104 protein-coding genes, 1 pseudogene and 1 riboswitch (2 of these 106 cut by a window edge) are annotated in these 115,343 nt (G+C 59.5%); of the genes and pseudogenes, 53 read left to right on the top strand and 52 right to left on the bottom strand.

Annotation, left to right across the window (positions count from 1 at the left end; all coding sequences use genetic code 11):
- Both JTP94_RS13015 and JTP94_RS13010 read right to left on the bottom strand, forming a co-directional pair.
- Positions 1-1,246, bottom strand: partial view of a glycosyltransferase gene (locus JTP94_RS13015; protein ID WP_204850898.1) — the start only. 2,015 nt of this gene lie to the left of the window's left edge; 1,246 of the gene's 3,261 nt are visible here — the first part of the coding sequence; the start codon lies at positions 1,244-1,246; the stop codon falls past the left edge of the window.
- Positions 1,247-1,282: 36 nt separating this feature from the next.
- Positions 1,283-2,620, bottom strand: coding sequence for a polysaccharide biosynthesis/export family protein (locus JTP94_RS13010; protein WP_204850897.1), 1,338 nt, complete (start codon positions 2,618-2,620; stop codon positions 1,283-1,285).
- Positions 2,621-2,935: 315 nt separating this feature from the next.
- Here JTP94_RS13010 and JTP94_RS13005 point away from each other — a divergent pair, with 315 nt between their 5' ends.
- From JTP94_RS13005 to JTP94_RS12940, 14 genes are all read left to right on the top strand, one after another.
- A complete protein-coding gene (locus tag JTP94_RS13005; protein ID WP_204850896.1) occupies positions 2,936-4,132 on the top strand; it encodes a glycosyltransferase in 1,197 nt (398 codons plus the stop codon).
- Positions 4,133-4,546: 414 nt separating this feature from the next.
- Positions 4,547-5,602 carry a hypothetical protein gene (locus JTP94_RS13000; protein ID WP_204850895.1) on the top strand — a complete coding sequence of 352 codons (1,056 nt, stop codon included), beginning with the start codon at positions 4,547-4,549 and terminating at the stop codon, positions 5,600-5,602.
- A gap of 188 nt (positions 5,603-5,790) precedes the next feature.
- Positions 5,791-6,921, top strand: a complete 1,131-nt coding sequence (locus tag JTP94_RS12995) for a hypothetical protein (RefSeq protein WP_204850894.1) — start codon at positions 5,791-5,793, stop codon at positions 6,919-6,921.
- Positions 6,922-7,082: 161 nt separating this feature from the next.
- Positions 7,083-7,472 carry a hypothetical protein gene (locus JTP94_RS12990; protein WP_246754863.1) on the top strand — a complete coding sequence of 130 codons (390 nt, stop codon included), beginning with the start codon at positions 7,083-7,085 and terminating at the stop codon, positions 7,470-7,472.
- 61 nt (positions 7,473-7,533) lie between these two features.
- Positions 7,534-7,848: a curli-like amyloid fiber formation chaperone CsgH gene (gene csgH, locus JTP94_RS12985; protein WP_281434795.1), complete on the top strand. Its 315-nt coding sequence runs from the start codon at positions 7,534-7,536 to the stop codon at positions 7,846-7,848.
- A gap of 703 nt (positions 7,849-8,551) precedes the next feature.
- Positions 8,552-8,902, top strand: a complete 351-nt coding sequence (locus JTP94_RS12980; RefSeq protein ID WP_204850892.1) for a hypothetical protein — start codon at positions 8,552-8,554, stop codon at positions 8,900-8,902.
- Positions 8,903-9,397: 495 nt separating this feature from the next.
- Entirely contained in the window at positions 9,398-11,101 is a 1,704-nt protein-coding gene (locus tag JTP94_RS12975) for a bifunctional diguanylate cyclase/phosphodiesterase (protein ID WP_204850891.1), read from the top strand.
- A gap of 35 nt (positions 11,102-11,136) precedes the next feature.
- A complete protein-coding gene (locus JTP94_RS12970) occupies positions 11,137-11,652 on the top strand; it encodes a ubiquinone biosynthesis methyltransferase UbiE (protein WP_204850890.1) in 516 nt (171 codons plus the stop codon).
- On the top strand, positions 11,649-12,824 hold the full coding sequence (locus tag JTP94_RS12965) for a class I SAM-dependent methyltransferase (protein WP_204850889.1): 1,176 nt from the start codon (positions 11,649-11,651) through the stop codon (positions 12,822-12,824). The genes JTP94_RS12970 and JTP94_RS12965 overlap by 4 nt, the downstream gene beginning before the upstream one ends.
- Positions 12,821-15,181, top strand: a complete 2,361-nt coding sequence (locus tag JTP94_RS12960) for a SpoIIE family protein phosphatase (protein ID WP_204850888.1) — start codon at positions 12,821-12,823, stop codon at positions 15,179-15,181. Before JTP94_RS12965 ends, JTP94_RS12960 begins: the two co-directional genes overlap by 4 nt.
- Before the next feature lie 4 nt (positions 15,182-15,185).
- Complete coding sequence (locus JTP94_RS12955) at positions 15,186-15,740, top strand: slr1658 superfamily regulator (RefSeq protein WP_204850887.1); 555 nt, start codon at positions 15,186-15,188, stop codon at positions 15,738-15,740.
- Positions 15,741-15,760: 20 nt separating this feature from the next.
- Positions 15,761-16,099, top strand: a complete 339-nt coding sequence (locus JTP94_RS12950) for a slr1659 superfamily regulator (RefSeq protein ID WP_034512334.1) — start codon at positions 15,761-15,763, stop codon at positions 16,097-16,099.
- A gap of 200 nt (positions 16,100-16,299) precedes the next feature.
- Positions 16,300-16,776, top strand: coding sequence for a transposase (locus JTP94_RS12945; protein ID WP_204850886.1), 477 nt, complete (start codon positions 16,300-16,302; stop codon positions 16,774-16,776).
- 464 nt (positions 16,777-17,240) lie between these two features.
- Positions 17,241-17,669, top strand: coding sequence for a hypothetical protein (locus JTP94_RS12940; RefSeq protein WP_312038156.1), 429 nt, complete (start codon positions 17,241-17,243; stop codon positions 17,667-17,669).
- A 104-nt stretch (positions 17,670-17,773) separates the two neighbouring features.
- Here the strand turns inward: JTP94_RS12940 and JTP94_RS12935 are convergent, their stop codons facing one another.
- The 3 genes from JTP94_RS12935 to JTP94_RS12925 form a co-directional block, all read right to left on the bottom strand.
- Positions 17,774-18,148 carry a hypothetical protein gene (locus JTP94_RS12935; RefSeq protein WP_204850884.1) on the bottom strand — a complete coding sequence of 125 codons (375 nt, stop codon included), beginning with the start codon at positions 18,146-18,148 and terminating at the stop codon, positions 17,774-17,776.
- 182 nt (positions 18,149-18,330) lie between these two features.
- Positions 18,331-18,939, bottom strand: a complete 609-nt coding sequence (locus tag JTP94_RS12930; protein ID WP_204850883.1) for an outer membrane protein — start codon at positions 18,937-18,939, stop codon at positions 18,331-18,333.
- Positions 18,940-19,113: 174 nt separating this feature from the next.
- The gene (locus JTP94_RS12925; protein WP_204850882.1) at positions 19,114-19,563 is read right to left on the bottom strand and encodes a MarR family winged helix-turn-helix transcriptional regulator; all 450 of its coding nucleotides are present in this window, start codon (positions 19,561-19,563) and stop codon (positions 19,114-19,116) included.
- Between the two features lie 127 nt (positions 19,564-19,690).
- On the opposite strand from JTP94_RS12925, the gene JTP94_RS12920 reads away from it, so the two are divergent.
- Positions 19,691-20,068, top strand: a complete 378-nt coding sequence (locus JTP94_RS12920; RefSeq protein ID WP_204850881.1) for a nuclear transport factor 2 family protein — start codon at positions 19,691-19,693, stop codon at positions 20,066-20,068.
- 118 nt (positions 20,069-20,186) lie between these two features.
- On the opposite strand, the gene JTP94_RS12915 is transcribed toward JTP94_RS12920, so the two are convergent.
- From JTP94_RS12915 to JTP94_RS12905, 3 genes are all read right to left on the bottom strand, one after another.
- Positions 20,187-21,698: an aldehyde dehydrogenase family protein gene (locus JTP94_RS12915; protein ID WP_246754861.1), complete on the bottom strand. Its 1,512-nt coding sequence runs from the start codon at positions 21,696-21,698 to the stop codon at positions 20,187-20,189.
- A gap of 52 nt (positions 21,699-21,750) precedes the next feature.
- Positions 21,751-22,779, bottom strand: a complete 1,029-nt coding sequence (locus JTP94_RS12910; RefSeq protein ID WP_246754859.1) for a hydroxyacid dehydrogenase — start codon at positions 22,777-22,779, stop codon at positions 21,751-21,753.
- Positions 22,780-22,894: 115 nt separating this feature from the next.
- The gene (locus tag JTP94_RS12905) at positions 22,895-23,917 is read right to left on the bottom strand and encodes a LacI family DNA-binding transcriptional regulator (protein ID WP_204850880.1); all 1,023 of its coding nucleotides are present in this window, start codon (positions 23,915-23,917) and stop codon (positions 22,895-22,897) included.
- A gap of 234 nt (positions 23,918-24,151) precedes the next feature.
- Between JTP94_RS12905 and JTP94_RS12900 the strand changes: the two genes are divergently transcribed.
- From JTP94_RS12900 to JTP94_RS12885, 4 genes are all read left to right on the top strand, one after another.
- The gene (locus JTP94_RS12900; RefSeq protein WP_204850879.1) at positions 24,152-25,492 is read left to right on the top strand and encodes an ABC transporter substrate-binding protein; all 1,341 of its coding nucleotides are present in this window, start codon (positions 24,152-24,154) and stop codon (positions 25,490-25,492) included.
- 93 nt (positions 25,493-25,585) lie between these two features.
- Positions 25,586-26,488 (top strand): carbohydrate ABC transporter permease, encoded by a 903-nt coding sequence (locus JTP94_RS12895; RefSeq protein ID WP_204850878.1) that lies wholly within the window; start codon positions 25,586-25,588, stop codon positions 26,486-26,488.
- On the top strand, positions 26,485-27,369 hold the full coding sequence (locus tag JTP94_RS12890) for a carbohydrate ABC transporter permease (protein ID WP_204850877.1): 885 nt from the start codon (positions 26,485-26,487) through the stop codon (positions 27,367-27,369). Before JTP94_RS12895 ends, JTP94_RS12890 begins: the two co-directional genes overlap by 4 nt.
- A gap of 18 nt (positions 27,370-27,387) precedes the next feature.
- Positions 27,388-28,449, top strand: coding sequence for an ABC transporter ATP-binding protein (locus tag JTP94_RS12885; protein WP_204850876.1), 1,062 nt, complete (start codon positions 27,388-27,390; stop codon positions 28,447-28,449).
- A gap of 167 nt (positions 28,450-28,616) precedes the next feature.
- Here the strand turns inward: JTP94_RS12885 and JTP94_RS12880 are convergent, their stop codons facing one another.
- The 4 genes and pseudogenes from JTP94_RS12880 to JTP94_RS12865 form a co-directional block, all read right to left on the bottom strand.
- Positions 28,617-29,495, bottom strand: coding sequence for an NAD(P)H-binding protein (locus tag JTP94_RS12880; protein ID WP_204850875.1), 879 nt, complete (start codon positions 29,493-29,495; stop codon positions 28,617-28,619).
- Between the two features lie 101 nt (positions 29,496-29,596).
- Positions 29,597-30,460: an AraC family transcriptional regulator gene (locus JTP94_RS12875; RefSeq protein ID WP_204850874.1), complete on the bottom strand. Its 864-nt coding sequence runs from the start codon at positions 30,458-30,460 to the stop codon at positions 29,597-29,599.
- 175 nt (positions 30,461-30,635) lie between these two features.
- Positions 30,636-30,755, bottom strand: a pseudogene (locus tag JTP94_RS36035) (sugar phosphate isomerase/epimerase); the annotation flags it as partial.
- Between the two features lie 167 nt (positions 30,756-30,922).
- Complete coding sequence (locus JTP94_RS12865) at positions 30,923-31,813, bottom strand: LysR substrate-binding domain-containing protein (protein ID WP_204850873.1); 891 nt, start codon at positions 31,811-31,813, stop codon at positions 30,923-30,925.
- Between the two features lie 134 nt (positions 31,814-31,947).
- On the opposite strand from JTP94_RS12865, the gene JTP94_RS12860 reads away from it, so the two are divergent.
- From JTP94_RS12860 to JTP94_RS12830, 7 genes are read left to right on the top strand one after another with little or no spacing between them, the layout of a single operon-like run.
- Complete coding sequence (locus JTP94_RS12860) at positions 31,948-33,498, top strand: ABC transporter substrate-binding protein (RefSeq protein WP_204850872.1); 1,551 nt, start codon at positions 31,948-31,950, stop codon at positions 33,496-33,498.
- A 21-nt stretch (positions 33,499-33,519) separates the two neighbouring features.
- A complete protein-coding gene (locus JTP94_RS12855; RefSeq protein WP_204850871.1) occupies positions 33,520-34,401 on the top strand; it encodes a dihydrodipicolinate synthase family protein in 882 nt (293 codons plus the stop codon).
- A gap of 39 nt (positions 34,402-34,440) precedes the next feature.
- The gene (locus tag JTP94_RS12850) at positions 34,441-35,400 is read left to right on the top strand and encodes a nucleoside hydrolase (protein WP_204850870.1); all 960 of its coding nucleotides are present in this window, start codon (positions 34,441-34,443) and stop codon (positions 35,398-35,400) included.
- A complete protein-coding gene (locus JTP94_RS12845; protein ID WP_204850869.1) occupies positions 35,397-36,380 on the top strand; it encodes a nucleoside hydrolase in 984 nt (327 codons plus the stop codon). The genes JTP94_RS12850 and JTP94_RS12845 overlap by 4 nt, the downstream gene beginning before the upstream one ends.
- Complete coding sequence (locus JTP94_RS12840; protein WP_204850868.1) at positions 36,377-37,351, top strand: ABC transporter permease; 975 nt, start codon at positions 36,377-36,379, stop codon at positions 37,349-37,351. The genes JTP94_RS12845 and JTP94_RS12840 overlap by 4 nt, the downstream gene beginning before the upstream one ends.
- On the top strand, positions 37,351-38,280 hold the full coding sequence (locus JTP94_RS12835) for an ABC transporter permease (RefSeq protein WP_204850867.1): 930 nt from the start codon (positions 37,351-37,353) through the stop codon (positions 38,278-38,280). The genes JTP94_RS12840 and JTP94_RS12835 overlap by 1 nt, the downstream gene beginning before the upstream one ends.
- 3 nt (positions 38,281-38,283) lie before the next feature.
- Positions 38,284-40,089: an ABC transporter ATP-binding protein gene (locus JTP94_RS12830; RefSeq protein WP_204850866.1), complete on the top strand. Its 1,806-nt coding sequence runs from the start codon at positions 38,284-38,286 to the stop codon at positions 40,087-40,089.
- Positions 40,090-40,458: 369 nt separating this feature from the next.
- Here JTP94_RS12830 and JTP94_RS12825 read toward each other — a convergent pair whose 3' ends face one another.
- Both JTP94_RS12825 and JTP94_RS12820 read right to left on the bottom strand, forming a co-directional pair.
- Positions 40,459-41,235, bottom strand: coding sequence for a cyclase family protein (locus JTP94_RS12825; RefSeq protein WP_204850865.1), 777 nt, complete (start codon positions 41,233-41,235; stop codon positions 40,459-40,461).
- 32 nt (positions 41,236-41,267) lie between these two features.
- The gene (locus JTP94_RS12820; protein ID WP_204850864.1) at positions 41,268-42,257 is read right to left on the bottom strand and encodes a fumarylacetoacetate hydrolase family protein; all 990 of its coding nucleotides are present in this window, start codon (positions 42,255-42,257) and stop codon (positions 41,268-41,270) included.
- Positions 42,258-42,371: 114 nt separating this feature from the next.
- On the opposite strand from JTP94_RS12820, the gene JTP94_RS12815 reads away from it, so the two are divergent.
- Genes JTP94_RS12815 through JTP94_RS12795 form a run of 5 tightly spaced genes read left to right on the top strand, consistent with a single transcriptional unit; the run spans position 42,372 to position 46,337 of the window.
- Positions 42,372-43,307 (top strand): ABC transporter substrate-binding protein, encoded by a 936-nt coding sequence (locus JTP94_RS12815; protein ID WP_204850863.1) that lies wholly within the window; start codon positions 42,372-42,374, stop codon positions 43,305-43,307.
- A 14-nt stretch (positions 43,308-43,321) separates the two neighbouring features.
- Positions 43,322-44,026, top strand: coding sequence for an FCD domain-containing protein (locus JTP94_RS12810; protein ID WP_204850862.1), 705 nt, complete (start codon positions 43,322-43,324; stop codon positions 44,024-44,026).
- 6 nt (positions 44,027-44,032) lie between these two features.
- On the top strand, positions 44,033-44,812 hold the full coding sequence (locus JTP94_RS12805; RefSeq protein ID WP_204850861.1) for an ABC transporter ATP-binding protein: 780 nt from the start codon (positions 44,033-44,035) through the stop codon (positions 44,810-44,812).
- A 32-nt stretch (positions 44,813-44,844) separates the two neighbouring features.
- Positions 44,845-45,573: an ABC transporter permease gene (locus JTP94_RS12800; protein ID WP_246754857.1), complete on the top strand. Its 729-nt coding sequence runs from the start codon at positions 44,845-44,847 to the stop codon at positions 45,571-45,573.
- On the top strand, positions 45,570-46,337 hold the full coding sequence (locus tag JTP94_RS12795) for an ABC transporter permease (protein WP_204850859.1): 768 nt from the start codon (positions 45,570-45,572) through the stop codon (positions 46,335-46,337). The genes JTP94_RS12800 and JTP94_RS12795 overlap by 4 nt, the downstream gene beginning before the upstream one ends.
- A 54-nt stretch (positions 46,338-46,391) precedes the next feature.
- On the opposite strand, the gene JTP94_RS12790 is transcribed toward JTP94_RS12795, so the two are convergent.
- The 4 genes from JTP94_RS12790 to JTP94_RS12775 form a co-directional block, all read right to left on the bottom strand.
- The gene (locus JTP94_RS12790; protein WP_204850858.1) at positions 46,392-47,684 is read right to left on the bottom strand and encodes a DUF882 domain-containing protein; all 1,293 of its coding nucleotides are present in this window, start codon (positions 47,682-47,684) and stop codon (positions 46,392-46,394) included.
- A gap of 286 nt (positions 47,685-47,970) precedes the next feature.
- Complete coding sequence (locus JTP94_RS12785) at positions 47,971-48,966, bottom strand: ABC transporter permease (RefSeq protein WP_204850857.1); 996 nt, start codon at positions 48,964-48,966, stop codon at positions 47,971-47,973.
- A 29-nt stretch (positions 48,967-48,995) separates the two neighbouring features.
- Positions 48,996-50,537: a sugar ABC transporter ATP-binding protein gene (locus JTP94_RS12780; RefSeq protein WP_204850856.1), complete on the bottom strand. Its 1,542-nt coding sequence runs from the start codon at positions 50,535-50,537 to the stop codon at positions 48,996-48,998.
- 117 nt (positions 50,538-50,654) lie between these two features.
- Positions 50,655-51,617: a sugar-binding protein gene (locus tag JTP94_RS12775; RefSeq protein WP_204850855.1), complete on the bottom strand. Its 963-nt coding sequence runs from the start codon at positions 51,615-51,617 to the stop codon at positions 50,655-50,657.
- Between the two features lie 464 nt (positions 51,618-52,081).
- On the opposite strand from JTP94_RS12775, the gene JTP94_RS12770 reads away from it, so the two are divergent.
- Together JTP94_RS12770 and JTP94_RS12765 are read left to right on the top strand one after the other, a co-directional pair.
- Positions 52,082-53,152 (top strand): LacI family DNA-binding transcriptional regulator, encoded by a 1,071-nt coding sequence (locus tag JTP94_RS12770; protein ID WP_246754855.1) that lies wholly within the window; start codon positions 52,082-52,084, stop codon positions 53,150-53,152.
- 316 nt (positions 53,153-53,468) lie between these two features.
- Positions 53,469-54,119 (top strand): HD domain-containing protein, encoded by a 651-nt coding sequence (locus JTP94_RS12765; RefSeq protein ID WP_204850853.1) that lies wholly within the window; start codon positions 53,469-53,471, stop codon positions 54,117-54,119.
- Positions 54,120-54,126: 7 nt separating this feature from the next.
- On the opposite strand, the gene JTP94_RS12760 is transcribed toward JTP94_RS12765, so the two are convergent.
- The 7 genes from JTP94_RS12760 to JTP94_RS12730 form a co-directional block, all read right to left on the bottom strand.
- Positions 54,127-55,089 (bottom strand): GlxA family transcriptional regulator, encoded by a 963-nt coding sequence (locus JTP94_RS12760; RefSeq protein WP_312038155.1) that lies wholly within the window; start codon positions 55,087-55,089, stop codon positions 54,127-54,129.
- A 96-nt stretch (positions 55,090-55,185) separates the two neighbouring features.
- Positions 55,186-56,253, bottom strand: a complete 1,068-nt coding sequence (locus JTP94_RS12755; RefSeq protein WP_204850851.1) for an ABC transporter ATP-binding protein — start codon at positions 56,251-56,253, stop codon at positions 55,186-55,188.
- Between the two features lie 32 nt (positions 56,254-56,285).
- Entirely contained in the window at positions 56,286-57,140 is an 855-nt protein-coding gene (locus tag JTP94_RS12750) for a carbohydrate ABC transporter permease (protein ID WP_204850850.1), read from the bottom strand.
- Complete coding sequence (locus JTP94_RS12745) at positions 57,130-58,062, bottom strand: carbohydrate ABC transporter permease (RefSeq protein ID WP_204850849.1); 933 nt, start codon at positions 58,060-58,062, stop codon at positions 57,130-57,132. The genes JTP94_RS12750 and JTP94_RS12745 overlap by 11 nt, the downstream gene beginning before the upstream one ends.
- A 76-nt stretch (positions 58,063-58,138) precedes the next feature.
- The gene (locus tag JTP94_RS12740) at positions 58,139-59,353 is read right to left on the bottom strand and encodes a sugar ABC transporter substrate-binding protein (protein ID WP_204850848.1); all 1,215 of its coding nucleotides are present in this window, start codon (positions 59,351-59,353) and stop codon (positions 58,139-58,141) included.
- A gap of 86 nt (positions 59,354-59,439) precedes the next feature.
- Positions 59,440-60,225 carry a DUF4037 domain-containing protein gene (locus JTP94_RS12735; protein ID WP_204850847.1) on the bottom strand — a complete coding sequence of 262 codons (786 nt, stop codon included), beginning with the start codon at positions 60,223-60,225 and terminating at the stop codon, positions 59,440-59,442.
- Positions 60,226-60,257: 32 nt separating this feature from the next.
- A complete protein-coding gene (locus JTP94_RS12730) occupies positions 60,258-61,580 on the bottom strand; it encodes an alpha-L-fucosidase (RefSeq protein ID WP_204850846.1) in 1,323 nt (440 codons plus the stop codon).
- A 204-nt stretch (positions 61,581-61,784) separates the two neighbouring features.
- On the opposite strand from JTP94_RS12730, the gene JTP94_RS12725 reads away from it, so the two are divergent.
- The 5 genes from JTP94_RS12725 to JTP94_RS12705 all read left to right on the top strand — a co-directional run bounded on the left by JTP94_RS12725 (position 61,785) and on the right by JTP94_RS12705 (position 66,714).
- Positions 61,785-62,792 (top strand): LacI family DNA-binding transcriptional regulator, encoded by a 1,008-nt coding sequence (locus JTP94_RS12725; RefSeq protein WP_204850845.1) that lies wholly within the window; start codon positions 61,785-61,787, stop codon positions 62,790-62,792.
- 88 nt (positions 62,793-62,880) lie between these two features.
- Positions 62,881-63,828 (top strand): LysR family transcriptional regulator, encoded by a 948-nt coding sequence (locus JTP94_RS12720; RefSeq protein WP_204850844.1) that lies wholly within the window; start codon positions 62,881-62,883, stop codon positions 63,826-63,828.
- A 220-nt stretch (positions 63,829-64,048) separates the two neighbouring features.
- Positions 64,049-65,251: an NAD-dependent formate dehydrogenase gene (locus JTP94_RS12715; RefSeq protein ID WP_204850843.1), complete on the top strand. Its 1,203-nt coding sequence runs from the start codon at positions 64,049-64,051 to the stop codon at positions 65,249-65,251.
- Between the two features lie 70 nt (positions 65,252-65,321).
- Positions 65,322-65,822 (top strand): HPP family protein, encoded by a 501-nt coding sequence (locus tag JTP94_RS12710; protein ID WP_246754853.1) that lies wholly within the window; start codon positions 65,322-65,324, stop codon positions 65,820-65,822.
- Between the two features lie 184 nt (positions 65,823-66,006).
- On the top strand, positions 66,007-66,714 hold the full coding sequence (locus tag JTP94_RS12705) for an arginase family protein (protein WP_204850842.1): 708 nt from the start codon (positions 66,007-66,009) through the stop codon (positions 66,712-66,714).
- An 82-nt stretch (positions 66,715-66,796) separates the two neighbouring features.
- Here JTP94_RS12705 and JTP94_RS12700 read toward each other — a convergent pair whose 3' ends face one another.
- The 3 genes from JTP94_RS12700 to JTP94_RS12690 form a co-directional block, all read right to left on the bottom strand.
- Positions 66,797-68,431, bottom strand: coding sequence for an acyl-CoA synthetase (locus tag JTP94_RS12700; RefSeq protein WP_312038154.1), 1,635 nt, complete (start codon positions 68,429-68,431; stop codon positions 66,797-66,799).
- A 505-nt stretch (positions 68,432-68,936) separates the two neighbouring features.
- Positions 68,937-70,262, bottom strand: a complete 1,326-nt coding sequence (locus JTP94_RS12695; RefSeq protein WP_204850840.1) for an MFS transporter — start codon at positions 70,260-70,262, stop codon at positions 68,937-68,939.
- Between the two features lie 598 nt (positions 70,263-70,860).
- A complete protein-coding gene (locus tag JTP94_RS12690; protein WP_204850932.1) occupies positions 70,861-71,448 on the bottom strand; it encodes a metalloregulator ArsR/SmtB family transcription factor in 588 nt (195 codons plus the stop codon).
- A gap of 287 nt (positions 71,449-71,735) precedes the next feature.
- On the opposite strand from JTP94_RS12690, the gene JTP94_RS12685 reads away from it, so the two are divergent.
- From JTP94_RS12685 to JTP94_RS12670, 4 genes are read left to right on the top strand one after another with little or no spacing between them, the layout of a single operon-like run.
- On the top strand, positions 71,736-72,800 hold the full coding sequence (locus tag JTP94_RS12685; RefSeq protein WP_204850839.1) for an ABC transporter substrate-binding protein: 1,065 nt from the start codon (positions 71,736-71,738) through the stop codon (positions 72,798-72,800).
- Positions 72,797-73,831 (top strand): iron ABC transporter permease, encoded by a 1,035-nt coding sequence (locus tag JTP94_RS12680; protein WP_204850838.1) that lies wholly within the window; start codon positions 72,797-72,799, stop codon positions 73,829-73,831. Before JTP94_RS12685 ends, JTP94_RS12680 begins: the two co-directional genes overlap by 4 nt.
- 7 nt (positions 73,832-73,838) lie before the next feature.
- On the top strand, positions 73,839-74,609 hold the full coding sequence (locus tag JTP94_RS12675; protein ID WP_204850837.1) for an ABC transporter ATP-binding protein: 771 nt from the start codon (positions 73,839-73,841) through the stop codon (positions 74,607-74,609).
- Positions 74,606-75,346, top strand: a complete 741-nt coding sequence (locus JTP94_RS12670) for a molybdate ABC transporter substrate-binding protein (protein WP_204850836.1) — start codon at positions 74,606-74,608, stop codon at positions 75,344-75,346. The genes JTP94_RS12675 and JTP94_RS12670 overlap by 4 nt, the downstream gene beginning before the upstream one ends.
- Positions 75,347-75,379: 33 nt before the next feature.
- Here the strand turns inward: JTP94_RS12670 and JTP94_RS12665 are convergent, their stop codons facing one another.
- The gene (locus JTP94_RS12665; RefSeq protein WP_204850835.1) at positions 75,380-76,087 is read right to left on the bottom strand and encodes a methyltransferase; all 708 of its coding nucleotides are present in this window, start codon (positions 76,085-76,087) and stop codon (positions 75,380-75,382) included.
- Between the two features lie 288 nt (positions 76,088-76,375).
- Positions 76,376-76,634, top strand: a riboswitch (cobalamin riboswitch).
- A gap of 165 nt (positions 76,635-76,799) precedes the next feature.
- Here JTP94_RS12665 and JTP94_RS12660 point away from each other — a divergent pair.
- The 5 genes from JTP94_RS12660 (at position 76,800) to JTP94_RS12640 (ending at position 80,946) form a co-directional block, all read left to right on the top strand.
- Positions 76,800-77,816, top strand: a complete 1,017-nt coding sequence (locus tag JTP94_RS12660; protein ID WP_204850834.1) for an ABC transporter substrate-binding protein — start codon at positions 76,800-76,802, stop codon at positions 77,814-77,816.
- Positions 77,817-78,854, top strand: a complete 1,038-nt coding sequence (locus JTP94_RS12655) for an iron ABC transporter permease (RefSeq protein WP_204850833.1) — start codon at positions 77,817-77,819, stop codon at positions 78,852-78,854.
- The gene (locus JTP94_RS12650; RefSeq protein ID WP_204850832.1) at positions 78,851-79,615 is read left to right on the top strand and encodes an ABC transporter ATP-binding protein; all 765 of its coding nucleotides are present in this window, start codon (positions 78,851-78,853) and stop codon (positions 79,613-79,615) included. Before JTP94_RS12655 ends, JTP94_RS12650 begins: the two co-directional genes overlap by 4 nt.
- Positions 79,616-79,823: 208 nt before the next feature.
- On the top strand, positions 79,824-80,417 hold the full coding sequence (locus tag JTP94_RS12645; RefSeq protein WP_204850931.1) for an ankyrin repeat domain-containing protein: 594 nt from the start codon (positions 79,824-79,826) through the stop codon (positions 80,415-80,417).
- A 52-nt stretch (positions 80,418-80,469) separates the two neighbouring features.
- Entirely contained in the window at positions 80,470-80,946 is a 477-nt protein-coding gene (locus tag JTP94_RS12640; RefSeq protein ID WP_271024205.1) for a YHS domain-containing (seleno)protein, read from the top strand.
- A 13-nt stretch (positions 80,947-80,959) separates the two neighbouring features.
- Here JTP94_RS12640 and JTP94_RS12635 read toward each other — a convergent pair whose 3' ends face one another.
- Positions 80,960-83,158 (bottom strand): adenylate/guanylate cyclase domain-containing protein, encoded by a 2,199-nt coding sequence (locus tag JTP94_RS12635; RefSeq protein ID WP_204850929.1) that lies wholly within the window; start codon positions 83,156-83,158, stop codon positions 80,960-80,962.
- A gap of 271 nt (positions 83,159-83,429) precedes the next feature.
- Positions 83,430-84,359 (bottom strand): LysR family transcriptional regulator, encoded by a 930-nt coding sequence (locus JTP94_RS12630; protein ID WP_204850831.1) that lies wholly within the window; start codon positions 84,357-84,359, stop codon positions 83,430-83,432.
- 86 nt (positions 84,360-84,445) lie between these two features.
- Here JTP94_RS12630 and JTP94_RS12625 point away from each other — a divergent pair, with 86 nt between their 5' ends.
- The 3 genes from JTP94_RS12625 (at position 84,446) to JTP94_RS12615 (ending at position 86,758) form a co-directional block, all read left to right on the top strand.
- Positions 84,446-85,342, top strand: coding sequence for a DMT family transporter (locus JTP94_RS12625; protein WP_204850830.1), 897 nt, complete (start codon positions 84,446-84,448; stop codon positions 85,340-85,342).
- A gap of 162 nt (positions 85,343-85,504) precedes the next feature.
- A complete protein-coding gene (gene fdxA, locus JTP94_RS12620; RefSeq protein ID WP_204850829.1) occupies positions 85,505-85,846 on the top strand; it encodes a ferredoxin in 342 nt (113 codons plus the stop codon).
- A 21-nt stretch (positions 85,847-85,867) separates the two neighbouring features.
- Positions 85,868-86,758, top strand: coding sequence for a dihydrodipicolinate synthase family protein (locus JTP94_RS12615; protein ID WP_204850828.1), 891 nt, complete (start codon positions 85,868-85,870; stop codon positions 86,756-86,758).
- 18 nt (positions 86,759-86,776) lie between these two features.
- Here the strand turns inward: JTP94_RS12615 and JTP94_RS12610 are convergent, their stop codons facing one another.
- The 21 genes from JTP94_RS12610 to JTP94_RS12510 form a co-directional block, all read right to left on the bottom strand.
- A complete protein-coding gene (locus JTP94_RS12610; RefSeq protein WP_204850827.1) occupies positions 86,777-88,177 on the bottom strand; it encodes an amidohydrolase family protein in 1,401 nt (466 codons plus the stop codon).
- Between the two features lie 6 nt (positions 88,178-88,183).
- On the bottom strand, positions 88,184-89,107 hold the full coding sequence (locus JTP94_RS12605; protein ID WP_204850826.1) for a LysR family transcriptional regulator: 924 nt from the start codon (positions 89,105-89,107) through the stop codon (positions 88,184-88,186).
- A gap of 35 nt (positions 89,108-89,142) precedes the next feature.
- Entirely contained in the window at positions 89,143-89,919 is a 777-nt protein-coding gene (locus JTP94_RS12600) for an enoyl-CoA hydratase-related protein (RefSeq protein WP_204850825.1), read from the bottom strand.
- Positions 89,916-91,073 (bottom strand): CaiB/BaiF CoA-transferase family protein, encoded by a 1,158-nt coding sequence (locus JTP94_RS12595; RefSeq protein WP_204850824.1) that lies wholly within the window; start codon positions 91,071-91,073, stop codon positions 89,916-89,918. Before JTP94_RS12595 ends, JTP94_RS12600 begins: the two co-directional genes overlap by 4 nt.
- Complete coding sequence (locus JTP94_RS12590) at positions 91,070-92,428, bottom strand: FAD-dependent oxidoreductase (protein ID WP_204850823.1); 1,359 nt, start codon at positions 92,426-92,428, stop codon at positions 91,070-91,072. The genes JTP94_RS12595 and JTP94_RS12590 overlap by 4 nt, the downstream gene beginning before the upstream one ends.
- A gap of 30 nt (positions 92,429-92,458) precedes the next feature.
- Entirely contained in the window at positions 92,459-93,292 is an 834-nt protein-coding gene (locus JTP94_RS12585) for an ABC transporter permease (RefSeq protein ID WP_204850822.1), read from the bottom strand.
- Positions 93,289-94,101: an ABC transporter ATP-binding protein gene (locus JTP94_RS12580; protein ID WP_204850821.1), complete on the bottom strand. Its 813-nt coding sequence runs from the start codon at positions 94,099-94,101 to the stop codon at positions 93,289-93,291. The genes JTP94_RS12585 and JTP94_RS12580 overlap by 4 nt, the downstream gene beginning before the upstream one ends.
- 5 nt (positions 94,102-94,106) lie before the next feature.
- Positions 94,107-95,141 (bottom strand): ABC transporter substrate-binding protein, encoded by a 1,035-nt coding sequence (locus tag JTP94_RS12575; protein ID WP_204850820.1) that lies wholly within the window; start codon positions 95,139-95,141, stop codon positions 94,107-94,109.
- 249 nt (positions 95,142-95,390) lie between these two features.
- Complete coding sequence (locus tag JTP94_RS12570) at positions 95,391-96,110, bottom strand: ParA family protein (protein ID WP_204850819.1); 720 nt, start codon at positions 96,108-96,110, stop codon at positions 95,391-95,393.
- 307 nt (positions 96,111-96,417) lie between these two features.
- Positions 96,418-97,299 carry a hypothetical protein gene (locus JTP94_RS12565; RefSeq protein WP_204850818.1) on the bottom strand — a complete coding sequence of 294 codons (882 nt, stop codon included), beginning with the start codon at positions 97,297-97,299 and terminating at the stop codon, positions 96,418-96,420.
- A 207-nt stretch (positions 97,300-97,506) separates the two neighbouring features.
- On the bottom strand, positions 97,507-98,589 hold the full coding sequence (locus tag JTP94_RS12560) for a chemotaxis response regulator protein-glutamate methylesterase (protein WP_204850817.1): 1,083 nt from the start codon (positions 98,587-98,589) through the stop codon (positions 97,507-97,509).
- A 3-nt stretch (positions 98,590-98,592) separates the two neighbouring features.
- Positions 98,593-99,444 carry a CheR family methyltransferase gene (locus JTP94_RS12555; protein ID WP_204850816.1) on the bottom strand — a complete coding sequence of 284 codons (852 nt, stop codon included), beginning with the start codon at positions 99,442-99,444 and terminating at the stop codon, positions 98,593-98,595.
- Between the two features lie 12 nt (positions 99,445-99,456).
- Positions 99,457-99,966, bottom strand: coding sequence for a chemotaxis protein CheW (locus JTP94_RS12550; RefSeq protein ID WP_204850815.1), 510 nt, complete (start codon positions 99,964-99,966; stop codon positions 99,457-99,459).
- Positions 99,967-101,919: a methyl-accepting chemotaxis protein gene (locus JTP94_RS12545; RefSeq protein WP_204850814.1), complete on the bottom strand. Its 1,953-nt coding sequence runs from the start codon at positions 101,917-101,919 to the stop codon at positions 99,967-99,969.
- Between the two features lie 197 nt (positions 101,920-102,116).
- The gene (locus JTP94_RS12540) at positions 102,117-103,826 is read right to left on the bottom strand and encodes a methyl-accepting chemotaxis protein (RefSeq protein WP_204850813.1); all 1,710 of its coding nucleotides are present in this window, start codon (positions 103,824-103,826) and stop codon (positions 102,117-102,119) included.
- 26 nt (positions 103,827-103,852) lie between these two features.
- Positions 103,853-104,365: a chemotaxis protein CheW gene (locus JTP94_RS12535; RefSeq protein ID WP_204850812.1), complete on the bottom strand. Its 513-nt coding sequence runs from the start codon at positions 104,363-104,365 to the stop codon at positions 103,853-103,855.
- The gene (locus JTP94_RS12530; protein WP_204850811.1) at positions 104,362-106,395 is read right to left on the bottom strand and encodes a chemotaxis protein CheA; all 2,034 of its coding nucleotides are present in this window, start codon (positions 106,393-106,395) and stop codon (positions 104,362-104,364) included. The genes JTP94_RS12535 and JTP94_RS12530 overlap by 4 nt, the downstream gene beginning before the upstream one ends.
- Positions 106,392-106,760, bottom strand: coding sequence for a response regulator (locus tag JTP94_RS12525; RefSeq protein WP_034509986.1), 369 nt, complete (start codon positions 106,758-106,760; stop codon positions 106,392-106,394). The genes JTP94_RS12530 and JTP94_RS12525 overlap by 4 nt, the downstream gene beginning before the upstream one ends.
- Positions 106,757-107,083, bottom strand: a complete 327-nt coding sequence (locus tag JTP94_RS12520; protein ID WP_204850810.1) for an STAS domain-containing protein — start codon at positions 107,081-107,083, stop codon at positions 106,757-106,759. Before JTP94_RS12520 ends, JTP94_RS12525 begins: the two co-directional genes overlap by 4 nt.
- Positions 107,080-108,183, bottom strand: a complete 1,104-nt coding sequence (locus JTP94_RS12515; RefSeq protein ID WP_204850809.1) for an HD-GYP domain-containing protein — start codon at positions 108,181-108,183, stop codon at positions 107,080-107,082. The genes JTP94_RS12520 and JTP94_RS12515 overlap by 4 nt, the downstream gene beginning before the upstream one ends.
- 245 nt (positions 108,184-108,428) lie before the next feature.
- A complete protein-coding gene (locus JTP94_RS12510; protein ID WP_204850808.1) occupies positions 108,429-109,391 on the bottom strand; it encodes an AraC family transcriptional regulator in 963 nt (320 codons plus the stop codon).
- 242 nt (positions 109,392-109,633) lie between these two features.
- On the opposite strand from JTP94_RS12510, the gene JTP94_RS12505 reads away from it, so the two are divergent.
- The 3 genes from JTP94_RS12505 to JTP94_RS12495 form a co-directional block, all read left to right on the top strand.
- Positions 109,634-111,370 carry a hypothetical protein gene (locus JTP94_RS12505; protein ID WP_204850807.1) on the top strand — a complete coding sequence of 579 codons (1,737 nt, stop codon included), beginning with the start codon at positions 109,634-109,636 and terminating at the stop codon, positions 111,368-111,370.
- A 751-nt stretch (positions 111,371-112,121) separates the two neighbouring features.
- A complete protein-coding gene (locus tag JTP94_RS12500) occupies positions 112,122-115,070 on the top strand; it encodes an NAD(P)-binding protein (RefSeq protein ID WP_312038153.1) in 2,949 nt (982 codons plus the stop codon).
- Between the two features lie 13 nt (positions 115,071-115,083).
- On the top strand, positions 115,084-115,343 hold the 5' end (the start) of the coding sequence (locus tag JTP94_RS12495; protein ID WP_204850805.1) for an AAA family ATPase. 2,746 nt of this gene lie beyond the right edge of the window; only the first 260 of its 3,006 coding nucleotides appear in the window; the start codon lies at positions 115,084-115,086; its stop codon lies beyond the right edge, outside the window.

Genomic DNA, 115,343 nt, shown 5'->3' with positions numbered 1-115,343 from the left:
CATACATGCGGCGATAAGTCGTTGCCCGGCTTTCCATTTCGGACAGTTCCACGCGTGCGAGGTTCTTGTCCGTCCCGGTTTCCTTCAGCGTGGTCAATTCGTCACCCAGAAGCCCTTCCCGAGTCTTGGCGACCTCAAGATTCGCGCTATAGACGGCTTGGATACGGGCAAATTCCTTGCGCATTTCGCTCTTCTGCCGGTCAATTTCCTGCTGTGCGGCGATGACGGCGGGATTGTCGGCGTCATATCGGCTGATAAGGTTGTTGAGCTTGGTGGTCGCCACACCGAGATCTTCCTGCAGCTTCTGGATGCGGGGATTGTTGATCGTCTCGTCGACGTCGCCCTCGACCTTGCCGCCTGCCAGCAGCTGGTTGAGCGTGGCAAGCTTGGCTGACTCAGCGGCGGTCTGCGCCTTCGCCGCGACTGCCTGGCTGCTGATCTCGGACAATTGTTGCTGATCGAGTGATGAAGAGCTGCTGATCTCCATAATGCCGTTCTTGGCGCGAAACTCTTCCACATTCATGGCGGCTTCGCGTGCCTGCCGACCGACCTCGATGAGCCGTGTTTCAAGCCATCTGGCACCACTTTGCGCCGCGGAGGCGCGTTCCGACAGCCCGGTCTTGATATAGGCCTCGGCGATCGCATTCGCCGCCAGCGCAGCCTTTTCCGGATCGATGGAACTATAGCCAATCTCAAGAATGTAGGATTGGCCGACCCGGGTGACCGAGACTCTGGAGAGAAAGGAGGCCATGGTGCGGCGCATCAAGTCATCCTCGCTCGGCTCGGCCTTGACGTCGGCATCGCCGTGCCTGAAAAAGCCGATGAAAGCGCGCAGCTTGTCGTGGAAGGCGGCTTGCCACGACACGCCTCCGACGATCTCCGGATCCTCGCTGAGATTGAGCTTCCCGACCACGGCGCGCGCGGTCGCTTCGGACTTGACTATCTCGACTTGGCTGGCAATTTCTGCCGCCTCGATGATGACAGTACCGGTGAACGCGTCCTGAGAGACGATGCGCCCCTGGTCCGGGTCCATGACGACGCGTGTTGTTGCCAGATAGACCGGCTGCGTGGTGGCCATGTAGAAGCCGCCGATGCCGAGTCCCGCCGTGGTGAAAATGGTGAAGATCAACCAATGACGCTGCAGAAAGCGCCAAATATCGCGAAACGAGATGTATTCGCTGCCCCCCGAGCGCTTGGTATCCGATGGCATACCGCGCAAGCCCTTACCGATCTCGTGAACTGCCATAATTGTTCCCCAACCTTAGTTTGATTGTCTTGATTGTCATTGGGATTGCGTGGGATCGACCGAGGACAGCACCGTACCGTCCAGGTTTCCGGAAATGTTGTAGCGAACGTCCAGAACGTCTCCGGGCTGCAATTCCGTCGTTTCCGACACTTCGGTAGCGGCGGCGGCGTCGCCGCCGCGCGTAATCCAATATTCGCGCGGTTGAAGATCGAGCGACTGGATGCTCTGGCTGCGGGAGAGCGATGCGCCGGCGATCTGGAGCAGCTGCAGCGTCGTATTGCGCTTGAGCTTCGTGTCCTCGATATCTGTCTCCGTCGTCTGCAGTTGCTGCCCGGCTTCGGTCTTGCGCTGACCTTTGAGGTTCAGGGCGTCGCGTTCGGTTTCGCTCAGCTTCTGCTTGGCCTGCATCGACGCGACGACGAGGTCCAGCTTGCCGGCCTGCATCTCGGCAACGATCCGCTCCAGCGAGGTCTTGCGTGACGTCGTCAGGATCTTGGTGTCGACCAGCTTCGTAATATCGCTCAACTCGTCCTGGGCGATCTTCACCTGCTCGTCCTGCGAGCTCATCTTCTCATCGAGAATGTTGATTTCGTTGCGCAGCAGCGTCTCGAGGTCCCCCGCGGATACGAGCTGCTGACGCAGGGCGTCGGCACGCGCATTGAACAGATCGATCTCGCTTGTCATGATCTGCTTGATGACCGACCCATCCGGTGCGGCCTTGATCTCCGGCGGGAATGTGATGGTCGGCTGATCGTTGAGCTCGGCCATCAGCCGAGCGCGCCGGGCACTGAGCTGCTTCAATTGCAGCTCCATGCGATTGATCTCGCCGGCATAGCTGATCTGCTGCGCCTCGGAATAGTCGCCGGTCTGACTGGAATGGCGCTGGCTACCACCGGCCATGGCGATGGCCTGCTTGACTGTCAGGCCCGGACGGAACTCCAGTTCGCTCGGCTTTTCGACAGCGCCCGAGACGTAGATCATCGGATATTTGACCACCTCGACCGAGGCGGTGGGCGCGACGGCAAGACCGGTGATCTGCTTCAGCTTGTCGCCGATGTCGGCGCTGACGATGCTGGTCGTCTTGTCGTTGACCTGCATTTCCCCGATCATCGGAATAGAGATCGTACCGGATTGCGAGACGACATATTCGCCGTTCAGCGCCGTCCATTCCTTGTATTCGCCCGTCGCGGCGATCCATTCGACGATCGCCACCTTGATCCGCGTCTGAGGTCTGATGTGGTAGGCCGCGTCGGCCGCAGCATTGGCTGTGTCGAGCAAGCCTACCCCGGAAAGCGCCAATGCCAACACCCATGGCACCAGTGCTCCAGAGGGCTTGCGGCCGAATCGTGAAGGGAAAACGGAAGTTGGAAGCATGGGCGAGATCTCGTTGTTATGTCGCTTGCGTCGCCACAAACCGGGACAAGCGCTATGCAACGAGATCATCAGCTGAACGCATAACGTGTAAATACCCCACGGGAGCGCCTGGGCTAATCACTTTTGGCAGGAAAAACAGGCGCCTCGAGCATCTCTAGGCCGGCTTGCACATCCTTGCGTGCAGGCTTTCATCGTCAGCTAACTCTTTCGGCTGCTCACTTCGGCCATTTGGATGCAATGGTGGACCGATATGGGTTCTGTCGCAAAGGTTGCTGCCCGCACAATGTTATTGCGACCCAAGGAGGGGAAAGAACAATGCGGGTAGCAATCGTTCATTATTGGCTTGTGTCGATGCGCGGCGGCGAAAAGGTGGTTGAAGCCCTCTGCGACATGTACCCGGATGCCGACATCTTCACCCTTGTTTATGATGAAAGTCGCGTCTCGGAGAAAATCCGCAAGCATAAGGTCACCACATCCTTCCTGCAGCGTATCCCGGGCGCCATCAAAGCATACCAATCGCTTCTACCGCTGATGCCTTTTGCGCTGGAGAGCTTCGATCTCACCGATTACGATCTGATCATTTCGAGTGAATCGGGTCCGGCCAAGGGCATTATCCCCCCGCCGCACGCAACACATGTCTGCTATTGCCATTCACCGATGCGCTACCTTTGGGATCACTATCACTTCTATCGGTCCCATGCCGGTCTGGCGTCGCGACTGATGTTGCCCGTGCTGGCGCCGCTGCTGCGGTCCTGGGATGTCAGCACAAGTTTGCGCGTGGATCGCTTCGTCGCCAATTCGCACCATGTCAGCGACCGCATCAGCAAGTATTATCGCCGCCCGGCAACCGTCCTCCATCCGCCCGTCAGCGTGGACGATTTTATGCCGTCAGCTGTCATCGACGACTTCTATCTCTGCGCCGGCCAATTGATCCCCTATAAACGCATCGACCTGGCGGTAGAGGCCTTCACGCGGATGAACCGCAAGCTGGTGGTGATCGGCGAAGGCAAGGAGATGGAGCGCCTGAAGCGCGCCGCAGGCCCCACCATCACCTTCCTCGGGCGTGCGCCGTTTGCGGTGTTGAAGGAAAAGCTTTCCCGTTGCCGTGCGTTGATCTTTCCGGGTGAGGAGGATTTCGGCATTGTTCCGGTCGAAGCCATGGCGAGCGGCAGGCCCGTCATCGCCTATGGCAGTGGCGGCGCACTGGAAACGGTCGTTCCGGGCCTCAGCGGCATGCTGTTCGGCGAGCAATCCGTCGAAGGCCTGATCAAGGCCGTGCGTGATTTCGAGGAGAATGAGCATCTCTTCCATCCCGAGGCGCTACGGGCGCATGCAGGTCAATTCAGTCTTCGCAATTTCATGGTGGGAATGCAGGCCATCATCGATGAGGAACTGATGATGCGAAAGACGGTCCAGCACCGCAGAGATTACAACATCGCCGCCATGCAACGCGCGTTCGAAGCGCAGTTGCCGGCGCTCGTCACGGAGCAGCACAGTGCGACGCTCCAATAAATCCGGCGGCTTCCTGACAGTTGGCGATCATATTACCTGTGTAAGCCACAAGGTTAAAACCGCCGTCAGCAAGGTGAAGCAGCGGATGGCGAGTTCTGGGATTGGATCCGCGTGGCCTCTATACCTTTGGCGTAGGCGGTTGTTGGTATCCTATCCAAAAGGCGTACAAAGAAATGGCATGTTCACCGATATTTTATGATAGCTTGCGATAAGAGAATCTCGTTTTTCATACTTTGGGGGGATCAAACGCGTATTCTCACTTTGGGATCGAAGGCTTGTCTGGGCTCTCTGTTGGCCATTTTTGCCGTTTGCGCAAAACAGGCCGCGGCTCAGGACCAAGCCGTTTTCGCCGGCCAGGTCGACTTCTCCTGGCAACAATTCTCAATTCCAACGGTAGGTTCCGGCACGCTTCCAATGGGAGAGAAGAGTGTGACGGCTTCCGGGCCGACAACGGGATTTTCGGCAGGGGTGCGTCTATCGCCTGACCCCGATGCCTTTTCCCTGATGTGGACCGGAAGCTACTTTGATCTTTCGGGGCATTCCAGCTCGACAAACGCTATTTCGAGCAACCCGTTCATTATCACGGTTGGCGCGCCGAGCCCCGGCGAAATCGATCTTTCAACGTTCACGGACACCTCCGGCGCATCAGCGCTCGCGAATGTCAATTTCACCGATAGCACCGGTGCGACGACCGCAATTTCCAGTTCCGCCTCCTCTCCGGCGGGTCCGAATTCCGTTACGCAATATGCCGTGAGCCCGACTGCCGCCGGCGCGGCGTTTGCGGCGCTGGTCACTGACGGCAGGGGACCGAGCGCTGCGTCCTACGGCGCCTTTGCGGACGGCCAGGGTTTGATTTTCGCGGGCGTCGGAGATTTTGGCGCAAGCACCGTCCGCACATGGTCTTTCGTCCATGCGACGGGCTATACCCAGACCGTCTGGCTTGCAAAACCACTCGCGGCAGACAGGGATTTCACGCTCAAGGCTGGGCTGACCTATCGCCGTAGCCGAGAAAGCTATGGAAACGGCATGGCTTTTGACCTGGCCAGCAGCGTTTCGGGTGCGAGCATACCGACCGTAAGCCTGTCGGAGGCCGGCAAGTTTAACGTCGAAGCAGGCGGTCCCGTCGTTGGTTTCGATGCGCGTTTCCATCCGCCCGCTCCTTTCATGATCGGTGTCAGCGGCACGGCGGGAATGGCATTCTTCGGAGCGCGATCGAGACTGACCCACACGATTGTCCTGCCTCAGGTGGCTGCAATCGAAGATACGGCAAGCGTGCGGCGCGATAGCGGCGTGATGGGGCTCACCGGCATGGAGGTCAGCCTCATCTTCCCCTTGGAAGAGCGCGTTGAACTCCGTGTGTCCGGCAGTGTTCAGTCAACATTTGGCGCACCGCGGCCGACAGCGGGCGATATCAAACGGTACAATACCAGCCAATATGGAGTAGGAGTGTCCTTGGCGGCGCGGTTCTAAAGTAGAAGCGAGCGCTCTCGGAAGCGCCGGCAATTTTGTCAGCAAAGACACACAGGAGACGAAGCAGATAGAGATAGCTGGTCTCGAATATCGCCCGATTTGCCGCCGGACGCATGCAGCAGCCATATGATGACCGCGCTGTGCCGTGTCCTTTTGACAAATCGCCAGAATAATTCGGGGAGAGAAACATGGCCGAAGAATTCAAACGAAGGATGCATCTCTACATCATTCAAACGATCTATGAGGCCGTTTGCAACCCCGAGGGATGGAGCGATGTTGTTGGCGAAATCAGGAAGATCACGGGCGCAACCAGCGCCTTTTTCATGGGAATAGGCCCCGGCGCGGAACAGAATGCCAGTGTCGTCAGCAAGCACGTGGACAGGCATCTGCTCGTCAGAGCCGATTTCGTCGACATCGTCCATACCGTAACAGCAAGTCTCGGCCAGGGTGGAACTGTCGCCCTTGATATCAAGCGGAATGGCTCCGCCTGGCAGGCATATCTTGCCGACATGTTTGATTGCGAGGGGCAGCTGGTTATTGCCATTGTTATCAAAGAAGGGCAACGGCGTTTCATTCTCGGCCTGATCTTCAGCTACGAAGATCAGGCCGATGCCAGGCTTGCCAACGAATTGCTCATGGCACTGACCCCACATCTTCAAATCGCGATGAGCATTCATCGGCAAATGCTGAAGGATCGGGAGAAGGCCGAACGGCTCGACCATTTTTTTTCCCAGTCCGCAACGCCCCGCGTCATTGTCAGCGATGACTTCAGGATTATCGAAAGCAATAAGGCCTTCGAGCGTCTGATCGAGAAGAACGGTTCGTTCCTGAAAAGATCGGAAGGCTTTCTGACGGTGGGTTCATCGGCTCTGCGTCAGGAGATCGACATGCTGCTGGCGCGATCGCAGCCGCATGCTGAAATGGGCCATGCCAATATAGCCTGGGTAAAAGAGGCGGAAGGTGGTTTTGGTTGGTTGTTGAAAGTTGATCCACTTGGATCCAGGTCGCTCAATGTGACGCCATTTGCGAATCTCGGTTTCGGCAACGAGGCGAAATCCATGCTGAGTTTCTGCAAGATGGGAGACCGCAACGGATTGACACCCGCCGTCGTCGGTAGCGTGCTTGGTTTGACCACGGCTGAGGCCAGCCTTGCCTGCGAACTTGCGCAGGGAAATGCCCCAGCAGAGATCGCTCATGCTCGCGGCGTCGCCAAGAACACGGTCCATAATCAGCTGACTTCGATCATGGCGCGGCATGGATTTCATCGACAAGGGCAACTGCTCAATTTTCTGTCAACGCTGTCGCGCTTTATTGGATAGTCCATCTGCACCAGGTGGCAGGCTGTTTTACCTATGCTGCGTAGTGTTGAGGCAGCCCCTCATGAACGTCAGCCCAAGTCATCTCTTAAAACCGCTATTAGCTTAGCCTGATTGAGGCACTGCAGAACGCCGGGGACGTCGATAGCCTGCGATAACCGTCAATGGAGACGGATATTGAAAGGGGAACATCCATGTCCATGAAAACTCTAATTCTTTCCGCCGCTATCGTATTTGCCTCGACTGCAGCCTTCGCCGGCGGCAACGTGTCTGTGACGTCGCAGAGCGGCACAGGCAATATGGCTGCAACCGGACAAGTCGGCCACGGCAATTTTTCTGGCATCGGTCAGGCCGGCAAGGGAAATTACGCTCAATCGTTGCAGAGTGGCAAAAACAATATTTCGGCTACGGCTCAGTTCGGCAAGGCCAATCAGGCCTATACGAACCAGACTGGCAAGGCCAACCTCTCGGCAACTGTCCAGTTCGGTCGTTCCAACTATTCTGAAACGGATCAGTCTGGCAAGGGCAACATGTCCGTGACGGTCCAGCACTAATGCGCTTGGGAGAGCCGGCGCCTCGCCCGGCTCTCCCAAACTGTAAGGAGCTAGAAGTCCGATGGTAAACGCCCTACCGCCCGCAGACACTTGCAAGATCGAGTACCAGGATATCGGTGGTATGACGCATCTTGCCGCCGTGCTGATTCCCGCCAAGGCACGCGAGGGAACCTACCAGTTCCAGGTCCGGTCGATTTCGGAGGGAGGCGTGTCCTCCAATATGCAAGGGGGAGAGTTTTCTGCCAGGGGAGGACATCGCGAGGATCTGTCCAAGACTATCGTCGGCAACGCACCCAGTAGCTGGGCAGCGGAGCTGCAGGTCTTCGATGCATCCGGAAATCTGATTTGCCGTTTTGCCGTGCCGGAAAAAAAATAAGCGAGACGCGATGAGGCATCGAGCCCTGGTCCGAAGAAAATCGCGCGGATATCGAAATTTTTCAAAACACTCGCCAGAGCCTCCGGTCCATTCGGAGGCTTTTTCGTGCGGGATTTGTGTTCTGCGTTGTCGTCCAAAGTTGCCTCAAGGCCAAGGCTGACAGGAGCCTGCCGCCAACGCTCCCGAGGAGACAAGGACGCTGCTTCCGGGTCCTGCTGGACCGACAATCGCGACCTATCGATGAGGCCAGGTTCGACGATCATTTCCGATGCCGAGCATCGCGCCGACTGGGAATAGAACAGGCGGTCGGGAGTTCCTCGAGATCGATTAGGTACAACGTGCAATTTCGACATTCCATATCCTGTTTTTGGAGGGGGCGTCGAAGATGGACCAGTTGGAACACAGTCTAAGTGATTATGTTGCTTGCGCAATCGGTGTCATGCTCATGGTGGCGTCCGCCACTCCCCCTTCCTTTTGCTGATTTGACAGGTCTGGCAGTCCCGGCGCTAAATTCAGTTCGACAAGCCGCAATTATTGTTCGGCACTGACATGCCGGCACCGATGGATGCTGGCTTCGATTAACTTGGGTAAGTCTGGATGACGACTTGCGGATCGGCATTTTTGTGCCGTGACAGCGCGGCATGTCGTACTCAATCCAAACGATAGCCTCAACAATAATACCAGAACGAGGGGAGACATTGTAATGCAAACCAGAGACATCGGAACGCCCCGTATCCCCCCAGCCAGACGTGCCAGCGTCGTTGAGCATCCAACTGCCATCGTCATGGTCGCCGGCAAGACCGGCAGCTCCGTTGTCAATGCCAGCCGAAGAGAGGTCCTTTGGGGTGTATTGGAGATAGGCGATATCGATCTTGGTTTCGATGACGGTTTGAGTTTCGAGATCTCTCCGCGATCACTGATGGATGCAAATCGGAACCGGCCGGTCTCCGGCGTCAACACAAGCGACACGAGCAGCTATGCTGACAGATCTTACGGGTCAGTCGATCATTCCGGCCAGCAACTCCTCCCCAACCGACCTGATTCGAACGGTTAATTTCGATGCCTATGAATGGCGCCTTGGCCGGTGGAGCTGCCACTGAGCATGCAGCTAGGACAGGGCAAAGATATGCAGGCGCAAGCAGCCAGATGATGCTATAAGAAGTGCCTGGCAGCACATGCAGCGCCTTTCGATTTTCTCATGTTAGAGTATACTAACGCTTTATATTCCCTTGTAGAATGGCGCTTGCCTTCGACAGGGTCGAGAATGTTACTTTTGACCATTGAGGAGGGCTCCGGCAAGCATGCCCCGTCAGTCATTTATCGCCAGCTTCTTCGTCAGTATATCTCACAGCATCAATTAGCTATTTCCTAATTAAACATCTGGTAATATGTTCATTCGAAATAGTCGCCACGCGTCGATAAAGTCATGCCTGCGCCCGTACGATTGATGTGACTGCGATAATAGATGCATAAGCGCCGATGCGAACGGGCTAGTTCAAGTTGGATAACGGCCACACGCCGGGTGGCTGGTTTGGGAGGACTAGGCCCTATGCCCGAAAGCCGTGTGGATCGGTCGCAGCTCATTCCACAAGAGTCCGAATCTGAGAGCGGTTTCGAGGCGCAGATCTCACTCTGGGACCTCGATCTCAAACTGGTCGATTCCTCCAAGAAATTTAAGGAGCATGTTAGCCTTGGATCTCGGACAGGCATAACGTTGCGGGAGGCCTATCCTGCATTGGCGAAGCCCGCCTTTGCGGCAATCGTCCAGCTTGTGATTGATACCGGCCAACCGCGAACCATCCGGCTCGACGCTTCAATACCCAGTAAATGCGATCTGTTGTTGTTTTATATCCGGACCGGTCTCTTGGTCATCGAGATCAATGGCGCGGATGCCAAGAAGAAAACGTCGTCCGAAGACGGTGAACGGGCACGGCTCATTCATCAGGCAACACATGATGTTTTAACCGGATTACCGAATCGCCGCCAATTCAGCGCGGAGTTGGAAAAGCTGCTGCCGGCCAGCGGAGAGGCAGGACCTGCCCTGATGCAGCTCGATCTGGACGACTTCAAGCCCGTCAACGATACGCTGGGGCACGGTGCTGGCGATGTCATACTTCAACTTGCCGCCAAAAGGATAAAGGGAACGCTCGGTCGAAACGGGACGGTCTACCGCCTCGCCGGCGATGAATTCGCCGTCATACAGGTTGGTTCGCAACAACTCTTCGAGGCGGAAAGATTGGCGGACGCTCTGGTCGCCGAATTCAAGAAGCCGTTTGTCGTCAACGGTATCTCGTTGTTCGTCGGCGTCAGTATCGGGGTTGCCGTCGCGCCACGAGACGGCAATGAGGGAGAGCAGCTGATGAAAGCTGCCGACGTTGCCCTCTATGCGGCCAAGAAGGAAGGGCGGCGTCGGGCGCGAACATTCGATCCGAGCATGCTGGTCGTGGTGGAGCAGCGGGAGTTGCTGCGTCGCAGTCTGCGCGTGGCGCTCCAGCACGATGAGTTCTTCATCGAGTACCAGCCGCTGGTCGAGCCTCCATTCAGCGTCGTCGGCTTCGAGGCGCTGATACGCTGGCGGCATCCCACCCTGGGGATCATTCCGCCGGCGGCCTTCATTCCCATGGCCGAAGCCGACGGCCTGATGAGTGAAATCGGCCAGTGGATGCTTGAGGAAGCATGCCGGGAAGCCCTTACATGGCCGGTGAACTACAGCCTCGCCGTCAATCTTTCCCCTGCGGAATTCCTGACGCCGGGTTTCACCGATCGGGTTTCGCAAACACTCGATGTGGTCGGATTTCCCGCCGAGCGCGTGGAACTGGAAATCACTGAAGGTGTCTTGTTGGAGCGCACCATCAACAATCTCGATACCCTGAACACGCTCAACGTGCTCGGCATCCAAATCTCACTAGACGACTTTGGGACCGAGTATTCTTCCCTGAGCTACCTCAAGAATTTCCCTTTCGATAACATCAAAATCGACCGGTATTTCATCAGGGACCTTTTGCAGGACAAAAAGAGCCAGACCATTGTTCGCTCTGTGATCACCCTGGCACATGGCTTGGACATGCGCGTAACCGCGGAGGGGGTCGAGACGGCGCAACAGGCCGCCTGGCTCCAGGGCGAAGGCTGTGACCGATTGCAGGGATATTTTCTCAGTCCGCCGCTGGATGTCGACCGGCTTCATGAATTCATTAAGCAAAGGGCGCGCGTCCACCCGGCCGTGACCTTTGATGAGGTTGGGGCCAGACCCTGATTTTTCTGAGGCGCATTTCATCTAGGAGGTTTCGCTTGAACACCACGGAAACGCCGGCAGATGCTGTCTTCGAGCCGATGCTCGAGCTGGAAATGGAGATGGCGGCCTTTACGGCGGATTGGCTGAACTGCGATCAATGCTCGACCTATGTCGCCGGTATGGTCAGTCTTGATCGTCACGATCCCATCCGCCACGCCAATGTGCTTTCGTCGGCTCTGAATGAGCTCTTCGAGATGTCGTTCCACGCTCGGGAGCGCGATGGTGCTTTTGTCTGTCGTTTCTACCGACGCGACGAAATGGAGCGGATAGAACTGACCTTTCCCTGTTCGCCTGAGAAACGTCGCTTCTACGATGCGGTCGTGGCGGGCTTGAAGGGCGACGAGGCGCTTGCGAATTATCTTGATGTGATCACGAGTGGTGCCGCGCCAGCTGAGCATGCGATCCTTCTCGGTCTGGCCGTCAACTACGACGCCGATATCACGCTCTTCTATAGGGATACCGGAATGTTGACCTTTGTCGTGGATCTGCCGCTCGAAAGGCTACTCAATTGAGCCCCTATTCGTCCCTCCGCTTCACGGCGCAATTCGACGTCAACAATCAGGAGTTCTCTCTCTGCGGAGTGCTCAGACCCCATTCGGTCTCAGAACTCGCCGATGATCTGGCCTTACTGCGAAACGGCGTCGAAACGGTGAAGGGCGTCTGCTATATCAATTTGAAGCGTGTCACCCATATGAACAACACGGCGTTCCGCGCCTTGGCGCATGTCCTCGTCGATGCGACGCGCTCAAGGCCGGATATCAAGCTTACCGTGGTCGCGTCGAGCGTCGTTGCATGGGCGTCCCGGTTGTTCCGCCATCTAAACGATCTCTCGCCCAATATCACCGTCGAGATCTACGATTCTGCCTTCTATCCGGGCCAGACATTCGTCGAGAACCAGAGTTTCATCCCGATCCTCAGGACTCAAACCAAGATGACCTGGCGGCATGAGCGCGAGATATTGCCGCGCCACGGGCTTCGCGAGGGTATGCATATTGCCGATATTTGCTGCGGGATCGGCGATTTTGCGATGCTCTTGAGAAAGGACTTCAAACCGGCCCGGATCGTTGCACTCGACCATTCTATGCCAAGCCTCGACTACGCCCGCACAGTGGCGAAAAATTTCGACGTCCAAGACATCGAATACACCTATGGCGACGCATCCCAGATGCTGTTCGAGAGCAACCAGTTCGACTTTGTGACCTGCCGGCATTCGCTGCAAATCTTCAACCGCCCGGATGTGCTGCTGCGGGAGCTCTATCGTATCTGCAAACCGGGTGGCAGGGTTTACATCACCAACGAGAAGAACTCCCATTGCCTTGGAGAGCCGAAGGCCGAGAGCATCCAGTGGACGTATAACGAGGTTGCCAAGCTATTCGCTCATTTCGACATGGATGTCGAAATGGGACCGAAAGGTCGTCGCATGTTGTTGGATGCCGGTTTCACGAACGTGCAGATGGAAAGTTTCATGGTGACCAATCTCGACGACGATCCCCAAGACTTCGCTGATATCATCACGGCGTGGCGGAATGTCTATGCTGATGAGATGGCGGTCAGGAGAGGCGATTCACCTGAATTCATCGATCGGTTCAAACAGGGATTCGAGGACCACATCTTTGCCGCGCTTCACCCAAGAGGCTATGCCGGCTGGCCTATCTGGGCCTCATCGGGACAAAAGCCGCTATGACGATGCCGCCAACCGCCAAGCCGAGACTCGGTCTGCGCTCCTTTCGCGCCAAATTCCTCATCGTTGTCGGAGGTGCTGTCCTTTTCGACCTGCTGGTCAGCGGCGGTCTCGCGCTTTGGAATGTGCAGCGCCTCTCCCGTAACGCGACCGCCCAAGTGGGCGAAGGCCTCGAAAAGGCGAGCCAGGATTATATCCGCTCCTATACCAATTCCACGGCTGCCCAGGTGGGTCTGCTTCTCGACCAGGTGCATTCCGATGTGAGCGCGCTGGCAGGGGTGCTCCAGGGTCAGATCGATCATCCCACAAGGAATGGAAATGTCGGCACAGCCTTGGCCAAGGCTGCTCCCGATGCCGTGACGGTGACTTACGATCCCGTTGGCCAGTGGGCGCAAAACCTTCCGGGTGGGCCCTCCGTCATCAGTGTCTGGGGTTACATGCTGGACAAGGACCACCATCCGTTGCCACAGGTACAGGCCGACATTGAGACGAGTGCCATACTTGATCTTGTCGCTCCATCGCTACTGCATAACGGCGCGTCGAAGCTGCAAATGTACTATATCGGTCCCAGGGAGCGTCCGATCTTCCGAACCGCGCCTTACACGACGCAGGCGCAGACATTCGACCGGCTCTACCCAGGTCACAACAGCGCTGATTTCTGGACTTTCTTTTTTCCTGGCCTTTATGAATCCTGGCAGCAATGGGCTTTGTCTCCCTCGTCGCGGCCGGTTGCCGATTACATCACCCAGACCGCTCCCTACACGGACGCGATTACCGGAAAACTGATCGTCAGCTTCTTCCATCCGCTTTGGACAGCGGATCGGCATGGAGTGGCAGGCGCCGCCGGCGCCGATATCACCCTTACTCAGCTCGCCGAGATCGTCGAGAATGTGAAGGTTGCCCAAAGCGGCTTCGGCTTCTTGACCATGTCGAACGGAAACGTCGTCGCAATCAATCCGGTCGGAGAGAAGGCCATCGGTTTGCGCGCGGCGAATGATGCCGCCAACAAGGGCGTCACCGGTCTTGACCGCTCGCTGCGCAACAGCACCCAAAAGGCAATATCGACCCTGCCGCTTGATGCCGATGGTACCATCCAGCACATCTCGCTCACCGAACAGGGGGAAGAGGTTCCTTATCTCGTGGTCGTCAAGCAATTGCGCCCCACCAATCTCTGGGTAAGTGGCCCCATACAGCGCGAGGTCATGTCGCTCGGAATCGTCGTGCCGGAGCGCGAGATCTATGCTTCGCTGATTGCGGCCAAGGAGGAGATATCACGCGCGACCAACAGGATTTTGCTCTATCAGATCCTCGCGGTTCTCGTGTCCCTGATGATCGTCACTGCTGCGGTCTTTGCGGCTTCGAAGCGCATCACCGGCGGCATCAGCGCGCTGGCGAGCGCCGCCAAGCGGATACAAGCGAAAGACTACTCGGTCAGGGTCGACATTCCAACCAGGGACGAGGTGGCTGAAGCCGGCGTCGCATTCAACCGGATGGCCGAGGAGATCAGCTTTCACACCGAAAATCTCGAGAAGCTGGTCGTGGAGCGGACGAAAGAGATCGAGGCGGCAAAGGAGGAGATCTCCACGCTCGCCAATCAGTTGAAGAGCGAGAACCTGCGCCTTGGTGCGGAACTCGATGTGGCGCGGCATATTCAGCTCATGGTTCTGCCGCGTGCCAAGGAGCTGACAGCCTTCAAGAATCTGGAAATCGCCGCCTACATGCGCCCGGCCGATGAGGTCGGCGGTGATTATTATGATGTCCTGCAGCACGGAAACAATCTGAAGATCGGCATTGGCGACGTGACCGGCCACGGGCTTGAAAGCGGCGTGCTGATGCTGATGGTTCAATCGATTGCTCGTGCGCTGCAAGAAGCAGGCGAAATGAATCCGGCAAAATTCCTGGCCGACCTCAACCGCACGATTTTCAAGAACATCGAGCGAACGGAGACGGACAAGCATATCACCTTATCCTTCCTCGACTATGACGGTAAGAGATTGACGATATCGGGCCAACATGAGGATATGATCATTATCCGCCAGAACGGCGAGGTTGAGCGTATAGATACCGGCGACCTCGGTCTCCCGGTTGGCCTCGAAGCTGATATTACGCAGTTCATCGACACGCGGGAAGTATCCTTTGAGAAAGGTGATATGGTCGTCCTGCATACGGACGGCGTCACCGAAGCTGAAAATCCCAGCGGTGAACTATTCGGCTTCGAGCGGCTTTTGCAGGATGCGCGTCGCTTGCATGGCGGAACCGCGGAAGAGGTAGTCAAAGGGATACTCGACGATCTGATGGCCTACATCGATACGCAAAAGATTCATGATGACATTACCCTCGTCGTCATGCGGCATAGGTGAGAGCATGACAGTGGTACTATATGGCCAAGAAAATCTCGTCTCTTTCGATACCAGCCAGGCTCTGCGGCTTCGCCTGCTTGACGGACCGCTTCGTCTCGCGTGGCGGCATTCAGCCATAACCTCGGACTTTATCGCAGAGACGATAGCGCTCGGCTTTCGGTCTTCCGAACGCCACTACAAGACCATACGGCACGACATAGGCTATCTGACGAATGAGCTGATCGAAAACGCCATCAAGTTTCGCACTTCCGGTGAGATCGTTATCGAGGCTCTGACGGATGCCCATAATTTTAGAATGCGGATAGCGAACTTCGTCGACGACGATACTACCGCTCAATTTCAACAATTGTTGTCTAAGGTGATAGCCGGCGATCCGAACGAGCTCCTCATACAGCAGATCGAGGCGGCTGCGCTTGCAGGTGGCAACACATCCGGATTGGGACTTTTGACTTTGATGAGCGATTACCAGGTTCATCTAGCCTGGCGTTTCGAGGAAGATCCGCCGCACAGGCGAACTAAGCTGGAAACCTATGCTGCGATGGCAATTGCGCTATCGTGAACACGCGAGAGGCATGTTGTATGGAAATCAAAGAAGAAGCGTTCCGCGTCTGGTCCGAAGGCAGCACCTTGTATTTTGATGGAACCATGCGCCTAGCGGGGCCGGACGCCTATGCGCCGGTTTATGATCTGGCTAAAAAAGTGCTCGATGAAGGCGGTGGCAAGGCGACTTTCGATCTGACCGGCCTGCACTTCTTGAATTCCTCTGGTATCAACTTGCTCGCCAAACTGACGATCGAGGCCCGCAAGCATCCAGACATTCACCTCACTGTTTGCGGCTCTTCACAGATTCCATGGCAGATGAAGTCACTGCCAAATCTGAAGAAGCTTCATCCAAGCCTGGATTTACGTCTGACATAGTGTCCTCAAGCAATGGGCTAGGCCAATTGATGTTGACGTCGCATGTTCTCATATGCCCGGCGCACATTTTATCCGTAAAGGCTGTATGGCTACGCAGCATGGATCCAGGATCAATCATCCGTAGAGCAACGGGCTGGCGGTTGAGTTGACTCTGTCGTTCACTCAGCAGACAACAGGTAATGGCTAAGGAGGAAACACTGATGGCTGACGAGAGTAACACGGGACCGCTTGCTGCGGTTGCAGGGACGGAGGCCGAGGTTAAAACGCCGAAGGCCAAGAAGCAGAGAGCACCACGGCGCCAGAAGGCAGTTGCCGTACCGGTTCAAGCTGAAGCAAAGGCAACTGCTGCAAAGTCGCCTGCGCCGGCTGCAAAGCCCAGGAGATATAGCGAGCAGGAAAGAGGCGAGAAGCTCAAGCTGATAGGAACGCAGGTCACCGGGGGTACAAGTACGCTCAGGGACGCGATCAAGAACGCCGGCATATCGGAGCAAACCTACTATCAGTGGAAACGGGCAGCAAAGGCCGTTGACCAAAAGGGGGAGAAGCCTGTGCCGGTCAGCAACGGGTTGGCCGATCTCGTTCAACTCGAAGAAGAGAACCAAAGGCTTCGCAAGATTCTGGCGGAAAAGCTGCGCGCGGAAAATGCGGAGCTGCGCAAGAGGCTCGGACTGGACTAATCCAAGATCGGAATGGAGCGGGCGGTCAGTCTCTCCGTTGACCGTCGGGCATTGCGTGACGCCGGAATTTTTTGGGCTCGCCTCCAGCGAGCTCCATCAGGGCGGGCAATCGAAGAGACAAATGTTTCGCTTGTGGAATCACGTCAGCTACGAGACTGTTGACGCGCGGGGCAAATCGTCGTCCTTGCGCTCCAACCAGTTGAAGCGCGCGGTGAGGAGCTATATTTGTCCGCCAGCAAAATACAGCGGCGCCGATCGGCGTTGGCTTTTCACCAGTTGCTTAAGGTTGGGAATATATGAGAACGCCACAACGGAGTTTCGTTGTTGAAGTCAAGTCGGGGCGACGACAGTCAAAGACACGGGTGAGCTCGATTTGGGGAGACACTGACCTCAAGGCTGTGGCCCGTGAAGTCCATGATAAGCCATCGCATCCGTTCAGCTCGAATGAAGCAACCGGCGGAGACATGCTGCCTGATCCGACCAATGCGGGTTCTGCCGGCGAAGATGCGGACGATCCCGATGTTGCACAAGCGTTGATACCGTCGGCCGTGGGCGCGGAGTTTGGCGTGCCGAAGCAGCAGGCGGATTATCAGGCGGTCGAAGCTGTCGCGCATGGGCAGGAGAGCCAGCCAACGCCGCAGCCTCAAGCGGCATCGGCGCGCGTTGCCAGGAAGCGCGCCAGTTATGGCTCCGCCCATGCGAATGCGCAGGCTTCCACGGGTGCACACGAGAAGCAAAACGCGCAATCCGTGACTTTCAAGGATCCGATTTCCTTGGACGAAGTGACCGCGCTTGAGGCAGAAAACAAGCGGCTCAAGAGGCTGCTGGCTGAACAGCTTCGAGCCGAGAATTTGCGGCTCAACAAGATGCTTGAGCGGTTTGATGTTACATGAGGAAACCGCGCCATTCAACGGCCGTGGCGTTTAGCTTGCTGATGTGCCCTGAGTGTTCCTCAGCTTGATCGTATAGCAGCCGAGGGGGCCGGTTATGATCGGCATCAATAACTGCTATCGTGGACGACGCCCATAATCTCCCCGCTGCGGGATACGCTGACGAGGAGGTTGTCGTCGCCTCGCGTTGCCTCGACCAGATAACGAATTCCGACGTCCTTTACGTTTCTCACGCGATAGCCACGCCCCTCCAGGAGACGTATCACATCGTCTGGACCGAAGTTACCGCGGCGCTCTCCCCATTTGTTGGGTGCGTCATGATGGTTGTTCCAAGCATGAAGGAAATTCTGCTCCGTGTCATCCTGGGCAGAATAGTCGTCCGACTGCTGATCCTGGTGAATGACGACTTGAGCAAGTGCCGGAGTGATAGGGCCAATTATCGTGGCGGCAGTCAGACCCAGCGCGATGAAGGCAGCCTTCATGGGTATAATCCTTTGTCTGTCGGCTCATTGCCGATATGGTCGAAGGCAGGCGAGTTCACGATGACGACAGTGTCGGTGCGATCGGCATGGAAGATCGATCAAGGCGAATGCGCGCTAAAGCGCCGTCGCCTTGATCGCAGCATACCCCACGCCTGCCTTTCGAGATCCAGGTGTCGCTGTGCTCAGAACTTGTAGCTCGCGCCGAGGATGACCTTTTGCTGAGTGCCGCTAAAGTCTCCGAGGCGCGAACCAAAGTCCTTCTTGCCGAAATCGGAATAGCGATATTCTCCGCGCACAAGGATATTGTCGGTCAGGGCATGTTCGACGCCACCGCCGGCTGTCCAGCCGATCAGGATGTCGTCCTTTTTTCCCACGGTTGGAACGTCGAGCTTGCCGCCGGTCGCAGCCATACCTGCCGTCGTGAAGATCAGCGTCCGATCGAAGGCATAGCCGACACGGGCACGGCCAGATGCGTCCCACTGGAAATCGGCTTCCTTGTCCTTCTTGAAGTTGTAGTTGAAATCGTTCTCGATGCCGTAAACGATGTTTCCGGATTGGAAGTTGTAACCAGCATGAGCACCGGCCGAACCGTTGTTCAGGTTTTGCTCCGAGCCAAAATATTTGGCCTTGTTCTGGGAGTAGCTTCCCTGACCGCCGAGATAGAAGCCCGACCAATCAAAGGTCGATTGGCCTGCCTGCGGTGGCGAAGGCTCGTAAGTCATGTCCGCGGCTACGGCGGGCACGGCGGAAGAGAGAGCCAAGGCGGCGATAGCGAATATTCTGAAATGCATTATTGAGATGCCTCATCTTTGTTCTGCAAAAGAGAGGGCGCTTGCGAAACGCATCAGCCCGACTCGTGACGAGTCACTATGTGCCGGGCCTATGTTGCGGAGTGTCTTTTCACATTGCGTTATGTTGCGGGGAGGAGATCTGAAGGCCACTTGGTGTCCGCCTCATCAATCGCGTCACGAAGACTCTGCGCTCGCAATTTGATCCAGATTTTCGATCAGCCGCGTCAGTAGATCGACAAATTGTACCGCTTCCGCATCCGTGAATCCGATCAATGCCTCACTATTCCCTTGGAACAAGGTCGTAATTGCCTCAGGCATGCGTTCCTGTGCATCCTTCGTAAGCACGATGCGGCTGCTCCGCCCATCATCCGGGTCGCGTGTCCGCTGTATCAAGCCATCCCTCTCCATGCGAGCCAGCATTTGCGCCATCGGCGGTTGCTCTACCCTGGCAAAGCGCGCGAGGTCGCGCTGCGTGCTTGCGTTACCATTTTGCAGCGCGACCAGCACAGGCAACTGGCCAACACCGAAGCCGAGCGGTTTGAGGCGTGACTCGCTAAGGCGGGCGAACCCCCGCGCGGCAAGACTGATGAGATGCCCCGGCGTAGAAAGCACGTCCTGGTCCATTCCGCTCACCCCTTGCCTGCGCTTGACCATAGGATATATATGTACGTATGTATATCGATGCACGACCTTAAACAATGTCGCTTCGACGCCGCCGAGCCAATCTTTCAATCTATATGGAGGAAACGATATGTCGAAAGATGACGTCCAAATGATCAAGCGCATCTATCACAGCTTCAACGCGAGAGACATCGACGATATACTGACCGTACTTTCAGAGGATGTTGCTTGGGCCAACGGCATGGAAGGTGGCCACGTTCACGGTCGTGAGGCTGTGCGCGACTATTGGACACGTCAGTGGGCTGTCGTTAGTCCACATGTTGAGCCGGTAGCATTTGAAGAAACGGAAGATGGTGCCATAGCTGTCGAGGTGATCCAGTCAGTATTTGACCTCAATGGTCGGCCGCTAGAGGGGCAAACCCATGGCCTAAAGGACAAGACTGTGACGCATATCTTCCGCATGGAAGGCGATGAGATTGTTCGCTTCGATATCCGGGATGCCTTGTAAGCATTGTACCAAACTATGCTGGGGATGACCGCCCCCGGCGTAAAGTTACCGCGAGAAAATGTGGTGGCAGTTGACGCCCTAAAGGTCGGGGAGTCGAAAAGGTTGGCGATGGCAACGATCATGCCGAGCCAGGAAAAGCCGACAGCGAGATGTGCACGCTCTTCAGTTCGGAATATTCGTCGAAGCCATGCCGTCCGAGTTCGCGGCCGACGCCGCTCTGCTTGTAGCCGCCGATCGCCAATTGCGGAGCGCCGTCTCCCATGCCGTTGATCCAGGTTCGGCCGGCTTTGATGCGGCGAATTGCCTGCAAGGCCGTAGACAGGTTCGTCGACCAGACACAGGCGGACAGGCCGTAGGGCGTGTCGTTTGCCATGCGGATCGCCTCTTCCTCGGTCTTGAAGCGGAAGGTGGTCAGCACCGGACCGAAGATCTCGTCCTGGGAAATCGTCATTTGCGGGGTGACATCGGTGAAGATCGTCGGTGCGTAAAAGGCACCGGCCTCGCCCAGCCTGTCGCCGCCAACCAGCACCCGCGCACCATCGGCCTTGCCCTCTGCCACATAGCCCGCGACCTTTTCGAGATGCGCCTGGTGGATGAGGGCGCCCACATGGACCCGGTCATCCAAGGGATCGCCGGTGATGATCTCAGCGGCAACCTTACGAACCTTTTCCAGAAGCGCATCGGCGATGCTTTCGTGCACGATCAGACGGCTGCCGGAGATGCAGACCTGTCCGGAGCAGTGGAAGACGCCACCGGATATCTTTGCGGCGGCGGCATCGAGATCCGCATCGGCAAAAACCACTTGGGGGCCTTTGCCTCCGAGCTCTAGCCCCACCTTCTTGATATTCTGCCCGGCCAGGGCGCCGATCAGGCGTCCGACGCGCTGCGACCCGGTGAAGTTGACGACATCCACATCCGGATGCTCGGCCAGAATCTGGCCGACATCGGCGCCATATCCGGTCACGACGTTCAGCACGCCTTCGGGCAAGCCGGCTTCCAGCGCGAGTTCCGCCATGCGGATCGTCGAGCCCGACGTGAATTCGCTTGGCTTGATGACGACGGTGCAGCCGGCGCCGATGGCCCAGGGGATGCGCTCCGAGCCGATCAGCAGCGGAAAATTCCAAGGGGTGATCAGACCGACCACGCCGGCTGGCTCGCGAAGGATGAGACCGATCGTGTTCGGGCCGAGATCATTATGCGCTTCGCCCTCGAGCCCCTGGGCGTGCCCCGCGGCATAGCGCCAAAGGCTGACGGCAAAGCCGATCTCCCCCCGGGCCTGGCTGATGGCCTTGCCGACTTCAAGCGCTTCGATGGTCGCCAGCTCCTCGATGTTGGCCTCGATCAGGTCGCCGACGCGGTTCATGATACGGGCGCGCTCGCCCCCGGTCATCCTCGGCCAGGGACCGTTGTCGAAGGCGCGGCGTGCCGAGGCAATCGCCGCTTCGGCATCGGCACGGCTCCCTCTTGGGATCGTGCTGACGATACGGCCCGGATGCGCCGGGCTTTCGCGGCTTATCGTCCCTCCCGAAAGGGCCGGAACCGATTTGCCGTCGATCACCATGGCAAAATGCCGCTGCTGCAGAAGCCGCGGATCGTCCAGACGAGGGGCGATGAAGGGGAATTCGGTCATGTGGCTATCCTCACAATATCAAATTTCAGACCGTTCTGGGGTATCCGGCGTCTCAAGCCTGATGCTGCAGGCTTTCCAAAGTCAGGCTGTGTTGCAATGGTTTGCCGGCGACGAACCGTTCAATCTCGTCGACAATGAGCCGGCCAAGGAGGCGGCGCTCATTGCCAATCGCGCCGGCAATATGCGGCGTCAGAACGACGTTCGGCAGGTCATAAAGTGGTGAATTCGCCGGGAGCACTTCGGGCTCTGTAACATCGAGTATGGCAGAAAGCCTGCCGCTCGACAGCTCAGCCTCCAATGCAGCGTGATCGACGAGGCCACCCCGGGCAGTGTTGATCAGCGTTGCGCCGTCGCGCATCCTGGCAAGCATCTCGGCGTTGATCATATGCTGTGTCGTTGCAAGCAGCGGTGCATGCAGCGAGACAGTCTGACACTCGCCCATCAACTCCGAAAGAGACACCAGATTGGCACCCAACAGCCTGGCTTCGGCGGCATTCACGAGCGGATCATACAGGAAGATGTCGATGTCATGCGGATGCAGGAGATCGAGGACGCGGCGGCCAATTCGCGAGGCGCCCACGATGCCGACCTTCTTATGCCAGCTACCACTGTCGCCATCGAAGGATTGATGCAGCTCCAGCGGACGGCGCTGCTGTGCGTAAAGTCGCTGGAAGCGAAAAACGTCCTTGCTGGCAAACAGGATGGCAGCCAGTGCAAATTCGGCCACCGGGATTGCATTGGCGGCGGCCGCGTTCGTTACAGCGATCCCCCGTTCGAAAACGGCGGGTCCAATGAGGTGCTTTACCGACCCCGCCGCATGCGCAATGAGCCTGATCGATGGGGCTGTCGCAAGGACTGCGGCGTCGATGGGCGGGCAGCCCCAACCCGTGATCAGAATGTCCGTGTCGGCCAGCAGCGCTCTTGCAGCCTCGCTTTCGAATTCCCGCAGCGGCTCATCCGAGGCGATGCGGCAGCAGCTTTCAAGCCGATGCCGGTCCGCTTCGGAAAACAGCCTGTCTATCCCAATGGGACCGAAAGCAAAGCTCAGCCTTGGAGCCGTGGTGAGTGGGGGCGATGGCAACAACGAACTCCTGGCGGAACAAGGCCTGCAAATGCTGAATGGCAATCAGGCCATTCGCGCAAGAGATCGCATACAAACGCAAATCACGCAATATATTTGCGAATATTTCCCACAATTACGCAATTTGCGTAATTGTGGCGCCAGGCTGCAGCGTTACAGCGCATTCGACCTGGATCGGCATGGCATCGGGTTCGACCATACGCCGCTGTGCAAGAAGAATTGCCTGATGGGCCATCTCGAGACAATTGACCCGCATCGTCGTCAATCGCGGATGCATCATCGCTGCGTAGGGCAGGTCATCGAAACCGATCACCGAGACTTCGCCCGGCACGCTGATCCCCGCCGCTTCCAGCGCATTCATCAGACGGAATGCGCCCATGTCGTTGGCGCAGAAGACGCTGGTCCAATCCGCCTCTCCCTTTGCTCGCCGCTCCACCTCCGCCAGCAGCGCGGTGTCGATACCGTTGGCAACGCCGATTGATGTGCAAGACGCGTCTGGAAAGTCTTCAAGGGCTGCGTAGAAGCCGCGGCGGCGCTGCGTTGTCGTCCAACGCGTATGGTCATGAATATAAAGCAGTTTTCTGTGTCCCGCCTTGAGCAGGGATCGGCCGGCCATCCGGGCGCCGTAGAAATTGTTGGGCGCGATACAATCGAACCGCATGTCCGGATCGTAGCCGTTTACGAGTACCGCGTGGTGGCTGCCGTTGAGAAAATAACCGGCCAGAGCGTCGGAGAGGTCAATGCCGACGAAAATCGTCACATCGGCCTCTTCCTTTTCCTGGTCGCGGGCCATGCGATGCGGACCGAGCGAGGTCTCGTCCACCATACGGATCGAAAGGCTGAAGCCGCCCTCGTGCGCGCTGTTGCGCAATCCCGCGATGACTGCCTCGTAGAAGGGGGCCAGGCCTCCTGTCGCAAGGCTACCGGTCACATAAGCCCGCAAGTGCTTCGCCGGCGCAGCCGTGATCCGGCTCCGACCAAGATAGCCCGCATCCTCCGCGATCTTGCGAATTTGCGTGCGCCGCTCGTCGCTGATGCCTCGAGCGTCGGACAAGGCGCGCGACACGGTGCTGACGGAAACGCCAGCCGCCTTGGCAATTTCGAGTTGATTTGCGTTGGACTTGGGTGAGCGAGTCAAATTGCCTATCCTTCAGATTATCCCCAATAATCACGGGATTCCCGCAAGAAATCCATCCCCGAGCATCGATATCAACGCCCCTGTCGCCATCGAATACACGAAAATTACGACGAATTTTGCATAAGTACGCAAATTGCGCAATTGACAATGCAAATTGCGCGTGATGAATTGCGCGTCATCACGAAAGAACCGATCCGGGAGGGTGCGGTTTCGTCGAATGTGGGAGGACATGCAATGACCAACGACATGAACAAGGACATCATCCAGATCGCATTGAGCCGCCGCCGGTTGCTGCAGGCAGCCGGTGCAGGCGCCGCCGCCGCTGCCTTCTCGGGCATCGGTACTTCGGCCGTCGCTCAGGAAAAGGTCGAGCTTACAATGTGGGCCTGGACGCCGAATACGCAGTCCCAGATCGATCTGTTTACCAAGGCTTTTCCGCATATCAGCGTCAAGCTCGAGAATGCCGGTCAGGGACCTGCTGAGTATGTCAAGCTGCGCAACGCGATCCAGGCCGGCACCGGCCTGCCGGACGTTGGTCAGGTCGAGTTCACCAATATCCCCGGCTTCCGGCAGCTTCAGGCGCTACTAGACATGGGTCAGTACGGCGCCAACGACGTCAAGGACAAGTTCATCGACTGGACCTGGGCTTCTGCGTCCGACGGCGCCGCGGTCTATGGTATCCCGTGGGACTCCGGCCCGATGGGCATTCTCTACCGCGCCGATGTGCTGGACGCTCACAAGATCGAAGTGCCCAAGACCTGGGCCGCCTTTGCCGAAAGCTCGAAAGCGCTGAGCAAGGCGTCACCGGATACATTCCTCACCAATTTCGGCGGCACGGCCGATGGCGGTTGGGTCATCGCTCTTCTGGCGCAGGCAGGCTGGAAGCCGTTTGAACTCAAGGGCACCGACCTGAAGCTCAACCTGAACGATGCCATCGCCAAGAAATGGGCCACCTACTGGCAGGATCTCATCGATGCGAAGGCCGTGGGCGTCAAAACCCCGGTCTGGACCACCGACTGGTTCACCGGACTGGATGAAGGCACCTATGCGTCGTGGATGACCGGCGCCTGGGGTGCGGTGTTCATTCCGCAGTTCGCCAAGAAGAGCAACGGTCACTGGCGTGCAGCTCCCCTGCCGCAATGGGAGGAAGGAAAATATGTGACCGCAAATCTGGGCGGTTCCACCTTCGCGACCTTCAAGACCACGAAGCATCCGAAGGAGGCAACGCAGCTTGCCGTGTTTCTCGGTGCGGATCCTCAGGCAGCCCGTCTCTGGAACACCAAGCAGTTCCTTTTCCCCGTGCTCAAGGAACTGGTCTCAGATCCCGAGCTGATCAATCACAAATACGATCTCTATGGCGGCCAGGCCGTCAACGAGGTCTTTGTCGAGGCGGCCAAGCATGTCGACTCGTCGTTCCAGTACGCGCCGTTCCAGGATTACCTCGCCGGTCAGGTGCAGCAGGAGCTTTCCGCCTCGATCGGCGGCAAGGGATCGCTCAGCGACGCCTTCGATCGCCTGCAGGAGGGCGTGAGCGCCTACTGCTCCGATCAGGGATATACCGTTTCCAACGGTTGATCATCTGCGTGCGGGGGCTTGGCCCCCGCATATATTCTTCTTGCATGACCCGCGCTGAGGCGCAGGTGCAATTCGCAGCCGGAGACAATGCAAATGGCTGGTCCTAGTAGCCGCAAACGGCGCCGCCGCATAGGCAAGAAACTGGCGCCCTTGCTCTTCCTTGCGCCGTTTGCGCTGCTCTTCATCGCCTTCCTGATCGCCCCGATGCTCTATGCCCTCAATCTGGCTGTTTACAAGACGACGGTGGTCGCCGGCACCAAATTCGTCGGAGCAGACAATTTCGTGCGCGCCCTCGGCGATCCGAAATTCTGGCAGGGTGTCGTCGTCCTCCTCAAATTTGCCGTGATCCAGATCCCGGGCATGGTCGCCATCGCTCTCCTCATCGCACTGATCCTCGATAGCGGCACCGTCTATGCCAAGAGCTTTTTCCGGATGAGCCTGTTTCTGCCCTATGCCGTCCCCGCCGTCATCGCCACGCTGATCTGGGGCTATCTCTACGGCCCGGCCTTCGGCCCGTTTACGCAGCTCGCCAATGCCGTTGGGCTCCCCGCGCCGAACTTTCTTGGAGCCAGCACAATTCTCCCGTCGATCGCCAACATCGCCAACTGGGAATATACGGGCTATCAGATGATCATCTATTACGCCGCACTCCAAGCGATCCCGTCCGATCTGGAGGAGGCCGCGTCGATGGATGGCGCAAGTGCTTTCGTCTATGCGCTGCGCGTCAAGCTTCCGCTGATCGCGCCGATGGTCGTCGTGACGATCATCTTCTCGATCATTGGTTCCCTGCAGCTCTTTTCGGAACCCTATCTGCTGCGAAATCTGGCGCCGCTCAGCATCACCAATTCTTATACGCCGAACTACTATGCCTACACGCTCGCCTTCGCCAACCAGCAATATAATTACTCGGCCGCGATGTCCTTCCTGCTCGGCGCAGTCACGGCTGTTATCTCCTATGCCTTCATGCTCATCGTCAATCGCGGAGGCAAGGCATGACCATTGTCGGCAAATCGAAGCGCTCGCCGTCGTTCCGTCGTAACCGTTGGATGCTCTCGGCAATCCTGCTCGTCATATGGCTCTATACGGCGCTGCCGCTTTTCTATGTTCTCGTTTCCGCGTCGAAATCGAACAACGACCTTTTCACCACCTTCGGCCTCTGGTTCGCAGCCGACTTCAAGCTGTTTGACAACATCCAGCAGGTCTTCAGCTTCCAGGACGGCATTTTTGCCCGCTGGCTGCTCAACACCATCGTCTATGCAACCACGGCCGGGATCGGCGCGGCACTGTTCGCCACGATGGCCGGATATGCGCTTGCGAAGTATGAGTTCCTCGGCAAGAGGCTCGTCTTTGCGATCATCCTCGGCGCCGTCATGATCCCGCAGACGGCGCTCGTCGTGCCGCTGTTCCTGTTGATGTCCAAGGTCGGCCTCGTCAACACGCCCTGGGCTGTCATCCTGCCTTCGCTCGTCTATCCGCCCGGCGTCTTCCTGATGCGCGTCTATGCCGACGATGCGATCCCGAACGAGCTGCTCGATGCCGGCCGTGTCGATGGCGCCGGCGAGCTCCACATCTTCTTTTCCCTGGCGCTGCGTCTGCTGATGCCGGGTTTTGCAACCGTGCTGATCCTGTCTTTCGTCGCGACCTGGAACAATTACTTCCTGCCCTTGGTCGTGCTGAGTTCGCCGGAATATTTTCCGGTCACGGTCGGCCTTGCCCAATGGTATGCGACGGCGACAGTCGGCTCGGGCGGCGGTGCCGCACTCTTCACACTCGTGCTGGCAGGTGCGCTGATCAGCATTGTTCCCGTCATTGTAGCTTTCATCGTCATGCAGCGCTTCTGGCAAGGTGGCCTGGGTGCTGGCGGCGTCAAGGCGTGAAGCCGCGGAGAGACAAACATGGCCGTTATCGAACTGAACAACATCCGCAAATCCTTCGGCGCCCTGGACATTATTCACGGGCTTGATCTGCGGATAGAAGACGGCGAGTTCGTCGTCTTCGTCGGCCCTTCCGGCAGCGGTAAATCAACGCTGCTGCGCCTCGTCGCCGGTCTGGAAGAGGTCACCTCCGGCCAAGTCCTGATCGGCGGCGAGGACGTCACGGAGCTCGGGCCTGCGGACCGGGCATTGTCCATGGTCTTCCAGTCCTACGCGCTTTATCCGCATAAGACGGTGCGGGCCAATATGGCCTTTGGTCTGGAGGTCGCCCGCACGCCAAAGGCCGAGATTAACCGGCGCGTCCAGGCGGCTGCGGCCGCGCTGCGGCTGGAAAGCTACCTCGATCGAAAGCCCAAGGAACTATCCGGTGGGCAGCGCCAGCGCGTCGCAATCGGCCGTGCCATTGTTCGCGACCCGGTGGCGTTTCTGTTCGACGAGCCTCTTTCGAACCTCGATGCTGCACTGCGCGCGGAAATGCGCATCGAGATCGCCAGGCTGCATCAGCGCCTTGGTGCGACGATGATCTATGTCACCCACGACCAGGTCGAGGCGATGACGCTTGCCGACAAGATCGTCGTGCTCAAGGACGGCGCCATCCAACAAATCGGCTCACCGATCGATCTCTATGAGAAGCCGGCCAATCTCTTCGTCGCGCAGTTTCTCGGCTCGCCGAAGATGAACGTCTACGATGTCGAGCCAGTCGCTGGAGGACTGAAAATCGCTTCCGGTGGCATGCTGTCGCTGCCTTCCGCGCCGGCCCAGGCTGCCAAGCTTGGTGCCCGACCCGAGCATATTGGCATCCTGGAGCCCGGACATGGCAATCTCGAAGGCAGGATTGACGTCATCGAACGGCTCGGCTCCGACACCTATGCCTATGTGGCTCATGATGGCTATCAATTGACGACTGTCCGCCTGCCGGGCAACGTTCATCTGAGCGTCGGCCAGCCCGTCAGTCTCGCCATCGATCGCGGCCAACTGCATCTGTTCGATAAAGACGCCCAAAGCATTTCCGGGAGCCGCTAGGCCTATTGGGTTGTAGCCATTCCGCCGGGCGTCATGGTGACGGCGTCCTCGGGTATGCCGGCATCCCGTCTGGGTTTTGTTCGGCGTTGTGGTGCTGGCTGCCTTGATCCTCAGCAATGTCGATCTCAAGGTGGGTAGCGGCGGAGGAGTGCATTGAGGGCGGGAATTTATGCTCGTGCGCTGAGAAGCGGCCGTAGCGCATCCACCAATTCAGTCTTGCCTCGATAAATCTCGCCTACATCGCTTTCCGCATCTATCCTGCCGGCATTGTGTGCGACATAAAGCTCGACCAGCAGCCCTGCATAGTCCTCGGAAAGACCCGCTCGTATCAGTACGGTCCGCCATTCCGTTTCGGGCAGCGGTAGGGCGACGACATCGCGGCCGGCCAGCACGCCGATGGCCGCCGCGATGTCATTTGGCGTGTAGCGTCGCGGACCCTCGGCGTGGACGATTCTCAGTTTCGCATCCTTGTTATCCAGAAGCAGTTCGGCTGATATCGAACCCACGTCGAAGGCGGAGACTGTGGGGAGCAGCTTGGTCAGCGGGTGGTAGAAGCTCGGCAATCGGCCGCTCTCGGCAGCAGCCTTTGCTAGACGTGACCAATTCTCCATATGCTCGGCCGATCGCAGGAGGATAAGCCTGGAAGGCAGCTTTCGCAGCCGCGCCTCCAACGCGTGAAAGATCAAGGTGACGCCTGTGCCGGAACTCCGCTCCGCGCCGTAATCGGAGATAGCGAGGACGAGCTGAGGTTTGGCTGCCGCCAAAGCCTCGCCCAGTGAATCGATCAGTTGCAACATTCTCGAATGCGCATGCTCCGCGCGAATATCGACCGGGCAGATGACCTGGACGGCAAGGGCGTCATTCATTGCCGCGGCCAGGGCCTGACGATCATGCAGGTCGGCAATGGCGATCTCGCAGCCGAGGTCGGAAAATTCCTGCGCTTGCGAGGGATCGCGCAGGACGGCGCGGACCGGCGCCCCGGCCTTGCGTAGGGAGGCAATAGTCGTGCGGCCAATTTTCCCGGTGGCGCCTAGAATGACGTGCATCGTGTCTTCTCCTGTTCGTCTCCCAGCAAACCTAGTCCATTGGCGCTCATCGGTTCGCGCATGTTCGGATGGTCTATTGCAGGTTCGGACAACAATCGATGTCAGGAATGCATTCGGGTTATCATGCCGGGCGTGAGCCCGAGAATGCGCCGCATCCAGTGCGCCATATGGCTTTGGTGGGCAAAGCCGGTTTCCAATGCGACCTGGGCGACGGGCATGTCCGCTGCCATAAGAAGCAATCTGGCGCGCTCGACACGGCGCGTCAGGACATATTTATGGACCGGCATGCCGAAGGTGGCGCGAAACAGTGGTTTCAAATGCGATACGCTGAGCCCTGCGATTGCGGCCAGATCGGCAAGGGACAGCGCTTGATCGATGTGGTCTTCGATGAATTCCGCGAGACGTCGTTGTTGTCGGCTGGTCAATGTCGCGCGTGTGTCGGCCGGCTCGATCCGCTTTTGCCCGTCGCTTTCCACCAGGCGTATTGCGAGAGCCATGCCCAGCATGTCCGCATAGGTCCTATCGGATGGTATGGTCGCCTCGATCTCCGCCTTGATGGCCCAGGCTATCGACTCGATCCGCGGATCACGAAGCTGGAATTTCGGTGCCAGCGAAACGGTTTCCGGATCCCGGCCGAGCTCGCGGGCGGCGGCACTAAGGAGTTCCGGCCCGACGTTCAGCCGCAGAATGGTGCAATCGCGATCATCTTCCCACCAGCCATCCTGTCCCGCGGGAACGACGTCGATATCGCCGTGTTTCTGCTGACGGCGATAATGCCGGCCGTCGCACTGGCAATGCGCATTCACGGCTCGTCCAAAATGAATGCCCAGCCGATGCGTCTGCGATCCGGGCACATGCGTGCGGCCAGCCCGAATATGCAGGAACTCCGCCTCCAGACCCGTCCAGCCGCGATCCCTGCTGGAAAGAAGGGTACTGGCGGCATTGGGGTTGTTGAGCCGATCCATGATTTCGTCTTCCTGCTAGATCCGACGTCCACAGTCTGGGGCGATCTCGATCCTCGATTATAGAGAAACCCGCGCATCCGGTCGAGCCGCCTTGATGAAAGCGATAGGCTCGGCTGTTCTGTCCGGGCATCGCCCGGGCGACGTGATATCGCCGGGCATGCATCCAAATACCCTGTATCGCCTGAGGCCTATAGTTGCTTGCGGCAACAGACGTCACCTGCTTCATGACCGCGACGGACTTCTCCAGACCCTCGAGGCTGTTGAGAAGCACGTCCTCATGCTCAATCGAAAGCCATACCCATGGGACATCCCCGCTATCGAAGCATATTTTGCCGTTTGAGATTTATACGGCCGTCGATATTTAAAGTGAAACAAGGTGGCATGGTGCACACTCCTTGATCGCTGGCCAATTTCACGATGCCTGCCGGCCCCATAGCTCCTTGGGATAGCGAGGTAGTCAAGCTATAGCTCGGTTAACGCCATCAACTCGCCCATCCGTTTCACGATGTCATCCAGCACGGCGATGCGCTGCCCGCCCGACGGGCGGATCGCAAAATAAGAGACTTCTATGCTCGGTTCGAATGGGATGGCGACGGTGGCCGCGCCTGCCGAACGAAGGCTCGTCTGATCGACGATGCCGACCCCCATGCCGGAGGCGGCAAAATAGCAGCAGTTCAGCATGGAGGTTTCCATCGTGCTGGCCGGCTGCTGCTCCTCGCTTGAGAACGCTCGGTCCAATGCCAGCCTGAGCGGTGAATTCCGGCCGGGGATCAGAACACGCTCCTCCTGCAGATCGGCTGGAGTGATGACCTCTCGGGATGCCAGCCTGTGGGCGGGAGCCATGGCGGCCACAGCATGCGAACTATGCAACAGAATTGCGTTCTTATCCGCCATTCGCGGAGAGCCGAAAACGAAGCCGAGATCGTATCGGTTGTTCTCGACCATATCCCAGATATGCCGGCTGTTTTCGACGTCGATCACCAGGGGCAGATCGAGGCGGTTGCCGATCACGTCGATGAGCGCCTGATGCAGATAGGGCCGGACCAGCGATGTGACGCTTGCGATGCGCAGGACGATGTTCTTGTGTTTGCGAATGTCGTCCGCAGCCTGGGCGATTTGGTCTAGACCGAGATAGAGCCGTTCGACCTCGCGAAAGAGCTGGGTGGCCTCCGCAGTGGGCCATAGCCGTGTGCCCTGGCGCTCGAAAAGCGTGATCTCGACGATTTGCTCCAGATCTCGGATCAAGCGACTGACGGCGGGTTGGGTAACATTCATGGCTTCGGCGGCGGCCGTGATGCCGCCCGTCATCATGACGCTTCGAAAGGCTTCGACCTGCCGCGGCTTTAATCGCACGAGAGCGATCCTCCATAACATTTAGGCATGAAGGGTGTACTAAATGCAATTTTTCTTTTGCGAGTAAAGGCGTTATTGCGGGAACCATCCGCCGGGAGAGAGCGGATCGCTGAATGCATGGGAGGAGCCCCAAGATGAAAATTCCGAGTCTGGCAGCCGTTTTGGTCGCTTCTGCCTTCATGTGGCCCATCGCGGCCGAGACCAAGGACCTGACCATCGGTCTCGCAGCATCGACAACGTCGATGGATCCGCAATTCTATGTGGTCGGTCCGAACAGCGCGATTGCGCGCAACATCTTTGACGGACTGGTCAATCAGGATGCCAAGCAGCGTATCCAGCCGGCACTGGCGGTCTCCTGGAAGACGATCGACGACACGACATGGGAATTCAAGCTGCGCCCGGGCGTCAAGTTCCACGATGGCGGTGAGTTCACGGCGCAGGACGTTGTGGCAAGCATCAAGCGCGTGCCCTTGGCTTCGAAGAACAGCCCGAGCTCGTTCATGCCCTATGTCAAGGCGATCACCGATGTGACTGCCGTCGATCCGCTGACGGTGCGCATCAAGACGGACGGGCCGACGCCGCTGCTGCTCAACAATCTCAGCCGTATCGCCATCCTGCCGGCGAGACTGGAGCATACCACCACCGAGGAGCTGAATACCGGCAAGGACGTGGTCGGAACCGGCCCGTTCAAGTTCGTCTCCTGGACGCCTGATGACAAGGTCGTCGTCGAGCGCAACGACAGCTATTGGGGCGAGAAGGTGAGCTGGGACAAGGTGACGTTCCGGGTCTTCAAGAACAGCAGCGCTCGCGTCGCGGCAATGCTGTCGGGCGATGTCGACATGATCGAAAGCATTCCGACTGCCGACACCAAGAGGCTCCAGACGGCAGATGCACTCAAGGTCGTCAGCGTTGCCGGCAATCGCCTGATCTATCTTCATATGGATCAGGCACGCGAGGAATCGCCTTTCGCCAAGGGGCCGGACGGCAAGAACCCCCTGCTCAAATCAGAGGTGCGACGGGCGCTATCCTTGTCGATCAATCGCCAGGCGATCGTCGATCGCATCATGGACGGGCAAGGCGTGCCGGCCGGCCAGGTCGTTCCGGAAGGCTATTTCGGTTATGATCCGAACATCAAGGTCGATCTCTACGACCCGAACAAGGCCAAGCAGCTTCTTGCCGATGCCGGATACCCGAACGGCTTTTCGCTGACTTTCCATGCATCCAACGACCGTTATCCGAACGATTCGAAGATCGCGCAGGCGATCGGCCAGTTCTTCAGCCGGGTCGGCATCAAGACGGAGGTGACGACGTTGCCGGGCAGCGTCTACTTCACCCGCGCATCGGCGCTCGAGTTCAGCTTCATCATGGGCGGGGCCGCCGTGGAAACCGGCGAAGCGTCCGGCGTGCTCGGCCCGATCCTCGAGACCTATAGCGACAAGGCGGGGCAGGGAAATCGCGGCCGCTACTCCAATCCGGAGTTCGACAAGGCTCTCGGCGAAGCCCGCAACACGCTCGACGACGGTAAGCGCGAAGAGCTTCTGAGGAAGGCAACCGAGATCGCCATGAATGACCTTGGCGTCATCCCCGTCTTCTATCTGGCCAACACATGGGCGCTGAAGAAGGACCTTTCCTACGAGGGGCGTTCCGACGGCTACACGCTTCCCTATTACGTCAAGCAGAATTGAGCTTCGGAGAGGCTGCGCATCATGTCGTTCACCGGCGTTTTCCCCTATCTTGTTTCGCCCGTCGATCCATCCGGCGCGGTCATGGACGGAGTGCTGACAGACCTCGTCGATCATCTGATTTCCGCCGGCGTCCATGGCCTGACGCCGCTCGGCAGCACGGGTGAGTTCGCCTATCTGACCCAGAAACAGCGGCTCAAGGTCGTGCAGACGGTCATATCAGCCAATCGTGGCCGCGTGCCCGTCATCGCCGGTGTCGCCTCGACATCGACGAGAGACGCTGTCGCCCAGACCGAGAGCATGGTCGAGGCAGGGGCGGACGGCATTCTCGCGATCCTAGAGGCCTATTTCCCGATCGATGACGATGGTGTCGAAGCCTATTTTACCGCGATCGCGCAGGCCGCGGGCGGACGGCCGGTCGTCATCTATACCAACCCGCAGTTCCAGCGCTCGGACTTGAGCCTGCCAGTCATCGAGCGGCTGAGCCATGTCGACAATATCCGTTACATCAAGGATGCGTCGACCAATACCGGACGCCTCCTGTCGATCATCGAGCGTACCCGCGGTCGAATGGAGGTGTTTGCCGCCTCCGCTCATATTCCGGCCTGCGTCATGATGATCGGCGGCGTTGGCTGGATGGCAGGTCCGGCCTGCATCGTTCCCCGACAGAGCATTGCCCTTTATGAGGCTGCGAAATCAGGCGACTGGACGAAGGCGATGGAACTGCAGCGCCCGCTTTGGCGCGTCAACGAGATCTTCGCCAAATATTCGATCGCCGCCTGTATCAAGGCTGCGCTCGAGCTTCAGGGCTTTGCCGTCGGCGCGCCGATCGCTCCGCAAAAGCCGCTTGGCGAAGCGGCGCGCGCGGAAATTGCTGAGGTCTTGCGCGATGTCGGCGCTCTCTAGGCGTCGGATTCTTATAGAGAGTATGAAGGTTTTTCCAGGATGGTTCCTATCCCGATCATCATAGACTGCGATCCGGGCATCGACGACACGATCGCTCTTCTGACGGCGTTCGTCTCTCCCGAACTCGACATCCTCGGCATCACCCCGGTTTGCGGCAATCAGCCGCTTGAACGGACGGTTCGAAACGCGCTGCAGGTCTGCGAGCTCGGCGGCAGGACCGACATCCCCGTTTACGCCGGCTGCTTCAGGCCGATGTTGCGCGAGCCGATCTATGGCCAATTCCACGGCAAAAGCGGGCTTGGAAACACCAATCTGCCCGAGCCGACCAAGACGGCCGAACCCATCTCCGCCGTCGATTTTCTGATCGAAACGCTGAGCGCGGCCGCCCTTTCGGGCCGGCGCATCACCATCTGCTGTCTCGGGCCGATGACGAACCTTGCGATCGCGCTCCGCATGAAGCCTCAGATCGCCAAGGGGGTCGAGCGGATCGTCATGATGGGCGGCGCCTATCGCGAGCCCGGCAATCGAACGATGACGTCGGAGTTCAACATGTTGGCCGATCCACATGCTGCCCATGTGGTGTTCTCGAGCGGCATTCCGCTGGTGGCGCTGGCCCTCGACGCCACCCATCAGGTGATGCTGAAGCCGGAGCATGTGGCGCAATTCGCAAGCGTCAGCGGGCGCATTTCCGAAACGCTAGCCGAGTTGATGGCATTCTGGGATCGCAACGACGTGCGCCGCTATGGATCACGGGGCGGCCCGCTGCATGACCCGCTTGTTATCGCCTATCTCCTGGCGCCGCACCTCTTCCAGACTGAGCGTGCCCGCGTCTTCGTCGAGCATGAAAGTGAATTGTGCATGGGACAGACCGTCGCCGATTGGTACGGCAAGAGCGGGCTTGAGCCCAATGCTGATATTGTCACCAAGGTTGATGCCGAAGGTATCATCCAGTTCTTTCTCGACCGGCTGTCCCGCTACGCCGAGAAGGTCGTCGCATGAGCCGGCATCGGATCATCATCGATGCGGATCCCGGCGTCGATGATGCCGCCGCCATCCTCATGGCGCTGGCATCTCCGGAGATCGAGGTGCTTGGCATCTCGGTCGTCGCCGGCAATGTCGCGCTCAAGGATACGGTTGCCAATGCCTGCAAGATCGTCGGCCTGTCGGGGCGCAAGGATGTGGACGTCCATGCCGGGGCATCCGGCCCGCTCGTCAGAGAGCAGGTCTACGGCAAATATGTCGAGATCGGCTCCTTCGATGACGAGCTCGTCGTATCAGGCGATATCACGCCGTCGGACGAGCACGCCGTTCGTTTCATCGTCCGCACGGCCCGCGCGGCAGCCCGGGCAGGCGACCCTATCACTCTTTGCGCCATCGGGCCGCTGACGAATGTCGCGCTGGCGCTGATCCAGCATCCGGATGTTGCCAAGGGCATCGGCCGGATTGTCTCGATGGGGGGAGCGTTTACCGCGCTCGGCCATCGCACGCCCTGGGCGGAATTCAACATTTATGCCGATCCGCATGCCGCCGAGATCGTCTATGGTTCCGGCGTTCCACTCGTCGTCATGCCGCTTGACATGACGTTTCAGGCCTTGTTCACGGCCGAGCATGTTCAACAATTTCGTGAGCGGGGCGGGAAGGCGGGTGCCGCGTTGTTCAATCTTTTTTCGGCGTTCGATCGCAGCGATGTCAAGCGTTTCGGGCGTCCTGGCGGTCCGATGCATGACGCAACGACGATTGCCTGGCTCTTGCGACCGGATCTGTTCAAGAGCCGTAAGGCTGCCGTCGGCGTTCAGGTCACCGGGCTGACCATGGGCTATACCTATGCCGATTTCTATCAGAAGACGGATCGCACGCCGCAAGCCGATATCATGACCGATGTGGACGAGACAGGCTTCATAAACCTGCTGATCGAGCGCATCTCGCACTACGGGAGCGCTTCACCTCAGCCCAACCCGCCGGGAGGGCGCAAGCCATGAGCGGCTATCTCATCAGCCGATGCCTCCAGACCGTCCTCACACTTTTCGTCATGTCGATACTGGTGTTTGCCGGGCTTTACCTGGTGGGCAATCCGATTGATGTCTTGCTGAGCCCGACGGCGACACCCGCGGAACGTCTGCAGATCATCCAGTCTTTCGGCCTCGATAAGCCGGTCTGGGAGCAATATTGGCTCTTCCTGACGCGAGCGCTGCATGGCGATCTCGGCAATTCATTCGTCTTCAACCAGCCGGCCCTGACCCTCATTCTCAATCGCATGCCGGCGACGCTCGAGCTTGCCTTCGTTGCCCTCGTGATCGGGCTTGTCGTCGGCATCCCCCTGGGCGTCTATGCCGGACTCAAACCGAAGGGACTGATTTCGAAGTCGGTGATGACCCTGTCGATCCTTGGCTTCAGCCTGCCGACCTTCTGGATCGGCCTGGTGATGGTGATGGTCTTCAGCGTGTACCTCGGCTGGTTGCCCGCATCCGGGCGAGGCCAGACGGTATCGGTCCTTGGCGTTCCCCTTAGCCTTTTCACGCTGGATGGCCTCTCCCATCTCATCCTGCCTGCCCTCAACCTGGCACTGTTCAAGATCTCGCTGATCATTCGGCTCACGCGGGCGGGCGTGCTTGAGACCATGCAGCTCGATTTCGTCCGCTTTGCGCGGGCCAAGGGCTTGCCGGAGCGCCGGATCGTCACCGTCCATGTCCTCAAGAACACGCTCATCCCGTTGATCACCGTGATCGGTCTCGAACTCGGCTCATTGATCGCCTTTGCCGTGGTAACGGAAACGATCTTCGCCTGGCCCGGCATGGGCAAGCTCATCATCGACGCCATCGCTGTGCTCGATCGCCCGGTCATTCTCGCCTATCTGCTCATCACGGTCGTCATGTTCAGCGTCATCAATCTTCTGGTCGACATTCTCTATTCGGTCGTCGATCCGCGCGTTCGTCTTGAAGGGAATTCGTGATGAGCCGGAACACAAAAGACGCAGGTTCGATCCATGCCGGCGGACAGGAACGATCGTCGCGTTCGCCGCTCGCGCGCACCTTGCAGGCCCTGCTGCATGACAAACAGGCGCTTGTCGGCCTTATCATTGTCGTCCTCTTCGTCGCTGCGGCGGTTCTTGCTCCCCTCATCGCACCACAGAATCCCTACGACCTGTCGCAGCTCGATATCATGGATGGCCGGCTGCCGCCCGGCTCGCAAAGCGCGAGCGGACTGCTCTACTTGCTCGGCACGGACGATCAGGGTCGCGATCTGGCGAGCGCCATCCTTTATGGGCTTCGCACCAGCATTCTGGTCGGCGTCACCAGCGCCGCCGTTGCGCTTGCCATCGGTGCGTCGATCGGCCTGATGAGCGCCTATGCCGGCGGGCGCGTCGATGCCTTCATCATGCGCGTCGTCGATATTCAGCTGAGCTTTCCGGCGATCCTGATTGCGCTGATCTTCCTTGCTATCCTAGGGCAGGGCGTTGACAAAATCATCCTGGCGCTGATTGTCACCCAATGGGCCTATTATGCGCGCACGACCCGCGGCTCGGCATTGGTGGAACGCAAGCGTGCCTATGTGGATGCTGCCCGCTCGATGGCGCTCCCTGGCCGGCGTATCCTGTTCCGGCATATTCTGCCGAACTGCCTGCCACCCTTGATCATCGTCGCGACGATGCGCGTCGCCTATGCGATCATGCTGGAGGCGACGCTGTCCTTCCTCGGCATCGGTTTGCCGGTGACGCAGCCATCGCTTGGCCTGCTGATTTCGAACGGCTTCGAATATCTGTTGTCGGGCGACTACTGGATCAGCTTCTTCCCCGGCCTTGCGCTTCTTCTGCTGATCGTGGCGATCAACCTGATCGGCGATGCCTTGCGCGACATCCTTAATCCTCGTCGGGAAGGCTGAGAGATGACCAATCCGATACTTTCCATTTCCAATCTCAACGCGTCGTTCCGCGTCAATGGCGACTGGAAGAACGTCGTTCGTGATGCCAGCTTCGACATCGGTGCCAGGGAAACCGTCGCCGTGGTCGGGGAATCCGGTTCCGGCAAGAGCGTCACGGCCATGTCGATCATGCGGCTTCTGTCGCCGGGCAATTCGCGCGTAGCAGGCAAGATTGAGTTCGAGGGCACCAATCTACTCGACCTTCCGCTGGCGCAGATGCAGTCGATCCGTGGCAACCGTATCGGCATGATTTTTCAGGAGCCGATGACGAGCCTCAATCCGGTGCTGAAGATCGGCAAGCAGATCACCGAGGTCCTGGTCCATCATCGCGGCATGTCGCATTCGCAAGCCGAATCTGAAGCCGTCCGGCTGCTGGAAAAGGTCCGCATTCCCTCCGCCAAGTCGCGTCTCGGCGAATATCCGATGAATTTCTCCGGCGGTATGCGCCAGCGCGTCGTCATCGCAATCGCGCTCGCCTGCAGCCCGAAGCTCCTGATCGCCGACGAGCCGACGACGGCTCTCGACGTGACCATCCAGGCGCAGATCCTCGAATTGATCAAGACACTTCAGGAAGAGGAGGGCATGTCCGTCCTCTTCATCACCCATGACATGGGCGTGGTCGCCGAAATCTCCGACCGGACGGTCGTGATGTATCGCGGCGACGTGGTCGAAACCGGAACGACAGAGGAGATCTTTGCCGCCGCGAAACACCCCTACACCCGCGCGCTGCTTTCCGCCGTGCCGCAGCTCGGCGCCATGAAGGGGATCGAGCGGCCGCTGCGTTTTCCTCTGGTGGATATGGCGACAGGTGAAATCCAGCCGGTGAAGCCGACTGAGGATACGGTCAGGCGGGGTGAGGCACCCATCCTCAAGGTCGATCATCTTGTCGCCCGTTTTCCGATCAGGAAAGGCTTTCTGCGCAGGACGGTCGGTCGCATCCACGCCGTCGAAAATATTTCCCTGGAGTTATTGCAGGGCGAGACGCTGTCGCTGGTGGGCGAGTCCGGCTGTGGCAAGTCGACGACGGGCCGTTCGATCATCCGGTTGACGGATCCGACGTCCGGTAAGATCCGGATCGACGGCAGGAATGTCGACGGCGCGGGGACGTCGGAACTGGCAAGTATTCGCCGCGAGGCGCAGATGATCTTCCAGGATCCGTTTGAAAGCCTCAATCCGCGCATTCGCATCGGTGCGGCGATAGCCGAACCGATCGTCACGCATGGTCTGGCAAGCCCGGCCGAGGCCAAAGAGCGTGTCGGCGATCTCTTGGAGCGTGTCGGCCTTTCCGCCTTGATGGCGGATCGTTTCCCGCATGAATTCTCCGGCGGCCAGCGACAACGCGTCTGCGTCGCCCGGGCGCTTGCGCTCGAGCCGAAGCTGATCATCGCGGATGAATCCGTTTCCGCCCTGGATGTTTCGGTCAAGGCGCAGGTCATCAACCTGATGCTCGATCTGCAGGAAAAATACGGCCTCGGTTATCTCTTCATCTCACATGATATGGCCGTCGTGGAACGGATCAGCCATCGCGTGGCGGTCATGTATCTCGGCGAGATTGTCGAGATCGGCCCCCGTCAGGCAGTCTTTGAAAATCCCCAGCACGACTATACGAAACGCCTGATGGCGGCTGTCCCGATCGCCGATCCCTCCCGTCGCCAGAACCGCCGCATTCCAGACGGGGAGATCAAGAGCCCGTTCCGCGCCGTCGATTATGTCGTACCGCAGCGGCAATATCAGCAAGCTGGTGACGGACATTTCTTCCAGGTTGCGTGATGATGTAACCGCGCATTTTAACGAGATTCGGCCGCCCTCCACCTCCTGTAGATCTCGGAAAGGTTGCAGATCGGATGGGTGAGAAGCTCGCCTGCCATTTCGTTGGCTATGGAGAGAAAGCGGAAAAATCTCCATATTCTTCGGCTCCATCGCGTCCGCTTGGCACGACCTGCAACCTCATGAGGCTAACGTCCGCCTGAGCGCAATGTTCCGGTTTGATCAAATCGGATGCTGTGGCTGTCTGCGCCGACCGACAGAACGGAAAACAATTAGCAGCCAGCCCAGCCGAGCCGCGATGGGACACAGAATTAGGGGAGACAACGGGAGAAGGGCTTTCGCCCTAATCCATTGCGGAAATCGCGCAGCCGGTCAGTCCGAAATGATTGCCACCGCGCGGGTCCATCCGGCTGATGCATTCTCGATCTTCACGGGAAAGCAACTGAGAATAAAGCCGGTCGAAGGCAATGCCTCGAGATTGTGCAGCTTTTCGATGTGGCAATAGCCGGTATGGCGGCCCGCCTTGTGCCCTTCCCAGATGAGGGAGGCATCGCCGGTTTCGGTATACTTCCTGGCCGTATGCACAAAGGGTGCATCCCAGCTCCAGCCATCCGTGCCGGTCACACGCACACCCTGATCGAGGAGATACATGGTCGCCTCGTAGCCCATGCCGCATCCGCTCGCGACATAATCGGCCTGGCCGAATTTGGCCCCGGCCGATGTATTGACGACCACGATTTCGAGTGGGCTGAGCTTGTGGCCGATGCGCTTCAGTTCAGCTTCGACATCGGCGGCCGTCGCGACATAGCCATCGGGAAAGTGACGAAAGTCCAGCTTGACGCCGGGTTGATAGCACCATTCCAGCGGAACCTGATCTATGCGCCAGGCCGGCTCTCCATGGTTCATCGTCGGGTGATAATGCCACGGGGCATCCAGATGCGTTCCATTGTGCGTTGAGAGCGATACGTGCTCCACCGCCCAGCCGGCGCTGTCAGGCAGGTCTTCCGCCTTAAGGCCGGGAAAGAAGGAAAGGATCTGATTCAGGCTCTGGCTATGATCGATATAGGTGATCGCCGGAATCTGGATCGGTGGATCCGCCGGGATATCGTTGGCGATCGGCACCGACAGATCGATAATACGTTGGGTCATGGGTTACCTCCTCCGCTTGATGTGGTCTGCCGTCACTTGCCGCGCCGCACAACCTTGTTCTTCAGAACGCCGATCTTTTCGATCTCCAGTTCGATGACATCGCCGTCTTCCAGAAAGATGCCGGTTTCAAGGCCACAGCCATTGCCGATGGTGCCGGAACCGATGAATTCGCCGGCATGAACGGTCTCGCCCTGCGACATGTGCGCCAGAAGTTTCTCGAAGCTGAAGAGCATCCCGGCCGTCGTGCTCTCACAACGCAACTCACCGTTCACACGCACCGAGGCCTTGAGTGAATAGGGATCTGCGATCTCATCCTTCGTGACGATCCATGGCCCGAGCACATTGGCACCGTCGAAGCTCTTGCCCTTGGCAGGCCCGAGCCAGCCGGGCATTTCCTTGGCCTGCTGGTCGCGGGCGGAGAAGTCGTTGAAGATCGTATAGCCGAAAATATGGTCGCGCGCATTCGCCACGCTGATGTCCTTGCCGGTCTTGCCGACGACAACACCGTACTCCAGCTCATAATCCATGACCTTGGAATAATCAGGCCAAACCACGGTGTCTTCCGGCCCTGCAACAATCATCCGGTTGGTGATGTAGTAGATCGGCAGGAGCTTGTAGACGTCGGCAAGCGGCGGCAGCGGTTCCGCATCAAGCGCGGCAATGGCCTGCTTGTCATCACCCAGGGCCAGTCGCCGTATGCCGCGCGACGATTGGCGGATGTGGGTCTCGTAGCTCATGCCGTCACGCATCTGGGTGGGTTTGGGCAATGGCGATAACAGGCGGACATCGGCGATCAGCGCCGAGAGAGCAGCGTCGCCGACATGCCTCTCGAACAGTTCCGAAGCGTCAGCCAATGCGGCATCACCGCCCTCGATCAATGCGATCATGGATGTGAAACGATGCAAATCACCTATGCCGCTTTTGCTGGCCGCGGCATGTAGGTCGAACACACGCTTGTTGTCGGCATGCACAATTCCAATGCTGATATCGCCAGCGGCGGCTTGATAGGTCGCAAGCTTCATCGGCTCTTTCTCCTCCAAATTTTATACATGACTTGAGATCGTATATATTTTATGCTTTTATCGATATATGAAACCGCCCCGGTTGGGAAGCAGGTTTCTTTGGGAGGAGAAAACATGAACTCGATTTCGAAGGCTGCGCTCGCCGCCGGCCTTGCCATTGTCGCTTGGACGGGAAGTGCGGCAGCCGAGACGAAAATCAATATCGGATGTACGGCGACCACCGACTGCGCATCAGCCGCGGTCGCGTTCGAGCAAGGCATCTTCAAGAAGCACGGCCTTGATGTCTCGATGACCCTGATCGGCCTCAACTCCAATATTCCGGCAGCGCTTCTTTCAGATTCTGTGCAAATCGGAGGGCCGACGCCGACCGTGTTCCTGCAGGCCGTCGATGGCGGGCTTGATCTCGTCGGCGTGGAGGGCGCCAGTTCGACAGCTCAATCCACCTACGACACAGTGGGCGTTCTGGTCGGGCCGAATAGCGGCATTGCCAAACCGGCCGATTTTGTCGGCAAGAAGGTCGGCGCGCCGGGCATAGGCGCATTTCTTCAGGTGCTGTTCTCCAAATGGCTGATCGACAATGGCGTCGATCCGAAGCAGGTCAATTTCGTCGAGGTCACCTTTCCGACCATGGGCGACACGCTGAAATCGGGCGCCGTCGATGCCGTCGTAACGGCCGAGCCGATGATGTCGCGCATCATCGAATCGAAAGTCGGTACCAATGCAGGATACTTCCTCAAGACGATCCCCGATGGTCGACCGGCCATCCTTTATGCGGCCACACGCGAATGGGCTGATGCCAATCCCCAGTCGATCGCGGCGTTTCGCGCGGCAATCGGCGAAGCGGCCAAGATCGTCAATGATAATCCCGATGCGGGGCGCAAGGCGATCGCCGACTTCACCAAGATCCCGCAGACCATTCTGTCGAAAATGAAGCTGTCCTTCTCGGATCCGACCCTCAATCAGGAACAGCTCGACTGGTGGGTCGCCACCATGGACCAGCAACATATGCTGCAGGGAAAGCCGGATACGGCTACATTGATTCAGAAATAGCCAGGGAGTGATGAGTGACCAAGTTGTTTGGAAACGCGGCCGAGCTTGCAAACTCCGAGACTCTCAGCGAAAGGGCTGCGGCAGTCTTGGAGCACGATATTCTCGCCGGCGTGTGGCAGCCGGGGGACCGACTTGGCATTCAGGCTCTCTCCGAGCGCTATGAGATCGGCGCGACACCCTTGCGGGAAGGCTTGTCGCGCCTGGTGTCCCGCGGTCTCGTTTCCGCTGTCGGGCAGAGGGGGTTCCGCGTCGCAAGCGTTTCCGAAGCAGATCTGGCCGACATCACGCAGGTTCGCATCCTCGCCGAAACCGAGGCGCTTCGCCGCTCGATGCGCGACGGTCTGGATGATTGGGAGGCGGGTATTATGTCGTCACTGCATCGCCTCGTCCGTTCGGTCGAGCGTGACCCGGAAACCATGCGGGAGGGATCGACGGAATTCGACCATCTGCACAAGTCGTTCCACCGCTCGCTTCTCGAGGCTTGCGGCTCCGAGCGCCTGCTGAGCCTCCATGACGATCTCTATTATCAGGCCTACCGCTATCGGCGCACGATGATGAGCCGCATCGGGCATCACCAGGGCTTCATCGAGCAGCACAGGCTTCTGGCGGAGATCGTGCTTTCGAGAGACGCCGAGCGGGCGGAAGCCGAACTTTCCGCCCATCTCCATCAGACGCTGGAAATCGTCTACCACGGGCCTACGCCTTTGGCCGGGAAGTAAAAACACATGGACGCCATGACAACTGGCAATGCAGTAATCGGCTTCGAAGGGATCAGCCTGGCTTACGGCGACCGCACGATCATCTCGGACCTGTCCCTGACGATCCGCCGCGGCGAGATCGTCTGCGTCATCGGCCCGTCGGGTTGCGGCAAGACCACGGCCCTGCGTATGGCGGGCGGCCTGGTGCGCCCGAATGGCGGTAGCGTATATTTCATGGGCCAGCCGCTCACTGCACCACGGCGCGACGTGGCGATTGTCTTCCAGGACTATGGAAAGGCCCTGCTGCCGTGGCGCACCGCAGCATCCAACGTGGCGCTTGCGCTGGAGGCGGCGGGTTTGGCTCGCGCCGAGCGTATGGATCGCTCCTATGCCCTGCTTGCCAAGGTCGGTCTGGCCGGACACGAGCAAAAATATCCGACCGAAATGTCGGGCGGCATGCAGCAGCGAATCCAGATCGCACGGTGCCTGGCGCAGGATCCTTCTGTGCTGCTGATGGACGAGCCGTTCGGCGCGCTCGACGCGATGACGCGCCAGGGCCTCCAGGATGAAATGCTGGCGCTCGTCGCTGAAACCGGCACCACTGTCCTATTCGTCACGCACGACCTCGAAGAGGCCGTCTATCTCGGAGACAGGGTCATCGGCCTGCTCCCGAGACCCGGCCGCATCGGCATCGAGTTGCGGGTGGATCTGCCCCGGCCACGCAATCAGCTTGAAACCCGCGAAATGCCGGAGTTTCTGCGACTGCGCCGGACGCTGTTCGATTTCATCGAAAGGGCCGAGAAATGAAGGCCACGTGGTGGAAAGGGTTGCTCGTCCCGATGGCCTTGCTCCTCCTGGGTGAGGCGGCCATGCGCATCTGGGGATCGACATCCCTGTCGCTGGCGGCGCCGAGCGATGTTGCTCTGGCGCTGTGGCGAGGTATTGCCGACGCCTCGCTCTTGCTGGCGACGAGCGATACCTTGATCACCGCCGGCGCCGGCCTCGCGATCGGCGGATTGATCGGTCTGACGCTTGGCATCCTGTTTGGTCTCGTCACAACAGTCGACCGGCTCATGGAAGTCAGCGTCGAAATGATCAGGCCGATACCTTCGGTGGCAATATTGCCGATCGCGATGCTGGTCTTCGGCTTCGGCTTTCGCATGGAAATCGCCATCGTCGCCTTTTCCTGCATCTGGCCGATGATGCTTCTCGTCCGCTCCGCCATGGCGGGTATCGAGCCGCGCCTGCTGGAAGTAGCGCGCACGCTGCGCCTTTCCACCTGGCAGCAGCTGTGCAAGATCGTGTTGCCGGCCGCCTTGCCGCGCATCATCGTCGCGTTTCGCCTTGCGGCAGCTATGGCGCTGGTCGTTGCCGTAACGGTCGAAATCGCCGTCAATCCCCTCGGGCTCGGCTATGGTATTCTGGTCGCGCAACAAGGCCTTCAACCCGCTGTCATGCTTGCCTATCTGGTGTGGACCGGCCTGCTCGGCTGGGCCATGAATGCCTTGCTCTCGTTTGCGCAGCACCGCTTGTTGGGACGGGCGGCCATGGTTGGAGTGATCGCATGAGAGGATCGCGCCTTCTCTCTCTTTTCGCCAGCCTTGTGGTTGCAGCTCTCTTTGTCTGGCTCTGGCAGCTTGCGGCCGATCACCGGCTGGTGAGCCCGGTGTTCCTTCCCGGACCCGACCGCACATGGCGAGCCCTGATTGCCGGGTTCGATCACGGCGACCTTGGCGTCAAGCTTCTCGCCACTGTCGAGCGCATGTTCTGGGGCTGGTTGATAGCGTCGTTTGCAGGTGTCGCCCTTGGTGCCGTCATCGGCAGCTCTCCCGCACTCCACGCCTACCTTGCCCCGATGCTGGAATTCCTGCGCCCTCTGCCGGCCTCGGCCACCATCCCCGTTGCGATCGCGATCTTCGGCCTGTCGGATGGAATGGTGCTTGTCGTCATCGCTTTCGGGGCGATGTGGCCCGTTCTGCTGGCCACCATTCATGGCTTTTCGGTCGTAGAGCCGCGCCTTTACGAGGTAACGCGGGCACTCGGGTTTTCGCGCGCAAAGGTGATATGGAAGGTCGCGCTGCCCTCCGCATCACCCGATATTCTGGCCGGCATGCGGCTTGGCCTTACCGTCGCGCTCATTCTATCGATCGTCTGTGAAATGATTGCCGGGCGCAATGGACTGGGCAACTGGATTCTTCTTGCCGCACGCTCGTTCAGAGCGCCGGACCTCTATGCGGGTGTGATCCTGCTCGGCGCTCTGGGATATGCCACGTCCGCTTTGATCGCGGCTTTCGAAGGGCGGCTTCTGGTCTGGCGATCGAAGGGGCAATGAAGTCACCAAGGCGTGGGGCTATGAAAATGCGCAAAGTACGTCTCACCGCCTAATTCAGCCCTCGAAGCCAAATCTTTCACTGTCGAATTTATCCTCGGCAACCACGGAAGCACTGTGCCCGGCGTCTACTGCATCTGCTTCCATGGGGAGCGGAGCACTGACGAGATCGGGAAGCGTCATTTCCATCGCAATGCCCGGAGGCTGCAAGGCCCATGCGACAAGGGCCCCGGTGGACATGGTGCCGACGCCGGCCGATACCTCCTGTGCGGCGGAGGTTGGCAGATCCGCCATGGGCTGCATCCGCGCCATGGCATCGTTCAGCGAAGCTCCCGGGCGATCCGCAACGAGCAGTTTGCCCGCATCGTTGCGTCCCACCACCAGGCTTGCAAAGGCCGTGGGGACGGTTTTCTCCGGGGCGGATGTGGGGGTCACGACGATACTGTTCGGTCGCGAGGTCGGCAGTGGGACAGCGTAGGACGCGAGGTCGGCAAAGGGTCGAATTTCATTCTCTTCTGCTATCCGTTTGCCGAGTTGAAGCTCCAGTCCATTGCTGGCCCGGCTTCGAGGCGTCGGCAGCATGGCGGTGACAAGGCTTCTGCCAGCCAGAGGGTCAGAGGAAGTCGCCGGCGCATCGGTGTCGTCGTCTTCATCCGCAATGGCCGCAATCTTGCTTCCCGTCAGCCGGACGCGCTTCTTTGATTCCGCAACCGCGACTTCGTAACCCGGCAGCGGCCTGCCATCTGCGGGCAGATGCATGGTCCGCCCCGTTGGAAAGAGCCGCGCGAGTTCCTGGCGCGACATTCTGGGCCAGGCACGGACATTGCCGACGTCCAGATGCACAAATGGCGATCCGGATGTTGGATAGAAGCCGACGCCGCCGACCTGCATCTGCATGGCCACTGAGCGCAGGGTCGCGAGCTTCACGCCCGGTATGTAGAAGTCCATCGCCTTGCCAAGCGTGTGCTGGCTGTGTTTCGCGACACCGGAACTCCGCGACCTGTTTCGCAGCATGCTGTTTGTCGAAGGCGAGCGATAGGCCGAGACGACGTGGATGGGTTCCCTTGCGCCACTGCGGCGATAGACTTCCCAGACCAGATCGAGCAAATCCGGATCGATCCTGGTCGGCTCGTTCTTTCGCCAATCGCGCAGGAAGCGGTTGATCTGCGCCAGGCCCTTCGGATCGAATTTGCCGCCGCGCTTGAAGACGATGGTCGCCCTTTCGCCGGTATGCGTGAAGAAGAGCTTGAGCGCTCGGTCGTCGGCCGCTGCCTGTGCAGATCCCGCTAGAGCGCCCAGCACCAGCATTGCGATCAGCGCCGCTCTGCAAGCGACGAAGGACAAAGCCATGGCTAAAGTTGTCGTCGGAATGGAAAGGATCGCTAGGTGCACGGATACGACTTTCGCCCTTGGTAAAAGACACAGGAAATCAGAGGCGTCGCGTCTGCGACATCGCTTTTCCCTCCAATTATGGTCAATAAATTCCTAACGGATGGTTTATGGCCAACAGACGCGACCTGAACCGTTGGCTTGGCGCTGCGGAACAGGCTGGTTCCAGCCCGAGCAGCATCAGCGTGCTTGACCAATTGGGCCTAAAGGTGACCTCGCGTGACTCATGCCGAGGCGGCGACTGCGCTTACTCGGCGGGCAGTCGCGCGTCAGGCCGGCGGGCGGCCGATGTCAGGAGCCGCCTTGCGCGGATGGCGGTCCATTGCTGGTCGATCAGCACGCCGATCAGGATAACGCCGCCCATGACGGCGAAGTTGAGCGAGGAGGGGATGCCGAGAAGATTGACGAGGTTCTGCAGCTCCTGCAGCAGGATCGTGCCCAACACCACGCCGATCAGAGATCCTTCGCCGCCGCGCAGCGAAAAGCCGCCCAGCACGGCCGCCGCGATCGCATAGAGCTCATAGAACTGCCCATGGCTCGCCGGCGAGATCGAACGGGTGTACATCGCGAAATAGATCGCGGAGAGCGCCGTCAGCACGCCGCATATGACATAGGCTATCATCACCATCTTGGCCGTACGAATGCCGGAATATTTCGCGGCTTCCTCGTTCTTGCCGATGGCGTAGAGATAGCGTCCATAAACGGAGCGATGAAGGACGATCCACATGACGACTGAGATGATCACGAGTGCAATGAAGGTGTTCGGCACGCCGTAAAATCGGCCGGCGGTCAGGAATTCCAATGCGGGAAAGTTTTGGCCGAAGGCGAAACCCGCCGTGCCATCAGCGGTATAGAAACGCGCCGCGCCGCGATAGATCAGCAAGCCGCAAAGGGTGACGACGAAGGGCTGGAGGTTGAGCCGTGTAATGAGCCAGCCGTGGATTGCACCGAAAAAGCCACCGAGGATCAAGATTACCGGCAGCGCAATGGGCCAGGGCATGTTCTGGACGGCGACGAAATCGATGAAGAGTACGCCGAGGAAGGCGATAAGGGAGCCGACGGAGAGTTCGATCCCGCCGGTGATGATCACAAAGGCCTGTCCAATCGACAATATTCCGAAAAGACCGATGAGATTGGACGTGTTTGCCAGGTTGATCGGCAGAAGGAAGCGCGGATTGATGATCGCGACGACAACGCCGACGGCGATGATCAACAGGAGCAAGCCCAGATCTTTCTTACTCATCCTATATCCATTCGATTTGGCCGCAGCCGTTAGTGTATCGCCTTGCCGACGGCCAGCAAAAGCACGTTTTCCTGACTGAATTTATCCTTGTCGAGAATCCCGGCAATCTGCCCCTCATGCATGACCGCGATACGGTCGGAGACGCCGATGACCTCCTCCATGTCGCTCGAGATCATCAGGATCGCCACGCCGGCGTCGGCGAGTTTGCGCATCAGGCCGTAGATTTCATTCTTTGCACCGATATCGATGCCGCGCGTTGGCTCGTCGAAGATCATCACCTTCGGGTTCATCGATAGCCACTTGGCCAGGACGACCTTTTGCTGGTTGCCGCCCGAAAGCGTTCCGGTGCGGGTCGCCATGGAAGGCGCCTTGATGCCGAGCCGCTTGCCCTGGATTTCCGCGGCGGCATTTTCCCGCTCCGACGAAACCATGTACCGAGGCGCGTGAACGGGAAGATTGGGCAAGGATATGTTTTGCGAGATCGGCAGATCCAGAAGGATGCCGTTGAGCTTGCGGTCCTCCGGCACCAGGAAGATGCCATTGGCGACCGCTTTCGTCGAAGAGGTAAGCGTCACATCTTTTCCATCAAGCGCCGTGGAGCCGCCATAGCTTTTGTCGATCCCGAAGAGCACGCGAGCGAGCTCCGTTCGGCCCGATCCGACAAGGCCCGCGAGCCCAAGGATCTCTCCATAGTTGATGGCGAGATCGACCGGCCGGGCCGGATAGGCGGCAGTGCGGATGGCCGTGACCTTCAGCGCGACATTGCCCGGTGCCCGGTGGGCTTCCGCGGTGCGCGCGGTCAGTGCCCGGCCGATCATCAACTTTACCATCCGGTCGTGATCGATCAGGTTTTTGGGGAGCGTCCCCGCGAGCGTCCCGTCTCTCAGAACGATGACACGATCGGCGACGCGTTCGACCTCATGCAGGCGGTGGGAAATGAAGATGACGCTGATACCATCTGCCTTGAGCGCGGAGATGACGGCAAGAAGCTTTTCCGTCTCGGCAAGCGGCAAGCTGGATGTCGGCTCGTCGAGGATCACAAGCCGCGCGTTGATGGACAGCGCCTTTGCGATCTCGACCATCTGCTGTTGAGCAAGCGATAGCGAGGCCACCGGTGTGTCCGCCGAAAAATTCGCACCGACGCGCTTCAAGAGCGGCGCGACCATCATGCGCAGGCGGCGTCGGTCGACAAGCTTCAGAAGGCCGCCGCGCAGCGGCTCGCGGCCGAGGAAAATATTGGCTGCAACGTCGAGATTTTCGAACAGGTTGAGCTCTTGATGCACAAAGGCAATTCCGGACGCGATGCTGCTCTCAACGCTAAAGGCGGCATGTTCAGCTCCGTCGAGCAGAATGGTTCCGCGATCCGGCTTCACGACGCCACCCAAGATCTTCATCAGCGTCGATTTGCCAGCACCGTTCTCGCCGACGAGCCCGATCACTTCGCCGGGGCTGACATCCATCGAGAAGTTGTCAAGCGCAACGACGCCCGGATAGGTCTTGCCGATGCCCGAGAGGCTGAGAAAGGGTGCCGTCGTTTCTGTTGATACCAATGTATCTGATCGTTGGTTCATAACGGATATAGAGCCTGCAGGATATGCGATGCGGCTTGAATGCCGATCTCAGCTTCGCGTGCGATCAAAGTGTAACAGCGCCGGATCAATGGCCGGCGCTATTACAGGAGATGATCTTCAGTTGCCGGCCATCGCCTTCAGATTTGCGGCATAGGCGTCGACGTCATCCTTGCCGATGATCTTCGTCGGGATGATGATCAGCTTTCCATCAGGAATACCCGATTTGTCACCCTTCAGATAGGCGGCCATCAGTTTCATGCCCTGATAGGCCCACAGGTAAGGCTGCTGCACCACCGTGGCGGCAATCGTGCCTTCCTTGACACCGCCGAGCGTGATCGGATCATCATCGAAGCCGACAACGGTGATCTGACCGAGCTTGCCAGCTTCGCGCAGCGCCTCGTAGATGCGTGGCGTGTTGTAGGAATAGAAGCCGACCATGCAGGTTACATCGGGGCTGGCAACAAGCGCATCCTCGACGTTCTTCTTGGCTCTGGTCTGGTCGATATCGTCGCCGCGGACGTCCGTCAGTTCGATCTTCGTGCCGGCGATGCCGTCCTTCATGCCCTGGATGCGCTCCTTGGCATTGTCGGCACCGAGCAGGCCGACGAAGCCGATGCACTTGCCGCCGTTCGGCATGGCCTTCTTGGCGATTTCGGCAGCCTGCTTGCCGGCATCGATATTCGACGAGCCGATATAGGCGACGCGGTTCGTATCCGGCGCATCGCTATCGGTCGTAAACAGGGCGGTCTCCGAGCCGATCTTGTTCAGGCCATCCGTCGAGGTCTTGGGATCGACAGCCGAAACCATGATGCCCTTGACGCCTGCCGAGACCAGGTCTTCCATCAGTCGCTGCTGGATCGCGACGGAAGACTGCTCAGGATATTTCAGTTCCAAGTTGAAATCCGGCAGTTCCGCCTGTGCCTTCTTGACGCCGGCTTCGGCGGCCTTCCAGAAGTCGGACGCACCGTTGACCACGAATGCCAGTGTCGGCTTGTCGGCGGCGTAGGTCGCCGTGGCCATTGCACAGCTCAGCATCAGCCCTGCCGCAAAGGCGGCAGCACCACGTGTTACGTATTTCATGACAATCCTCCCGTAGACCCGTTAGCGGGATCCAGTTGCAACTCGCGGCAGACCGGTCCTGAACCCCCTCCTAGGGCCTCTCGCAAGCGAGACACGGCACGTCCAACCACGCGGTCAACGGTATACAACTAATTTCGATTAGTAAATAGTATTACTTTAACGGCCATGTGGCATTTCATCCGACGCTGCGGCGCAAGTGTCGTTTTCCATCCAGATTTTGGGCAAAAAACGGCTTTGATACGTCGTCAAGTCGCTATTCTACCCTTCGACAGTTGCCGAAAACCTCTCACTGGTGCTAATAAAAATTAGCGCGCGGCAAGGCGGTGGGGAAATGTCCGCCAGTGTCGCTTCAGGGGAGATGAGACACCGTCATGAAAAGGACAACCGCTGCAGACGGTGAGCAAACGGCCGACGGCGACACAGCGCCGAAGCGGAGAGGCCGCCGGCTGGGCAGCAGGGTCACGATGACAGACATAGCCAAGGCTGCCGGATGTTCGCAGGCGGCCGTGTCGTTCGTCCTCAACAATACGCCGGGCATGCGCCTGTCACAGCAGACCCGCGACAGGGTCATCGAGGCGGCCCGCCAGCTCGGTTATGTCGCACCGGTGTTTACCACGCCGCCGGCGCTTGCATCCCAGTCGAAACTGGATGGTGTCATCGGCTTTGCGGTCGACCAGCTTGCAACCAGTCCGGAGGCGGTCGTTGCCATAGAAGGCGCGCGCCAGGCGTCGTGGAATGCCGGCAATGTCCTGCTCGTCGCCCAGACGATGAGCGATCCGGTCATGGAGCCACGGGCAATAAAGGCCCTCAGCAATAGCGGAATATCCGCCCTGATCTACATGACCATATTCACCCGCGAGGTGGAACTCCCCGACTATTTGTACGACCTCAATATTCCGCTCGTCCTTCTTAATTGCTACACCTCGGATTATGCGTTTCCGGCGGTCGTCCCAAGTGAAATCGCGGGCGGCCAGACGGCCACCCGGCATTTGATCTCGCACGGTCATCATCGGATCGCGACGATCACCGGTGAGCCGTGGATGCAGGCGGCCCAGGACCGGCTGACGGGCTATCGCCGGGCCCTGGCAACGGCGGACATTCCATTCGACCCGGAGCTGGTGATCGAGGGCGACTGGTCGGCGAGTGCGGGCTATTCCGCGACCATGAAATTGCTCTCGCTTGCCGAGCGCCCAACAGCAATCTTCTGCCAGAACGACCGCACCGCCATCGGATGTTACGAGGCCCTCAAAGAGGCGGGGCTGCATATCCCAGAGGATATGTCAGTGATAGGTTACGATGACGAAGACATTTCCCGTCATCTCGTGCCTCCTCTGACGACCTCCATCCTTCCGCACATGGCAATGGGCCAATGGGCGATCGAACATCTTGAGACAGCGATATTGCCACGACAGCGGCGCTACCAGATTACCAAGCTGGAATGCTCGCTTGTCAAACGGGCGTCCGTCGCAGCCCCCGCCGGTGCGCATGCGATTGCTGGCGCAAGGGCGGTCAATCGCAGAGCGCGAAAGGTCTGATGAGTTGGCAGCTCGGCTTTCGTGGAAAGACGAGATCGCTCTCTATAATTGGTGAATTGTCTCGAGGCCAAGCGCATGGCCGGCCAAGCCACAGCATCGCTTCATCGGCAATCCTGAACCGCACGGCGACTTCTCCAGCGCATGCCATCGGCCGAAAACGGGCTCGAATTGGCAGAAACCGCACCCTCGGATCGATTGCCGAGGCCCGGTGCCGACTGCCATGTTGCAGCCAACGAGACGGGTCGCCCCGCAGCCTTTTCAGCACCTGGCAACCTCGATCTCGGTGTCGTTCAATCTTTCTCAAAGGAACCCATCGATGGCAGACGAACCGAAGATGATCGCGGGCATCGCTATGCCGGACAGCACAATGACAAGGGCCGCAACCGAGCTGGTGCGGGATACGGAAACGGATCTCCTCTACCACCACTCGCGTCGCGTTTTCCTCTTTGGCGCCCTGGCGGGCGATCGAAAGGGGCTCGATTACGACCCGGAACTTCTCTATATCGGCGCCATGTTCCATGACATGGGCATCATGGACAAATATGCCAGCGAGACGGAGCGCTTCGAGGTTGATGGCGCAAATGCAGCGCGGGCGTTCCTGACCTCCTATGACGTCTCTGAACGTGATGTCGATGACGTCTGGGATTCGATCGCACTTCATACCACTCCCGGAATCCCGCAGCACAAGAGACCAACCGTGGCGCTCGTGACTGCAGGGGTGGAAATGGACGTGCTGGGCATCGGTTATCATGACGTCAGCGATGGCCAGCGCGAAGAAGTATGCCGTTGCCATCCGCGCGGGCTGAAGTTCAAGCACGGCATCCTGACGTCCTTCTGCCTCGGCACGATCCGTAAGCCTGAAACGACGTTCGGCAACGTCAAGGCCGATGTGCTTTCCAAGATGGACCCGACCTACAAGCGCGGGGATTTTGTCGAGATGATCCTCAGTTCTCCATGGGAGAGCTGATCGCGCTTTACTTGCGGGCCTTGAACTGGTCTCGGTATTGTACCGGCGAGATGCCGAGATTTCTTGCGAAGACCTGACGCATGCGCTTCGGGTTGCGGAAACCGCATTCGTACGCGATCACTTTGAGAGGGTCATCCGTTCGCTCGAGCATGTTGCGCGCGGCATCGATGCGGGCCTTCTCGACGAATTCCGCTGGGGGATGTCCCGTGCCGGCAACGAATGCCCGCGCAAAGCTGCGGATGCTCATGGAGGCGGCAGTGGCAAGGTCCGCCACCGACAGCCGCTCTTTCAGATTGGACATGACAAACGCAGCCGCCACGGAGATCGGAGATTTCTCGTCCGAGAGGGTTTCCACATAGGGGCTGAACTGTGATTGACCGCCCTGACGTTGGGCCACGACCACCAGCCGTTTGGCGACCGAAAGCGCCAATGCTGATCCATGATCGTCGCGGATCAGCGACAGGGCAAGGTCGATGCCGGCAGTCACGCCGGCGGACGTAATCATCGACCCGTCGCGCAAATAGATCCGGTCGACGTCGACATCCGCCTTCGGAAATGAAGATGCAAGACGCCGCGCGTTTTGCCAGTGCGTGGTAACTTTGCGCCCATCGAGAAGCCCGGCCGCTCCCAGGCAGAACGCCCCGGTGCAAACCGAACCGAAGATCCGGCTGGCGGCGGATAGGCGGCGGACGCAATCGATCAGGTTCTGCGGGAACTCGGTATCCGGAAGGGCAGGGCCACCCGCGATCAGGAACAGGTCGTAGGGTCCGGTTGCTTCGTCATAGGATAGATCCGCGACCAGCGTCATGCCATTTGATGCGCGAAGCGGAGATCGGTCGGGACCAATCAGCGTCACCTGGTATCCATCGTCGCCGGTGAGAAAGACGGTCGCCTCCGCGAAGACATCGAGAGGTCCGGCCACATCCAGCATCTGAACGCCGGGAAAAATCAACATTGCTACCGTACGCATCCGCATCCCCATCACGCCCCGTGGCCACGTTTGGGTGCGTAACGCCAATGTAAAATCGGCCGCAGCTAAAATGCCAGCATATTCATGATGGCCCGCTCAAGGCAGCCGCTTGCCGCTCGACGGCTCGAACAGATGCGCTTTCTTTACATCGATCTTGAGCGAGACGGATTGGCCTGGTGACACTGAGGGACGGTCCCTGACGGCTGCGACGATCGATTGCGCGCCGGCCTGCAATTGCAGATGCGTGTCGGAACCAGTCGGCTCGATGATGATGACCTTGGCCTGTGCTCCGTCTGCGCCGATGGCGATGTGTTCAGGACGAATGCCGAGTTGAACCGACTGTCCGATATAGGTGCGGGCGCTATCCGGCAGCGGCCAGTGCAGGCCTTCCGCCGCTTGCAGCTCTGCTATTCCATCTCGTTCCACGACGAGGCCGTCGATAAAATTCATCGACGGCGAGCCGATGAAACCGGCGACGAAGCTGTTGGCGGGCTCATCGTAGATGTCGAGGGGCGAGCCGACCTGCTCGATGTGACCGCCACGCATCACGACGATGCGGTCGGCCATGGTCATCGCTTCCATCTGGTCATGGGTCACATAGACCATGGTAGTGCCCAGGCGCTGGTGCAGTGTCTTGATCTCCGTGCGCATCTGCACGCGCAATTTCGCGTCGAGATTGGAGAGCGGTTCGTCGAAGAGGAACACTGCCGGGTTGCGGACGATGGCGCGGCCCATCGCCACGCGTTGACGTTGCCCGCCCGACAATTGCCGCGGGTAGCGATCAAGGAGCGCGGTGATATCGAGGATGCCGGCGGCGTCATTGACCTTCTGTTCGATCTCCTGCCTGCTGCAGCGCGCGAGCTTCAGCGAAAACGCCATGTTGTCGCGAACGGTCATATGCGGATAGAGCGCATAGGATTGGAATACCATGGCGATATCACGCTCATTGGGTTCGAGATCGTTGACGACGCGGTCACCGATTTCGATCTCGCCATCGCTGATGCTTTCCAGCCCGGCGATCATGCGCAGCAAAGTGGATTTGCCGCAGCCCGAAGGGCCGACGAGCACCATGAACTCTCCGTCCTCAGCCGCGACGGATACGCCATGCAGCACCTCGAGCGCACCGTAACGTTTGACGGCGTTGCGGATCGTCAATTTCGCCATGTCCTAAGCTCCCAAGAGTGTCCGCAGGCGCCTTAGCGCCCACCCATGCCCGCATTGAGGGCGATGCTGTTGTAGATGAGCTTCTGAAGGATGATCGCGAGGAAAATCCCGGGAAGCATGGAAAGGGTCGCGCCCGCCATCAGATAGTTCCACTGCGTGCCCTGCTGGGTCTGGAACATGGTGAGCCCCACCGGGAGGGTGGCATTGTCGGCCCCGGTCATTACGATCAGCGGCCAGAGAAAGTTGTTCCACTGCCCCATGAAGGTGAACAGCGATAGAAGCCCGATGGCTGGCATCGACAGCGGCACGATGATGCTGACGAGGATACGCAGCCGAGAGGCGCCGTCTATCCTTGCCGCCTCTTCCAGCTCCATGGGAATGGAAAGAAAGAACTGCCGCATCAGGAATGCGCCGAAGGTGCCGAAGGAGACCGGCAGGATCACGCCCGGGAAGGTGTTGACCATGCCCAGCCTGTTGACGATCAGAAACAGCGGGATGATGAGCATCAGCGGCGGCACCATCAGCGTGCCGATATATCCGAGCAACAGCATTTCCCGCCCCCTGAATTTCAGCCGCGCAAAAGCGTAGCCCGAAAGGCAGGACACCACGACGGTGATGACGGTGACGCAAATGGCGATGATGGCGCTGTTGAGGAAGAACCGGCCGAAGGGCAATCTGGTCCAGGCGGCTGCGAAATTGCCCCATTCGAAGACCTCAGGCAGGATGCGTATCGGTATCGCCATGACCTCGGCATTCGAGCGCACCGCATTGGAAACCATCCAGAAGAACGGAAACAGGAAGGCAATTGCGACAAGTGCCAGCGCGGCATGATTGAGAATGTCGAGCGCCAGCTTTCGGTGTGCCCTGGCTTTGGACTTAGTTGTCATAGTGCACCCATTTGCGCTGGAGCCAGAATTGCAGTGCTGTGAGCGCCATGATCAGCGCAAACATGACCCAGGCAATGGCCGAGGCATAGCCCATCTGGAAGTTCTGGAAGCCGCGCTGGTAGATGGCATATCCGAGCGTCGCGGTTGACGATCCCGGCCCGCCCTTGGTCATGACGTAGATCTGGTCGAAGACCTGCAGCGAGGTGATCGCGGTCATGACGGTGCCGAAGAACAGCGTCGGCGAGATCAGCGGCAGGCGGATTTTCCAGAACCGGTCCCAGGCTGTCGCGCCGTCGATGCGCGCGGCCTCCAGATAGGTTGCCGGCACCATGTCGAGCGCGGCGTTGAACAGCACCGTATTGTATCCGACGCCGGCCCAGATCGAGGTGAGGACCACCGCCTGCATGGCGAGCGTCCGGTTGCTGAGCACGCCCGCAAAAGGCAGCGAGAGCTGCGCCATCAGAGTGTCGAAAAGGCCGCCGCTGGTGAAGATCAGCATCCAGACGATCGCAACCCCGATGAGCGGGGTAAACGTCGGGAGAAAGAAGATCACCCGGAACCATCGCTGCCCGATCTTCAGGCTGGAGATCCAGACCGCCAATCCCAGCGATATGACGATGTTGAGGATCAGATATTCGATGGTGAAGAAGATGGTATTGCGCATGACCGTCCAGAATTGCGGATCGGTCGTGAACAGCCGCGAATAGTTGGAGAAGCCGACGAAACGCGGCGTGCCGAGCAACTGCCAGTTGGTGAAGCTCAGCACGATCGAAGCAAGGATCGGCAGGACGAGAAACAGCAGGATGCCGATCAGGCCCGGCAGCAGGAAGAAGAAGGCCGTCCGCCCCTCTCCAGCCCGAAACCATCGCTTTGTGCGCGCCTTTTGTCTTGTGGTCACCGTGGTGTGTTTGCCCAGCGTCATGGGCCTCTCCTTTCCGGCAAGGGGCCTTTGAGGCCAGGCCAATACGCCCGGCCGACGAGCGGCCGGGCGCCGAGGGTTACGGAAGCTGGCTCTGGATATCGGTCAGCACAGCCTTGGGCGCGGAATCCCCCGTCAACGCCACCGGCACATATTGCATCACGAGATTCTCGAACTGGTTCCATTTCTCGTTGATGCGGAAGGGTGTCGTGTGCGCGAACATGTATTGCAGCGTATCGCGCGTGCCGCTGACATTCTTGGCGGCCCCGTCATACCAATAGGTCTGCTGAGCAAGCCGGGCCGGTAGCGCCCGACCGGCCGACCCGAGGATTTCCGCCGCTTTCGGACCGGTCAGCACCTGGATCGCCTTGAAGGCGGCATCCTTGTGCTGGCTGGCTGCGGAAATGCCCCAGCCTGAGCCGGCGGTGATGAAGCGCGACGGGCCGCTTCCGCGTGGCAGAGGCGCGATGCCGATCTTGAATTTCACGTTGGCCTGGGCGGTGATCAGCGTCCAGGGGCCGTCGATATACATGGCGACGTTGCCCGACGCGAAACGACCGCTGGCCGCGGATGCGTCGGATGCGGACGCGAAGACGGGCGAAAGCTTGTCCTTGGCGGTGAGGTCGGCATATTTGCTGAACGCGTCGACGAAGCCCGCATTGGTCAGGTCGAATTCGTTGTCGGCATTGAAATATTCCGCGCCGAGAGCGATCGGGCCGGCAATGAAGTCGAAGGCCTGCGTTCCGTAACCGTAAGTCCCGTCCTTGGTCAGCGTCTTGGCCGCAGCCTTGAAATCATCGAACGTCCAATCCTTGGCCGGCTCCTTCAACCCAGCCGCGGCGAACTTGTCGCGATTGTAGAACACCATCCACGGACCGACATCATAGGGCAGGGCGTAGAGTTTGCTGTCATAGGAAAGCCCGGACATGATCGAGGTCTCGAAATCCCCCACCTTCACGTCGCTTTTCTTCACATAGTCGTCGAGTGGTTCGAGGATCGAATAGAAGTTCGGCATGCGCATGGACTGCATCGAGACGATATCGGCGACTTGGCCGGATGCTGCCAGAACCGGCAGGCGCGTCCAGTAATCCGTCCATCCTGAAAGCTGCAGCTTGACCTTGATATCGGGATATTGCTGCGTGACGAGATCGGCCAGCTGCTGCCAGAGCTGCGCATCGTTCGGTTCACCCCACATCTGCCAGGTGATGGTCACGGGGGCATCCTGCGCCTGCGCGCCGATACCAAGTAGGGAACTGGCCGCCAGGGCGGCGGCAAAGATCAATGTGCGTTTCATGATGGTTCCTCCTCCTAAATGACTATGGTCGTGATGACAGTCCTCAGTGTCCGGACTCTCCCCTCCGGTTTGGTCTTGCAATCCCCTTAAGATGCGATCAGCGCCTCCAGGTCGGCGATCATTGCGATCAGTTCCGTTCGTTGTCGCCGCCAGGCGTCTGGATCGTGTCCCGGTTCCAGAATGGCGGTCATCCGCTCAAGGAAATCGGGCGGCAGCCGCTCGAGTTCGGCTGCCATGGGCAGGTTCCAGCCATCGCCCGGATAGTAGGTCCGGTTGACGGCAAAGATGGCCTGCAGAATGGCATTGGCCAGCTTTCCCGTCAGCCCCACCAGGAATACGAGGTCTCGGCGGGCGACCTTGCTCTCGTAGTGATAGTCCTTGGCCCAGTAGCGCAGGATCTCCATATGTTGGCGCAGGACCGAGGCCCTGAGCGCCTCGGGATATTGCGCAAGCTGTCGCTTCCATCTCGCCAGCAGACCGCGCGGATCGGCGATGATCTGCTGGCTGGCTAGATCCGTCGGCAGGTGATAGCCCCAGATCGTCCACTCGAAATTCTTCGGCACCGCAATACCGGCAACCCAGGCGTCGAGATCTCGTTGCACGCCGGCATAGCGGCGCATCCAGATCCCATCCATCCGGATCCCCTTGGCCTGCCAGCCGCGCATGGCTTCGTCGAAGCGTTTCCACGAGCCGGTCTGCCTGAGCTCCGGCCCGCGATAGGCATCGGCATACACCCGGAAGTCGAAATCCGATTGCGCATCCGACCGCCCTTTGCCGCGAGATCCGGCCAGAGCGACGGCGCCGTCGCCGTCTTCGGCCAGATCGGTGATCAACGGCGTCATCGCGGCAATGAGTTCGGCTTCGCGGCTCATGACGGCACCGGACGGCTCCAGCTTGAGGGCACTCAATCCTTGAGGATCAGCTCGATCACCGGAACCACCACATTGGGCTTGAGGACCGGCAATTCGAGGGTGAGTATGCCCTCCCCAACGGCAACGCCGATGTTGGAATCAACGTCGGCATCCGGATCGAGCCAATGGATTTCACTGGCATCGTGCAGGAACTGCGCATATTTCACCTTGCGCCCCAGCCCCTCGATATGGATATGCCGGAACGGCCAGGTCTGGATATGCAGATAGAGCCGATTTCCCTTCTGGGTGAAGCGGCAACCGTTCGGCGCCTTGTGCGTGGAGGGACCGGCGCCGTAGATCGTGCGCCCGTTGAGATGCATCCATTCGCCATAGGTATCGAGCGCCTTGATGGCGCGAGCGTCGAAGGTGCCGCGTCCGGTTGGGCCGACATTCATCAAGAGATTGCCGCCGAGCGAAACCGTGTCGATCAGGATATTGATGAGCTGACCCGCATCCTTCCAGGTCGTCTCGTCGCGATAATAACCCCAGGAGCCGCTGAAGGTGTGGCAGGCTTCCCAGCGCACCGGCAGCCCGGCGACGGTCGGCGCGACACGCGGCGTATATTGTTCCGGCGTCACGAGATCCGGCATGTGATCTGCGTCGCGCGGCAGGTCGAGGCGGTCGCCGACGATGATGTCGGGCTGCAGCTGGCGCACCAGCTTCATCAGGCTTTCGCTCTCCCAATCGGCTCGGCCCTTGCCGGGCAGCCCCTTGTAGGTGCGGCGGGGATAGCTGAAATCGAACCAGATAACGTCGATCTTGCCGAAGTTCGTCAGAAGTTCGGTCACCTGGTCGCGCATATATTTGGCATAGCGGGAGATGTCGCGGCCTTCATTGAGTTTGGCCGCATCGGGATGGTTGCGCTGCGGGTGATGTCCGTCGACCGGGAAATCCGGGTGGTGCCAGTCGAGCAGCGAATAATAGAATCCGACCTTCAGTCCCTCGGCCCGCAAGGCTTCGACATAGGGTCCGATCAGATCCTTGCCGTAGGGTGTATTGGTGACCTTGTAGTCGGTGACCTTGCTGTCCCACAGGCAGAAGCCTTCGTGATGCTTGGCAGTCAGCACGACATATTTCATGCCGGCCGCGCGGGCGCGGCGTGCCCATTCGCGGGCGTCGTAGAGGTCCGGATCGAAGTTGTCGAAATACTTCTGATAGGCCTCGGTGGTGAATTCCTCGCGGTTCTTTAGCCATTCGTGCCGAGCGCCGAGCGCATAGAGCCCGAAATGGACGAACATGCCGAATCGGTCATGCGTAAACCACGCCTTGCCGTCGGCTGCATCAAGACCACCACTGATCGTTCCTGCGTTGCTCACACTATCCTCCCAAGATTTCCAGTTTGATCGAACCGGTTCGATTTAATCATTGATCCACTCCGCGCGGATGTCAAGACACTGTTGAAATCTTCTCTCGACATATTGCTTCGGCTGCTGCAAATGTTAGATTTATGACAGAATCCTGCATGAGAATATGCCTTCGATGGGAAGGCCTAAGGCGATAGAAACGGTTCGAAAAATCTGATGGCCACCATTCGCGATGTCGCCAAACTCGCTGACGTATCCGTGTCGACGGTCTCGCTGGCCTTGAGCAATCCAGCTCGCGTCAGCCAGAAGACCTTGGAAAAAATCCGCCACGCGGTCGCGGCGGTCGGCTTTGTTGCCGATCCGCTCGCCCAGAGCCTGGCGCGCGGACGCAGCCGCATGATCGGCTTTGTCGTCGGCAATGTCGGCAACCCGTTTTTCGGTGATATCCGGCGCGAGCTGGAGAACTACGCGCTCGATCATAGTCATTTCGTGCTCGTCACCGATTCCTCAGGCAAGACCGTGCGCGAAAGGGCCATGGTCGAACATCTGATCGGCCTCAAGACGGCGGGCCTGGCGCTTGCCCCCTCCGGGCATGATCAGGACTATCTCGACTTCATCGGCGGATTGAACGTTCCGATCGTCTGTTTCGACCAGAAGGTGGCGGGCATCGAACGAGACTTCGTCGGCTCAGACAACCACCTTGCCGGGGCGATGCTGACCGAACATCTCCTGCAGCTTGGCCACAGGCGCATCGCCTTCATCACCGGCCCGAGCCATATGCATACGGCGACGGAACGCTATCGCGGCTTCACGGACACGATGGCGAATGCCGGGGTGGAGGTGAACCCCAATTTCGTCGTCGACGGGCAGTTCACCCGCACCGCTGGATATGAGGCGGCGATGCGCCTGCTCATCCAGCCCGAGCGCCCGACCGCGATCCTCGGCGCCAACAACACGGTCGCACTCTCGGCACTGCAGGCCATGCAGGAATTGGGCTTCCGCTGTCCGGAAGACATTTCGCTCGCCATGATCGACAATGTGCAATGGAGCTCGGTCATCACCCCGCGCATCACCATGGTGGTTCAGGACACCTTGGCGCTCGGCGGCATCATCGCCCGGCGCCTCCTGCACCGGATCACCAACCCCCAAGGCGCTGTCGAACCACCACAGGATTTCGTCCTCACCCCGAAATTCGTTCCCGGTAATTCTTGCCGACGGATATAGCGCCTTCGTCAATGGGCGCGCGCAAAGTGCTTGATCGGTACGGCGTTATATTCCATGGAATATAACGCCGTACCGACGAGGATCACCTGTGCTGATAAGACACCTCTCATTCTTCGTGACGCTTGCGGAGGAAAAGCATTTCGCAAGGGCTGCAGAGCTTTGCCATATCACGCAACCGACCCTGTCGGCGGCGATCCGAAAGCTTGAAGACGATCTTCGCGTGACGCTGATTGCCCGCGGCAATCGCTACATCGGCCTGACACCGGACGGTGAACGCGCGTTGGAATGGGGACGGCAGATCCTGTTCGACTATGACAGCCTCCAGAAGGACATCACGGGATCGAAAAAAGGTCTTTCCGGCACGTTGCGGCTGGGTGTCATTCCCGCCGCGATGGCTTCGGTGTCGTTTCTGTCCGAACGGTTCCATATGGAGCACCCGGATGGGACGATCGATATCAGGTCGATGACGTCGCGCGCCATTCAGCATGGGCTCGATACCTTCGAAATCGACGGTGGCCTGACCTATCTGGAAAATGAGCCGCTGGAGAATGTGCAGCGACTGCCGCTCTATCACGAGAGATATGTCTTCGTTTGCCGCGCCGATCATCCTCTTGCTGACCGCCGCACACTGACGTGGGCTGAGGCCGTCTCGCAGTCGCTGTGCCTGCTGAGCGAGGACATGCAGAACAGGCGCATTCTCAACGGCATCGCCGCATCTGCAAGACTGACGATGAGGCCCTCCGTCGTCAGCAATTCCTTCCTGGCCGTCTGCGCGCACATCCGCAACGGCCTGTGGTGCAGCATCGTCCCCCATACGTTCTTCTACATTCTGGGCGACAAGGCCGATCTTGTTTCCATCGAACTTGTCGATCCGTATCATCGGCAGGCGCTGGGGCTGGTCATATCCGATCGTTCACCGCAATCACCCATGACCAAGGCATTGGTGAGGTCCCTGCAGGGAGCGGATTTCGATGCCGACTTCGAGCGATATGCGGCCGTCCCGCCGGCACCATCGACATCGTCTATCACACGGTAGAAAGCTTTCATTTGCCGGCAATGTGGTCGTGTGGGATCATGTTGCTCGTTGAAACGAGGTTCCGCTCGCACGGAACACGGCTTTAGGAAACACCGGCGACTGACCTTCTTCAGCGCAAGCTGATGGCGGCCAAATGTCTGACAGAACCGACATCTGAGACCGGCGCGTATTCCTACGCGTTTCCGGGGTGTTTCCGGCTGCCACAGCTGAGGAAACGAACATGGCAAAAGTAGTCTGCGTTCTTTATGACGACCCCATCGATGGCTATCCGACGTCCTATGCCCGCGATGATCTGCCGAAAATCGACCATTACCCCGGTGGCCAGACCCTGCCAACGCCCAAGGCCGTCGACTTCAAGCCGGGAACGCTCCTGGGCAGCATCTCCGGGGAGCTGGGCCTGCGCAAATACCTCGAGGCCAACGGTCACACCTTCGTCGTCACGTCCGACAAGGATGGTCCGGACTCGGTCTTCGAAAGGGAGCTGGTCGATGCCGATGTCGTCATCTCGCAACCCTTCTGGCCGGCTTATCTGACGGCCGAGCGCATCGCCAAGGCAAAGAACCTGAAGCTGGCGCTGACCGCCGGCATCGGCTCCGACCACGTCGATCTCCAGGCTGCGATCGATCGTGGCGTCACCGTCGCCGAAGTCACCTATTGCAATTCGATCAGCGTCTCCGAACACGTCGTGATGATGATCCTCGGCTTGGTCCGCAACTACATCCCGTCCTATCAGTGGGTGGTGAAGGGCGGCTGGAACATCGCCGATTGCGTCGCGCGCTCCTATGATGTCGAAGGCATGCATGTCGGCACGGTTGCTGCCGGCCGTATCGGTCTCGCTGTCCTGAAGCGGCTGAAGCCGTTCGACATGCATCTGCACTATACCGATCGTCATCGCCTGCCCGAAACGGTGGAAAAGGAACTGGGTCTCACGTGGCATGCCACGCGCGAGGGGATGTACGAGGTCTGCGACGTCGTCACGCTCAATTGCCCGCTCCATCCAGAGACCGAGCACATGATCAATGACGAGACGCTGAAGCACTTCAAGCGCGGTGCCTATCTCGTCAACACGGCGCGCGGCAAGCTGTGCGACCGCGATGCCATCGCCCGGGCGCTCGAGAGCGGCCAGCTCGCCGGCTATGCCGGAGACGTTTGGTTCCCGCAGCCGGCGCCGAAGGATCATCCGTGGCGGACCATGCCGCATCACGGGATGACGCCGCATATTTCCGGTACGTCGCTTTCGGCCCAGACCCGCTACGCCGCCGGCACGCGCGAGATCCTGGAAAGCTTCTTCGAAGATCGCCCGATCCGCGACGAATATCTGATCGTCGATGGTGGGAAGCTCGCCGGCACAGGCGCGCATTCCTACAGCGCCGGCAATGCAACCGGCGGCTCGGAAGAGGCCGCGAAGTTCAAGCGCACCTAACGAGAATAGGGGAGCGCGGCGGTGTATGCCGCGCTCCTTTCTTCGCCCAATCATAAATCGAGACGACCTCATGACCGAGATCAACAGCCTTTCGGAGCAGACCTTGAGCACGCGGATCGGCCGGCGAATGCGGCCGGCAATCATCTCAGGCGCCGGCGGCTTCCTGGCGATCTATAGTCTGTCGCAGCTCAGTTCGACGCTTGGCGTGCTTCTCCTTGTGGCGCCGTTCGGGGCGAGCAGCGTCCTGGTTTTCGCACTGCCGCAGAGCCCGCTTGCTCAACCCAAGAACGTCATCGGCGGCCATCTTATCTCGGCCTTCATCGGCATAGCAGTCTTCGCTCTATTGGGGGCGCAACCCTTGTCTTTCGCGCTCGCCGTCGGTCTTGCCATCGCCGCCATGCAGGCAACCGATACGCTGCATCCGCCGGCTGGCGCCGATCCGATCGTCGTGCTTGCAACAGGCGGGTCCTGGTCGTTTCTGGCCGTACCCATTCTGGCGGGGACGGTGCTGATCGTTGCAGCCGCCTATTGCTATCACCGTTTTGTTTCGCGCCGCCCCTATCTCAATTGAGAAGTAGCCCGTTTGCGGCTATGCGGAAGAGATGTCCCCGGTCTCCGACGAGGTGCCAAACGTGATCTCCAGGCCTTTCTGACTTATCGTAGCGCAGAGCCGTGTCGGCGACCGTACGCCTCATGCGATCCCCGGAGCCGCTGCAACCGCAGCCCTGCTCGCCGATCAATGCGGACTGAAACCGATGGTGCTCGGAGGGGCCGCGTCGTATCGGGTCGATGACTGGAGCGCCAGTCTTCCCGAGGCATCGGATATCCTCGGCCGTCTTCACGCGGCGGTCAGGCAAGCGCTTGCGGCTGGCGAGCTCCCGCTATTGGCCACCAATACCTGCTCGGCCAGCCTTGCGACACTGCCAGCCGCCGTGAAGGCGATTCCAGGCCTCAAGGTTCTCTGGGTCGATGCGCACGGCGATTTCAACACGCCGGACACCACCGAATCCGGCTATCTTGGCGGCATGGTGCTGGCGGCGGCCTGCGGCCTCTGGGACAGTGGCCAAGGAGCTGGCCTGGATCCAAAACAAATCCTGATCGCCGGCGTTCGGGATATCGATGCTCCAGAGAAAGCGCTTCTGACTGAGGCCGGTGTGGCGACCCTGCCGCCAGCGGCTGTCAGCGCGGACGCGATCCTGTCTTTCCTTGGTGACAGCCCGGTATGGATCCATATCGATTGGGATGCGCTGGAACCGGGCCATATACCTGCAGCCTACAAGGTGCCCGGCGGCTTGCTGCCGATGCAGCTTCGAGGCGTCCTTGCTGCAATCCCTCCCAGCCAGATTGCCGGTATCGAACTTGCCGAGTTTGAGGCTGTCGAAGATGAGGACGAACGTTCAACGGCGCTTGCAACGATGCTGGACATTGTCGAGTCGCTATTGCGCCCTCATGTTTTGCCGTAACCCAGGCATGAATGGCGGAGCGACATTGCCCACGGGCATGACGCGGCGCTGCTCGCTCCCGTCTAACTAGGCATCAAAGAAGTCAGATCGGCATCCGACGCAGAAGATATTTCTGAATCTTGCCGGTGGATGTCTTCGGTATCTCCGCAAACACGATGCGTGTGGGGCATTTGAAGCGGGCGATGATTGTTTTGCAGTGGTCTATCAGCTCCTGTTCGGTTGCTTGCCTGCCGGGCTTGAGTTCCACATAGGCAACCGGAGTTTCCCCCCATTTCTCGTGAGGCTTGGCCACAACAGCGGCTGTCGCAACGGCCGGATGCTTGTAAAGCGCGTCCTCGACCTCGATCGACGAGATGTTCTCGCCGCCGGAAATAATGATGTCCTTCGAGCGATCCTTGATCTGGACATAGCCGTCCTCGTGCATCACGCCAAGATCGCCCGAGTGGAACCATCCACCGGCAAAGCACTCGTCATTCGCCGCCGGATTCTTCAGGTAACCCTTCATCACCATGTTGCCGCGAAGCATGACTTCGCCAACGGTCGTTCCATCCGCCGGCACAGGGTTCATGGTTTCGGGATCGATGACATTCAGTTCGGAGAGGGCGATATAGGCAACTCCCTGCCGTGCTTTCTTGGCAGCCTGCTCCGCGCTGCTAAGGTTATCCCAAGCGGTGTTCCATTCATTGACGACAGCCGGACCATACGTCTCCGTCAGTCCGTAAAGGTGTGTAACTTCGAAGCCCGCATTGGCCATTGCCGCCAAAACCGCCTCTGGCGGGGGTGCAGCGGCCGTATTGAAGATGACCTTCTGGGAAAATGCGCGTCGATCGCTATCCGGCGCGTTGACCAGCGAGGACATGACGATGGGCGCGCCGCACAGATGCGTAACGCCGTGATCGGCAATTGCATCGAAGATCGGCTTGGCGCGCACCCATCGCAGGCAGATATGCGTGCCGGCCTGAACGGCGACCGTCCAGGTGAAGCACCAGCCATTGGCGTGAAACATCGGCAGCGTCCAGAGATAGACGGGATGCTTGCCCATGCCGGCGTGGATGACGTTTCCGAGCGATGCAAGCGCTGCACCGCGATGATGATAGACCGCGCCTTTGGGGTTTCCGGTGGTGCCGGATGTATAGTTCAGGGAAATGGCATCCCACTCGTCACCGGGCTCGGCCCATTCGAATGCCTCGTCGCCACCAGCCCGAAACGCCAGATAATCCATGGTCCCTATTGGCACGCCCTTCTTGAACGGTGCGTCCGCGGGAAATTCGGTGTCGTCGAAGCCGATCACCAGCGGGGTGACCGCGGCTTTCTCCAGCGCTTGCCGCATGACATCGGAAAACTCGGTATCCACGATGACGACCCTGGATTCAGCATGGTCGAGCTGGAAGGCGATTGAGTCCGCATCCAGCCTTGTATTGATGGAGTGCAGCACGGCGCCGCCTGCCATCGGCACACCGTAATGGGCTTCCAGCATCGGCGGCGTGTTGGACAACATCACGGTCACCGTATCGCCTTTTCCAATGCCGTGACGTGAAAGCGCGGAGGCAAGCTTCCTGCAGTTCTTCCAGAACTGCGAGTAGCTTACTCGCTGGCTTCCATGAATAACCGCCGTTCGTTCGGGAAACGTTCGGGCCGCCCGCTCCAGATAGGATATAGGCGTCATAGGGCTATGGTTTGCCTCGCGCCGACCCAGATTGTCGTCATACTTGTTCACTGTTGCGCTCCTCCCAGATTGCAATGAGACTAGACAGCCATCCGTACCCTCATGATACTTTGTGATGGCGACCGTCGCCCCTCCACCCCCAATCATGTGCAACATCTTCGCTTCGGGATGATATCTTCCGCAAGCATGTTACGATTGATTGTAGCGTCGATCTTAGTGATCACGCCCGAAGCCTTTTAAATCAAGGCTTTTCGCGAAAAATCGCCAAACGCTCAGCTCCAGTCAATGCCGCTCGAGGCCGGCGTCGAAAGCCTGAGCACGCGTCATTTCGGGGGGCTTGCGCAGTGCTTCCGCAATCTCGCTTTGAGCGATGTCGATAGGTGACGGCATTGCAGGCGCGGTCGGTGGCTCCATCGATTGCCATAGGAGCGCTCCTGAAACACCTTGCTTGATCGCTCTCGACCCGCCGATCATCGATCCCTACCTTCATCCCGATGCGATTGGGATGAAGGCGAGAGGGTCGGACAAGGACAATCAGGTAGCCGCCATTGTCATCTTAGTGCGTGCGGCTGCTGCCGGCGGTCTGTTGGCTGTCGACGATCCAGCGGCGGTGCGGGCCGAGCGCCAGCAGGAGCACTACGGACAGGAAGCAGCAGCCGGCGAGAATGTAGAAGCCGATATCGCCGTTGCCTGTGGCGGCATCGACATAGGCCTTGATCTGTGGCGAGGCGAAGCTGCCGAGATTGCCGAGCGAGACGATGAAGGCGATGCCGCTTGCGGCGCCGACACCGCCGAGATAGCGGGTCGGCAGGCTCCAGAAGACCGGCTGCGATGAGGCGAGCCCCGGCACCGCGATGCAGGCGGCGATTACCATGATCCAGGGGTTCATGGTGAGCCCGATCATACCCAGTGCAATGGTCCCGACCGTCAGCATGGCGATGCAGACGATGCGGTGATTGTCGTGCCGGTCGGCATAAACAGTGAAGAAGCGCGTTGCGATCAGGGCGCACAGCCACGGCAGACCGAGCAGCACGCCGACCCAGGTATTGACGCCGCCGCCCATGGCCTGCGCCAGTCGCGCCGGCAGGTAGAAGGTGATAGGGCCGACGCCCACCTGAATGAAGAGATAGATGCCGATGAAGGCAAGGACCCGCCAATCCTTAAGCACACCGAAGACGGAATGCTTCACCTCGGAGAGCTTGCCGCGCTCCTCTGATTCGATAACAGAGACGAGCGCCGTTTTTTCCTCCGCGGTCAGCCATTTCGCCTCGCTGGGACGGCTCGTCAGGAAGAACAGCGCCAGGATGCCGACGATCGTCGCCGACAGGCCTTCGACCGCAAACATCCATTGCCAGTTGGCAAGACCGAGCATGTCGTGATGAGTGAGAAGCCAGCCGGAAAGGGGTGCGCCGATGACTAGAGCCAAGGGCACGCCGAGATAGAAAAGGCCGGTCGCCCGCGCACGTTGTTTGGCGGGGAACCAGTAGGTCAGATAGAGCAATACGCCCGGGTAGAAGCCGGCTTCGCAGACGCCGAGCAGGAAACGGACGATGTAATAGCTCGTCGCCGTATGGGCAAAGACCATGCAGGCCGAGACGATGCCCCAAGTGATCATGATCCGGCTGAGCCAGAGACGAGCGCCGACGCGCTGCATGATCAGGTTGCTCGGCACTTCGAAGGTGGCGTAGCCAAGGTAGAGAATACCGGCCCCGAAGGCATAGGCCGCATCCGAAAGACCAGTGTCGGCCTGATAGGCCGTCTTGGCGAAGCCAACATTCGATCGATCGAGAAAATTCAGGATCAGCATCAAGCCCAGGAAGGGCAGAAGCCGGATGGTCGCCTTGCGAACGGCGCTTTGCAGCGCCGGATTTTCGTCTGTCATGTCACTCCTCCCGGAACGTGGCGCCTCGCAGCGTGGCATGCTGCTCGAGACCACTTTCCGTCCTCACATCGGACCCGGCAGGCCCGCCACCTCCATGCTGGCACCGCCATGACGGGTTGCCAGTTTGCATATACGCAGATTATATTCATCTGTGAAAAGTCAATAGGCGTTGTTTCGTGTGATCGACGCGCCTGGGAAAGCCATGAATCAAGAGCGCAGCGCTGTTGCGATGCTGCCAAATCCGCCAATGTTGCTTCTTGCGGGGGGGGTGATCGATTGGTTTTGATCGCTCACATGGGGCTGGTGACGAGCATCCGCGTGCGGGCACGGTCAAAGTCCTGGAACCCACCAGGCGTCCTGCCGAAATCGAAAGCTTGCCGGTGAGGGCGACGGTTTGGCGACTAGCCCAGCAGCCACCAAAACAGCGTTCCGAAGACACAAATGTACAACGCGATGAAGGCAACGATGCGGACGAGACCCTCGTTCACGTTGCCTTTTCCAACGATGAGTGTGTACCAGTCTTCTTGCATGATCGTCCCGCCTTGCCTTATTGCGCTTTAACGAAATTTCTGTCGTGCGGTCGCGCCGCCGTCGGCGTCTAGTGCGGCGAAATGCGATAAGCGCAACGGCGAGCGCCGTGTAGAATGTGCTCCTCACGTTCTACCGTGCAATCCTCGCCAAGGACATCGCGAAACACCGCCAGTTCCGATCTGCAGAAGCCCTGGCAGGTCGTTGCGGCCGCGCATATCGGACAGTGGTTCTCGATCAGGAGCCATGCATCGCCTTCATTCGTCCGACGCCATTCGGCCATATAGCCTTCGACGGATCGTTGCGCCGCAAGGGCTGCAATGCGTGCCTCCAGGTCATCGACGCCTTCGAGAGCGGCAGAGTAGACGACCCGCGTTTCGTCCTCCCTTGCGGTAATCAATTGGTCAAGCGCGGCCTCGCCGAGCGTGTTGCGAACCGCCTTGATCAGGCTGACGGCAAGCTCTCCATGCGTATCGGGGAAAAATCCGTGCCCGCGCTCCGTCAGCTCCCACTCCTGTTGCGGCCGACCGACGCCCTTGGCTTGAGAACGCGCTTCGACGAGACCATCCGCCGCCAGTTTGACGAGCTGCTGGCGCGCGTTCTCCCCGGTCGTTCCAAGAGCAGCGCCAAGCGCCGCAGAGGTTTGTGAGCCGCGCATCTTCAAAAGCGTGAGAATCCGCTCGGATGCGGGCCGCCCCTGGCGTTTCTCCGCTTCCGTATCGGTCAAGCTACCGGCGAGATGATATTCCAAAGCCATGCTTGGTATATAGTCGAGCCGCGAAGAGCCATCAATCCCGACAGGCGCTTCAAACTCGCTTTTGGAAAAATGGGTTGTACTGTGAGGCTCGCGCACCCTCTCCATCAGTCTGAGATCCAAGGCGAACTGACACCGTTGTATACGGAAAAATATAATGATAGCGGTTGGGCCTCTTCCAGGAGAATCCCATGCTTAAACTCGACCGCCTGATCCCTGTCGCGAAAATTGCTATTGCACTCGGCAGCATATTATTCTCGACGCCCGCCTGGGCTGACCGTGTGGTGACAGATCAGATCGGCCGCCAGGTGCATATTCCGGACACCGTGAACCGCGTCGTCATCCTGCAGCACCAGACCCTCAACATTGCAGTCCAGCTCGACGCGATGGACAAGGTGGTCGGCGTTCTCGACGAGTGGAAGAAGCAGCTTGGTGCCAATTATGTGCGTCTCGCGCCGCAGCTTCCGAGCCTCGCGACACCGGGTGGCCTCACCAAGGTCAATATCGAGGAGCTTCTCAAGCTCAAGCCGGATGTGGTTTTCGTCACCAATTATGCGCCGGCCGACATGGTAAAGCAGATCGAGGATGCGGGTCTTTCGGTGGTCGCGGTTTCGCTTCTCGATGTCCCGCCGGAAGAGGCGGTCAAGCTCAACCCAAGCGTCAAGGACGAGCCGGCGGCAATCGACGCCGGCTTTGCAACCGGCGTGCGGCTGATCGCCGATGTGCTTGGCCGCAAGGACAAGGGCGAGGAAATGATTGCGGTTACGAAGAAGACCCGCAAGCTTGTCGCTGACCGACTTGCGGATATTCCGGAAGACAAGCGCGTGGCCATCTATATGGCAAATCCGGACCTCACCACCTATGGCCATGGCAAATACACCGGTCTCATGATGGAGCGCGCTGGCGCCCGCAATGTCGCGAATTCGATCGCCGGCTTCAAGCAGGTGACGATGGAGGATGTGCTGATATGGAATCCGGCCGTCATTTTCGTGCAGGAGCGTTATCCGGCCGTCGTGGATGAAATCAGGAAAGCTGATTCCTGGCAGACGATCGATGCCGTCAAGAACGGCCGCATCTACCTGATGCCGGAATATGCCAAGGCCTGGGGCTATCCGATGCCTGAGGCGATGGCGCTCGGCGAGCTCTGGATGGCAAAGACGCTTTATCCGGAGCGTTTCAAGGACATCGACATGCAGGCGCAGGCGCAGGCCTATTACAAGGAATTCTACCGCACCGATTATCGCGCTGCGCAATGAGTGGTGAGGCCTTTCCGCGATATCAGCCACGCGTGATCATCGCGATGCTGGTGATCCTCCTGGTGGCGGCTGCGATCGCCGCCCTTGGCATCGGGCGCTACGACATCCCGTTCGCACGGGTGATCGAGATCCTTTGCGCGCGTGTTTCCGCGCCGGAGGTGCCGGTCACGCCGACGGAGGCGAACGTCGTATTCACGGTGCGCATGCCGCGCATCCTGCTGGCGCTCCTGGCCGGCGCCGGCCTGGCGCTGTCGGGCGCGACGCTGCAGGGTGTCTTCCGCAATCCGCTGGTCGGGCCGCAGGTGATGGGCGTGTCCTCAGGGGCTGCCTTCGGCGGCACGCTTGCCATTCTCCTGAGCTTTCCCCGTTATGGCCTGCTTGCCTCGGCCTTCGCCTTCGGGCTTTCGGCTGTCATTCTCGTCTACGCGCTGAACGGCATCGTCGCGCGGCGCAATATTCTGGCGCTTGTGCTGGCAGGTGTGGTGGTGAGTGGCTTCTTTGCGGCGCTGGTCAGCCTCGTACAATATCTCGCCGACACCGAAGACAAGCTGCCGGCCATGGTCTTCTGGCTGCTCGGCAGTTTCGCCACCGCCGACTGGGAGAAATTCTATCTGATTTCGGGACCGGTCCTGGTTGGCAGCCTGTTGTTGCTCGGCCTGCGCTGGCGCATCAATCTCCTGTCGATCGGTGATGAGGATGCCCGCGCCCTCGGTGTCAACGTCGAGCCGCTGCGTTGGCTGATCCTTGTGCTCGTCTCGTGCATTGTCGCGGCGCAGGTGGCCGTCAGCGGAATCATCGGCTGGGTCGGTCTTGTCGTGCCGCATATGGCGCGCATGCTCGTCGGACCCGATCATCGGGTGATGATGCCGGCCTCGCTGATGATCGGGGCGCTCTACCTGCTGATCATCGATACTGTTGCCCGCACCGCCACCAGCACGGAAATTCCGCTTGGTATCCTGACCGCGCTGATCGGCACGCCTGTTTTCGCCATGGTCCTGAAACAGACCCAGAGAGGTGTGCGTGATTTCTGATGCGGCCATGCTGCGCATCGAAAGGGCCAGCCAGTCCTATGACGGCGAGCGCTGGCAGTTTCGCGATCTCGACTTTGACCTGAGCGCGGGGGAGATCACGGCGATCCTCGGGCCGAACGGCCGCGGCAAATCCACCTTGCTGCGGGTGCTGGCCGGCCTTCTGAAGCCAACCTCGGGCAGCATGGAATTGAATCCGCGCACCGGCTTCGTGCCGCAGGAATTTGCCGGCTCTTTTCCCTATTCGGTGCTTGATGTCGTGCTGATGGGCCGCGCCCGCTACATCGCGCTCTTCCAGACGCCGCGCAAGATCGACGTCGACAAGGCGATGGAGGCGCTCGACGCCACCGGCATGGCCGACTATGCACCGCGCAATATCAACGCACTTTCCGGCGGCGAGCGCCAGCTCGTGCTGATCGCCCGGGCGCTGGCCGGCGAAAACGCGGTGCTGCTGCTCGACGAGCCGGCCTCCGCGCTCGACCTTAAAAATCAGGATGTGGTGCTCTCGCTGCTTGCCAAGCTGGCCGATCGTGAAAAGCTTGCCATCGCCTTTACCACCCACCAGCCCAACCATGCGGTGGCGGTGGCCGACAAGGTCCTGCTCATGCTCGATGGAGCGAAAACCGTGTTCGGCGCCACCGACGAGGTGATGACCGAGGCCAATCTCGAAGCGCTCTACGGCATCCCGGTTCGTTCGGCGAAACTCGGCAGCGGCCAGTTGGAGGAAACCGCTTTCGTGCCGCTGTTCCGGCAAAGAGACAGAAAAGGAAATCGCCCATGACCGAACCAGTCCATGTCCTGTCCGCCGGCAGCATGCGGCATGCCTTTCCGGCGATCATTACGGCTTTCGCGCATGCGACCGGCATCGCGGTCTCGCTGACACTCGGGCCTGCCGGACTGCTGCGTGAGCGGATCGAGGCGGGCGAGGCATTCGATCTCTTCGTCTCGGCCAACATGGCGCATCCGCAACGCCTCGCGTCAGCCGGCATCACCGAAGAAGCCATCTGCTTTGCGCGCAACCGGCTCTGTATGCTTGCGCGTGCCGATCTTGGTCTGACGACCGAGAATTTTCTTGCGATTCTATCCGATCCTCGGGTGAGGATCGGCACGTCGACGCCCGGCGATGATCCCGGCGGCGACTATGCCTTCGAGGTCTTCGACCTTATCGAGGCCAAACATCCGGGCAGGGGCAGGGCGATGAAATCCCGGGCGCTGCAATTGGTCGGTGGCCGCAATTCGCCGGCACCGCCGCGGGGCAAAGGCGGCGGCTATCTGATCATCGACGGCGCGGCCGATCTCATGATGAGTTACTATTCGAACGCTCGTCTCCTGGAGGCCGATCCGGTTTTCAGCGTCGTCGAGATCCCAACGGAGTTCCAGCCAACCATTGAGTACGGCGTAGCGGTCCGCAAGAATGCAGGTGCTCAAGCGAAAGGCCTGTGTGATTTTCTGCTGTCGCGGCAAGGGCAGGAGATATTGCGAGACGCCGGATTTGTTTCAACCGACCGATCCGAATAGCCTGCCTATGCGTCGAAATGCCCGCTGATGAGATCAAGCCCTGACGATGTGGATCCCGTAACTCCTCACGCTCTCATCTCCTACGATGTCCCTCATATGCAAGGGCACGTCCGATTCCACCGACCACCGGTCTTTTACAATAAGGTACTTTGGAATGTGATCGACGATGCCCGAGATGACCTTCTCGTAATCCACGATGATCGCTTCACGACCGATCAGACGATCGATCAAATTGGCATCGCTCGCTACGTGACCATTTTCGCAAAACCAATAGGATATGAGGTCTAGGTCCGAGCTCGACGGCAAATCTGGAGGCAGGGTCTGGTTGAGAAAGCTGAAACTGCCGGCGCATCCGGAATCGGCCATCACCGTTTGCGCGATATTCAAGTGCAAAGGCGATTGATCGACGAAGGTCAGACGCAGCATCGGGTTCGCGGCGAGAAACGCGAACGTCAATCCGAACACGCCCGAGCCACAGCCCAAATCGCGCACATTCTCGTATTTGGCCGGGTCGATATTTGCCGAGAGCAAAGCGAGGCAGCATTTGAGCGCGTTTTTAATTCCATACGCCCGTGTAAAAGTCTCAGCCTGCGTCTCGTGGTCAAATATGAAAATTCTTGCTGCGCTCTCGACTTCTTTTCTTAGCGCCAATGCCTCCCGGTTGGCGTTAAAGATTTCCGAGTTTATCTGTAATGCCGCTGCCAATTCAGCCAGCTCGACCGGAAACGTCTCCTGTTGCATTTTCACCCATCATTTTGTTTTAGCTCATGCCATCTGGTGAGCAGTGATAGCGCCGATGTATTGGCCCGCAGGGCATTTTAGATATGAATTCTATTATGCAGATCGAGAAATGAACTTCGCCTGATGTGACCACACCCATTCCACTCTCATACAACGAGACGGGCCTATTCTTCAATGTCGAGGAACTCGTCGCCGAGGCGGAGAAGAGAAGAAACATGGTGCGGCTTGTCGAGAGCTGCTTCAACGCGGCTTTTATCGATGGATGTTCTTGACGGCGAGCGGTTGTCCGACATAACTGGGGGCGACGGTTCCCCAAGGAAGACTCTACGGGGAATAATAGGGAACACGGTGAGGGCGACCCAAAGGGGACCTAGACCGTGGCTGCCCCCGCAACTGTAAGCGGATTGCCGGTCATCCCGGAGTGACCAGCTTGCTGGTCATCTCCCAGGGTCTTCGGACCATGCCACTGCGCGGAAACGGCGCGGGAAGGCAGATGATTGTCAGACATCCGCGAGCCAGGAGACCTGCCGTCAATCACGATCCAATCAGCCGGGCGGGGATGCCCGGAAAGGGACAGAGAATGATTGACCCGAGCCTTCGACACTATCCGGCACTCTTCGGTCTTGATTGGGATTTCCGCAACCGGCTGCGGTGTGCCTGAGCGCGGTCGCGCTGACGTCACTCAGTTTTTTCATCCCTATTGAGATCTTTCATGCGCCATTTTCTGACGACCATTACATTTGCGCTTGGCCTTGCCGGCTTCGCGGTTCCCGGTTTTGCAGCGACCCAGTATCCCCTCACCGTCAACAATTGCGGCCAGCAGGTCACTTTCCAAAAGGCTCCAGCCAAGATTGTATCCATCGGTCAGGGTATGACCGAGATCCTGTTGTCGCTTGGCCTTGCCGACAAGATCGCCGGAACGGCCGTCTGGGTCGGGCCGGTTCTGCCCCAATATGCCGAAGCCAACAGCAAGATCCCGCGTCTTGCCGACAATGATCCGAGTTTCGAAGCGGTCGTCGGCAAGGAGCCGGACCTCGTTGCCGCCGAATTCGAATGGCATGTCGGCCCGCAGGGTTCGGTCGGCAAGCGCGAGCAGTTTTCCGAGCTCGGCATCAACACCTACATCGCGCCGACCGACTGCGTTGCCAAAGTCAATGCCGCCGGCGGCGACGGCGTGCGCAAGGAGCTTTTCACGATGGACCTGATCTATCAGGAGATCGATGAGCTCGCGCAGATTTTCGACGTCAGGGATCGCGGCGATGCGCTGATCGCCGACCTCAAGAAGCGTCAGGCGGACGCCGTGGCGTCGATTGCCGGCGCCCAAGCCAAGAACCTGCCGATCGTGTTCTGGTTCTCGAGCAAGGAAGTCAACGGCGACGCCTTCATCGCCGGCAAGAACAGCGCGCCGGCCTATATCCTCAAGACACTCGGCGCCAGGAACGTCGTGACGACGGAGGAGGAATGGCCGCTTGTGGGATGGGAGACGATCGCCCAGGCCAATCCGGCCGTGGTCGTCATCGCGACGATGGATCGCCGGCGCTATGCGGCTGACGATCCCAACGTCAAGCTCGACTTCCTCGAAAAGGATCCGGTCACGAGCCAGCTCGATGCGGTCAAGAGCAAGCACTTCGTGATGATGAACGCGCAGTCGATGAACCCCACCATCCGGACCATCGAGGGCATCGAGACCCTGGCCAAGGGCATCAAGTCCTTCGGCCTGGCGCAGTAAATGCGCGGGATCGCAAGACGGCAGGAGTGGTGGGCGCTATTGGCGCTCACCATCGCCGCAATCGTGTTTCTGGCGCTCATGATCAGCCTTGCCGTGTCGATCGGCGAGATTTCCATTCCGCTGGCCACCACAGCCAAGGCTGTTGCGAACCGGCTGCTGGGGACGGATTTCGAGTTGAGCCGGATCCATCAGGGTATCGTCTGGGACTACAGGCTGAGCCGGGCGCTTGTGGCCGCCAGCGCCGGCGCATCCCTGGCGCTGAGCGGTGTGATCCTGCAGGCCATGCTGCGCAATCCGCTCGCGGAGCCCTATGTGCTAGGTATCTCCGCAGGCGCCTCGACCGGCGCGGTCTGCATCATGATCCTTGGTTTCGGCTACGGAATCCTGGGTCTTTCGGGCGGGGCCTTCCTCGGCGCGGTCGCAGCCTTCCTGTTTGTCGGCCTGCTGGCCGCAGGCGTCGGCGGCACAAGCGAGCGGATCATCCTGTGCGGCGTCGCCGGCTCGCAGCTTTTCAATGCGCTCACCTCCTATATCGTCACCACGTCAGCGAATGCCGAGCAGGCAAGAGGTGTCATGTTCTGGCTGCTCGGCTCCTTGAGCGGCGTGCGCTGGCCGGATGTCTATCTTTCGGGGCCGGTTGCCATTATCGGCTTTGCGGTTTGCATGGGACATGTCCGGGTTCTGGACGCCTTCGTCTTCGGTACCGATGCTGCGGCCTCGCTTGGAATCGCGGTGCGGCGTTCGCAGATCGTCCTTCTCGGGACGACGGCGCTCATGACGGCTGCGGTCGTCAGCATCGTCGGCTCGATCGGCTTCGTCGGTCTCGTCATCCCGCATGCGGCCCGTTTTCTGGTTGGTCCCAGTCATGATCGGCTACTGCCGGCGGCCGCGCTTGCCGGCGCGATCTTCATGGTCGGCGCCGATATCATCTCGAGGATCATCATCCCCCAGCAAATCCTGCCGATCGGTGTGGTCACCGCCTTGTTCGGCGCCCCGGCCTTCGCAATCATTCTTTATCGCGCCCGGAGGACGGCATGAGCATCGCGGTCGACAAGGTGACCTTCGCCGCCGGCAATACGCTGATCGTCAATGGCATCAGCCTGACGGTGGAAAAAGGAAAGGTCCTCGGTCTTCTCGGACCGAACGGTTCCGGCAAGTCCAGCCTTCTGCGGCTGATCTGCCGGTTGAGGAAAGTGCGCAGCGGCATCATCCGGCTCGGCGGCAGCGATATCGCGTCCATCCCGCGCGGCGATATTGCCCGCCGGATCGCGCTGGTCGAGCAGCAGGCGACGACGGAGACGCAGGTGACCGTGATGGACGTGGTTCGGCTTGGTCGGACGCCGCATCGTGGCCCATTGTCAGCCTGGAGTGCTCGTGACGATGCGGCCGTCCTCGATGCGCTTGGGCGCGTCGGCATGCAGGGCAGGGCGGCGCAGCTCTGGCAGACCTTGTCGGGTGGCGAGCGCCAGCGCGTCCATATCGCCAGAGCCCTTGCACAGACCCCGAGCGAACTGCTTCTGGACGAGCCGACGAACCATCTCGATATCCAGCATCAGCTCGACATTTTGGGACTGGTCTCGAAGCTCGACGTTACCTGCATCATTGCTATGCACGATCTCAATCTGGCGGCCATGTTCTGTGACAGCCTGGCCGTGCTGCAGGAAGGCGAGGTGGTTGCGGCCGGAGCTCCCGAAGATGTTCTGACGGAGGAACTGATCGGCCGGGTCTTCGGCGTGCGCGCCCATGTCCAGAAATCCTCCGTCCACGGCCGCTGCAACATCCAGTACATGACGGGTTGAATGCATTCGAACAGTCACAATGCCGCCGCGTTCCACCCGAATGGAGCGCGGGCTTGATGTTCGATTTTTGCATTGTTGTCTTTGCACGTCGCCCATGTCGTTTTCACCGGCGCCGTGCGCGTCCAGTCGTGGTTTGCTCATGATGTCCAAGGTGCCGCTGTGGGCCAGTCCAGCTGGCATGAAATCCCGGAATATGCTATTGGTGGAAATGCAATGGCTTCTGGCGTTACCAATTGCTGGATTGGCTATGGCGACCACGGCCGCATCAGGGCAGTCGTTGTTCGATGCGGTAGCCTCTGGCGACACGCATTCTGTAGAGCAGGCGCTGGCTGGCGGCGCCGATGTCGATGGCCGAGCTGCTGATCAGGCGACGCCGCTTATCGCTGCTGCCTTGGACAGCCAACCTTCTATCGTTGAATTGCTGCTGAGTAAGGGGGCTGATGTAACTGCGCGCAACTCCGGCGGCTTCACGCCGTTGCACGCGGCGGCCTATGCCGGCAGCGCCACGATAGCACGACAACTTCTCGCAAAAGGCGCTCCGCTTGACGATGCAGACAACAAGGCGGGCGTCACGCCTCTGATGGTGGCGGGCGAGCAAGATCATGCCGATGTTGCCGAGTTGTTGATCGTTGAGGGCGCTGACCCCAGGCACCCTGAAATTCATGGTTACTTGCCGATCACGCGTGCTCTCTGGAAAGGGAACAAGGATATCGTTCACCTTTACAAGCAACATGGAGTCATATGCCCGCCGGTAAATATTCTCGGTAGTGAAGATTGGTATCAGAAGTGCTTGAGCGACTGATTGGAGGACGATCATGGTCAAAATGGTCTCGCGCCGCAAAGACGCAAAGCCTATGCACTTTATTGAGATAGCGGCTTGTCTCGCCGTCATGCTGACTTGGGCGGTGCCCGCATTTGCCGACGGCAGGGTGAATACGGGCTATTTTGGCGGCGTTGCCATTGGCGGCTACGACACGGTCGCCTACTTCCTGGATAATCGGGCAGTCAAAGGGTCGGAAAAATATTCCTATAACTGGCTGGGGACGCCCTGGTACTTTGCCAGCGAGGAGCACCGCGAACTGTTCAAGAAAAATCCAGCGAAATATGCCCCGCAATATGGCGGCTATTGCGCTGCAGAGGTCGCCGGTTCCGGATCGGTCACCGTCAATATCGATCCGGAGGCTTTCACAATCGTCGACGGCAAACTCTATATTACCTACGACAAGGTGCACACTCAGGATTTTGCCGCTGATATCAGCGCCGTAGCGCCGAAGGCCGACGCGAACTGGCCGAAAAAGCAGGCTGAGCTGGCGCAGGATAATTATCGCTGAGGCGCAGGCTGGGTTAGTCCGCCGCAGTGAAATGGAACACCTTGGCCGAATTGATATAGGTATAGAATTTGCCCGTCCCGTCGTCGCTGAGGTAAACGGGGCCGCAATCGGGCCGCCCAAACATGTTCTCGCTCTGCTCGCACAGGAGGTTCCGATCGACATAGAGCTTGGCTGTATACATTCGTGTCATGGAGCGAAATCCCGCGTTGCCATCCTCTCCGATCTGTAGGATTGCCGGTTGACCGCCAGGTTCGAGTTGGCCTTGCAACGTGTGGCCGAAAATGAGGGAAGCGAGCGCTGTGCCATTCACCCGGTCCTTTTCGTCCGCAGTGAACCCAAACGGCCACTCGGGTAAGCCGGCCTGGCGCAGGGCGTCTATGATGAGTGCCAAATCCTGGGGGTTGCGAAAGTGGGCATAGCCGATCCGCCATGCAGCCAAAGACCGTTCGTTGAACGATTCAGATCCGGCTAGCAGCTGTAAGCCGTCGGCAACCGCTGCTCGCGCCTCTGGCAGGCGATTGGCGCGCGCGTAAGCCGCAGCGAGCACTATCCTGAATTCGCTGACTTCAGGTGCGTCGTCACGAACGCGTTCGAGGGTTTCGACGGCTCTGGCGCTGTCACCCTTCAGGAGAAAGACAAGGCCGGCAATTTCCCGGTCGATGGCGGAGAGATTGGGGTCGAGCCTCAGCGCCGATTCCACGGCCGCGCTCGCCTCGACGTGGTTGCTTGCGAACAGCTGAACGTAACCCAGTGCGATCTGTGCCGCCGCATCTCCCGGACTGAGCGCAACGGCGCGCTCCGCAGAGGCAATCGCTTCCTCGTAACGGCGATCCACGACTTGCATGATGCCGAGAATGGCGTAGGGCGATGAGAGGTCCGGATCGAGTTTCAAGGCAACGCTTGCCTTCTCATAGGCTCTCTTCCTCGCAAGGGCGCTCTGGATTATGTCGTTGAAGCTCGCGCGCCAGACATTGACGGTCGTGCGCGCGTCAAAAGCAAAGGCCTCGGCGAAGGAGGGGTCCAGCTCCTCCGCCTTGTCATAAAATGCGAGCGCCTGTTGCAGCCCGTCGCGCTTGCCGCTGCGCGCTGCCTGCTCGCCTCGCAGAAAGTTGTCGTAGGCCTCAAGATTTGCCGTCGGCACCCGCGACAGTCGCTTGGCTTCCGTAGCCGAAGGCTCTATGCCGAGCGCGCTTACAAGCTCTCGCCGCAGGTCGTCCTGAATGGCGAATAGATCCGCCGCGCTGCGGTCAAAGCGGTCGGCCCAGACGTTCTTGCCATTCGTCACGTCGACGAGCTGCACATTGATGCGGAGCTGTTCGCCGACCCGCCGAACGCTGCCTTCGACCAGGTAGCGCACGCTGAGTGCGCGCGCTGCGTCTGCGAGGACAACAGGCTTGCCCTTATAAGCGAAGACGGAATCGCGGGCGATGACATCCACGCCGGAAAGTTTGGCGAGGTCGGTGATCAGATCTTCCGTGATGCCATCGGAGACATAGTCCTCCTTTGGATCGCCGCTGAGATTGGCAAATGGCAGGATCGCGATCGAGGTCCGCTGTGGCGCTGCGGGGCTACGCCAATAAAACTGCGATGCAAAAGCGAACAGAACAATCAGCAGCGCTGCAATCCCAAGCGCCGACAGGACCGCGGTGCGGGCAATCGGCCGACGGGGCCTTGCGGAAACTTCTCCCGCCTTGCTGGAATCGAGGTGAACGCGGTAGACCCGAACCGGGTCTGGAATATTCTTAAGCCGCTGCTCGCCAAGATTTGTGAAGCCGACGTCAGCCTTGTGTAAGACGTGATCAAAAGCGGTGCCCGATATGCAAATGCCGCCAGGCTCAGCCAAGCCCTCCAGCCGCGCGGCAACATTGACGCCGTCGCCGTAAAGATCGTCGTCCTCGACAATCACGTCGCCCAGGTTCACGCCGATGCGGAAGCGAATCTTCCGCACTTCCGGGATAGCCGGATCGTGCTCGGCCATCCTTCGTTGGATCGCTACGGCGCACTGGACTGCATCGACCACGCTGGCAAACTCCACCAGCGCACCGTCTCCCATGAGTTTGATGATACGGCCTCGAAACTCCGTCACGGCAGGGTCAAACAGCTCGCGGCGGCAGATCTTCAGCCGTTCCAGCGTGCCGACCTCCTCATTCCCCATGAGGCTGCTGTAACCGACTACGTCAGCGGCCAAGATCGCGGTAAGCCGTCGCTCCATATCTGTGCCTTGCGCGATCCACGCTGGCTCAGGCATTTTTTTGGCAGGTCGCGCCTTTGGACGCTATTCCGGAAACCTGAATGTGTCCAGCCGGCATCCATCCGAACATCGAAGCGCGGCCCGCATACAAGCGTGCTTTCGACGCATCGACCGGCTGACAAAGGCCTGCTGCCGGCCGGGTGTTGCCGTTAGCGGCACTTGCTACACCAGACCGGAATAGTGTGGCTTCAGGAGAGACAATGCCTCGATGCGCCGAAGGTCTTCGGCCCGCCTATGCGCGTGCCCGCGTCGGTGCAGTGAAGGCTGCGATCGTCGCCTCGTCATGGCCCGCTTCGTCGAGGAGGCGCTTTGCAAGTTCTGTTGCGGGGCCACTCAAGGCGCCATCGGGCCGGATCAGGTGAAACGAGACGTGGTAGTCTATCGCCCTGTCGGAAACCGGCACCAGCCTGCCGCTTTCAATTGCCGCATCCGATAGCGGCGGTCGTGCCAATGCAATGCCCACGCCCTGAACGCAGGCATCGATGACGAGATTGTAGTCCTCGAACCGCCGATCCTGTCCGCGCGGCAGGTATTCGACGCCCTCCGGAGCGAGCCAGCGCCGCCAGCCCTCGATGTTCGAATCATGCAGGATCGGCATGGTAAGCAGCGATTGCGCATCGCGATTCTGCCCAAGCCTTTCCACCAGCGAAGGGGCCGCGATCGGAAAGGATCTCTCACGCCAGAGGGACATGGCGCGGACGCCGGCCCACGGTCCCTTGCCGCAGCGGATCGCGAGATCCGTTCCCTCGCCGAAGTCCGCCAGACGATGTTCAAGGATCAGCTCGAGATGAATGTCGTTGCCTTCGAGCTTCGGCAGGCGGGAGAACAGCCATAGCGACGCGACGGAGGGTGTGAGGGAAAGACGAACCGTCGCCTTGTTGCGCCGGGGAAGCCAGCGCTCGCCGCTGTCGCTGAGAAGGGCAAGCGCCTCTTCGGCGCGAGCAAAGAAGCGCATACCCTCCGGAGTGAGACTTACGCCGCGCGGCTGCCGGGCAAAGAGCCGTACACCGAGCCAGCGCTCCAACCGCGATATCTGTCTTGAGACGGCGCCATGGGTGATGCCGCCTTCTTCGGCAGCCGCCGAAAAGGAACCAAGGCGCGCCGCGCGTGCAAAGGTTTCAAGTGTATCGAGCGGCGGCAATGCTTGCGAGCTGTGAACCATGAACACAGCTGATCATTGATTGCGGTGCTTTTCAAGCACGTATTGGAGGCCTATTCCACTCCCATGCAAATGGATGGGAGTCGAGCATGAGCATGTTGACGAGCGACGTGGGGGCAAAGGGCAGGTTTGATCTGGTGGCCTTTTCGGCCGTTGTTGTCACGATCGTCTTCTGGGCTTCTTCGTTCGTCGTCATCCGCATCTGTCTCGGCCCGCTGACGCCGATAGAGCTTGCAACGGCACGTTATGTGACGGCCGGTGTCATCGCCCTTGGGTATCTGGCATTCAGATGGACGGTGCCGACAAGAGGGGATCTCCTGCGGATCTCGATTGCCGCAATCCTTTTCATCGCTACCTATGCGGTGCTGCTGAATACCGGCGAACAGACCGTTCCGGCGGGGCCTGCGAGCTTCATCATCAACACCATGCCGGTGTTCACGGCATTGATCGCCATGTTTGCTCTCGGAGAGCGTTTCGGCTTCTGGGGATGGATCGGCACGGCGGTTTCCTTCGGCGGCGTCGCCCTGATCGCGGCTGGAACAGGCGACGGGTTCAGCTTCGATCCGAACGCCATGCTGATCCTCGGTGCTGCTCTCTGCTCGGCCATTGCGAGCGTCCTGCAAAAGCCCGTTCTCGGGCGGCTGCCGGCATTGACGGTGACCGCCTGGGTGTTGTTCATCGGCTCCATTCCGCTTCTTCCGGCCGTGCCCGCCACCATCAGAGCCTTGGCCGCCGCGCCGGCGGACGTGAACTGGGGTGTTGCCTATCTCGTGATCTTCCCGACGGCGGTCGGCTATGTCACCTGGGCGATCGCCCTGAAGCGGCTGTCCGCTGCACGGGCATCCAATTTCCTCTACGGGGTGCCGCCGACAGCAACGCTCATCGGCTTCCTCTGGTTGGGAGAAACTCCCTCGACGATCGGCGCGATCGGCGGCGCCCTAGCGATCTTTGGTGTCGTCGTCGTCAATATGCGGCGGCGGAAGTAAAGAGTGTTGCGTAGATGACAGCCGGCGCGGTGCTGCATGTTTGCCTTTTTGCCGTTGCCGTTTCGGCAATGAAAGAGCCGCAAATCAGCGCTTCTTCAGAACGCCTTTGTTTGTCATAGTTTGGCTCTAGGCGGCCGCAGGGCGCGCCGCGAGGCGAACTTAATGGCTTATGTCATCACCGAACCCTGCATCGACATCAAGGACGGCGACTGCACCGTCGCCTGTCCGGTGGACTGCATCTACGAAGGCGGCCGGATGTTTTATATCCAGCCGGACGAGTGCATCAATTGCGGGCTCTGTCTTTCCGTCTGCCCCGTCGACGCTATTTTGTGGGATCAGGAAATGCCGGCGGAGCGGCTGTTCCTGCGGGATGTCAACCGTGATTTCTTTGCCGACGGAGTGACCGGCTGGGGCGCTCCCGGCGGCTGGGACAAGAGCCGAACGACCAGCCAGGATCATCCCTTTGTCGCGGCCTATCGCGGACCTTCTGAAAACCGCTTGTGATACCATGTGAGGAGCCTTCTCGTGACGCTGACCCGGATCGCCGGTGTGATTGCCGCCGTGCCAACCCCTTTTGACCATCACGGCGATATCGATGGCGAGGCTTTCATCGAGCATGCCCGCTGGTGCCTGGACAATGGCTGCGATTTTCTGAACGTGCTGGGAACGACCGGAGAGGCCAATTCCCTTTCGGCCTCTCAACGCAGCGCTCTCATGGCGACCGCGGTCCGCGGGCTGGATGGCGCCAGAATGATGGTCGGCACAGGTACGCCGGATCTGGAAACCACGGTCGCGCTGACGAGGCGGGCCTTCGACCTCGGCTTTGCCGCCGCTCTCGTCCTGCCGCCCTATTATTATAAGCCCGTGGACGAGGATGGGCTGTTCGCCTGGTTTGCCGAACTCGTGAGGATGACCGCCGAGACGCCGATCGCGATCTATCTCTATAATTTCCCGCAATTGACCGGCATCGAATTCTCGCCGGCGCTTTCGGCGCGGCTCGCACAGACCTTTCCGGAGCGGATCCATGGCGCAAAGGATAGCTCCGGCAATCTCGCCTATGCGCGCAAGCTTGCAAAGATCAGCGATTTCGCCGTCTTCCCAAGCAGCGAGGCGGCGCTTGCCGATGCCGATCGCGATGGCTATGCCGGCTGCATCTCAGCGACAGTCAATATCGACCCTCGCTCGTCGCAGCTGTTATGGCGTGATCAGGAGGATGCGTCGCTCTCCGAACGCGTTCGCAATCTGCGGCAAGCCATTACCGTCCATCCCCTCATTCCCGCGGTCAAATATCTCGTCGGCAAACGCAGTGGAAACGCGATTTGGAACAGGGTGCTTCCGCCGCAGTTGCAGATTACCGAGAGGGCTAGGCTCGAGAGCCTCGATGCACTGCGAATTGAAGCATCGATCGACGCATGACGCCATCATGGCTCGGTATCAGGAGATACCGGGCCAGGCTGCGTAATAGGCTCTCGTCGCTTCGGATAAGGCGCGAACGAGAGGGCGTTGCTGCTTGAGCCTTGGTAGATCGGTCTTCGCCTGTGCTTTCAATTCCTGCAGGGCGGCATCGAAATCGACGCCGGTCAATTGCCCGTCGCGCATCACCTCACGTCCCGAAACGATCAGTCCCTTGGCATATCTGGCGCTCATACGCGTCAGCAGGACTTCCGCCTCGTCGACATCATCGAACAGGGCGTCAGCGATCAGGGCCTGATAGTCGACGACGGTAAAGTCATCGGCGTCTTTTGCATTGATGACCTGCGCTCCGGTCTGGATGGCGGCGTCGAATAGCTGTCCGGCCGTCAACCGGCGGGTCAGTCCGCGGCCTCCATGCAGGAGATGGAGGAGCCGCATCTCCCGCCAAAGGTCCTGATCGTCGTCAAACCCGGTGCCGTCGAGACCGATGGCGAAGGCAGGGCCGCCGCTTTCGGCGATCGCAGCGACCGGCGCCACCCCAGAGCGCAGGCGCAGGTTGGCTGCGGGGTTGCTGACAAGCTGGACGCCGCGCTCGGCCAACAACGTATATTCGTCGGGGCGTAGTTGGACGCCATGCGCGACTGCCAGGCGCGTCGACAGGAAGCCGATCCCGTCGAGGTAGTTGACCACGCCTTCGGGAAAGCGTCGGTCGAGCCAGATGCGTTGGCGCGGACTTTCCAGCAGATGCATGTGGATGCGCCTGTTATGGACGGCGGACGCCTCCGCAATCGACTCCAGCAGCGCGTTTGAGCACCATTGCGGCCCGATGGGTCCATACTGCACGTCGACCAGCGAGCTGGAGTTTGCTGCCGCAACTGCCTCGACCGCTGCAAGTTGCGTGCGGATCGGCGCATAGGCCGGAATGGTCGGCTCCAACGCCTGCCAATCGCTTGCCGACAGGAAGGATTTGAGCCGTTGCGGCCCTCCGTCATAGGCCCAGGCATCGTGGTCGAGCAGCGGGCAGGACAGCGCAAGCCGAATGCCGATATCGCCGGCGGCCCGCATGACATCTTTTGCTTCGTCGACCAGACGGTCGACATTCAAAGAATTATGGCAATGCATGGTGGCGCCGACTCCGGTTCTGGCAAGCCGGCCGAAGGCGACGAGGGCCTCCAGATAAGGGTCCGTGCGCGGACGCAGTCTCAGACCCGGTATCCATACTTCCAAAGCATCGTCGAGGGCGTCGAAATCCAGCGTGCGGATACCGTAGCCGTGATCATGTGCGTTGACCGGCGAGGGCAGCACCAGATCGCCTGATCCGACGAGGGCGGATTTCAGCACCGGCGGCAGCTCCGCCTCGCTCTCGATCCTTCGCGCCGGCGCATGGCCGGGATTGAGCAGCAATCGCACCGATATCACCACTTTCCTTTATCTTCCGACCACGGCATTGATCTTTTCGCCGAATTTCGCCAGCTCCTCGCCCATCGCCTTGGCGACGACCTCGGTCGCGTGGGTGAGCTGGCGCCTGCGCGACACGACAATGCCGACCTCGAGATTGTGCAGTTTCGAGCCGGCGATCGGGATCGCGACGGCTTCTCCCGCTTCCAGCTCGCGCAGCAGGCCGAGCGGCGTGAAGAAGGCGACCCCTTCGCCGGAGAGAATCAAGGGCTTGAGCATCATCTGATTGTTTGTGGCGACCAGCGTGCGGCCAACGCGGTTGAGTGCGCCAAGCTCCACCGCGATCATCGAGCTCATGACTTCGTTGTCGAGCTGCAGCAGCATGTTGAACTGGGCGCATTCCTGCAAGGTCACTGACTTTTGCCGCGCGAGCGGATGGCTTCTGGAAACGATCACCATCAACGGCATTTGCACGCCATGGATGAGCTTCATGTCATGCGGACGGGCGAGATCGAAGGTCACGCCGATATCGACGTCTCCCTCGGCGAGGAAGCGGAAAATATTGTTGTAATTGTCAGTGCGGATCCGAAAATCCACCGCCGGATGCTTCTTGTGGAAGCTTGAGACGAATTCCGGCAGGAACTGAATGGCGAGGCTGTCGAGCGCGGCGATGTGGACGCGGCCGGTGCTCTTGCCGTGGAGATCGCCGAGATTGGATTTCATGATTTCATATTCGTGCAACGTCTCCTTGGCGTGTCGCAGCACGATCTCTCCCGCCGATGTCAATCGCAAACCATCGGAGAAGCGCTCGAATAACGGGGTGCCGAGCTCATCCTCCAATTTCTTGATCTGGCGGCTGACGGCGGAGGTTGCGACATGCAGCTCGTCGGATGCCTTGCGGATCGATCCGGAGCGCGCGACCTCGGCGAAATACTTCAGGATGCTGGCATGCATGAAAAGCCCTCGGCAATCTCGAAGCTATAGCATGCCTACCTGCCGCGCCAAATCGGGGCGCGCTTCTCCTTGAAGGCAGCGACACCCTCCATGGCATCCTCGCTCCTCAGCGCCTTGATCAGGGCCGGCGTCCTCAGGGCTTGCGCTTCCACCGGGCTCAAATGTGCGGTGCGGTTCACCGTTTGCTTGATCGCACGCAGCGACAGCGGCGCACAGGCGACGATATCCGAGACCCAGCGATCGACGGCGGCGTCAAGCTCCGTGGCCGGCACGACCTCGTTGACGATGCCATAGCCCGCCATCTCGTCGGCCGTGAATTGCCGTCCGGTCAGCATGACGGCCATGGCGCGGTTGAAGGCGATCTTGCGCTGCAGCAGGATCATGCCGCCATCGAGCGGCATACGGCCGACGCGCGCCTCCGGCAGGCCGAAGCGGGCCGTTTCCACCGCGACGACGATATCGCAGCCGAGCACCATCTCGAAGCCGCCGCCGAGCGCATAGCCGTTGACGCGGGCAATGACGGGCACGTCCAGCGAACGACGGAAGGCGAGGCCGCCAAACCCGTTTTCGCGTCCGACGGCCCAATAGTCGACCCCGGAACTGCCGCTGCCGCCCTTGAGGTCAGCGCCGGCACAGAAGGCCTTCTCGCCGGCGCCGGTCACGACAACGCAGCTGATGTCGTCGCGCTGCTCGATCTCCGACCAGATCGCCTCAAGCTCCGCCTCGGTCTCGGCGTCGACGGCGTTCATCCGGTCGGGCCGGTCAAGCGTCACGCGGGCGACCCGATCCTCGACTGAAAAGGCGACGCTCATGCCGCGTCTCCCTGGAGCTCGGAAAGCGACGCCAGTATCTCGTCATTGTGCTGGCCAAGTCGCGGCGGTGCGATCCGCACGGTCACTTGCGCTGAAGACATATCGATCGGCGAGCCGATGAGGCGGATCGGGCCGGCCGGCGTCTCGCCGGCTTCGAGGATCATCTTGTTGATGATCGTCTGTTCGTCCTTCAGCGCTTCCGGCAGCGAGCGCACGGGCGCGCAGAGGATATCGACGCCTTCCAGCCGCGCGATCCAGTGTGCCGTGCTGTTTTTGGCGAAATTGTCGCGGAAGATCGCCTGCAATTCCGGCCGCCGCGCCATCTGTGCGTCGAAATCCTTGTAGTGCGGGTATTGCGAAAGGTCCTCGATCTCCAGTGCTTCGCAGATGTCACGCAGCGGGTTTGGCTTGAAGGCGCCGACCATGACGATGGCGCCGTCGGTGGTCTCAAAGACGCCCGTCAGCGGGAAGGCGCCCCAGTTCAGATCCTTCTGTCGCATCAGATGCGTCGTGCCTTCCTGCATCTGCATGGCGATCATGGAATTGTAGAGGCTGACGGCAACCTGTTGGCCTTCGCCGGTCTTGTCACGCTGCAGAAGGGCGAGCAGGATCCCCTGGACGAGATGCATGCCGGCCGAATAGTCGGCGAGCGGCGTGGCATAGATTGATGTCGGATGGCTGCTGTCGGACTTGCGGCGCATGACGCCGGAGACGGCCTGCGCCAGCACGTCCTGGCCGCCCTTGTGCTGATAGGGGCCGCTCAGGCCGAAGCCGGTGCCGACGGCGTAGATCAGGCGCGAGTTGATCTTTTTCAGGTCTTCATAGCCGAAGCCCATGCGCTCCATGACCCCGGGCCGGAAATTGTTGACGACGACATCGGCCGTCTCGATCAGCGTCAGCACGGACTTTTGTGCCGCCGGATCTTTCAGGTCCAGCGCCAGGCTCTTCTTGTTGCGGTTCAGCGAGCAGAAGACGGGATTGTTGAGACCGTCCGGATCGGAGCCGAGCGACCAGCGGGAGAGATCGCCGATCTTGACCTTCTCGATCTTGATGACCTCGGCGCCATAGTCCGCCAGGACCTGCGTGCAGGATGGGCCAAGCATCACCTGCGTGAAATCGATCACGCGAATTCCGTCGAGTGGCAAAGTCGTCATTCTGCAGCCTCCAAATATGTTGCGTTCTCCGAGGGGATGTCGCCGGGATCGGCTCCCTGAGCCCGCATCTGCTTCTGTATTGCACTGACATCGGCCTTGCGGACGGTTGTTCCGGCATTGAGGGCAATCGTTGCCGCGACGCCCGCCGCCTCGCCCATCGCCATGCAGGGCGGGATTTCGCGGCTGGCCTTCTGTGCTTGCGGTGTTGCCGAATAATGCCGGCCGGCGACGATCAGCTGATCGATCTCCTTCGGCAGCATCGCCCGGTAGGGCGTGTAGTAGTCGCGGCCGCGGCAGACCGTATCGGCGAAGTGACGGCGCGACATGACGTCGTCCTTGGTGACGACGTAAGCGCCTTCCAGCTGTCGCGTCTGGCGCACGCCGGTCTGCGGTGCGAAATCGACGACATAGGCATTCTCGAAGCCCGGCATCTTCTGGCGGGCAAATTCGAGCAATTTTGCAATGCGCGAGCGGCCTTCGATCTCGGCCTTGGTCAGATCCTCGACTTTCAGCCCGCTCAGCGTCGGCATATGCGGGCAGTTCAGCCAGACGATGCCCGGCAGCGGGGTTTTCAGCCACCAGAAGGACCAGCAACCGCCGATCAGCCGCTTTGCCTCGTGATCGAGCACCTTGAAGGCTTCGGGTTCCTGCCGTTCGAAACGCTCCGCTGCTTCGGTGTCGACGCCGCCCCAGCGCGAAACCGTCGTCAGGATGAAATTGGATTCGATATGCGCAGCGCCGGCGCTGGCGGCCACATCCAGATCGCCTGTCGTGTCGATGACGACGTCGCCGAGAATGGCCTGCATGCCCTCCTTCGTCTGGCAGATCACGCCCTTGATCGCTCCATCCTCGACGATTGCCGAGGAGAACCAGCTATGGGTTCTGAGCTTGACGCGGGATTCGCCGATCATGTCGTAGGCGGCGCGCTTGAACGCGTCGGGATCGAATGCAGCCGAAAAGCAGATCGGGTGCGGCATCGCCTGGGTGTGGAAGTCGAAGAGACCCCAGCGTGCCCAGCGCTGCCAGGCCTCCGGCGTCTCCCTGAACTCGATCAGGCGGTCGCGATCGGTCGGCGTGACGCAAAGGCCCCAGACCTTCATCCGCTCGATCATTTCCATGCAGATGCCGCGCACGGTGATTTCGAGCTCGTTGATCATATCGTCGAGCACCAGCACCATGCCGCCGGCGGCAAGTCCGCCGACATAGGGATAGCGTTCGAGAAGCGTGACGCTGGCGCCGTTCCTTGCGGCTGATACGGCTGCGGCGATCCCGGCCGGGCCGCCGCCAACCACCACCACATCGGAGCGATCGACGACAGAGATATCCCGTGCAGGCTGATGAATAACCTGTGTCATTGGTGTTTCCTTGATGTTGTTTTTGAACGCTCAGTGTTGGCCGGTAGGTTTCCAGCGGACCATCTTTGCCTCGACGATCGACACGATGAAAAAGAGGATCACCGCGAGCAGAGCGGCAACCACCACCGTCGCGTAGAGAAGCGGCGAGCGGAAATTATAGGTCGCCTCGATGATGAGCGCGCCGAGCCCGAAGCTAGACCCGATCCATTCGGCCACGATCGCCCCCATGACGCTGCTGGTGGCTGCGATCTTCAGGGCCGCGAAGAGGAAGGGCAGCGAGCTTGGAAGGCGAACCTTCCAGAGGATTTCAGAATTGCTGGCCGAAAGCACCCGCATGAGGTCAAGCATTGCCGGACTGGCCGAGCGAAGACCTTGAACCATGTTGACCAGCGTCGGGAAGAAACAGATGAGGCCGGCGATGATGATCTTGGGGGCGACGCCGTTGCCGAAGATCAGGACGAGGATCGGCGCGACGGCGATGATCGGGATTGCTTTGACGAAGACGGCGATCGGATAGAAAGCCTTCTCCGCCGTGGCGCTGTGAACGAACCAGATCGCCAGCAGGATCGCGACGAGATTGCCGAAGACGAAGCCGAGGACGGCTTCGAGCAACGTCGGCAGGAGATTGCGTGTGAGAGTCGCGGCATTGTCGCGAAACGCATAGACGACGTCGACCGGCGCTGGCGCCATGAAGGTCGGGATCTTGAAGATCCAGATGACAGCCTGCCACAGCACGATGCAGCCGAGTGCGGCGAGGATCGCCGGCATGTTGGAAGACAGGACGCCGACCGTCGCATCGAGGAGGGCGACCTTGCGCGGGGCCTTGGCGATGCCGCCGATTTCGGAGTGCACGGCGTTGCTCATACGCATTCCTCCAGCAGCGCGCGCAGATGCGCGGTCACCCTGATGAAATCCACGGTGTCGCGCATGGAAAGCGCGCGGGGATAGGGGAGGTCGACCTTCATGAATTCCTTCACCCGGCCGGGATGTGCCTGCAGCATCAGCACATGCTGGCCGAGGAAGGCCGCCTCCGGAATGGAATGGGTCACGAAGATGATAGTGGTTCCCGTTTCGCGCCAGATGCGCAGCAGTTCCTCGTTGAGCTTGTCGCGGGTGATCTCGTCCAACGCGCCGAACGGCTCGTCCATCAGCAGGATGCGCGGCTTTGTCACCAATGCGCGGGCGATCGCCACACGCTGCCGCATGCCGCCCGAGAGTTCATGCGGCAGGGCGCTCTCGCGTCCCTTCAGGCCGACCAATGCCAGCAATTCCATGGGATCGGCATAGGAACTCTTGTCGTGCCTGCCGACTTCGAGCGGCAGGCGAACATTGTCGATGACGCTGCGCCACGGCAGCAGCGTCGCCTCCTGGAAGACGAAAGCGAAATCTCGGCCTTCGCGAGCCTGGCGCGGCGGCCGACCGAACACCGAAACCGAGCCGTCGCTAATGTCAACGAGATCGGCGATACAGCGCAGCAGGGTCGACTTGCCGCAGCCCGATGGCCCGAGCATGGTGACGAACGAGCCCTCGGGAATATCGACTGAGATATTGGACAGCGCGGTGAGCTCGTTGCCCTTGTCTCCGAAGCGGATGTCGAGATCGCGAATGGAGACGGCAAGCCTTGCCGTTTCGGCACGCGGCATCGGCTCCTTGATGGTGGCGGCGCTCGTCATTGTAATCACCCGATCTGCTTGCGAATGTCGGTCGTCGCATCGAGGATCGCCATCGTGGCGACATCGTCGACGGTCGGAACCGTGCCGGCAAACTGTTTCAGGTCGGCATAGGCCTTGATCTGAGCCGCCCAATTATCCTTGTTCATGGCACCCCAGCCGGTTTGCTTGGTGCTGTCGCCGAAGGAGAAGTCGATGACCGAATGGACTGCTTCCAGTTCGCTTGCCTTGTCGAGATTGGGATAGGAATCCACCAGCATGTCGACCGCTTCTTCCGGATGATCGCGAACATAGCCCCAACCCTTGGCGGCGGCCGTGGTGAAGCGGACCAGCACGTCGGAATGCTTGTCGAGCTGCTCGTCGGTCGTGTAATAGACGTTGGCGTAGAGCTGCAGGCCGGCATCCCAGAGCATCATGTCGACGCGATCATCCCCCAGCACCTTCAGCGCATTGGTATTCGTCACCCAGCCGGTCACCGCATCGGCCTGGCCCGTGATCAATTGGTTCATGTCGGAGCCCATGTTGACCATCTTCACCTTGTCCTCCGGAATGCCGTTCTTGGCGAGAAGGGCGCGCAACAGGATGAACGCGGTCGGCTGAGTGGCGATCGTCTTGCCGATCATGTCCTTCGGCTCGCGGATCGGCGCCTTTTTCAGTGAGAAATAGGTAAAGGGGTGCTTGCGATAACCAGCAAGAAACGCCTTGACCGGCATGCCGGCCGAACGCGCGAGCATGACAGACGGGCTGGAGGAAATCTGGCCGATGGTGGATTGTCCGGCCGCCACGCCGGCGACGCCATCGACATTCGGGCCGCCGGGCACGATGGTGAGGTCGATGCCCTGTTCGGTGAAGAAGCCCTTCTTCTGGGCCGCGACTTCGCCGATCAGGCCGTTGGAAGCGAGCCAGCCGAGTTGCATGCGGACCTCGGCGACATCGGCAGCCTTGCCGGCGCGAATACCGATGAAAGTCTGCGTCGCGGCGAGACCCCCGACCAAGGCAGCATTGGATAGGAAGCGGCGGCGATTCATCATGAATTGAGACATTCTGATAGTTCCCCTGTTGATCGGGCGATCGGACTTTTCGTCTCGTTATCCACCGATGGAGGGATGATGGGGGAATTCAGCGTTCTAATAAAGAACAATTATGCGGATTAATAATTGCCGAAAAGGCAACGCAAAGGGCAAGCGCGTCAGCCGACGTTTTACGTGTGCGAAGTCGGCGGGATGTCGCCAATGCGTTGCGTCACCACGCGCCGCGCAGGCGGCGAATAGGCCCGCAAATCTGGGCGTTCTTCAGGCCGAGAGCCTCTGACTCTCAGCCTTTGTCTGATCGACGCGGCCGCTATAGGGCAGAATGCGGCGCAGAACCTCCTGGGCGAGAGCCTGGGCATTTTGCCGGGCCTTGTCGAGATTGCTGACGCTTTCCGGGTCGATCGAATAGAGGGTCTGACCGTAGCCGAAGACTTCGCGATAAGCGGCGCGCTCGATGATGGGCGTGGAAAGCACATGGACCCGCCGGCTGGAGAGCAGTTCTTTCACCGACTGCAGCGCGCGCGTGGTGACCATCGGATTGACGCGGGTCAGCACCACCGAGTGCGGGATGCGAATATCGGCGCGATCTTCCAGATACTGGAGAAGCTCGATGACATTGGTGGCACCCTCCGCATCCATGGCGGATCCCTGGACGGGAATGAGCACATAATTCGAATAGCCGAGCGCCTGTGCGAGCAGGGGGGTGCGGGCGCCGGGCAAATCGATGAGAAGGAAATCGACCTCATTGCGCAGCTTGCGGGCATGCTGGCCAAGATTGGCGGCCGTCACATAGGGAATAACGGATAGCGAAGAGGGCGCTCTGTCGCCCATCCGCTCATACCATTTGGAAATCCACAATTGCGGGTCGGCGTCCAGCACAGCCACCGAAAAGCCCATTCTGACGAGCTCGCAGGCGACGATGACGACGGCGGTGGTCTTGCCGGCGCCGCCTTTCGTATTGGCAAAGGTCAGAACGGCCATGGGCACTCCGTGGGCTGGTCGGTCGGGCAACGCAATGGGGTAGGCGAGGGGCTGTCATGGCTTGCAAAGATGGTTACGCATTTATGGTTAACAAACCATTTTGAACGAGGCAGCGATCCGCCGCTGCTTTGCGATAGTTCACCCCGTCGGCCGTTGCGATCTCAGCGGCACGAGCTTAGCCGGAACGAGATCTCCGACCCGCCGGCGCCCTCACGGCGCCACTCTGGCCGTTTCGCCCGAGCCATATGCCTCCCTATGCAAAAGGGCTCGCAAAATGCGAGCCCTCGATTTCGCAATAAACGAATGATCAGTTATTCAGGAAATCCGGTGTAATGCGATCAAGTTGCTGTAACTGCATGATACCACGATTGCGATCAACGGCTGACTCTGGGACCCTTCTTGGTCCGGCAGGAGTCGATTTATTAGCACCTTTGGTGGACGGTAAATTCAGGATATTCGGTGACTTGAGAATGTAGGGAGTATTGCCTGGAGGCTGCTTCCCCGGGGGCTGGGCGTGGCTTTCCGGAATGGGCGCAACCACGATAACCCTGGTTGGTTTCGGCGTTTTCGGTAGCTCTGAGAAGGTGAAATCAATCGTCTCGATAGTCGTTCTGGTATGAGATGCTCCGTTGGTCGCGGTCCACTTACCATCGGCAAAGTCAGTGCCGATGCCCGCGCCCGTTGTGACGGTCACTCTCACCGAATAACTGAAGCTATTCATCTGCCGCTCGGTGTGATGCGAAACCTGGGATACCCAATCACGCAATTTGAAGTCAGTTACATCGACGTGGATGTCTTTGTAGGTCTTCGTTCTCGCGCATGCCTTTGAATGCCTTTCAAGCACGAAGACGCTGTATTCGACCTTACCGTTTCGATAGGCTTCACGCGAGGCACTGGCATTTGCTGAGTATAAAAGCTTGTGGACGCCTGCCGGCGATATCCATGTCAATGGATCGACGTTAGCTTCGTTGTTTGCGGTCACATTTTGAGTAATCGCATAAGTCGATGTCCAATTGGAGAAATCAAAACCGCCTTTGCTCTTGTTCTCCCCAAATACGGTTAGGATCTCGCACTCAACGATGTCTGCCAGCTTGTTTATACTCTCTGGTTGATCGTCCGGCATGCGGGGCAGCGTATTGCATCCAGCTAATCCAGCTAGAATTGAACAGGCTATTACTTTCGCCTTCATCGGATTCCCCTCCGTTTTCTTTACAAACAGAGCGTCGTCGCACTAAGATATTCTGTCCAGCGAATAATCAACCTTGCCGTGTTTTGCACAGCACAAAACGAACTTCTACGTTGCCTGCGTCAGAAGGTGTTCCAATATATCCCTTCTTTAGACCACTATAATTCCGGGTAGGCATGGCCACAGGAACAGCCAAAACAGCAGACGTCATCAATGCCGTTTATCGGCAGCCAGGATCTCGCGGGCGATCTGATCGAGCGCCACTGTCCGGTCGACGCCGCCATGGGCGATCGCTTCCTTGGGCATGCCGAAGACGACGGATGTCTCCTCGTCCTGCGCGACCGTAAAGGCTCCGACCTCGTGCATCTCCTTCATGCCGCGAGCGCCGTCGTCACCCATGCCGGTCATGATCACGCCCATGGCGTTGGCTGCAGCCGATCGTGCAGCGGAGCGAAAGAGGACATCGACGGACGGTCGGTGCCGGGAGACGAGCGGACCCTCCTTGATGGAAACGACATAGCGGGCGCCCTGCCGCTCCAGCAGCATGTGCTTGCCGCCGGGCGCGATCAGAACGTGGCCGCGCAGCACAGGATCGCCGTGTTCGGCTTCCTTGACCTCGACTTCGCAGAGGCTGTTCAGGCGTTTGGCGAAGGCGGCGGTAAATTTTTCCGGCATGTGCTGGACGATGACAATGCCGGGCGTGTTGGCCGGGAGTGCCACCAGCAGTTCGCGCAGCGCCTCCGTGCCGCCCGTGGACGCGCCCACGCAGACGATCATTTCCGTGGTCTTGGCCATGGCCCTGCCGCTCGGCGGCGGCAGCACGGCATCGGCTGTCAGCTTGGCAGTCGGTCCGCTGGCGGCAACCATGCGCTGGCGTGTCGTTCCAAGCCGGGCCGCGGCCGCGCCCTTGACCGTTTCGCGGATCATCGCGGCCGCCTCAGCCAGATGGTCGGCGGCCGCGATCTTGGGTTTCAGGATGACGTCGACGGCGCCGGCCTCCAGCGCCTGCATCAGGGTTTCCGAACCGGCCTCGGTCAGGGAGGAGCACATGACGACCGGGATTGGGCGCTGCGCCATCAGCTTGCGCAGGAACGTGATCCCATCCATGCGCGGCATTTCGACATCGAGCGTGATGACATCGGGAATTTCTTCCTGGATCTTCTTCGCCGCCACGAAGGGATCGGCGGCGACCCCCATAATCTCGATGTCCGGATCGGCCGAGAGCACCTGTGTCATCACTTGGCGCACGCTGGCGGAGTCGTCCACAATAAGCACGCGGATCTTTTTGGCCATGCGTCAGACCTTCCTGAAAACCGTGTTGGCGACCTGTTTCACTGGCAGATTGAGCCCACTGATCGTCTCGGAATGGCCAACATAGAGAAAGCCGCCCGTGACCAGTTTATCGCAAAGCCTGGACAGGACTTTTTCCTGGGTCGGCTTGTCGAAATAGATCAGGACGTTGCGGCAGAAAACGACGTGAACCTTGTCGCCGATGTCATAGGCCCGATCCATAAGGTTGAGACGGCCGAAGCCGATCTTCGCGCGTAATGTCGGATGGATGCGCACCTCGCCGCGTTGGGGGTCGCGGGCCTCCATCACATAGCGATCGCGCCTTTGTGGATCGACCGGATCGACCATCCCGATCGGATAGACGCCCCTGCGGGCAGCCTTGAGGACATCGGTGGAAAGATCGGTGGCGAGAATACTGTAGTTGGGTGCGCCATGGGCTTCGCGATAGTCCTCGAGCACCATGGCTATTGTGTAGGGCTCGGCTCCGACGGAGCAGGCCGCACTCCAGACGCGCAGGCGGCTGTGGCCGGCTGCCAGAAGCTCCGGCAAGGCGGAGTTTTCCAGATGCTCAAAATGCTTCGGCTCCCGGAAGAAATCCGTCTTGTTGGTCGTGACCGCATCGATGAGGTGGATGGCTTCGCGATCGATACCGCCACGTTTGAAAAGATAGTCGCAATAGTCATCGAGATCGATGATGCCGGTTGCCCTCAACCGGCGCCTCAACCGCCCCTCCAGCATGGTGCGCTTGGCGGGCGGCATCTTAATGCCGCTATAGTCGTAGATGTAGCGGGCAAGCTGGTCGAAGTTCCGCCGGCTTAATCCGTTGTCACCGTGGTCTTTGAGATCCTGGGCTGGCACTTTAACTCTCACTCAAATGGCGGCGAAGTCGGTAACGGTCCGACCGGCGCCTACGCCGATCAGCGAAACCGTATCGGCTGGCGAGAAGAGTTTCGCCAAATCGACTATCACCACGAATCCAGTTTCCCGGCGCACGACGCCTGCAATGTATTCAGACGGCCAGCGCACCCCGATATCGGGGGCGCGTTCGACCGATTGATGTTTGAAGGACGTGACCTCGAAGACCCGGTCGGCAACGAGGCCGAGGGTCAGCGCCTTGTCGGCGATTTTCACATCGATGACGAGGATGCGGGTATGCGGGGTCTTTGTCGTTCTGGACATGCCAAGACGCAGGCGCAGGTCGATGACCGGTACACCCCGGCCCCGCACGTCGCGGAGGCCAAGCAGATAGTCCGGCCCATGCGGAATGCGGAAGGCATCCTGATGATCCAGGATCTCTCTAACCACCTCGACGGGAACGGCAAAGCATTCGTCGTCGAGGCCGAACGTCACATATTGGGCTTCTGAGTCGGTCACAGCCATTTACGCGCTCTCCTTGAATTCAGCATCATCGGCGTCTGGCCCACCCATAGACATGTCGAGGGAGAAGCCTTTGAGACGGGCCTGCTGTGCGGCGACGCTGTTGTCGGTGCGGGCAGCCGGCGCCCTTGAAAGCGGCGCCTTGGCGGCAGGCTTGGATTTGGCCGGGCTGATCGCTTGATGAACGGGGTGGTGCGCGGCCTGGGCCTTGCGTGCATTCGCCTGATCGACCTTGAAGAAGGCGATCGAGGCCTGCAGTTCCTCGGCCTGGGCGGCAAGCTCCTCCGAGGTCGCCGACATTTCTTCCGAGGCGCCGGCATTCTGCTGCGTCACCTTGTCGAGCTGCTGGATCGCCTCGTTGATCTGCGAGGCGCCGATATCCTGCTCGCGGCAGGCAGCCGAGATCTCGGCGACGAGTTCGGCCGTCTTGCGGATGTCGGGAACGAGACGCGAGAGCATTTCGCCGGCCTCGGTCGCGACCGTGACGGTTTCGCCCGACAGGCTGGAGATTTCGGCGGCTGCCGCCTGGCTGCGTTCGGCAAGCTTGCGCACCTCGGAGGCGACGACGGCAAAGCCCCTGCCGTGCTCGCCGGCACGGGCGGCTTCCACCGCCGCGTTGAGGGCAAGCAGGTCGGTCTGGCGGGCGATTTCCTGAACGATGGAGATCTTCTCGGCGATGGTGCGCATGGCATTGACGGCGCGGTCGACGGCCTGACCGCTGACCTCGGCATCCCTGGCGGACTGGCGTGCGATCTTTTCCGTCTGGGCGGCGTTGTCGGCATTCTGCTTGATGTTGGCGGCCATCTCCTCCATCGAGGCAGAGGCCTCTTCGGCAGAGGAAGCCTGTTCGGTGGCGCCCTGCGAGAGCTGTTCGGACCCGGCCGACAGCTGCTGGCTGCCCGACGACACGTTATCGGAGGCGGATAGCGCATCCGTCACAACGCCGCGCAACCGCTCGACCATCGACTGGAGCGCCATGCCGAGCGTATCCTTGTCCGACATCGGCTGCGGCTTCACCGTCAGGTCGCCATTGGCGATCTGGCCCGCGATCGTTGCGGTGTTGCGCAGCCCCTCGACCATCGATTGGAGCGATATGCCGAGCGTATCCTTGTCCGACATCGGCTTCGGCATCACCGTCAAGTCGCCATTGGCGATCTGGTCCGCGATCGCTGCGGTGTTGCGCAGGTTTCTGGTCATGACATTGATGGTGTCGACGAGATCCTTGATTTCGTCGTTGGTCTTGATCTCGATATTCTGATTGAGATCGCCGATAGCAACGCCCTCCGCAACCGCCTGGATCTTCTTCAGGCCGTTGTTGATACCGAGCGCGATCCAGAGGGCGATGGCGGTAGAGAGCACGAACATGATGGCCAGCGCGGTCAGCAGAAGGTTTCGTGCGAAGGCATATTGTTCATTGGTCGACTCGTCGGTCTGATGCAGATCGGCGACGATCGCCTTGTTGACGGCATCGACGGCATCCAGAAGAACCGCGCTTGCCTTGCGCCCCTCGCCCATGGAGAGCTCTCCTGCCTTGCGGTTGCTTTCCTCCGTATTTTCGGTGGCAAGCTTAAGGATCTGGTCGTCGATCTGTTTCCAGGCTGGAAGCTGCCTCAGGAATTCCGCACTCTTGCTGGCAACTCCCTCGTCAACGCTCTGCGATAGTTTCTGCGCGATCTGCTCGATCGTCGCCTCTTTCGCATGAACTTCATCGATATAGCCGCTGATCGCCTGCGGATCGGTGTTGAGGATGGCGTTCTTTTCGTTGCGGATCGCATCGAGTACGGCGCTGGAAAGATCGCCGGAATTGCGCAGATTGGCAGCCGGGCCTTGGACGATGTCCGTAATGGCCGAATTGAGGGAGGACAGGCTCATGATCGCCAGAACCGACATGCCGGTCGACAGCACGATCAAAAAGCCGAAGGCGAGGGCCAGTTTGAATTTGATGGTAAAGCGCATCTCTAAAAGACTCCTGGGGATGGAGAGGTCCGATGGTTGAAGGTTGAATAAGTCAGACGGAGACCGTCTTGATGCGCGAAGACCGATACATTCACCCTTCCGCGAACCGGAGCCGGTTCTTGAGGCCTGCGATGCCATCCGCTGGCCTTTGATCCGGCGCCTTCCGGCGCCAGATCCTGTTGATGTCAGCTAGCCGCTCAGGCGCTCTGGCGAAAGTCATTGTCATCGGCGTCGGGCCCACCCATAGACATGTCGAGGGAGAAGCCCTTGAGACGGGCCTGCTGTGCGGCGACGCTGTTGTCGGTGCGGGCAGCCGGCGCCCTTGAAAGCGGCGCCTTGGCGGCAGGCTTGGATTTGGCCGGGCTGATCGCTTGATGAACGGGGTGGTGCGCGGCCTGGGCCTTGCGTGCATTCGCCTGATCGACCTTGAAGAAGGCGATCGAGGCCTGCAGTTCCTCGGCCTGGGCGGCAAGCTCCTCCGAGGTCGCCGACATTTCTTCCGAGGCGCCGGCATTCTGCTGCGTCACCTTGTCGAGCTGCTGGATCGCCTCGTTGATCTGCGAGGCGCCGATATCCTGCTCGCGGCAGGCAGCCGAGATCTCGGCGACGAGTTCGGCCGTCTTGCGGATGTCGGGAACGAGACGCGAGAGCATTTCGCCGGCCTCGGTCGCGACCGTGACGGTTTCGCCCGACAGGCTGGAGATTTCGGCGGCTGCCGCCTGGCTGCGTTCGGCAAGCTTGCGCACCTCGGAGGCGACGACGGCAAAGCCCCTGCCGTGCTCGCCGGCACGGGCGGCTTCCACCGCCGCGTTGAGGGCAAGCAGGTCGGTCTGGCGGGCGATTTCCTGAACGATGGAGATCTTCTCGGCGATGGTGCGCATGGCATTGACGGCGCGGTCGACGGCCTGACCGCTGACCTCGGCATCCCTGGCGGACTGGCGTGCGATCTTTTCCGTCTGGGCGGCGTTGTCGGCATTCTGCTTGATGTTGGCGGCCATCTCCTCCATCGAGGCGGAGGCTTCTTCGGCAGAGGAAGCCTGTTCGGTGGCGCCCTGCGAGAGCTGCTCCGACCCTGCCGACAGCTGCTGGCTGCCCGACGACACGTTGTCGGAGGCGGATAGGGCGTCGGCGACGACACCACGCAGCCGCTCGATCATCGCGTTGACATGCCCAAGAAGCTCGCCGATTTCATCTCTGGTGGTGATTTTGGCGAATTCCGTCAGATCGCCCTCGGCAACCGTCTGAACCGTTTTAACGGCGCGATTGATGCCCCTGTTGATCGAAAGAATGATCAAGATCGCCGAAACGAGCGCAATGATCGATGCCGCCGACGCTATGGCGATCAGGATCGACCGAGCGCTTGCATAGGCGTCTGCCGCATCCTGGTCGGCCTGCTTCAACCGGGCGCGTTCGGCATCGAATATCTGGGCCAATACGCTGTCGATCTTGGTGCTCGTTTCACGCGCCGCGCTGGACGAAATTTTGAGTGCCCCGGCACTGTCACCAGCAAGCATCATGGTGCGAATGCGGTCGTCGGCATCACGCCAATTGGCGTTAAGATCCTTGATCTGCGTCCAGAGAGGCATGTCCTGATCGGTGGTATTGTCGAGGATCTTGGCGAAATCGGCGTCAAAGGCCGTGCGTCCGGCATCGCTCTTTGCGATATAGTCCTTGGTCTCGTCGACCGAACCGGACGACAGCATGTTTTTCTGCTGCCGCAGCTGTTGGAGAACGGAGATATCCAGATTCTGGGCCAGCCGGAGACGTTCCGCGGGTCCTGACAGAGTATCGGACCAATTATTGTTGACCTGGCCGAGGGTTGTGATGCTGTAGATGGCCGTGCCAAGAAGCATGGCGATCACGACAGCAAAGGTTAAAAGCAGCTTGAGCTTTATCGTAAACCGCATTTGGTAGCCTCCTTGGTCTGTTAAAATTATGCCGTTGCTCTGACCGCACTTGCCCGCTGCGAAGAGAAGATCGCCTGCAAGTTCGGGATGATGATGAATTCGCCTTCGCGCTTTACGAGGGCGTGGATGTAATCGGCGCGCCAGCGCATGCCGACGATCGGCGGCGGCTCGCTCGCGGACTGCGGGAGCTGCGTGACTTCGTGAACCTTGTCGGTGCGGATGCCGATCAACGACGTCTCGCCGTCGAGCTCCAGCTCGGTCACGACGATGCGGCTGTCGATCGTGACATTGGCCGCCTCCATGCCGAAAGCGACACGAATGTCGGCAAGCGGGATAACCTTGCCGCGGAAATTGATGACGCTGCCGACAAAGGGCAGGCTGCCAGGAACGTTGGTTTCAGGCAACAGGTCCAGAATTTCCTGAACCACGACCGCGTCGATGGCAAAGGTTTCGCCATTGAGGCTGAATGTCAGAACCGAAAGTTCTTCAGCGTCCTTCCAGACGGTGCGATAGTCGGATTTCAAACCTGTCTCACTCATCCTGCTGCCCGCAATTGCGCCTCCTGATGTTGTCCGGCCGCGATCAGATGAGCGACATCGAGGATCAGAGCCACGTTGCCGTCGCCAAGGATGGTCGCGCCCGAGAAAGTCGAGACTTGGTCGTGCAGCTTCGACATCGATTTGATGACGGTCTGATGGTCGCCGATGATTTGATCGACGACGAGGCCGACCTGCTCGCTGCCGGTCGAGATGACCACGACCTTTTGGTAGGGGTCCGGTTCGGTGCCGGTGCGAAACAGTTCGCGCAGGCGAAGGAAGGGCACCAGCTTGTCGCGCAGCGAGATGAAGCTGCGGCCGCGCGAGCGCAGATCCTGCTCTACGGAGAGCTCGAGGCATTCCTCGACGGCGGTAAGCGGGATGACGTAACGCCCGTTGCCCACCCGCACGAGAAGCCCGTCGATGATGGCGAGCGTCAGCGGGATCCGCAACGCGATGTCGGAACCCTTGCCGAATTCGCTGTTAATATCGATCGACCCGCGCAGCGTCTCGATCGTCTTCTTGACCACGTCCATGCCGACGCCGCGGCCTGAGAGGTTGGTGACTTTCTCCGCCGTGGAAAAGCCGGGCTGAAAGATGAGCTGCAGCAGGTCCTTGTCCGAAAGCTGGGCGCCGGGCTGGATAAGCCCGTTGGCCTCGGCCTTCGCACGCACCTTTTGGCGATCGATGCCGCGACCGTCATCCCTGATGGAGATCACCACTTCGCTGCCGGTCTGGTGTGCGGAGAGGATGACCCGCCCGGTCATAGGCTTGCCGGCCGCGGCACGATCGTCCGGGCCTTCCAGCCCATGATCGATGGAGTTACGAACAAGATGAACAAGCGGATCGGCGAGGCGGTCGATGACCGTCTTGTCGACTTCCGTGGTTTCACCCTCGGTGACAAGTTCGATATCCTTGCCGGTCTCGCGGGCGAGATCGTGGACAAGACGGCGAAAGCGGCTGAAGAGGCTTGCGACCGGCATCATGCGCAGGACCATCATCGTGTCCCGCAGCTCGCCGGCCAGACGCTCGATCTCTTCCGAGACCGAGCGAAGACCGAGATCGGCGGCCGAATTTGCCATCTGGCTGAGGCGCGACTGGGCAATCACAAGTTCGCCGACCCGATCCATCATTTCGTCGAGACGCAGTGCGGGAATGCGGACATTGTCCGCCTGCTTTTGCGACTTTGCGTCGGCGGGCTGGGCTTTGCCTGCATCCGTTGGCTGGATTGCGGCTTTGGAGGGCTCGCTCGCCGGCGCCTGTTGTGGGCTCAAGGTGGCGGGCTGAGGGCTCGATGGTTTCGGAGCCGAGTGCTCCTTGAGCTCCATCGTCATCTCGTCCATCACGAAGATGAAGACGTCTTCGATGTCGGAGCGCGGTTTTTCGGTTGTGAGATGAACCGTCCAACCGACGTGGAGATCGCGAGGATCGAGGTCCTGAAGCAGCGGAATGGCCCCGATATCAGCCTCGATCCGGCATTCCCCGAGCTCGCGCAATTCGTCGAGAAGACCGAGTGGATTGGTGCCATTGGCCATGGAATTGGCTGGCAGGCTGAATTTCAGTTGCCATGCCTTGGCTCCGCCGGCGATCGCGCCGGGGTTGACGGCGGCTGCGACCGGCGTCGTGACAACGGGCGCTGCGGGCGCATTTTGCGAGGCAGTCGTGCCAACGGCATTGCGCAGCTTTTCCAACAGAACGGCGCTCATGGCCTCATAGTCGCCGTTCGGATGTTCAAGCAGCGCCTGCATGTGGCCCTGAGCGTCGAGAACGGCGGCCACCAGTTCCTTGGTGGCCGCAGCCTCGCCCTTGCGAACCCGGTCGAAGGCCGTTTCGCAATGATGGGTGAAGGCGGCCAGTTGATCGAAGCCGAACATGGAGCCCGATCCTTTCAAGGTGTGAAGCCCCCTGAAAACCGCATCAATCTGAGCCCTGTCGCTCAAGTCGCGCATCAGATCGAGAAGTCCGGCCTCGATCAGTTCCAGCTGTTCGGCGGCCTCTGTCCTGAAAACGGCGATCGGATCGAGATCATTCATCTGCCCAGCACCTTGCGCGCGATCTTGACGAGGGTATCGGGCTCGAAAGGCTTGGTCAGCCAGCCTGTCGCGCCGGCAGCCTTTGCCTGCTGTTTCAGGTCGCCGTCCGACTCGGTGGTCAGGAAGATCACCGGCGTTCCCATATAGGCCGGCAGTTGCCGCAGGCCGCGGATCATGGTCAGCCCATCCATGTTGGGCATGTTGAGATCGGTGACGATGAGATCGAAGTTGCCCGCCTTCAGCTTGTTGAGGCCGTCGGCGCCATCAACCGCTTCGGTGACCGAATATCCGGCGCCGGTAAGTGCAATGCGCGTGGTCAGCCGAATGCTGGCGGAATCATCGACGGTGAGAATATTTGCGCTCATGCTGCTTTTCCTTCTAGCCAGAAACTGTCTTGTTGCCGATCTCCGCTGAGGAGACCCGCCCGCTGCAGGACGGCGAGAAAATTGCCGTCTGCCGGCTTGTTCAATGCGATCGTCACACCGGCTCGACCGGCCGTTTGCCGGGCGGAAAGAAGCAGTTGCGGCAGGGTGAGATCGATGTCCGCGTTGCCATCTATGTCGATGATCAGGGACCGGCTAAGCGATGCCGATTCCTGAAGGTAGACCTGGATGATGTCCCTCACGTTGGTGATCGTCTTGATGGTCAGGGGACCGTGAAGATGCAGTATTTCCATTTGTCCGCTCATGCCGAACCCCGGGATAGTTGAAATGTTGGCGCGATTTTCGACGTCAGCTGCGGCGTCACGGGATCGCCGTCGGACAGCTGCAACTCGAAAAGACCCTTTATATCCACCCAGCGGCGGCAGAAGGCCGCGACGCAGGCGGGATCGAAATGCGTTCCGCTGCTGTTGACAATTTCGCCGAACGCCTCCGCGATCGGCCAGGCGGGCTTGTAGGAGCGCTTGGAGCAGAGTGCGTCGAAGACGTCGGCTATGGCGACGATACGGGCCTCAAGCGGGATGGAGGATCCTGAGAGTCCCCTGGGATATCCTGTCCCATCCCATTTCTCGTGGTGGCTTTCGGCAATCCTTTGGGCGGTCTGGATCAATTCGCTTGAGCTGTCGTTCAATATCTCGCTGCCGAATTCGGCGTGCCGCTGCATTTGGCGCCGCTCCTCGGCGCTCAAGGGCCCGGGCTTTGAGAGAATGGCGTCCGGCAGGCCGATCTTGCCGACATCGTGCAAGGCGCTGCCAAGAAAGATCGTGCGGGATTGGCGTGCGCCCACACCGAGTTCCTCGGCGATCATTCGCGCAACGATGGCGACCCGGTCCAGATGGTCTGCCGTCTCGCCATGGCGGGCGGCGATCGCCTTGGAAAGGCGCCAGATGATTTCCTCCTCGTGCCGTTCAACCGTCTTCATCGCCGCGTCGAAATCGCGCTGCAGGCTTGCCGCCTTGGCTGCGAGTGCCAGCCGTTCCTCGCCGATGCTGAGAATGTTGCGAACGCGTATCGTCAGCTCCGTCTCGTCGATCGGCTTGGTGAGGAATTCGGTGGCGCCTGCCTGCATCGCAGCCAGCTTGATGTCAGTCTCCTTGCGGGACGTGATCATAATGGTGGGAACATGTGCCGTAAGTGCGTTCTTACGGACATGGGCGATCATCTCGATGCCGTTCATGTCCGGCATCATGTAATCCACGAGAATGAGATCCGGCGTTTGATCGTCAAGCCGCTTGAGAGCATCGCTCGGGTGCAAGAACGACAGGACCTCGCTGCCGCTGATGGCTTCGACCGCTCGGCGAAGCGTGGCGACAACGGAAGGACTGTCGTCTATTACGAAGATGCGCATAGTGACCCCGCTAAGCGTCCGCGTTGTTACGCACGGATCGGCTCACGATTATCGGCTTGGATGTTTGGATGGCCTTTCGGATGAAAGGGCCGCGTCACAATGATTGTGAATCTTGGCTGTGATCACGAAATCGTTAAATGGCTAACGGTGTATTAAACTCGGGTTCAACCGGTGGGCGATTTTGCAATTAACTGCGATAACGTGATAGCATTGCGTTTTCCTGATATAAAATACACAGGAAAGCTTCAGCGGTGACGGCCGGTCCGTGTTGAGGACGGCGAGACGCCGTAGAGGGCGCGATAGCGCGCAGCAAAATATCCCATATGGCTGAAACCCCAGCGTGCAGCGATATCGGATATGTTCTCGTCTGCATTGCCGTGAAGCAGATCATGATGGATTTGCTGCAGCCGCAACCTTTGCACGTAGCTCAAGGGGTTCATGCCCAGGTTCTGTTGAAAGGACATCTGCAGGCCGCGGACGCTTTGGCCCGCATTCCTTGCGATGTCCAGCACGGTGAACTCGTCGCCCAAATGCGCCTGGATCCAATCCAGTGCCCGCTTCAAATTGCGGGGGCGCGCCGTCTGAAGTGCCGTCTTTGGGGCCGATCTTGGCCATGACTGCACGAAAATGGCAACAAGCGCGTCTTTGAAGAGGGACGCGCCGAGCGGTGAGCCGGCAAAGGGATGGTCGTCCGGATCCAGGAGGAGGTCAGCCATTCGATGGAGCGTTCGCACACCTTCGTCGCCGATGTCGGCCATCCTGTCGAAACGTCCGAAGAACAACTCAGGATCTTCGTCCGTCATATCTATCAGCGGCAGGCAGAGCGCGCGTGGTATCGCAAGTGCGATCTTGCGAGCGTCGCGCGAGGCTCTGAGCCTTATGAGGCCGTGAGACAGCAACATGAACGTCGTTCCGGCCGTTGCCGTGAACTCCTGATCCTCCGTTTCAACCTGAAATGTGCCGCTCTCGACGAAGTGCAGTTCTATGCGGTCGCTGTGGGGAAACAGATAACGGATTTCGTAACCCGTTTCGGAAAATATCTTCCAAGCCGTCATCTCCCGAATCATCGCGAGCGTGACGTCGATGTGAAAATTCGATGCTTCCGATCCCCGGTTCAGGGAAACCGATATGTTGGTTGCCCTCAGGCTTTCTTGTAGCTCCGCAGGCTCGCAGGACGACCATGCATATTTGTCGACGGCAATGTTCATCTTCGTTCAATCAGCTTCGACGGCTTGTTTGCGAGCTAAATCGCAAGCGGCACCGATGGCCTGCATAAGGCAATGGTGCTCTCAAGGTAACGTCTACTCCCCGGGTCTTGCCCAAAGCTTTAGCGCCAGCAGCTCGAAAGCCGAGGTTGTCGATCGATCCATTTCACACGTCATGTTAACTCCGTATTTCTTTGTTCGCCTTAGTTTGAGGTAAGCGGTCTTAGGCGGAGTCCAAAAGAGTTATGGTGCATGCAGCGACAAGCCGGCAATTTGCCCTTCCCGAGGATGATGTCATCGGCCGGTTGGAAGGCGCCCGGTTGCAGATCGAGCAGCGTTTTCTGGACGGCGGCGCCGTCCTCGTCACGGTGACCGAAGTTCTGGCCAAGCTGGTCAATCTGCTGGAAGACATCGGCGGCTCGCTGAAGGAGGAAAACGCAGCCGAAGCGACCGCCCGGCTGCTTCAGACAGTCGAACTGCTCAACAAGCTGCCGCCCGCGGAAGTTCGTCGTCAGGAGTGCGTGGTCTCTATTGGTCAAACCGGGCGGCTTCTCGCGACGCAGGTCCTCTCCATGGAAGAAACCCTGCGCTACCTCAGAACCTTTGCTGCGACGGCGAAAATTGCGGGTGCGAGAATTCCGGATTTCTCCAGTTTTGCCAGCGAGATCGTCGAACGCATCGAGTTCGCCACCGGCGAGGTCAAAGCACTTTCGGCACAGATCCGCGTGCTTGAAAACGGGATAAAATCGGCGGCGGCAAGCGAGGACGGCTCGCTCGGACAATATCTGGATGACATACCGTCCATCGTCCAGCGTCTCTTATCGAATGCACAGGAGATCCAGACCCAGCGCCGCGGTCTGTCGACATTGGCCGATACCGTTGCCGGTCTTGCGCGCCGAATTCAGAACAAGGTCGCCCACACCCTCTCCGCGATGCAGATCGGTGATATCACACGGCAAAGAGTTGAGCATTGCCAGGCCGTCTATTCGATCACGGATGCCTATCTTGCCTCCCAGGCGTCTCCCAATCTTTCCGCGACTGATCGCAATCGCATCACGGCTCTGACGACGACCCTCGTCTTCGAGCTGCTCAGCGAGACAACGGACGGTTTCAACCGTGAGACCGCAAAAATCGTCGACAACATCCGCAGCTTCAGGGACGATATCGGCACCCTGCTTGACCTCTATCAAACGATGATGTCGCAGAGCGGGCAGGACGGACGCAGCCCGATCAATTCGCTGCGCGGTGATCTTTCCGCCGCCCGGGCGCTCGTCGATCGCATTGATGTCGCCGCGGCCGGAGCAAGTCGGCTCAGCGAGAAGACGGGCGAGATGGTCAAGGAGCTGACCACGAGCATTCTGACCATTCAGCTCGTGCGTCGGGATATCCAATATATGGCGCTCAACACCAATCTGCGCTGCGGCAAGCTTGGCGAGGAGGGGCGGGCAATCAACGTGGTCGCCGGAGAGCTGCGCTCGTTCGCATCGCTTCTCGATGAAGACGCGGAAAAAATCCTTATCGGGTTGGGCAAGCTTGAGGGCCAGACTGCTGGCTTGAAGGACTGGCGGCAGAGCGATGACCAGGATAATGCGTCCGGTTCCGGTGCGCATATAGATGCTGCTCTCCTGCACATTACCGAAGCTGGCGCATCCATGGACATCAACGTGAAGGAGCTTCGCCGCTGTGGCGAGGATATGACCTCCAAGGTCGCCGAGGTCGTCAACAGCCTGGATTTCCGGGCGGGAATCGGTGAGACGCTCGCATCCTGCACGGAGGAGGCCGGTCGCGATTACTGCACAATCAGGGATCTGGTCGGGCTCGAAGCGCCGGTGGCTGCCATTTCGGAGCGCATCGCGAAGATTTATACGATGGCGGCCGAACGCGAGCTGCATGCGAGTGTTTTTGGCGTGGCGACAGCTCCGGCTACTCACGGACCGACATCTGGCAATGATGAGGAGTTGTTTGCTGAGGCTCTCTTCTGATCCGTCAGGTCTCGGAATCACCGAATACGTCCTGCGGCCGGGTCAGGAGTTCGACGCGCTCTTCCACTTTGCCGCACAACAGGACGATGATGTTGCTGAGAAGTAGATCCATCACCGCTGTTATGGTCGCCGCTCCGTCCCAGAGGGGCCGCGCGAGCCTGGGATGACGAGCGATCTTCCCGGTGAAAGGCGATGGCGCTTGCAACTTTTAGAGCGCGCGGTTCGCCATATGCCGACAGCTCAGCAGGCAAATGCCACAATCTGCGGACCTCAAATTCCGTCGTCCTTTTTAAGCTGTCGAAAATTATCGACTTAAGCATGTATTGGCTGCGAATTTTTCTAGCAATCCCGTGCAGCATATAGCTTAATGCGGGCGCCAGTTTTCTATGGGCGCGGCCAAGTTTCTGACGATATGGGGATGGCGAATGCCAGGCTTACCGCATGTATTGCCAGGAAAATTACTATCTAAGATTGTATTTTTACTGCAAATCAAAAAGACAGGCCTGACACGGATGAGAAGACCATTCATGAAGGCGCAATCGCCTCGGCTCCTCTACATTTCGTTGCCTCGAACCATCGGGAAATTACGCCCGAGACCATTCTGATGCCAATGGATGAGCCGTGAATTCGGTCGCAGTCCACTCAATCTAATCGCCATTAGCCCCTCACTCGCCGATGTCCTCGTTCTGAGAAGGGATGCAATCATAGTTGTTCAGATCGCGCTGAAGCGTCGAAGGGAGAGCTTACGTTCATGATGTCGCAGGCAAAAAGAAAGATCGCAATCATCGGAGGCGGCGTGGCCTCCATCACGGCTGCCTATGCGTTGACGGAGCAACCTGGCTGGCAGACGAAATATGACATAACGGTCTACCAGCGCGGATGGCGGCTTGGCGGCAAATGCGCCAGCGGACGCAATCGCGAGATAGCCAATCGAATAGAAGAGCATGGCCTGCACATCTGGGCAGGATTCTACGACAATGCCTTCCGTCTGATGCGCTCCTGTTACGATGAGCTTGTCGCAATGAAACTCAGGTCCCCGGAAGATCCGCTTGGGACCTTGGAGAAAGCGCTAAAGCCACTCAACGCATTCATCCTCGGCGAAGAGGCGGTGGGAGACCCCAAAGAGAAGTGGCGACCCTGGTATATCGAGTTTCCCGGCAACAAGCTGGTTCCCGGCTCGGGAGGGGTGCTGCCGCAGCCTTTCGATTATTTCAAGATGGTGGCCAAATTCCTGACGGGTCAAATCGAGAAGGTTGGAGATGCCTTACCATTGCCGCGCCAGGTGACGGGCGCTGGCGGCTATCAGTCTCCGTTTCATCAGCTCTTGGCCTATGCCCAGGCGATGCCGGCCGATGCCCGCTTGCACACGGGGCAGAATGGCAATGAGCTGAAGGAGATTCTCGAAGGCATCCGGATCTGGCTTGAGGGTATCAAGCCGGGGGAGTGGATCAATGATGATACGGCACGCCGGGTCTATTTCATCCTGGACCTTGGGGCGGCTTTTGCCATGGGAATGGTGGCCGATCAGGTCTTCATGCGCGGCTTCGATTCCATCGATGGCATGGAATGCTCGGCATGGCTTCTGAAGCACCATGCATCTCAGCAGGCCGTGGCATCGTCGGTATTCCGCAGTTGCTACGACTATGTTTTCGGATATCCGGGCGGCATATGCACGGACCGCGGAGTAGGCGCCGGCACCGCGATGCGCGGACTGTTGCGCCTGGCCTTTACCTACAAACAGGCCCTGTTTTTCAAGATGCAGGCGGGTATGGGCGACACCATATTCGCTCCATACTATCAAGTCCTCAAGCAGCGTGGCGTGAAGTTCTGCTTCTTTAATGCCATCACCAATCTTGCTCTGTCGGCATCACGCGACGCCGTCGCCCGGATCGACCTCGTTGAACAGGCACAGATCGTGTCCGGTTCCTATGAACCGCTTTTCGACGTCGCCGGTCTGCCCTGCTGGCCTTCGGAACCGGATTGGTCGCAGTTGGTCGATGGCGAGAAGCTGCGCGAGAGCGGAATAGATTTTGAATCGGAAAAAACGGCCGTGCCCGTTGGTGTTCCGAAGAGCCTCCACCAAGGCGTTGATTTCGATGACGTCATTCTTGGCGCATCGCTGGCTTCGCTTCCCCCTATGACGGGCGAACTCGCCGATGCATCCCCTTGCTGGAAGCAGATGCTTCAGAAAGTCGAGACTGTCGCGACCTGCGCCGTGCAATTCTGGCTCAACAAGCCCACGTCTCAGACCGGCTGGCCAGGCTTGGTCAAGGCCCACAATCCGTATAGCCCTTTCGATCCCAACACGTTGCAGACGGTCATGACTGGCTTTGCCGAGCCGCTCGATACCTGGGCCGATATGAGCCATCTGCTGGTCCGTGAGACCTGGCCGGATCCGGCTCCCCAATCGATCGCCTATTTTTGTTCGCCTTCGAGAAATGCCGACGTACCGGCGCCGTCGATGCAGGAGCAGGCCGGGAAATGGGCTGATGATTACCTGACGGCGATCTGGCCCGACACCCGCAACGCGGTGGGCAAGTTCGACAGAAACCTGCTCGTTTCTCTCAAAGGCCAATCCGAAGCCGAACGCTTCGACAATCAGTATTTCCGTCAGAATTTCTACGGCTCGGAGCGATATGTTCTCTCGGTGCCCGGTTCCGTGAACTATCGGCTGGCGCCGGATGAATCGGGATTCACCAACCTCGTGCTGGCGGGTGACTGGACGCGTTGCGGCATCAACGCAGGCTGCGTCGAGGCCGCGACGATCTCCGGTCTTGCCGCCGCCAGGGTATTTACGGGTTCGTTGGAGCCGATCTACGGCGAGTTCGATCTGATACTGGATGCACTGCCGACGCCAGCTGTGTTGTCTTCAGTCATGGCTCCCCATGCGGATTGGCCCCTCACGCCAGCCTTTCTACGCGGTTCGATGGAAGGTATTTTCAGTTTTCACGCTCTGCCTGAGGAGCAGGTGAAGCAGATGCTGCCGCAAGGTCTGGTGCTGTCGAGGCAATCCGTGACGCCTGCAAACACGCATCCGGTAACATTCCTGTTCAACAGGCAGACGAATGTGCGGGCGAGCTTCCTGCCGCAGATCCTCGGGTTCAAGACATATCTCGAGAACATCGTTGCCATCAATTGCGTGGAGATCGCAGGCGGTGACGGCACGGTCTTCAGCTTCCTGCCGGCATTGTTTCTCGACAATAGCATGGCCACCTATTCGGGCCGGCTCTTTTACGGGCTTGCCAAGCGCCTGGCAAAGAACACGCTGGATGGATCGACATACAGCACCACGAGCGAAGAGAACGCCCCGGTCTGGACGATGCGGTATTTCGATTATGCGCCGATTTCCCGGCTCGTCGAACTCGGCAATATCGGACTTGTCCGCGCCTTGTTGGATACGCCGATCCTGACCCCGCGCGGGAAGGGCGCCTGGCAGGCGATGGCTTTCGATTTCTCGGTCGGGTCGGCATTCGCCGTTCCTGTCGCGACGCAGCTTGATGTTTTCGCAACCAATGGCGTCGGGTTGCCGGCGGGGCGGTTTATATCGCCTCCCTTCAGCGCGCAGCCTGAAGAGAACGGTCTGCCCGGAGCGTTCCGTTGCTGGACCGACTGGACGCTCAGCAACCCCTTTGATTCAGCACGTGTCAAAGCCGTCGCTGCCGCCCAGAAGAATTTCGACTTCAATTGGCAGCAAACATGAGAGAATGAGGGCCATGTTGTCGCCCGAGGAGATACCGCATCTAACGATGGACCACGACCTGCGAGAACGTCGTCAGGTCACCGTCCTTTTTGCGGATATTGTCGACTACACAGGGCTTGCCCTGCGTTTCGACCCGGAGGATCTGCGAGATCTGCTCCAGCGATATTACACTCTTGCAAAAGAGGGGGTTGAGGCGTCGGGCGGCATTGTCGCGGAATATCTTGCCGATGGGATCGTCGCTCATTTCGGCGTTCCCATCGCCTACAAGGATGC

The organism is Martinezella lusitana (assembly GCF_016901135.1).
Classification (GTDB): Bacteria; Pseudomonadota; Alphaproteobacteria; order Rhizobiales; family Rhizobiaceae; genus Rhizobium; species Rhizobium lusitanum_D.
Note: the sequence above shows the minus strand (reverse complement) of the source record. Positions and strands in the feature narration are given on the sequence as shown.

Excerpts from the sequence above, each read along its gene's own strand:
- JTP94_RS12625 (WP_204850830.1), top strand. The coding sequence starts at position 84,446 with ATGAGCATGTTGACGAGCGACGTGGGGGCAAAGGGCAGGTTTGATCTG.
- JTP94_RS12605 (WP_204850826.1), bottom strand. The coding sequence starts at position 89,107 with ATGCATGCCAGCATCCTGAAGTATTTCGCCGAGGTCGCGCGCTCCGGA.
- JTP94_RS12500 (WP_312038153.1), top strand. The coding sequence starts at position 112,122 with ATGATGTCGCAGGCAAAAAGAAAGATCGCAATCATCGGAGGCGGCGTG.
- JTP94_RS12895 (WP_204850878.1), top strand. The coding sequence starts at position 25,586 with ATGGCTGGTCCTAGTAGCCGCAAACGGCGCCGCCGCATAGGCAAGAAA.
- JTP94_RS12835 (WP_204850867.1), top strand. The coding sequence starts at position 37,351 with ATGAGCCGGAACACAAAAGACGCAGGTTCGATCCATGCCGGCGGACAG.
- JTP94_RS12695 (WP_204850840.1), bottom strand. The coding sequence starts at position 70,262 with ATGACAGACGAAAATCCGGCGCTGCAAAGCGCCGTTCGCAAGGCGACC.
- JTP94_RS12780 (WP_204850856.1), bottom strand. The coding sequence starts at position 50,537 with ATGAACCAACGATCAGATACATTGGTATCAACAGAAACGACGGCACCC.
- csgH (WP_281434795.1), top strand. The coding sequence starts at position 7,534 with ATGGTAAACGCCCTACCGCCCGCAGACACTTGCAAGATCGAGTACCAG.
- JTP94_RS12820 (WP_204850864.1), bottom strand. The coding sequence starts at position 42,257 with ATGAAGCTTGCGACCTATCAAGCCGCCGCTGGCGATATCAGCATTGGA.
- JTP94_RS12750 (WP_204850850.1), bottom strand. The coding sequence starts at position 57,140 with ATGACAACTAAGTCCAAAGCCAGGGCACACCGAAAGCTGGCGCTCGAC.
- JTP94_RS12890 (WP_204850877.1), top strand. The coding sequence starts at position 26,485 with ATGACCATTGTCGGCAAATCGAAGCGCTCGCCGTCGTTCCGTCGTAAC.
- JTP94_RS12630 (WP_204850831.1), bottom strand. The coding sequence starts at position 84,359 with ATGGTTCACAGCTCGCAAGCATTGCCGCCGCTCGATACACTTGAAACC.
- JTP94_RS12595 (WP_204850824.1), bottom strand. The coding sequence starts at position 91,073 with ATGACGACTTTGCCACTCGACGGAATTCGCGTGATCGATTTCACGCAG.
- JTP94_RS12945 (WP_204850886.1), top strand. The coding sequence starts at position 16,300 with ATGGCTGACGAGAGTAACACGGGACCGCTTGCTGCGGTTGCAGGGACG.
- JTP94_RS12665 (WP_204850835.1), bottom strand. The coding sequence starts at position 76,087 with ATGCAACAGGAGACGTTTCCGGTCGAGCTGGCTGAATTGGCAGCGGCA.
- JTP94_RS12960 (WP_204850888.1), top strand. The coding sequence starts at position 12,821 with ATGACGATGCCGCCAACCGCCAAGCCGAGACTCGGTCTGCGCTCCTTT.
- JTP94_RS12735 (WP_204850847.1), bottom strand. The coding sequence starts at position 60,225 with ATGAGCCGCGAAGCCGAACTCATTGCCGCGATGACGCCGTTGATCACC.
- JTP94_RS12540 (WP_204850813.1), bottom strand. The coding sequence starts at position 103,826 with ATGCGGTTTACGATAAAGCTCAAGCTGCTTTTAACCTTTGCTGTCGTG.
- JTP94_RS12545 (WP_204850814.1), bottom strand. The coding sequence starts at position 101,919 with ATGCGCTTTACCATCAAATTCAAACTGGCCCTCGCCTTCGGCTTTTTG.
- JTP94_RS13000 (WP_204850895.1), top strand. The coding sequence starts at position 4,547 with ATGGGAGAGAAGAGTGTGACGGCTTCCGGGCCGACAACGGGATTTTCG.
- JTP94_RS12980 (WP_204850892.1), top strand. The coding sequence starts at position 8,552 with ATGCAAACCAGAGACATCGGAACGCCCCGTATCCCCCCAGCCAGACGT.
- JTP94_RS12560 (WP_204850817.1), bottom strand. The coding sequence starts at position 98,589 with ATGGCCAAAAAGATCCGCGTGCTTATTGTGGACGACTCCGCCAGCGTG.
- JTP94_RS12775 (WP_204850855.1), bottom strand. The coding sequence starts at position 51,617 with ATGAAATACGTAACACGTGGTGCTGCCGCCTTTGCGGCAGGGCTGATG.
- JTP94_RS12760 (WP_312038155.1), bottom strand. The coding sequence starts at position 55,089 with ATGCGTACGGTAGCAATGTTGATTTTTCCCGGCGTTCAGATGCTGGAT.
- JTP94_RS12840 (WP_204850868.1), top strand. The coding sequence starts at position 36,377 with ATGAGCGGCTATCTCATCAGCCGATGCCTCCAGACCGTCCTCACACTT.
- JTP94_RS12580 (WP_204850821.1), bottom strand. The coding sequence starts at position 94,101 with ATGACGAGCGCCGCCACCATCAAGGAGCCGATGCCGCGTGCCGAAACG.
- JTP94_RS12670 (WP_204850836.1), top strand. The coding sequence starts at position 74,606 with ATGACCGAACCAGTCCATGTCCTGTCCGCCGGCAGCATGCGGCATGCC.
- JTP94_RS12915 (WP_246754861.1), bottom strand. The coding sequence starts at position 21,698 with ATGACCGAATTCCCCTTCATCGCCCCTCGTCTGGACGATCCGCGGCTT.
- JTP94_RS12515 (WP_204850809.1), bottom strand. The coding sequence starts at position 108,183 with ATGCGCATCTTCGTAATAGACGACAGTCCTTCCGTTGTCGCCACGCTT.
- JTP94_RS12590 (WP_204850823.1), bottom strand. The coding sequence starts at position 92,428 with ATGACACAGGTTATTCATCAGCCTGCACGGGATATCTCTGTCGTCGAT.
- JTP94_RS12510 (WP_204850808.1), bottom strand. The coding sequence starts at position 109,391 with ATGAACATTGCCGTCGACAAATATGCATGGTCGTCCTGCGAGCCTGCG.
- JTP94_RS12505 (WP_204850807.1), top strand. The coding sequence starts at position 109,634 with ATGGTGCATGCAGCGACAAGCCGGCAATTTGCCCTTCCCGAGGATGAT.
- JTP94_RS12660 (WP_204850834.1), top strand. The coding sequence starts at position 76,800 with ATGCGCCATTTTCTGACGACCATTACATTTGCGCTTGGCCTTGCCGGC.
- JTP94_RS12950 (WP_034512334.1), top strand. The coding sequence starts at position 15,761 with ATGGAAATCAAAGAAGAAGCGTTCCGCGTCTGGTCCGAAGGCAGCACC.
- JTP94_RS12770 (WP_246754855.1), top strand. The coding sequence starts at position 52,082 with ATGACAGACATAGCCAAGGCTGCCGGATGTTCGCAGGCGGCCGTGTCG.
- JTP94_RS12675 (WP_204850837.1), top strand. The coding sequence starts at position 73,839 with ATGCTGCGCATCGAAAGGGCCAGCCAGTCCTATGACGGCGAGCGCTGG.
- JTP94_RS12975 (WP_204850891.1), top strand. The coding sequence starts at position 9,398 with ATGCCCGAAAGCCGTGTGGATCGGTCGCAGCTCATTCCACAAGAGTCC.
- JTP94_RS12795 (WP_204850859.1), top strand. The coding sequence starts at position 45,570 with ATGAGAGGATCGCGCCTTCTCTCTCTTTTCGCCAGCCTTGTGGTTGCA.
- JTP94_RS12940 (WP_312038156.1), top strand. The coding sequence starts at position 17,241 with ATGCTGCCTGATCCGACCAATGCGGGTTCTGCCGGCGAAGATGCGGAC.
- JTP94_RS12880 (WP_204850875.1), bottom strand. The coding sequence starts at position 29,495 with ATGCACGTCATTCTAGGCGCCACCGGGAAAATTGGCCGCACGACTATT.
- fdxA (WP_204850829.1), top strand. The coding sequence starts at position 85,505 with ATGGCTTATGTCATCACCGAACCCTGCATCGACATCAAGGACGGCGAC.
- JTP94_RS12530 (WP_204850811.1), bottom strand. The coding sequence starts at position 106,395 with ATGAATGATCTCGATCCGATCGCCGTTTTCAGGACAGAGGCCGCCGAA.
- JTP94_RS12875 (WP_204850874.1), bottom strand. The coding sequence starts at position 30,460 with ATGGATCGGCTCAACAACCCCAATGCCGCCAGTACCCTTCTTTCCAGC.
- JTP94_RS12830 (WP_204850866.1), top strand. The coding sequence starts at position 38,284 with ATGACCAATCCGATACTTTCCATTTCCAATCTCAACGCGTCGTTCCGC.
- JTP94_RS12815 (WP_204850863.1), top strand. The coding sequence starts at position 42,372 with ATGAACTCGATTTCGAAGGCTGCGCTCGCCGCCGGCCTTGCCATTGTC.
- JTP94_RS12690 (WP_204850932.1), bottom strand. The coding sequence starts at position 71,448 with ATGCGCGGCTCACAAACCTCTGCGGCGCTTGGCGCTGCTCTTGGAACG.
- JTP94_RS12745 (WP_204850849.1), bottom strand. The coding sequence starts at position 58,062 with ATGACGCTGGGCAAACACACCACGGTGACCACAAGACAAAAGGCGCGC.
- JTP94_RS12900 (WP_204850879.1), top strand. The coding sequence starts at position 24,152 with ATGACCAACGACATGAACAAGGACATCATCCAGATCGCATTGAGCCGC.
- JTP94_RS12550 (WP_204850815.1), bottom strand. The coding sequence starts at position 99,966 with ATGGCTGTGACCGACTCAGAAGCCCAATATGTGACGTTCGGCCTCGAC.
- JTP94_RS12765 (WP_204850853.1), top strand. The coding sequence starts at position 53,469 with ATGGCAGACGAACCGAAGATGATCGCGGGCATCGCTATGCCGGACAGC.
- JTP94_RS12925 (WP_204850882.1), bottom strand. The coding sequence starts at position 19,563 with ATGGACCAGGACGTGCTTTCTACGCCGGGGCATCTCATCAGTCTTGCC.
- JTP94_RS12640 (WP_271024205.1), top strand. The coding sequence starts at position 80,470 with ATGCACTTTATTGAGATAGCGGCTTGTCTCGCCGTCATGCTGACTTGG.
- JTP94_RS12855 (WP_204850871.1), top strand. The coding sequence starts at position 33,520 with ATGTCGTTCACCGGCGTTTTCCCCTATCTTGTTTCGCCCGTCGATCCA.
- JTP94_RS12725 (WP_204850845.1), top strand. The coding sequence starts at position 61,785 with ATGGCCACCATTCGCGATGTCGCCAAACTCGCTGACGTATCCGTGTCG.
- JTP94_RS12740 (WP_204850848.1), bottom strand. The coding sequence starts at position 59,353 with ATGAAACGCACATTGATCTTTGCCGCCGCCCTGGCGGCCAGTTCCCTA.
- JTP94_RS12805 (WP_204850861.1), top strand. The coding sequence starts at position 44,033 with ATGGACGCCATGACAACTGGCAATGCAGTAATCGGCTTCGAAGGGATC.
- JTP94_RS12635 (WP_204850929.1), bottom strand. The coding sequence starts at position 83,158 with ATGGAGCGACGGCTTACCGCGATCTTGGCCGCTGACGTAGTCGGTTAC.
- JTP94_RS12755 (WP_204850851.1), bottom strand. The coding sequence starts at position 56,253 with ATGGCGAAATTGACGATCCGCAACGCCGTCAAACGTTACGGTGCGCTC.
- JTP94_RS12520 (WP_204850810.1), bottom strand. The coding sequence starts at position 107,083 with ATGAGCGGACAAATGGAAATACTGCATCTTCACGGTCCCCTGACCATC.
- JTP94_RS12885 (WP_204850876.1), top strand. The coding sequence starts at position 27,388 with ATGGCCGTTATCGAACTGAACAACATCCGCAAATCCTTCGGCGCCCTG.
- JTP94_RS12575 (WP_204850820.1), bottom strand. The coding sequence starts at position 95,141 with ATGTCTCAATTCATGATGAATCGCCGCCGCTTCCTATCCAATGCTGCC.
- JTP94_RS12935 (WP_204850884.1), bottom strand. The coding sequence starts at position 18,148 with ATGAAGGCTGCCTTCATCGCGCTGGGTCTGACTGCCGCCACGATAATT.
- JTP94_RS12930 (WP_204850883.1), bottom strand. The coding sequence starts at position 18,939 with ATGCATTTCAGAATATTCGCTATCGCCGCCTTGGCTCTCTCTTCCGCC.
- JTP94_RS12800 (WP_246754857.1), top strand. The coding sequence starts at position 44,845 with ATGGCCTTGCTCCTCCTGGGTGAGGCGGCCATGCGCATCTGGGGATCG.
- JTP94_RS13010 (WP_204850897.1), bottom strand. The coding sequence starts at position 2,620 with ATGCTTCCAACTTCCGTTTTCCCTTCACGATTCGGCCGCAAGCCCTCT.
- JTP94_RS12715 (WP_204850843.1), top strand. The coding sequence starts at position 64,049 with ATGGCAAAAGTAGTCTGCGTTCTTTATGACGACCCCATCGATGGCTAT.
- JTP94_RS12645 (WP_204850931.1), top strand. The coding sequence starts at position 79,824 with ATGCAATGGCTTCTGGCGTTACCAATTGCTGGATTGGCTATGGCGACC.
- JTP94_RS12990 (WP_246754863.1), top strand. The coding sequence starts at position 7,083 with ATGGAGACGGATATTGAAAGGGGAACATCCATGTCCATGAAAACTCTA.
- JTP94_RS12955 (WP_204850887.1), top strand. The coding sequence starts at position 15,186 with ATGACAGTGGTACTATATGGCCAAGAAAATCTCGTCTCTTTCGATACC.
- JTP94_RS12655 (WP_204850833.1), top strand. The coding sequence starts at position 77,817 with ATGCGCGGGATCGCAAGACGGCAGGAGTGGTGGGCGCTATTGGCGCTC.
- JTP94_RS12860 (WP_204850872.1), top strand. The coding sequence starts at position 31,948 with ATGAAAATTCCGAGTCTGGCAGCCGTTTTGGTCGCTTCTGCCTTCATG.
- JTP94_RS12705 (WP_204850842.1), top strand. The coding sequence starts at position 66,007 with ATGGTGCTCGGAGGGGCCGCGTCGTATCGGGTCGATGACTGGAGCGCC.
- JTP94_RS12565 (WP_204850818.1), bottom strand. The coding sequence starts at position 97,299 with ATGAAGGCGAAAGTAATAGCCTGTTCAATTCTAGCTGGATTAGCTGGA.
- JTP94_RS12585 (WP_204850822.1), bottom strand. The coding sequence starts at position 93,292 with ATGAGCAACGCCGTGCACTCCGAAATCGGCGGCATCGCCAAGGCCCCG.
- JTP94_RS12535 (WP_204850812.1), bottom strand. The coding sequence starts at position 104,365 with ATGAGTGAGACAGGTTTGAAATCCGACTATCGCACCGTCTGGAAGGAC.
- JTP94_RS12785 (WP_204850857.1), bottom strand. The coding sequence starts at position 48,966 with ATGAGTAAGAAAGATCTGGGCTTGCTCCTGTTGATCATCGCCGTCGGC.
- JTP94_RS12685 (WP_204850839.1), top strand. The coding sequence starts at position 71,736 with ATGCTTAAACTCGACCGCCTGATCCCTGTCGCGAAAATTGCTATTGCA.
- JTP94_RS12525 (WP_034509986.1), bottom strand. The coding sequence starts at position 106,760 with ATGAGCGCAAATATTCTCACCGTCGATGATTCCGCCAGCATTCGGCTG.
- JTP94_RS12825 (WP_204850865.1), bottom strand. The coding sequence starts at position 41,235 with ATGACCCAACGTATTATCGATCTGTCGGTGCCGATCGCCAACGATATC.
- JTP94_RS13005 (WP_204850896.1), top strand. The coding sequence starts at position 2,936 with ATGCGGGTAGCAATCGTTCATTATTGGCTTGTGTCGATGCGCGGCGGC.
- JTP94_RS12600 (WP_204850825.1), bottom strand. The coding sequence starts at position 89,919 with ATGAGCGTCGCCTTTTCAGTCGAGGATCGGGTCGCCCGCGTGACGCTT.
- JTP94_RS12680 (WP_204850838.1), top strand. The coding sequence starts at position 72,797 with ATGAGTGGTGAGGCCTTTCCGCGATATCAGCCACGCGTGATCATCGCG.
- JTP94_RS12850 (WP_204850870.1), top strand. The coding sequence starts at position 34,441 with ATGGTTCCTATCCCGATCATCATAGACTGCGATCCGGGCATCGACGAC.
- JTP94_RS12650 (WP_204850832.1), top strand. The coding sequence starts at position 78,851 with ATGAGCATCGCGGTCGACAAGGTGACCTTCGCCGCCGGCAATACGCTG.
- JTP94_RS12845 (WP_204850869.1), top strand. The coding sequence starts at position 35,397 with ATGAGCCGGCATCGGATCATCATCGATGCGGATCCCGGCGTCGATGAT.
- JTP94_RS12920 (WP_204850881.1), top strand. The coding sequence starts at position 19,691 with ATGTCGAAAGATGACGTCCAAATGATCAAGCGCATCTATCACAGCTTC.
- JTP94_RS12570 (WP_204850819.1), bottom strand. The coding sequence starts at position 96,110 with ATGGCCGTTCTGACCTTTGCCAATACGAAAGGCGGCGCCGGCAAGACC.
- JTP94_RS12995 (WP_204850894.1), top strand. The coding sequence starts at position 5,791 with ATGGCCGAAGAATTCAAACGAAGGATGCATCTCTACATCATTCAAACG.
- JTP94_RS12790 (WP_204850858.1), bottom strand. The coding sequence starts at position 47,684 with ATGGCTTTGTCCTTCGTCGCTTGCAGAGCGGCGCTGATCGCAATGCTG.
- JTP94_RS12710 (WP_246754853.1), top strand. The coding sequence starts at position 65,322 with ATGACCGAGATCAACAGCCTTTCGGAGCAGACCTTGAGCACGCGGATC.